95 protein-coding genes, 7 tRNA genes, 2 pseudogenes and 1 riboswitch (2 of these 105 cut by a window edge) are annotated in these 115,343 nt (G+C 45.7%); of the genes and pseudogenes, 46 read left to right on the top strand and 58 right to left on the bottom strand.

Annotated elements, in window-relative coordinates:
* The 11 genes from hisIE to thiH form a co-directional block, all read left to right on the top strand.
* Window positions 1-544 carry the 3' portion of a bifunctional phosphoribosyl-AMP cyclohydrolase/phosphoribosyl-ATP diphosphatase HisIE gene (hisIE, locus tag KUA49_RS08150; protein ID WP_203040657.1) on the top strand. It extends 104 nt beyond the left edge of the window, so 544 of the gene's 648 nt are visible here — the last part of the coding sequence; the start codon falls outside the window, past its left edge; it ends in the stop codon at window positions 542-544.
* 154 nt (window positions 545-698) lie between these two features.
* Window positions 699-1,415, top strand: coding sequence for a cell division ATP-binding protein FtsE (locus KUA49_RS08145; protein WP_217762981.1), 717 nt, complete (start codon window positions 699-701; stop codon window positions 1,413-1,415).
* Between the two features lie 43 nt (window positions 1,416-1,458).
* Window positions 1,459-2,778, top strand: coding sequence for an aspartate kinase (locus KUA49_RS08140; protein ID WP_203049436.1), 1,320 nt, complete (start codon window positions 1,459-1,461; stop codon window positions 2,776-2,778).
* A gap of 141 nt (window positions 2,779-2,919) precedes the next feature.
* The gene (gene lysA, locus KUA49_RS08135) at window positions 2,920-4,077 is read left to right on the top strand and encodes a diaminopimelate decarboxylase (RefSeq protein ID WP_218412283.1); all 1,158 of its coding nucleotides are present in this window, start codon (window positions 2,920-2,922) and stop codon (window positions 4,075-4,077) included.
* A gap of 61 nt (window positions 4,078-4,138) precedes the next feature.
* Window positions 4,139-5,350, top strand: coding sequence for a glycosyl transferase family 2 (locus KUA49_RS08130; protein WP_218412284.1), 1,212 nt, complete (start codon window positions 4,139-4,141; stop codon window positions 5,348-5,350).
* A gap of 24 nt (window positions 5,351-5,374) precedes the next feature.
* The gene (locus tag KUA49_RS08125; protein ID WP_218412285.1) at window positions 5,375-6,148 is read left to right on the top strand and encodes a hypothetical protein; all 774 of its coding nucleotides are present in this window, start codon (window positions 5,375-5,377) and stop codon (window positions 6,146-6,148) included.
* A gap of 876 nt (window positions 6,149-7,024) precedes the next feature.
* Window positions 7,025-7,121, top strand: a riboswitch (TPP riboswitch).
* Window positions 7,122-7,215: 94 nt separating this feature from the next.
* Window positions 7,216-7,413: a sulfur carrier protein ThiS gene (gene thiS / locus KUA49_RS08120; protein WP_203040651.1), complete on the top strand. Its 198-nt coding sequence runs from the start codon at window positions 7,216-7,218 to the stop codon at window positions 7,411-7,413.
* 46 nt (window positions 7,414-7,459) lie between these two features.
* A complete protein-coding gene (locus tag KUA49_RS08115; RefSeq protein WP_256624799.1) occupies window positions 7,460-8,110 on the top strand; it encodes a thiamine phosphate synthase in 651 nt (216 codons plus the stop codon).
* Window positions 8,111-8,365: 255 nt separating this feature from the next.
* Window positions 8,366-9,139 (top strand): thiazole synthase, encoded by a 774-nt coding sequence (locus tag KUA49_RS08110; RefSeq protein ID WP_089542780.1) that lies wholly within the window; start codon window positions 8,366-8,368, stop codon window positions 9,137-9,139.
* Window positions 9,140-9,223: 84 nt separating this feature from the next.
* Window positions 9,224-10,918, top strand: a complete 1,695-nt coding sequence (gene thiC, locus KUA49_RS08105; protein WP_218412286.1) for a phosphomethylpyrimidine synthase ThiC — start codon at window positions 9,224-9,226, stop codon at window positions 10,916-10,918.
* Between the two features lie 4 nt (window positions 10,919-10,922).
* Complete coding sequence (gene thiH, locus KUA49_RS08100; RefSeq protein ID WP_119248892.1) at window positions 10,923-12,062, top strand: 2-iminoacetate synthase ThiH; 1,140 nt, start codon at window positions 10,923-10,925, stop codon at window positions 12,060-12,062.
* Window positions 12,063-12,183: 121 nt separating this feature from the next.
* Here the strand turns inward: thiH and KUA49_RS08095 are convergent, their stop codons facing one another.
* The 8 genes from KUA49_RS08095 to KUA49_RS08060 all read right to left on the bottom strand — a co-directional run bounded on the left by KUA49_RS08095 (window position 12,184) and on the right by KUA49_RS08060 (window position 26,128).
* Window positions 12,184-17,037, bottom strand: a complete 4,854-nt coding sequence (locus KUA49_RS08095) for a hypothetical protein (protein ID WP_218412287.1) — start codon at window positions 17,035-17,037, stop codon at window positions 12,184-12,186.
* A 51-nt stretch (window positions 17,038-17,088) separates the two neighbouring features.
* Window positions 17,089-18,552 carry a hypothetical protein gene (locus KUA49_RS08090; protein ID WP_218412288.1) on the bottom strand — a complete coding sequence of 488 codons (1,464 nt, stop codon included), beginning with the start codon at window positions 18,550-18,552 and terminating at the stop codon, window positions 17,089-17,091.
* A 34-nt stretch (window positions 18,553-18,586) separates the two neighbouring features.
* A complete protein-coding gene (locus KUA49_RS08085) occupies window positions 18,587-19,831 on the bottom strand; it encodes a hypothetical protein (RefSeq protein ID WP_318331684.1) in 1,245 nt (414 codons plus the stop codon).
* Window positions 19,832-20,091: 260 nt separating this feature from the next.
* The gene (locus KUA49_RS08080; protein ID WP_218412290.1) at window positions 20,092-21,423 is read right to left on the bottom strand and encodes a hypothetical protein; all 1,332 of its coding nucleotides are present in this window, start codon (window positions 21,421-21,423) and stop codon (window positions 20,092-20,094) included.
* A gap of 48 nt (window positions 21,424-21,471) precedes the next feature.
* On the bottom strand, window positions 21,472-22,377 hold the full coding sequence (locus tag KUA49_RS08075; RefSeq protein ID WP_218412291.1) for a hypothetical protein: 906 nt from the start codon (window positions 22,375-22,377) through the stop codon (window positions 21,472-21,474).
* A gap of 10 nt (window positions 22,378-22,387) precedes the next feature.
* A complete protein-coding gene (locus KUA49_RS08070) occupies window positions 22,388-23,755 on the bottom strand; it encodes a DUF4139 domain-containing protein (protein WP_147468776.1) in 1,368 nt (455 codons plus the stop codon).
* 44 nt (window positions 23,756-23,799) lie between these two features.
* Entirely contained in the window at window positions 23,800-24,333 is a 534-nt protein-coding gene (locus KUA49_RS08065; protein ID WP_218412292.1) for a DUF3575 domain-containing protein, read from the bottom strand.
* 475 nt (window positions 24,334-24,808) lie between these two features.
* Complete coding sequence (locus tag KUA49_RS08060; protein WP_218412293.1) at window positions 24,809-26,128, bottom strand: S28 family serine protease; 1,320 nt, start codon at window positions 26,126-26,128, stop codon at window positions 24,809-24,811.
* A gap of 237 nt (window positions 26,129-26,365) precedes the next feature.
* Here KUA49_RS08060 and KUA49_RS08055 point away from each other — a divergent pair, with 237 nt between their 5' ends.
* Window positions 26,366-27,958: an ATP-binding protein gene (locus KUA49_RS08055; protein WP_218412294.1), complete on the top strand. Its 1,593-nt coding sequence runs from the start codon at window positions 26,366-26,368 to the stop codon at window positions 27,956-27,958.
* 91 nt (window positions 27,959-28,049) lie between these two features.
* On the opposite strand, the gene KUA49_RS08050 is transcribed toward KUA49_RS08055, so the two are convergent.
* The 11 genes from KUA49_RS08050 to KUA49_RS08000 all read right to left on the bottom strand — a co-directional run bounded on the left by KUA49_RS08050 (window position 28,050) and on the right by KUA49_RS08000 (window position 37,812).
* Window positions 28,050-28,388, bottom strand: a complete 339-nt coding sequence (locus KUA49_RS08050; RefSeq protein ID WP_218412295.1) for a hypothetical protein — start codon at window positions 28,386-28,388, stop codon at window positions 28,050-28,052.
* Window positions 28,379-28,660, bottom strand: a complete 282-nt coding sequence (locus KUA49_RS08045; RefSeq protein WP_218412296.1) for a hypothetical protein — start codon at window positions 28,658-28,660, stop codon at window positions 28,379-28,381. Before KUA49_RS08045 ends, KUA49_RS08050 begins: the two co-directional genes overlap by 10 nt.
* A gap of 29 nt (window positions 28,661-28,689) precedes the next feature.
* A complete protein-coding gene (locus tag KUA49_RS08040; RefSeq protein WP_218412297.1) occupies window positions 28,690-29,013 on the bottom strand; it encodes a type II toxin-antitoxin system RelE/ParE family toxin in 324 nt (107 codons plus the stop codon).
* Entirely contained in the window at window positions 29,001-29,288 is a 288-nt protein-coding gene (locus tag KUA49_RS08035) for a hypothetical protein (RefSeq protein ID WP_218412298.1), read from the bottom strand. The genes KUA49_RS08040 and KUA49_RS08035 overlap by 13 nt, the downstream gene beginning before the upstream one ends.
* A 243-nt stretch (window positions 29,289-29,531) precedes the next feature.
* Window positions 29,532-30,695 carry an IS4 family transposase gene (locus KUA49_RS08030; protein ID WP_153128003.1) on the bottom strand — a complete coding sequence of 388 codons (1,164 nt, stop codon included), beginning with the start codon at window positions 30,693-30,695 and terminating at the stop codon, window positions 29,532-29,534.
* 147 nt (window positions 30,696-30,842) lie between these two features.
* Entirely contained in the window at window positions 30,843-32,063 is a 1,221-nt protein-coding gene (locus tag KUA49_RS08025) for a hypothetical protein (protein ID WP_218413305.1), read from the bottom strand.
* 444 nt (window positions 32,064-32,507) lie between these two features.
* Window positions 32,508-32,984, bottom strand: coding sequence for a hypothetical protein (locus KUA49_RS08020; RefSeq protein ID WP_218413304.1), 477 nt, complete (start codon window positions 32,982-32,984; stop codon window positions 32,508-32,510).
* A gap of 68 nt (window positions 32,985-33,052) precedes the next feature.
* Window positions 33,053-34,225 carry a CHC2 zinc finger domain-containing protein gene (locus KUA49_RS08015; RefSeq protein WP_218413303.1) on the bottom strand — a complete coding sequence of 391 codons (1,173 nt, stop codon included), beginning with the start codon at window positions 34,223-34,225 and terminating at the stop codon, window positions 33,053-33,055.
* 18 nt (window positions 34,226-34,243) lie between these two features.
* The gene (locus KUA49_RS08010) at window positions 34,244-35,749 is read right to left on the bottom strand and encodes a DUF3987 domain-containing protein (protein ID WP_218413302.1); all 1,506 of its coding nucleotides are present in this window, start codon (window positions 35,747-35,749) and stop codon (window positions 34,244-34,246) included.
* Window positions 35,750-35,933: 184 nt separating this feature from the next.
* Window positions 35,934-36,872 (bottom strand): hypothetical protein, encoded by a 939-nt coding sequence (locus KUA49_RS08005; protein ID WP_218413301.1) that lies wholly within the window; start codon window positions 36,870-36,872, stop codon window positions 35,934-35,936.
* On the bottom strand, window positions 36,841-37,812 hold the full coding sequence (locus KUA49_RS08000; protein WP_218413300.1) for a hypothetical protein: 972 nt from the start codon (window positions 37,810-37,812) through the stop codon (window positions 36,841-36,843). The genes KUA49_RS08005 and KUA49_RS08000 overlap by 32 nt, the downstream gene beginning before the upstream one ends.
* A gap of 701 nt (window positions 37,813-38,513) precedes the next feature.
* Between KUA49_RS08000 and KUA49_RS07995 the strand changes: the two genes are divergently transcribed.
* Together KUA49_RS07995 and KUA49_RS07990 are read left to right on the top strand one after the other, a co-directional pair.
* Window positions 38,514-38,615 (top strand): smalltalk protein, encoded by a 102-nt coding sequence (locus KUA49_RS07995; protein WP_218413299.1) that lies wholly within the window; start codon window positions 38,514-38,516, stop codon window positions 38,613-38,615.
* 43 nt (window positions 38,616-38,658) lie between these two features.
* On the top strand, window positions 38,659-39,252 hold the full coding sequence (locus KUA49_RS07990) for a DNA-binding protein (protein ID WP_218413298.1): 594 nt from the start codon (window positions 38,659-38,661) through the stop codon (window positions 39,250-39,252).
* 78 nt (window positions 39,253-39,330) lie between these two features.
* Here the strand turns inward: KUA49_RS07990 and KUA49_RS07985 are convergent, their stop codons facing one another.
* A complete protein-coding gene (locus KUA49_RS07985; RefSeq protein WP_218413297.1) occupies window positions 39,331-40,563 on the bottom strand; it encodes a hypothetical protein in 1,233 nt (410 codons plus the stop codon).
* A gap of 878 nt (window positions 40,564-41,441) precedes the next feature.
* On the opposite strand from KUA49_RS07985, the gene KUA49_RS07980 reads away from it, so the two are divergent.
* From KUA49_RS07980 to KUA49_RS07970, 3 genes are read left to right on the top strand one after another with little or no spacing between them, the layout of a single operon-like run.
* Window positions 41,442-42,281: a metallophosphoesterase family protein gene (locus KUA49_RS07980; protein ID WP_256624908.1), complete on the top strand. Its 840-nt coding sequence runs from the start codon at window positions 41,442-41,444 to the stop codon at window positions 42,279-42,281.
* Window positions 42,282-42,285: 4 nt separating this feature from the next.
* Window positions 42,286-42,978, top strand: a complete 693-nt coding sequence (locus tag KUA49_RS07975; RefSeq protein ID WP_256624907.1) for a hypothetical protein — start codon at window positions 42,286-42,288, stop codon at window positions 42,976-42,978.
* Window positions 42,979-43,031: 53 nt separating this feature from the next.
* Window positions 43,032-43,484 carry a Fur family transcriptional regulator gene (locus KUA49_RS07970; RefSeq protein WP_256624906.1) on the top strand — a complete coding sequence of 151 codons (453 nt, stop codon included), beginning with the start codon at window positions 43,032-43,034 and terminating at the stop codon, window positions 43,482-43,484.
* Window positions 43,485-43,551: 67 nt separating this feature from the next.
* On the opposite strand, the gene KUA49_RS07965 is transcribed toward KUA49_RS07970, so the two are convergent.
* A tRNA-Lys gene (locus KUA49_RS07965) sits at window positions 43,552-43,624 on the bottom strand.
* A 172-nt stretch (window positions 43,625-43,796) separates the two neighbouring features.
* Here KUA49_RS07965 and KUA49_RS07960 point away from each other — a divergent pair.
* Together KUA49_RS07960 and KUA49_RS07955 are read left to right on the top strand one after the other, a co-directional pair.
* Window positions 43,797-44,165, top strand: coding sequence for a DMT family protein (locus KUA49_RS07960; protein WP_218413295.1), 369 nt, complete (start codon window positions 43,797-43,799; stop codon window positions 44,163-44,165).
* A 145-nt stretch (window positions 44,166-44,310) separates the two neighbouring features.
* Window positions 44,311-45,594 (top strand): O-acetylhomoserine aminocarboxypropyltransferase/cysteine synthase family protein, encoded by a 1,284-nt coding sequence (locus KUA49_RS07955; RefSeq protein WP_218413294.1) that lies wholly within the window; start codon window positions 44,311-44,313, stop codon window positions 45,592-45,594.
* Window positions 45,595-45,726: 132 nt separating this feature from the next.
* On the opposite strand, the gene KUA49_RS07950 is transcribed toward KUA49_RS07955, so the two are convergent.
* Complete coding sequence (locus KUA49_RS07950) at window positions 45,727-46,530, bottom strand: MBL fold metallo-hydrolase (protein ID WP_218413293.1); 804 nt, start codon at window positions 46,528-46,530, stop codon at window positions 45,727-45,729.
* A gap of 113 nt (window positions 46,531-46,643) precedes the next feature.
* On the opposite strand from KUA49_RS07950, the gene KUA49_RS07945 reads away from it, so the two are divergent.
* Window positions 46,644-47,099: a hypothetical protein gene (locus KUA49_RS07945; protein WP_218413292.1), complete on the top strand. Its 456-nt coding sequence runs from the start codon at window positions 46,644-46,646 to the stop codon at window positions 47,097-47,099.
* Between the two features lie 12 nt (window positions 47,100-47,111).
* Here the strand turns inward: KUA49_RS07945 and KUA49_RS07940 are convergent, their stop codons facing one another.
* Complete coding sequence (locus KUA49_RS07940; RefSeq protein ID WP_218413306.1) at window positions 47,112-49,367, bottom strand: BamA/TamA family outer membrane protein; 2,256 nt, start codon at window positions 49,365-49,367, stop codon at window positions 47,112-47,114.
* Between the two features lie 483 nt (window positions 49,368-49,850).
* A complete protein-coding gene (locus KUA49_RS07935; protein ID WP_218413291.1) occupies window positions 49,851-50,009 on the bottom strand; it encodes a hypothetical protein in 159 nt (52 codons plus the stop codon).
* Window positions 50,010-50,195: 186 nt separating this feature from the next.
* On the opposite strand from KUA49_RS07935, the gene KUA49_RS07930 reads away from it, so the two are divergent.
* The 3 genes from KUA49_RS07930 to hisB are packed head-to-tail and all read left to right on the top strand — an operon-like array spanning window position 50,196 to window position 52,798.
* Window positions 50,196-50,945 (top strand): RNA methyltransferase, encoded by a 750-nt coding sequence (locus KUA49_RS07930; protein WP_218413290.1) that lies wholly within the window; start codon window positions 50,196-50,198, stop codon window positions 50,943-50,945.
* Between the two features lie 49 nt (window positions 50,946-50,994).
* Window positions 50,995-51,690: a hypothetical protein gene (locus tag KUA49_RS07925; protein WP_218413289.1), complete on the top strand. Its 696-nt coding sequence runs from the start codon at window positions 50,995-50,997 to the stop codon at window positions 51,688-51,690.
* 31 nt (window positions 51,691-51,721) lie between these two features.
* The gene (gene hisB / locus KUA49_RS07920; RefSeq protein ID WP_218413288.1) at window positions 51,722-52,798 is read left to right on the top strand and encodes a bifunctional histidinol-phosphatase/imidazoleglycerol-phosphate dehydratase HisB; all 1,077 of its coding nucleotides are present in this window, start codon (window positions 51,722-51,724) and stop codon (window positions 52,796-52,798) included.
* Between the two features lie 90 nt (window positions 52,799-52,888).
* Here hisB and KUA49_RS07915 read toward each other — a convergent pair whose 3' ends face one another.
* Complete coding sequence (locus KUA49_RS07915; protein ID WP_218413287.1) at window positions 52,889-53,950, bottom strand: porin; 1,062 nt, start codon at window positions 53,948-53,950, stop codon at window positions 52,889-52,891.
* Between the two features lie 164 nt (window positions 53,951-54,114).
* On the opposite strand from KUA49_RS07915, the gene KUA49_RS07910 reads away from it, so the two are divergent.
* The 4 genes from KUA49_RS07910 to KUA49_RS07895 all read left to right on the top strand — a co-directional run bounded on the left by KUA49_RS07910 (window position 54,115) and on the right by KUA49_RS07895 (window position 57,849).
* Window positions 54,115-55,401, top strand: a complete 1,287-nt coding sequence (locus KUA49_RS07910) for an IS1380-like element IS942 family transposase (protein ID WP_055235773.1) — start codon at window positions 54,115-54,117, stop codon at window positions 55,399-55,401.
* A 502-nt stretch (window positions 55,402-55,903) separates the two neighbouring features.
* Window positions 55,904-56,410 carry an RNA polymerase sigma factor gene (locus KUA49_RS07905; RefSeq protein WP_218413060.1) on the top strand — a complete coding sequence of 169 codons (507 nt, stop codon included), beginning with the start codon at window positions 55,904-55,906 and terminating at the stop codon, window positions 56,408-56,410.
* 18 nt (window positions 56,411-56,428) lie between these two features.
* Complete coding sequence (locus KUA49_RS07900; protein WP_218413061.1) at window positions 56,429-57,388, top strand: hypothetical protein; 960 nt, start codon at window positions 56,429-56,431, stop codon at window positions 57,386-57,388.
* Window positions 57,389-57,426: 38 nt separating this feature from the next.
* Window positions 57,427-57,849, top strand: a complete 423-nt coding sequence (locus KUA49_RS07895; RefSeq protein WP_218413062.1) for a hypothetical protein — start codon at window positions 57,427-57,429, stop codon at window positions 57,847-57,849.
* On the opposite strand, the gene KUA49_RS07890 is transcribed toward KUA49_RS07895, so the two are convergent.
* Both KUA49_RS07890 and KUA49_RS07885 read right to left on the bottom strand, forming a co-directional pair.
* Window positions 57,833-58,519, bottom strand: a complete 687-nt coding sequence (locus KUA49_RS07890) for a response regulator transcription factor (RefSeq protein ID WP_118201233.1) — start codon at window positions 58,517-58,519, stop codon at window positions 57,833-57,835. The genes KUA49_RS07895 and KUA49_RS07890 overlap by 17 nt on opposite strands.
* Before the next feature lie 34 nt (window positions 58,520-58,553).
* Entirely contained in the window at window positions 58,554-59,972 is a 1,419-nt protein-coding gene (locus KUA49_RS07885; protein ID WP_218413063.1) for a sensor histidine kinase, read from the bottom strand.
* A 162-nt stretch (window positions 59,973-60,134) separates the two neighbouring features.
* Here KUA49_RS07885 and KUA49_RS07880 point away from each other — a divergent pair, with 162 nt between their 5' ends.
* Window positions 60,135-62,351, top strand: coding sequence for an outer membrane beta-barrel protein (locus KUA49_RS07880; RefSeq protein ID WP_218413064.1), 2,217 nt, complete (start codon window positions 60,135-60,137; stop codon window positions 62,349-62,351).
* Between the two features lie 51 nt (window positions 62,352-62,402).
* On the opposite strand, the gene KUA49_RS07875 is transcribed toward KUA49_RS07880, so the two are convergent.
* Window positions 62,403-62,801, bottom strand: coding sequence for an FKBP-type peptidyl-prolyl cis-trans isomerase (locus KUA49_RS07875; RefSeq protein WP_022121977.1), 399 nt, complete (start codon window positions 62,799-62,801; stop codon window positions 62,403-62,405).
* 69 nt (window positions 62,802-62,870) lie between these two features.
* Window positions 62,871-64,613 carry an ATP-binding protein gene (locus KUA49_RS07870; RefSeq protein ID WP_218413065.1) on the bottom strand — a complete coding sequence of 581 codons (1,743 nt, stop codon included), beginning with the start codon at window positions 64,611-64,613 and terminating at the stop codon, window positions 62,871-62,873.
* 122 nt (window positions 64,614-64,735) lie between these two features.
* Between KUA49_RS07870 and KUA49_RS07865 the strand changes: the two genes are divergently transcribed.
* Entirely contained in the window at window positions 64,736-66,022 is a 1,287-nt protein-coding gene (locus KUA49_RS07865; protein WP_218413066.1) for an NAD(P)/FAD-dependent oxidoreductase, read from the top strand.
* A gap of 127 nt (window positions 66,023-66,149) precedes the next feature.
* Here the strand turns inward: KUA49_RS07865 and KUA49_RS07860 are convergent, their stop codons facing one another.
* Window positions 66,150-68,345 carry an alpha-galactosidase gene (locus tag KUA49_RS07860; protein ID WP_218413082.1) on the bottom strand — a complete coding sequence of 732 codons (2,196 nt, stop codon included), beginning with the start codon at window positions 68,343-68,345 and terminating at the stop codon, window positions 66,150-66,152.
* A 260-nt stretch (window positions 68,346-68,605) separates the two neighbouring features.
* Window positions 68,606-69,595, bottom strand: coding sequence for an alpha/beta hydrolase (locus KUA49_RS07855; protein WP_218413067.1), 990 nt, complete (start codon window positions 69,593-69,595; stop codon window positions 68,606-68,608).
* A 556-nt stretch (window positions 69,596-70,151) separates the two neighbouring features.
* Here KUA49_RS07855 and KUA49_RS07850 point away from each other — a divergent pair.
* Window positions 70,152-70,778 carry a Type 1 glutamine amidotransferase-like domain-containing protein gene (locus KUA49_RS07850; protein ID WP_117678566.1) on the top strand — a complete coding sequence of 209 codons (627 nt, stop codon included), beginning with the start codon at window positions 70,152-70,154 and terminating at the stop codon, window positions 70,776-70,778.
* A 66-nt stretch (window positions 70,779-70,844) separates the two neighbouring features.
* Window positions 70,845-71,009: pseudogene (locus tag KUA49_RS07845) on the top strand (DNA-binding protein); the annotation flags it as partial.
* Here KUA49_RS07845 and KUA49_RS07840 read toward each other — a convergent pair.
* From KUA49_RS07840 to KUA49_RS07830, 3 genes are all read right to left on the bottom strand, one after another.
* Complete coding sequence (locus KUA49_RS07840) at window positions 70,965-71,591, bottom strand: carboxypeptidase-like regulatory domain-containing protein (protein ID WP_218413068.1); 627 nt, start codon at window positions 71,589-71,591, stop codon at window positions 70,965-70,967. The pseudogene KUA49_RS07845 and the gene KUA49_RS07840 sit on opposite strands and share 45 nt — an antisense overlap.
* A 207-nt stretch (window positions 71,592-71,798) precedes the next feature.
* Complete coding sequence (locus KUA49_RS07835; RefSeq protein WP_218413069.1) at window positions 71,799-72,224, bottom strand: pilus assembly protein HicB; 426 nt, start codon at window positions 72,222-72,224, stop codon at window positions 71,799-71,801.
* Window positions 72,225-72,302: 78 nt separating this feature from the next.
* Window positions 72,303-72,485 (bottom strand): type II toxin-antitoxin system HicA family toxin, encoded by a 183-nt coding sequence (locus KUA49_RS07830; RefSeq protein ID WP_256624873.1) that lies wholly within the window; start codon window positions 72,483-72,485, stop codon window positions 72,303-72,305.
* A 132-nt stretch (window positions 72,486-72,617) separates the two neighbouring features.
* Between KUA49_RS07830 and KUA49_RS07825 the strand changes: the two are divergent.
* Window positions 72,618-72,743, top strand: a pseudogene (locus KUA49_RS07825) (nucleotidyltransferase family protein); the annotation flags it as partial.
* A 114-nt stretch (window positions 72,744-72,857) separates the two neighbouring features.
* Here the strand turns inward: KUA49_RS07825 and KUA49_RS07820 are convergent.
* Genes KUA49_RS07820 through KUA49_RS07805 form a run of 4 tightly spaced genes read right to left on the bottom strand, consistent with a single transcriptional unit; the run spans window position 72,858 to window position 78,257 of the window.
* Window positions 72,858-74,420 carry a hypothetical protein gene (locus tag KUA49_RS07820; protein WP_218413071.1) on the bottom strand — a complete coding sequence of 521 codons (1,563 nt, stop codon included), beginning with the start codon at window positions 74,418-74,420 and terminating at the stop codon, window positions 72,858-72,860.
* A 20-nt stretch (window positions 74,421-74,440) separates the two neighbouring features.
* Window positions 74,441-77,056 (bottom strand): outer membrane beta-barrel protein, encoded by a 2,616-nt coding sequence (locus KUA49_RS07815; RefSeq protein ID WP_218413072.1) that lies wholly within the window; start codon window positions 77,054-77,056, stop codon window positions 74,441-74,443.
* Window positions 77,057-77,073: 17 nt separating this feature from the next.
* Window positions 77,074-77,760, bottom strand: coding sequence for a DUF4974 domain-containing protein (locus tag KUA49_RS07810; protein ID WP_256624874.1), 687 nt, complete (start codon window positions 77,758-77,760; stop codon window positions 77,074-77,076).
* Window positions 77,761-77,777: 17 nt separating this feature from the next.
* Window positions 77,778-78,257, bottom strand: a complete 480-nt coding sequence (locus KUA49_RS07805) for a sigma-70 family RNA polymerase sigma factor (RefSeq protein ID WP_203050911.1) — start codon at window positions 78,255-78,257, stop codon at window positions 77,778-77,780.
* Window positions 78,258-78,559: 302 nt separating this feature from the next.
* Between KUA49_RS07805 and KUA49_RS07800 the strand changes: the two genes are divergently transcribed.
* Genes KUA49_RS07800 through KUA49_RS07790 form a run of 3 tightly spaced genes read left to right on the top strand, consistent with a single transcriptional unit; the run spans window position 78,560 to window position 81,181 of the window.
* A complete protein-coding gene (locus tag KUA49_RS07800) occupies window positions 78,560-79,327 on the top strand; it encodes a radical SAM protein (protein ID WP_117692488.1) in 768 nt (255 codons plus the stop codon).
* Window positions 79,328-79,372: 45 nt separating this feature from the next.
* Window positions 79,373-80,194 (top strand): bifunctional hydroxymethylpyrimidine kinase/phosphomethylpyrimidine kinase, encoded by an 822-nt coding sequence (locus tag KUA49_RS07795; protein WP_218413074.1) that lies wholly within the window; start codon window positions 79,373-79,375, stop codon window positions 80,192-80,194.
* 48 nt (window positions 80,195-80,242) lie between these two features.
* The gene (locus tag KUA49_RS07790; protein WP_218413075.1) at window positions 80,243-81,181 is read left to right on the top strand and encodes a DMT family transporter; all 939 of its coding nucleotides are present in this window, start codon (window positions 80,243-80,245) and stop codon (window positions 81,179-81,181) included.
* Between the two features lie 44 nt (window positions 81,182-81,225).
* On the opposite strand, the gene KUA49_RS07785 is transcribed toward KUA49_RS07790, so the two are convergent.
* Entirely contained in the window at window positions 81,226-83,322 is a 2,097-nt protein-coding gene (locus KUA49_RS07785; protein ID WP_218413076.1) for a hypothetical protein, read from the bottom strand.
* Window positions 83,323-83,525: 203 nt separating this feature from the next.
* Here KUA49_RS07785 and KUA49_RS07780 point away from each other — a divergent pair, with 203 nt between their 5' ends.
* The 5 genes from KUA49_RS07780 to KUA49_RS07760 all read left to right on the top strand — a co-directional run bounded on the left by KUA49_RS07780 (window position 83,526) and on the right by KUA49_RS07760 (window position 93,338).
* Entirely contained in the window at window positions 83,526-84,299 is a 774-nt protein-coding gene (locus tag KUA49_RS07780; RefSeq protein ID WP_256624875.1) for a helix-turn-helix domain-containing protein, read from the top strand.
* Between the two features lie 101 nt (window positions 84,300-84,400).
* Entirely contained in the window at window positions 84,401-84,958 is a 558-nt protein-coding gene (locus tag KUA49_RS07775; protein WP_218413077.1) for a hypothetical protein, read from the top strand.
* Window positions 84,959-85,094: 136 nt separating this feature from the next.
* Window positions 85,095-90,188: a RecQ family ATP-dependent DNA helicase gene (locus KUA49_RS07770; RefSeq protein WP_218413078.1), complete on the top strand. Its 5,094-nt coding sequence runs from the start codon at window positions 85,095-85,097 to the stop codon at window positions 90,186-90,188.
* A 174-nt stretch (window positions 90,189-90,362) separates the two neighbouring features.
* Window positions 90,363-92,690 carry a TonB-dependent receptor domain-containing protein gene (locus tag KUA49_RS07765; RefSeq protein WP_218413079.1) on the top strand — a complete coding sequence of 776 codons (2,328 nt, stop codon included), beginning with the start codon at window positions 90,363-90,365 and terminating at the stop codon, window positions 92,688-92,690.
* 54 nt (window positions 92,691-92,744) lie between these two features.
* On the top strand, window positions 92,745-93,338 hold the full coding sequence (locus KUA49_RS07760; RefSeq protein ID WP_218413080.1) for a hypothetical protein: 594 nt from the start codon (window positions 92,745-92,747) through the stop codon (window positions 93,336-93,338).
* A 6-nt stretch (window positions 93,339-93,344) separates the two neighbouring features.
* Here KUA49_RS07760 and KUA49_RS07755 read toward each other — a convergent pair whose 3' ends face one another.
* The 5 genes from KUA49_RS07755 to KUA49_RS07735 all read right to left on the bottom strand — a co-directional run bounded on the left by KUA49_RS07755 (window position 93,345) and on the right by KUA49_RS07735 (window position 99,455).
* Window positions 93,345-94,103 (bottom strand): helix-turn-helix transcriptional regulator, encoded by a 759-nt coding sequence (locus tag KUA49_RS07755; RefSeq protein ID WP_218413081.1) that lies wholly within the window; start codon window positions 94,101-94,103, stop codon window positions 93,345-93,347.
* A 137-nt stretch (window positions 94,104-94,240) separates the two neighbouring features.
* Window positions 94,241-95,404, bottom strand: a complete 1,164-nt coding sequence (locus KUA49_RS07750) for an IS4 family transposase (protein ID WP_153128003.1) — start codon at window positions 95,402-95,404, stop codon at window positions 94,241-94,243.
* Window positions 95,405-95,838: 434 nt separating this feature from the next.
* Window positions 95,839-98,391 carry an outer membrane beta-barrel protein gene (locus KUA49_RS07745; protein WP_218413350.1) on the bottom strand — a complete coding sequence of 851 codons (2,553 nt, stop codon included), beginning with the start codon at window positions 98,389-98,391 and terminating at the stop codon, window positions 95,839-95,841.
* A 163-nt stretch (window positions 98,392-98,554) separates the two neighbouring features.
* Window positions 98,555-98,704: a hypothetical protein gene (locus tag KUA49_RS07740; RefSeq protein ID WP_186292252.1), complete on the bottom strand. Its 150-nt coding sequence runs from the start codon at window positions 98,702-98,704 to the stop codon at window positions 98,555-98,557.
* On the bottom strand, window positions 98,691-99,455 hold the full coding sequence (locus KUA49_RS07735) for a type IV toxin-antitoxin system AbiEi family antitoxin domain-containing protein (protein WP_218413351.1): 765 nt from the start codon (window positions 99,453-99,455) through the stop codon (window positions 98,691-98,693). The genes KUA49_RS07740 and KUA49_RS07735 overlap by 14 nt, the downstream gene beginning before the upstream one ends.
* A gap of 316 nt (window positions 99,456-99,771) precedes the next feature.
* On the opposite strand from KUA49_RS07735, the gene KUA49_RS07730 reads away from it, so the two are divergent.
* The 4 genes from KUA49_RS07730 (at window position 99,772) to KUA49_RS07715 (ending at window position 103,230) form a co-directional block, all read left to right on the top strand.
* Window positions 99,772-100,329, top strand: a complete 558-nt coding sequence (locus tag KUA49_RS07730; RefSeq protein WP_218413352.1) for a hypothetical protein — start codon at window positions 99,772-99,774, stop codon at window positions 100,327-100,329.
* Window positions 100,330-100,794: 465 nt separating this feature from the next.
* Window positions 100,795-101,400: an HU family DNA-binding protein gene (locus tag KUA49_RS07725; protein WP_218413353.1), complete on the top strand. Its 606-nt coding sequence runs from the start codon at window positions 100,795-100,797 to the stop codon at window positions 101,398-101,400.
* 83 nt (window positions 101,401-101,483) lie between these two features.
* The gene (locus KUA49_RS07720; protein WP_218413354.1) at window positions 101,484-102,329 is read left to right on the top strand and encodes an N-acetylmuramic acid 6-phosphate etherase; all 846 of its coding nucleotides are present in this window, start codon (window positions 101,484-101,486) and stop codon (window positions 102,327-102,329) included.
* Between the two features lie 106 nt (window positions 102,330-102,435).
* Entirely contained in the window at window positions 102,436-103,230 is a 795-nt protein-coding gene (locus KUA49_RS07715) for an SDR family NAD(P)-dependent oxidoreductase (RefSeq protein ID WP_218413355.1), read from the top strand.
* A gap of 5 nt (window positions 103,231-103,235) precedes the next feature.
* Here the strand turns inward: KUA49_RS07715 and KUA49_RS07710 are convergent, their stop codons facing one another.
* The 12 genes from KUA49_RS07710 to nspC form a co-directional block, all read right to left on the bottom strand.
* On the bottom strand, window positions 103,236-104,414 hold the full coding sequence (locus KUA49_RS07710; protein WP_218413356.1) for an esterase-like activity of phytase family protein: 1,179 nt from the start codon (window positions 104,412-104,414) through the stop codon (window positions 103,236-103,238).
* Window positions 104,401-105,036, bottom strand: a complete 636-nt coding sequence (locus tag KUA49_RS07705) for a 4'-phosphopantetheinyl transferase family protein (protein WP_218413357.1) — start codon at window positions 105,034-105,036, stop codon at window positions 104,401-104,403. Before KUA49_RS07705 ends, KUA49_RS07710 begins: the two co-directional genes overlap by 14 nt.
* Window positions 105,037-105,076: 40 nt before the next feature.
* The gene (gldE, locus tag KUA49_RS07700; protein WP_218413358.1) at window positions 105,077-106,423 is read right to left on the bottom strand and encodes a gliding motility-associated protein GldE; all 1,347 of its coding nucleotides are present in this window, start codon (window positions 106,421-106,423) and stop codon (window positions 105,077-105,079) included.
* Window positions 106,424-106,440: 17 nt separating this feature from the next.
* Window positions 106,441-106,902, bottom strand: a complete 462-nt coding sequence (locus KUA49_RS07695) for a single-stranded DNA-binding protein (protein WP_218413359.1) — start codon at window positions 106,900-106,902, stop codon at window positions 106,441-106,443.
* 22 nt (window positions 106,903-106,924) lie between these two features.
* Window positions 106,925-107,461 carry a hypothetical protein gene (locus KUA49_RS07690; protein ID WP_203040387.1) on the bottom strand — a complete coding sequence of 179 codons (537 nt, stop codon included), beginning with the start codon at window positions 107,459-107,461 and terminating at the stop codon, window positions 106,925-106,927.
* A 35-nt stretch (window positions 107,462-107,496) separates the two neighbouring features.
* Window positions 107,497-107,569, bottom strand: a tRNA-Gly gene (locus KUA49_RS07685).
* A 23-nt stretch (window positions 107,570-107,592) separates the two neighbouring features.
* Window positions 107,593-107,676 (bottom strand) — tRNA-Leu (locus tag KUA49_RS07680).
* A 28-nt stretch (window positions 107,677-107,704) separates the two neighbouring features.
* A tRNA-Leu gene (locus tag KUA49_RS07675) sits at window positions 107,705-107,786 on the bottom strand.
* 39 nt (window positions 107,787-107,825) lie between these two features.
* Window positions 107,826-107,898: transfer RNA gene (locus tag KUA49_RS07670), tRNA-Gly, on the bottom strand.
* An 18-nt stretch (window positions 107,899-107,916) separates the two neighbouring features.
* Window positions 107,917-108,000 (bottom strand) — tRNA-Leu (locus tag KUA49_RS07665).
* A gap of 52 nt (window positions 108,001-108,052) precedes the next feature.
* Window positions 108,053-108,125 (bottom strand) — tRNA-Gly (locus KUA49_RS07660).
* Window positions 108,126-108,328: 203 nt separating this feature from the next.
* A complete protein-coding gene (gene nspC, locus KUA49_RS07655; protein WP_218413360.1) occupies window positions 108,329-109,504 on the bottom strand; it encodes a carboxynorspermidine decarboxylase in 1,176 nt (391 codons plus the stop codon).
* A 107-nt stretch (window positions 109,505-109,611) separates the two neighbouring features.
* Between nspC and KUA49_RS07650 the strand changes: the two genes are divergently transcribed.
* Both KUA49_RS07650 and KUA49_RS07645 read left to right on the top strand, forming a co-directional pair.
* A complete protein-coding gene (locus tag KUA49_RS07650; protein ID WP_203040385.1) occupies window positions 109,612-110,220 on the top strand; it encodes a thiamine phosphate synthase in 609 nt (202 codons plus the stop codon).
* 61 nt (window positions 110,221-110,281) lie between these two features.
* Window positions 110,282-111,220, top strand: a complete 939-nt coding sequence (locus tag KUA49_RS07645; protein WP_203040384.1) for a ribose-phosphate pyrophosphokinase — start codon at window positions 110,282-110,284, stop codon at window positions 111,218-111,220.
* Between the two features lie 193 nt (window positions 111,221-111,413).
* Here the strand turns inward: KUA49_RS07645 and glgP are convergent, their stop codons facing one another.
* Window positions 111,414-113,972: an alpha-glucan family phosphorylase gene (gene glgP / locus KUA49_RS07640; RefSeq protein WP_203040383.1), complete on the bottom strand. Its 2,559-nt coding sequence runs from the start codon at window positions 113,970-113,972 to the stop codon at window positions 111,414-111,416.
* A 75-nt stretch (window positions 113,973-114,047) separates the two neighbouring features.
* Window positions 114,048-115,343 carry the 3' portion of a glycogen/starch synthase gene (locus KUA49_RS07635; RefSeq protein ID WP_203040382.1) on the bottom strand. Its footprint extends 366 nt past the window's final position, so the window shows 1,296 of its 1,662 coding nt (coding positions 367-1,662); its start codon lies beyond the right edge, outside the window — the gene reads right to left on this strand; it ends in the stop codon at window positions 114,048-114,050.

Here is a 115,343-nt window from a genome sequence, read left to right as displayed (position 1 = left end):
CGATAAGACCATCGAAACCAAGAAGGTTACCTTCTGGAGCCGTTCCCGCAACTGTCTTTGGACCAAGGGCGAGACATCGGGCAACTTCCTCAACCTAGTCAGCATCCAGATTGACTGCGACAACGACACCTTCCTGGTAAAGGTTCATCCAGACGGTCCTACCTGCCACAAGGGCACCGACACCTGCTGGGCAGAGGAGAACACCCTGAACCCAATCCTCTTCCTCTCGGAACTGCAGGACTTCATCAACAAGCGCCACGAGGAGATGCCTGAGGGCAGCTACACCACCAGCCTGTTTAAGAAAGGCGTGAACAAAATGGCGCAAAAGGTTGGAGAAGAAGCCATTGAGACCGTCATTGAAGCCACCAACGGCACCGACGACAAACTCATCTACGAGAGTTCCGACCTGCTCTACCACCTCATCGTGCTGCTCACCAGCAAGGGTCTGCGAATCGAGGATGTAGTAAAGGAGCTGCAAATGCGACACGACCCGGAATGGGATAAGAAGCGCCGCGTAGCAAAGAGCAAGGGTGAAATGAAATAATATACCTAGCTCAAGGCTATCTTGCAGCTGCACGCCCTGAAAGGGCAGAAGCCCCTAGCCCAGGGCAACGCCCTGGGTATAATAAAGATATTGGCAATACGCCCTGAAAGGGCAAAAGCTTTTAAGTACATTAAATAAAGGAGAAAAAATTAGGATGTTAATAGATTATCAAAACGTCAGCATATACCAGGCTGAGAAATGCGTACTCAAGAGCGTCAACTTCCATGTAGACGAAGGCGAGTTCGCCTATCTCATCGGTAAGGTGGGCTCAGGAAAGAGCTCACTCCTGAAAACCCTCTACTGCGAGCTCGACCTCGTGGAGGGCGAGACCGACAAGGCAGAAATCCTGGGCAGAGACCTGAAGACCATCCGCCGCAAGGACATTCCAGCCCTGCGAAAGGAAATGGGCATCATCTTCCAGGACTTCCAGTTGCTCCACGACCGCACCGTGCGCAAGAACTTCGAGTTCGTGCTCAAGGCCACCGGATGGAAAAACAAGAAGGATAGAGACAAACGCATCGAAGAGGTGCTCAACGAGGTGGGCATGATTGAGAAAATCGACAAGATGCCTCACGAGCTCTCCGGCGGAGAACAGCAGCGTGTGGCCATCGCCCGTGCCCTGCTCAACAACCCGAAAATCATCATCGCCGATGAGCCAACGGGAAATCTCGACCCCGAAACTGCCAGCAATATCGTGAGCCTCCTGAAGGATATCACCAAGCAAGGCACAGCTGTTGTGATGACAACCCATAACATCCCAATGCTCGACAAGTTCCCGGGCATCGTATATCGCTGCAAGGACGGCGTGCTCCACGACGTGACCAACGAGTACAACCGCATCGACCTTACGGAAGATGGCGAGGAGAATTAATTAAAGAACAATAAAAATCAAACATTTAAATAATATTACGACTATGAAGGTAATGAAATTCGGAGGTACTTCTGTAGGCTCACCAGAGCGCATGAAGGGAGTAGCCTCTTTGGTTACAGAATCAGGTGAACCAACTTTCATCGTATTGTCTGCGATGAGCGGTACAACAAACTCTCTCGTTGAAATCTCTGACTATCTTTACAAGAAGAACCCAGAGGGCGCCAACGAGGTAATCAACAACTTGGAGAAGAAATACATGCAGCACGTGGAAGAGCTCTACTCTACCGAGGAGATGAAGCAGACCACACGCGAGTTCTTGCAGGGCGAGTTCAACTATCTCCGCTCTTTCACCAAAGACCTCTTCACTTCTTTCGAGGAGAAGAGCATCGTGGCTCAGGGCGAGATGATGAGCACCAACATGGTTGTAAACTACTTGAAGGAACAGGGCGTAAAGGCTGTATTGCTCAACGCTTTAGACTTCATGCGCACAGATAAGAACGCAGAGCCAGACCCACAGTATATCAAGGAGAAGTTGGCTGCCATCATGGAGCAGAACGAGGGCTACCAGATTTATATCACCCAGGGCTTCATCTGCCGCAACGCTTACGGCGAGATCGACAACCTGCAGCGTGGTGGTAGCGACTACACCGCATCTCTTATCGGTGCAGCCCTGCCAGCTGACGAGATTCAGATCTGGACCGACATCGACGGTATGCACAACAACGACCCTCGTGTCGTAGAGCACACTGAGGCAGTTCGCCAACTGAACTTCGAGGAGGCTGCCGAGTTGGCTTACTTCGGTGCCAAGATTCTCCACCCTACCTGTGTTCAGCCAGCCAAGTATGCCGGCATCCCAGTTCGCCTGAAGAACACCATGGATCCTAAGGCAGACGGTACCATCATCGACAATGTTATCGTACGTGGCAAGATCAAGGCAGTGGCTGCCAAGGACAACATCACAGCCATCAAGATCAAGAGTAGCCGCATGTTGCTCGCCACAGGTTTCCTGCGCAAGGTATTCGAGATTTTCGAGAGCTACCAGACTCCAATCGACATGATTGCAACATCTGAGGTAGGTGTGAGCATGAGTATCGATAACGACGCTCACCTCAACGACATCGTGAACGAGCTGAAGAAGTATGGTACAGTGACCGTAGATTCAGACATGTGTATCATCTGCGTGGTAGGTGACCTGGATTGGAGCAACGTAGGCTTCGAGACTATCGCTACCGATGCTATGAAGAACATCCCAGTGCGCATGATTTCTTACGGTGGTTCCAACTACAACATCTCATTCCTCATCAAGGAGAAGGATAAGAAGCAGGCATTGCAGAACTTGAGCAACGTATTGTTCGAGAAGTAATGTAAGTGAAGAACGAAGAGTGAAGAGTGAAGAATTCTAATGTAATGCTTCCTGTCCACTCTTCGTTGGATTTTCTGACTTAACCATAAGTTGGATTTTCTGATTTAACTATAATAAGATATTAATTTAAGAATAAGCGAAATGAAAGGAACATTTCCGATAGATAAGTTTCAGGAGATACAGACTCCGTTCTACTACTACGACACCAACGTGTTGCGCCAGACCTTGAAGGCCATCAACCAGGAGGCAGACAAGCACGAGGGCTTTGAGGTTCACTATGCCGTGAAGGCAAACGCCAACCCTAAGGTGCTCAACATCATCTGCCAGGCTGGTCTGGGTGCCGACTGTGTGAGCGGAGGAGAGATTCAGGCAGCCATCAACGCAGGTTTCCCTGCCAACAAGATTGTATATGCAGGCGTAGGCAAGAGTGATTGGGAAATCAATCTTGGATTGGACAAGGATATTTTCTGCTTCAACGTAGAAAGCATCCCTGAGCTGGAAATCATCAACGAACTTGCCGAGAAGAAGAACAAGATAGCCCAGGTGTGCTTCCGCATCAACCCGGATGTAGGTGCGCATACACATGCCAACATCACTACGGGCTTGGCAGAAAACAAGTTTGGTATCGCCATGCGCGACATGGAGAGCGTCATCGAGGAGGCTGCAAAAATGAAGAACATCAAGTTCCTGGGTCTCCATTTCCACATTGGCAGTCAGATACTTGACATGGGTGACTTCGAGGCTCTCTGCAACCGCATCAACGAGCTGCAGAACCAGCTGGAGGCTCATCACATCGTAGTAAAGAACATTAATGTAGGCGGTGGATTGGGTATCGATTACAACCATCCAAACCGTGTGCCTATCCCAGACTTCAAGGATTACTTCGATACATACGCCAAGAAACTGAAGCTGCGCGATGGCCAGAAGCTCCACTTCGAGCTGGGTCGTGCCGTGGTAGGTCAGATGGGTTCGCTCATCACCAAGACCCTCTATATCAAGCAGGGCACAGCCAAGCAGTTTGCCATCGTTGATGCGGGTATGACCGATCTGATTCGCCCTGCCCTCTATCAGGCATATCATAAGATAGAGAACATCTCTAGCGACGAACCTGTTGAGACATACGATGTGGTAGGTCCTATCTGCGAGTCGAGCGATGTATTCGCCAAGGCGATTGATTTGAACAAGACCCATCGTGGCGACCTCATCGCCCTCCGTTCAGCCGGAGCGTATGGTGAAATCATGGCGAGCCAGTACAACTGCCGCCAGTTGCCAAAGGGCTATATCACAGAAGACTTTTAATTCAGCTAAGAGTTAAGAGTTTACAGTTAAAAGATATTTCTTGATTACGAGAAAAAAAGAAATGATGACAATTAGTTTAACTACTATCATAGCAGGCGCAGTGGTGGTTTTATTGGCAATCCTCGGATCGCTGATAAATCCATTTCTGCGCTCGTTGCGCTTTCCGGAGATAGAGGAAGCAGATGTTGATTCTAAGGGAGTTACAGAAGATGGTTCAAGCAATGAATCAAAATCATCCGAAGTAGAAAGCGGTGCGAATGTTCCCGTTTCCGTATTGATTACTGCCCACGACAACCTTCCGGAACTGGAGCGTAACCTTCCGATGTTCCTGAACCAGAAGCATGCCGCCGATTACCAGGTAATCGTGGTTTGCCAGAGCACGGATGGCGAGACGCAGGACTATCTGAAGCGCATGGCTGCCGAGAACCCTCACCTATACTATACGTATATCCCTGAGAGTTCCCGCTACATGAGCCGCAAGAAGCTGCAGATTACGCTGGGCGTAAAGGCGGCTAAGTATGAGTGGATTATCCTCACCGAGCCTACCTGCAAGCCGGAGAACGACAAGTGGCTGACCACCATGGCACGCAACTGCCAGGACCCTAACCATCTGGTTCTGGGATACGTAAGTCTGGACAACGAGACCAAGAGCGTTCGCCGCTTCGACAGCATCCGCAAGGCATTCTATCTGCTTCGCCGTGCCCAGCACAGTTATGGCTATCGCAGTCACATGCCCAACGTGGCGTTCCGCAAGAGCGACTTCATGCGCGAACAGGGCTACCAGGGCAACCTGGAGTATGTGCGTGGCGAATACGACTTCCTGGTAAACAAGTATGCCGCATTCGGCGATACAGCCGTAGAATTGGATTGCGATGCCTGGCTCACCCGTGATGAGCCAACCAACAAGGCTTGGCACAATGCCCACCTCTATCACCAGGCATCCCTGAAGAGTCTGGAGCGTGCTGCCAGCATGCGCACCCTGATGTTCTTCGACCATCTGATGCCTCATCTCAGTCTGCTGGCATCGATTGCCGTATTGGCATACGCCATCTTCATGCAGAATTGGATTCTGACTGGCATCGCAGGTTTCGCCCTGCTGCTGCTCTTCATCCTCCGCATGATCATCGCCAACAAGGCCATCAAGCACTTTGACGACGACATTGCCATCTTCAAGTTGCCATTCCTGGAGTATGGCATCATCTGGCGCAATCTCGCCAACAAGATGAGATACTGGCGAGCAGACAAGAATGACTTTACAAGTCATAAGTTATAAAACATTATTAAAGAGAAAAAAACGATGAGAATCTATTTGTTCATTTCCAAGGAGAAGAAAATGCTTCAGATGTATCTACCTTACATCGAAGCATTGAACCAGAAGTTTGACATCTGCCAGAACCTGGCAGATGCCGACATAGTGTTGATATTCGGAGCATGGACAAGAAAGGGTGCCCAACTTGCCAGCAAATCGCGCAAGATGGGTATCCCATACATCGTTTGCCCACTGGGCGACATCTCCGAGCGCAATCGCCAGAATCCGCATCTGAAGCGCCTGATGCAGACCCTGATGTACCAGAAGAGCATGTACAAGCATGCCAACCTGCTGGTGGCGAGCACGCCGATGGAGAGAAACTATCTGATGAAACTGGGCTGGAACAACCGCGTCATCCTGACCCGATACTTCGGCTACAGTCATCTCACCACCCTCGACGGCATGATGCACGACTGGAACGACACCAGCCTCACTACCCTCTCCGACTACGAGCAGCGCAAGGCAGAAGCCATCGCCAAGCAGACGGAGCAGCCCATCATTGCCCAAATTATGCAAATACAGAGCCGCATGCCGCATCAGAACATTCCGCAAAGCTATCTCGACGACCTGCATACCTTATTATATGCAGACAATTATGATGAGGATGCCATCAACGAGGAACTCAGGAAACTGAAACTGGCAGATTATGCCGCCGCCGTGTTCCAGGCAATGACCGACAAGACGGGACTTACCGAGGGATTCATGCCGCTGCCTGCCAGGAAAAGCAGGAAGAGCAAGGAGATTCTGAAGTACGTAAAGTAGGAAAAGAGGCAGAAAAACTAGAAAAACAGAGAAAACAACGACAAAATGAGCTGATGGGGTGACAGTAGTTGACCTGCATCAAGCCCCCGACTGCCACTTCTTGACGTGAGTCAAAAAAAGGTCGTTTTTCATCATTTTGTCATGCCATTGTTGCTGATATTCAAAAAAAAGGCATTACCTTTGCACTCGAAAAGAAGAAACAACAAGTTCTGAGCAATCAGGACGGAAGGTTTCAGGTAAGAGAGATTGTTACAGGATAATATGTGAAACAGGAGTCCGAAACACGACGGCTCCACCAAAAAACAGAGAAAGGAAAAAATTATGATGACAACAGTAATGGCACTTGCAGTAGTAGCAGTGATGATTGCAAAGGCAATCAATGTAAACAACCACATCGAGATGGGTAAGTAATTACTCCATCACCTTGTTGAAGTTGTTGAAAAATGAAAAAGGGCTAACAGAAGCCCAAGTATTAACATGATTAAAGAGAAAGGATAACAGTTATGAAAAATTTGATGAACACTATCAAGAAGGCTTTGAAGGCTTTCATTGATAACTACATGAACGCCATGACAATATATGGCGAGGCTATCAGTAGAGGTCGTGGTTGCGCTTGCGCATAACCCCCTCCTCGAAGAGAGTTAGAAAAGTGGTTAAGATGCACCAAGTTAAAGCATCTTCTTAAATGAATGTAATTACGTTACGATATACCGGAAGCGTGCAGGAATCAGTTTCTTGCACGCTTTTTTTGTGTCTTTTCCAAACCTCATGCCTTCATCTGCCATAACGTCTTCAAAAACTCATCACTTTCAGTTAATATAGATTAAATTTCTGTCAATTTATCGTCTATCTCAGATTTTCTCTTTACTTTTGCATTCAGTTATCACGGGGTGCTGATAGATTCGGCTGAGATTATACCCATTGAACCTGATGCAGGTAATGCTGACGCAGGAAACTGATTTTAAGTACAATCCCATCTGCTTCTTTCTGGCAAGAAGCGAAGAATCTTTCAGAAATGTACCCGTGTTTACAAAGTTGAAGTATATAAATGTAAATATAGGAAAATTATGAAAGTAATGATCAACAACAAAGAGACAGAGACTCAGGCAAAGACCGTAAAGGAACTTGCACAGGAGCTCGACCTTCCAGCCACAGGCTGCGCTGTAGCCATCAGCAACGAGATGGTGCCACGTGATGAATGGGAAAACCGTCTTATCCAGGAGGGTGCCGACATCGTGATCGTCAAGGCATTCTGCGGAGGATAAGGTATAGTTTTTAGTTTATAGTTTTTAGTTTATAGTTTATAGGGCTATGGCAAAAATACCTTTAGACAGTTTTCAACTGCAGTTCATCTCTCACCAGAATGAGAAGATGACTTACCTGGATGGCATCCACGAGGCGATAACGGGACTCTGCAGATGGGTCCAGCTCCGCATGAAGGATGCCTCTGATAATGAAGTGCGCCCCATCGCCTACAAGGTCAAGGAATGGTGCAAGATCATGAATGTTACCTTCATCATCGACGACCGTGTGGAACTGGTGAAAGAGGTGGGTGCCGACGGCGTGCATCTGGGCAAGAACGATATGCCGATTGCCGAAGCCCGCAAGATTCTGGGCGACGACTTCATCATCGGTGGTACGGCAAATACCTTCGAGGATATAAAGGCTCACTATGAGGCTGGTGCCGATTACATCGGTTGCGGTCCGTTCCGCTTCACCACCACCAAGGAGAAGCTCTCTCCTATCCTCGGTCTTGAAGGATACCGAGAAATCATCCAGAAGATGAAGGCAGAAAATATCGATATCCCAATCGTTGCCATCGGTGGCATCACCAAGGAGGATATCCCCGAAATCATGAAGACGGGAGTTAACGGCATCGCCCTCAGCGGCTGCATCCTCAACGCCAAGGATCCGGCATCAGAAACCCATGACATCATGGAAATGATGAGGGAATTCAGATAAGCAACGCTAGGCGTCCAGAAAAGACAAAGCCCGCTAGGCGTCCCGCCGGATTTGAAATCCGGCGTAAAAAAAAGGTCCCAACCTATTTAAGATCTGCGGATTTGAAATCCGCAGCAAACTAGGTTGATAAGGGGATTACAAATCCCCAGGTTTAAGTGGTCGAACATTTTTTAACGACGGATTGCAAATCCGTCGGAACGCCTGGCGGATGAAGGGATTCAAATAGAAAACATTTAAAAATAACAATACAAAAAAATGGAAAAATTAGTAATTGCAGGACGAGAGTTCAACTCCCGCCTCTTCCTCGGAACAGGAAAGTTCAACAACAACCAGCTCATGGCAGAAGCCATCAAGGCTTCTGAAACAGAAATGGTAACCGTTGCCATGAAGCGTATCGAACTCGAAGACAAGCAGGACGACCTGCTCTCTCATATCGTGCAGAACCCAAATATCCAGCTTCTTCCTAACACCAGTGGCGTGCGCAACGCCGAGGAGGCTGTATTCGCAGCACAGATGGCTCGCGAGGCTTTCGGAACCAACTGGCTCAAGCTCGAAATCCACCCAGATCCTCGCTATCTTCTTCCAGACTCTATCGAGACTCTGAAGGCTACCGAGAAACTGGTAAAGCTCGGTTTCGTGGTATTGCCATATTGCCAGGCAGACCCTACCCTCTGCAAGCACCTCGAAGAGGCTGGTGCCGCTACCGTGATGCCACTCGCTGCACCTATCGGTACCAACAAGGGTTTGAGAATGAAGGACTTCCTGCAGATCATCATCGAGCAGGCTACAGTTCCTGTGGTAGTAGATGCAGGTATCGGTGCGCCTAGCCACGCAGCCGAGGCCATGGAGATGGGTGCCAGCGCTTGCTTGGTCAACACAGCCATCGCCGTAGCCGGAGACCCAGTAGAAATGGCTAAGGCATTCAAGGAGGCAGTGGTATGCGGTCGCCGTGCTTACGAGGCAGGTCTCGGAGCCATCAGCGATTGTGCCGAGGCAAGTTCTCCACTCACCGCATTCCTCAACGACTAATTACACATTATTATATTATATACATTATTATATATATAATACATAGTCTAGTATAACAACATTAAATTTAACAACGACATTAAAATGCCAAACGATAAGAAAGCTTACGCCCAGAGAGAAAAGGCGTATATGCAGGGAAAACTTTTCCCACAGATCAAGGTTGGAATGACCAAGGTTAACCTCACTCCTACTGTTGTGAAGGATGAGCGCGGCATTCCACATACAGAGCCAAACGCTCCGGTTTACATCTACGATACCAGCGGTCCTTACAGCGACCCTAACTATCAGGTAGATTTGAAGAAGGGCTTGCCAAGAATGCGCGAGCAGTGGATTATCGACCGCAACGATACCGAACAGCTCAAGGAGGTTACCAGCGAGTATGGCAAGCAGCGTCTTGCTGACCATAGCCTCGACCATCTCCGTTTCGAGCACATCCAGTTGCCTCGCCGTGCTCAGGCTGGCAAGCACATCACCCAGATGGCTTATGCCAAGGCTGGCATCGTGACTCCAGAGATGGAGTACGTGGCTATCCGCGAGAACATGAACTGCCAGGAGTTGGGCATCGATACCCATATCACTCCTGAGTATGTGCGTGATGAGATTGCACGCGGACGTGCCGTTCTTCCTGCCAACATCAATCACCCGGAGAGCGAACCGATGATTATCGGCCGCAACTTCCTCGTGAAGATCAATACCAACATCGGTAACTCTGCCACTACTTCCAGCATCGAGGAAGAGGTGGATAAGGCTGTATGGTCTTGCAAGTGGGGAGGCGATACTTTGATGGACCTCTCTACCGGCGACAATATCCACGAAACCCGTGAATGGATTGTGCGCAACTGCCCTGTACCAGTAGGAACCGTGCCTATCTACCAGGCTTTGGAGAAGGTGAACGGCAAGGTAGAGGATCTGAACTGGGAGGTATTCCGTGATACCCTCATCGAGCAGTGCGAGCAGGGTGTTGACTACTTCACCATCCATGCCGGCATCCGTCGCCACAACGTGCATCTCGCCGATAGCCGTCTCTGCGGTATCGTGAGCCGTGGCGGTAGCATCATGAGCAAGTGGTGTCTCTACCACGACCAGGAGAGCTTCCTCTATGAGCACTTCGACGACATCTGCGACATCGTGGCACAGTACGACGTAGCCCTTTCTTTGGGCGATGGTCTGCGCCCTGGCTGTATCGCCGATGCCAATGATGCAGCCCAGTTTGCCGAGCTGGATACCATGGGCGAGCTTGTTACCCGTGCCTGGTACAAGAACGTACAGGCATTCATCGAGGGTCCAGGTCACGTGCCATTGCAGAAGATCAAGGAGAACATGGAGCGTCAGCTCGACCACTGTCACGAGGCACCATTCTACACCCTCGGCCCATTGGTTACCGATATCGCTCCAGGTTACGACCACATCACTTCAGCCATCGGTGGCGCCCAGATAGCATGGCTCGGCACTGCCATGCTCTGCTATGTAACACCAAAGGAGCACCTCGCCTTGCCTAACAAGGAAGATGTGCGCACAGGTGTGGTAACCTATAAGATTGCCGCTCATGCAGCCGATTTGGCAAAGGGTCATCCAGGTGCAACCATCCGCGACAACGCCCTCTCCAAGGCCCGCTTCGAGTTCCGCTGGAGAGACCAGTTCCACCTCTCACTCGACCCAGAGCTCGCCTTGAAGTATTTCGAGGAGGCAGGTCATACAGACGGTGAGTACTGCACCATGTGTGGTCCAAACTTCTGCGCAGCCAAGTTGACACACGATTTGAGAAAGTTTAAAAAGTAAGAAAATGTTTTCAGACGAATTAAAGAATATCAGTTGGGAGGAGACCACGGAGCGCATTGCTCGAATGACCGATAACGATGTGCGTCGTGCCCTTGCCAAGGACCATTGCGATGTGAACGACTTCATGGCGCTGATTTCACCGGCAGCCGAACCATACCTGGAGGTAATGGCGCGTCTTTCCCGCAAATATACCGAGGAGCGCTTCGGCAAGACCATGTCGATGTTCATTCCTCTCTACATCACCAATTCATGCTCAAACTCCTGCGTGTATTGCGGTTTCCATCGTGAGAATCCGATGGCCCGCACCATCCTCACCCCAGAGCAGATTGAGAACGAGTACAAGGCAATCAAGCAGTTGGCTCCATTCGAGAACATCCTTCTCGTTACGGGCGAGAACCCGGCAAAGGCTGGCACCCCTTATCTTGCCAAGGCCATCGACATCGCCAAGAAGTATTTCTCTAACGTGAAGATTGAGGTGATGCCGCTCTCTACTGAGGATTACAAGACCCTCGCCGACCATGGTATGAACGGTGTCATCTGTTTCCAGGAGACCTACAACCACGAGCACTACAAGCTCTACCACCCACGTGGCATGAAGAGCAAGTTTGAGTGGCGTTGCGATGGTTTCGACCGCATGGGTATGGCAGGAGTTCACAGCATCGGTATGGGTGTGCTCATCGGTCTGGAGAAGGAGTGGCGCACGGATGTAGTGATGATGGCTCATCATCTGCGCTACCTTCAGAAGCACTACTGGAAGACCAAGTACAGCGTGAACTTCCCTCGTATGCGCCCTGCACAGAACGAAGGTTTCCAGCCAAACTGCTTCATGACAGACAAGCAGTTGGCACAGGCTACTTTCGCCATGCGTATCTTCGACCACGATGTAGATATCTCCTACTCTACTCGTGAGCCTGCCTACATCCGTGACAACATGGCAACACTGGGTGTCACCACCATGTCGGCAGAATCAAAGGTAAATCCTGGTGGTTACCATACTTATCCTCAGGCATTGGAGCAGTTCACCGTGAGCGATGAGCGTACCGCCAAGGTAATCAATGCGAGATTGAAGGAATTGGGCAGAGAGCCAGTCTGGAAAGATTGGGATGCCTCATTCGATTTGTTTGGAAATATCGCAAACGGATAAAGAAGATTTAACATATAATATCTTTGAATCTTTTGATTTTCAAATAAAAATCCCTGCCAGCTTTCACAAGCTGGCAGGGATAATTATAAGTAAAAGATGTAATTCGCTATTCTGATTTCACTTAGAAAATCATCTTATAGTCCTTACTTCTACCATCTGTCAATTCTATGTGTATGATTTGAATGCCTGTGGCTATGCTCGCCTTTAAACACCTTGAACCATTTCCCTGTACCCTGCTGATGATACTGCCATTCAGGTCTATGACCTTAACACTCTTGAGCAGACCGCTGGCAGATTGCACGAGGACAGAAGAACCTTCCTGAACAATACTGATGCGCTGATCAGTATCGACAGATGTCACATCTGTACTTCCATAACGGCTTCTGATAACAAATCTGCCTAACGAGGTCTCGGCATCCGCAATAATGATAGGAGAATCGAGTGAATAATCGGCACCCGAAAGCATATCATGGAGAACATATCCGCTTATATCAACACCCTGAATAGGTTTTACCTCGATACGGATGCTATCCTTTTGCAACAGATAGATTCCTAAAGATGTAGCGCCAGTCATCGGAAGGATATCGTAAGCCTGACTCTGCTGAATACCAAATACCTTCAAAGGTGACTTCACTTCACTATCCAGAAGAGTTGGAACCAATAAAGAGCTCTTGAAAGAAGAACCGGCAGAAGCATCATAAGCAGTTTCAGAATTCTCCATCACCAGCATAGCTGCTGATTTGCTTCGCGTCTTCAGGCTTTCCACACACACTTTCAGTCCCTTGGCTTCAGCAGGTTTACTTTCCTCAGTAGCCTTCTTGCTTCCACCAATCATTTCTGGGGTGAGCAGCAGGGTGATTTGCGTACTCGCCTTATCATTTGTGGTAACATAGAATGCCTGCATTGGGGCGATGGTGGTGGCGTTGCCCGTAGAAGCGACCTTGCTTACAGTTTGCTCTTCCATGCCTCCCGATTCATTCTCTACTTCCACCTTCACGCTGCTCACGTTCCCATTCGCCTCCAGGAACTTCTTGATATTCAGGCGGCTCATGAATGGGTTGCCCAGCAAGAAGGTCTGCGTAGGAATATCCGATTTCAGCGTAATCTGATACTCGCTCTGCCCCACGAACACCGTGCGGTTCTCCGTCACTTCCTTGCCTTCCGACAGATACTTATATTCCATCGTCAAGTCGCCCTCATGCGGAGAATCCGGTTCGTAGATGAAGCGGTTTATCTTATTTGCATCTTTCGTCACTGTTTCACTAGCCACTTTCTCCTGATCGTAATCCACGAAGTAACTATATTCTTTATGCGCCTTAGGCAGGCGGATACTGAACTTATTGGTAGCCGGCAGATTGCCGTTATCTATCCACATAGAGAAGCCTTCACCCATGCCGTAAGGCTTAGCCACGGCATTGAAGTTGTGCGACCAGGTGGCCTTGTTCACGGCAAGCTTTTCATCCGTCAAAACCGGATTTCCCTTGCTGTCTAGCGAATAAATCTTACCCGGATGCGCAGCCGCCCAGAGGCGCTGGTAGATGCTCGGGTTGAAGCGCTGTTCCTTCCAGTTTTCTTCGTTCAGCTCCTCGAAGTATTTCGCCTTCGTAGTGTCGGCAGGCATGAACATATCGCCCGTGTACATCTGCTTGAGCGGTGCACTCAGCAGATAGTAATGGTTCGGCTTCTGCTCCAGTTCTACCCATGCCTTGCGATAGTTGAGCGATGGCACGTTATCCACCGCCGAACGGGGTTCGAAGAAGATGTCCTTGCAGCAGTAGTCGGCTGGCTTCACTGGCGTTCCCAGCATTGGGAAGTTATCGGCATCCGACGAGATGATGGCGTTGGTGCAGCAGTAAGGCGAACCGTCGCTCCAGTTGTCCCATTTGTTCCATTCATTGGTAGATGCACTCGGAAGCCATCGGGTCTGTAATGGATGAACCTGATATACTACAGAAGAGAGTGGCGTCCAGCTGCCGTCGAAGAAGGTGAGCTGATATTCGCCCGGCTCCTTGGTGGTATAGGTATATTGGATATTGTTCTTGGTGTCTGCTGTAGAATGCAGAGACACGATGCCATTATCTCCCGCATTCTTATCACCGAAGTAAAGATGATAATCTACTCCGGTCAATCCGGTAGCAGTTACGACAATCGTATCTCCAACGCATACATTGTTGACAACGATATCTTTTACACCAATTACGCACGACTGGTCGTCCTTACAGTCAGGAATACCATCATTATCAATATCACCACGTGTCACGAGTCCGTAGAATTTCTGCACATCCAATGCGCCTACAATTTTGCCTAAAGTTAATCGCACCTCGTCATACGCTTTCTTTGGCTGAAAGAAGAGGATATTCTTATCGCCATAACCCGCTACATCAGCGGAAATCACCTTCCAGTCGGTAAATTTATCTCCCGTAGAATTACCATCCTTGAAGGTTTCTACCGTTAGCCAGTCTCCTACATTTACGGCTGCCAGGAAAGTCTTGTTGTCAATGACAATTCCCAACTGATGATGATAGTCGAGTGTTCTACCCATCTTTACGGCGAATGTTTGACCAACTCCCAGACTTACCGTATTGGCAACCGCCATATAGGTATTCAAGTCATCATCCACCAGATAACCTAAGTTATCATCTACAGTAGCCACACTCACCGCTCCGCCAAATTTGGTTTCATTAGCATTGATGGTAGTATGTGAATGATTATGCGACATCACCAGACTGCTACATGCAAGTGGCGAAGAACAGTCATCGGCAGCCTCCTCGATGAAAGCATAGTAAATACGGAGTTTAGAACCGCCCAGATTGAGTACACCCGAATTCCAGAGTTGGAACTCATCCATCTGAATCTGTTTGCCTTTGCTGTCGTAGGCTGGAACTTCGATAGAATATCTTATCTTTTGCAGCTTGCCTGAACCTGCGATATCTGCACCAATCGCATTGTTCTCATCTATCAGATGGCGATATACTTCCTTGCCTTGGTTATAGCAGCGTATCTGCAGGAATTGCAGGGCATGCAAATTGATTACTGTAGCATCAGCCTCTACCACAAAACCAATGCGCTTAGGTTGAGCTCTCTTGACGGCATCCGGCTCTGATTCACCTTCGTGCCGGTCGGTAGCATCGTATATCAGTTGACCATCCTTACGGTGAATTCCGATGATGCAGAGGTTATCGGCAAGACTCAAGCCACCTATATATTCGGCATATTGATCATAATCACCCTTGATAATATTGTCTCTATCCTTGAGTTCAGAGATAGAAAGCAACGAGCCGGATGTTTCGTGAATCTTAGGCGATACCTCGTAGAAATCTTCACCCAGTTTGTTGACAAGTGGTTTGCCGCAAGTTGTATTTCCATCATTAAAACCACCTACAGTAATGGTGGTTTCATCATAACATCCGTCCTGAGCCGTGGCCCTGAAGGTATATTTACCAGGTTCCAGATTGGTAACTTGACCAGCAGAGGTAACCTTTACAGGTGTGGTGGCAAGAATATCGTTATTTTTCGAATCCCAGGCATTCACCAGACTCCATGTTACGCTTACTTTCGGATTAGAACGGAGAGTAAACGAAGTCTGCGATTGGCAGACATTGCTGCTGATGGTAGGATTGATGGGGCACCGGTGGGATACATCTGGAGCCATTCTTACGAATCCATAGTGGATGCCGATGGCGCCTGCGTCAACTCCGAGAACCGTAAGGAATCTGATTTCGCATCCTGAAAACGGCACCTTTGCCTTGATGCTCACCGTTCCGTCGCCAATCTGCACCAACGAGAGGTGGAGCACCTGGGCAGAAATCGTTTCTTCCTGCACCTTGTTTCCCTTGTGGTCGAAGAGCAGCACGTTGACCCATGTTCCTGCATTGAGGCTCAGCAGGGCATCCATCTTGTATTTGAAGCCAGCCTCCATGCCAGCCTCGAATGCTTCGCCTTGCGGGTTCTTGTCGTTCTGCATCATAAACTTGGCTCCGCCCTGGTAACCTATGTCAAGAAGAGGGACGATGGTGGCGAAATTGTCCAGATCATCATCTGTCATCTTCTTTATATCTTTGTCCAGGAAAGGCAGGGGGATGCCGAGGATAATAGGGCGCCAGCCTTTCATCTCTTTGAGCGCTACCTGCTTGTCGTCTTTGAAATATTCGTTGTATTTTTTGATGCCTCCATCGGTGACGGTAAACTCCGTAGATTCGCCCACGAAGGCATATTTGATTTTCAGAATATTCGCCACTTCTGCCTGAATGCCGCCCGAGCAGTCGAGAGTGATTTCATCGAAGAGCCAGTCGCTTTCTGCAGTCAGCATGGCGCAGATGTTGTCGGAACCCGGTATCTGGAGCAGCTTCAGCGTTACTCCCGAACCATTCTGTCCTTCCCTTACCGCCTTCACACCCTTCAGTTTGCCGTCGCGATAGAATCCGATGGAGAATGCCTTGATTACATCGAGGCTCAGCACGCTGCTACCCGAACCAGCCACGATGGTAAAGCCTGCCACCGTTCCCTTGGAATAGTAATTATCCATATCTTTTACACTTACTATCGGGTCTACGGTTACCCCTGCTCGTACCACGGAGTTCACCTGTGCATAGTTGTCGAGTGAATCGTCGGTAAGGGCGCCCATATCCTTTGCCCAGCTGCCTACGCCTACCACACCAATCAATTTGTTAATGGTGCACGATTCGCCCGTAAGGGCACGGCGGTTGCGCAGTTCACGGAATGTCATGTTGCCATATTTGGGGTCATTGTTGAACTCCACAAAATGTTTCTGCAGCGTGTCGGCTGGCAGATCATCCCAGTTGTTGGTCCAGATGGGTTTCTTGCAGTTCTTGAACGAGTCTCTAACGGCAGCACTCTCGAAATAGGGACTGGTGTTGTCATCCTTGGGTTGTGCCGCCTGGATAGAGGCGGGCACAACCATCAGGAATGCCAACAAAAATGATATGAAAGTTTTATATATAAAATGCAGTTTCATTGTCTGTTTGATTTTAAAACATAGCATAACGTCTTGATAATTCTCTTGATCTTATTCGAGCAAATGTCTGGAGTCTGTAAGTTTGCTTTGATCAGCGTATGTGAAGACATATTTATGGTTTCGTCTCAGATAGAAGAGGTTGCTTACTCCATCTACCACGATAACGCCCGTAGCTGCTTCAGAAGACATCATATCCTTTGCCTTTATCTGATAGTTGTGGGCGTGAGGATAGGCATCGAAGCCTATTCTCACGGCAAGATGGGTCTTGCCTGGCAGCACAAATGCCTTGAGCACCACTTCCTTGCCTTTACCTGGGAAGGGGGCATAGGCGATGGCTGTATAGGAACCTCCCTTTTTGGGATATTTTTCGATAGGTTCCCTACCCTGCTTAAAACCGTCGTAGCTGGTAAGAGGCATCTGGGTAAGCACGTTGTCGGCAAGTAGGCAATACCATTGCGTCTGCGATATACTGCTGTAATGGGCGGCATGAGTGATATGAACCTCCACTTCTGCCATGCCTCTATAGAGTGTTCCTACAAGCGGCGTAGGGGTGTTGTTCCCCAGATTTTCCTTCTGGTAATCAGCCGAAGAGATGATTGGATTTTGGGTGACATCTCCCTTCTGGTAGAAGGTGCCATAGAAGAGCTGCGGCACCGTGATGAGCTGGCGGCTCAAGCAATCTACATGATACAGTAAGAGACCTATTTTTTTTAGATAGTCAAGCCAGTTGTTGGGGGTGTCGGTTTTGTCATCATTGACCAGGTAACTCGCAAACGTGGCCTTGAACTCCTGAAATGTAGTACCTTTTTTTAAATTGAGCATTTCCGTGGTAACCACATTGTTTTCCTCATACTGCGGATAGGGCGATTTCTCCTGGCTATTGTAAGCGAGGGCAATGATGCGATATTCGTAGCCCCTGCTGATGCCGAAGGTGCCCTTTACCACATAGTGTTTGTGGGGCTTTCCCGAAAGATAATCGTCTTCATTGACGTCTTCTACCGTGGGTTTCCCAGTAATCACTTTGTCGTTGGTAGGGTCGTACTCGAAGCCCTGAATATCGTTGACTGCGGCATTATAGGTTGCAGTATTTTCTCCATTGTTCTGAACTCTTCGGCGAAAAGCTATCAGCCTTACGGCATTGACGTTGTCGGTCTCGGCATATCCGTAGTCCTCACCTATTGTGCCCGACGAGGAAGAGGATCCTGCACCAGGAGGGGCTACACGGGTGTTTCTGCCATCTTGCTTGGCATTGCCATCGCTGCCGCTTAATCCGCCCAGAGTGATGGTGATGGGAACAGTCGTAATCTCATCTTCGTTTTCCGAAGGCTGATTCATGCCTGCATCTCCATTGCTGCCATCTGGATAGGGTGGCAGATCGGCATCGCTACTGCATCCTGCGGCTAGTGCGAGGAGGAAGCAAACCCCTACCGCCATGCCTATCCTGATGGTGTTCATCCTGATGGTGTTCATCCTGATGGAGCTTATCTTACAGATGCTAAATCTTGATTTCTGCATATTCTATTTCCGTTTTTATGCTGTTTTGTAACGTTTATTCTGTTTCAAATTCATGCCTTTTTTCGAAGGCTGGTTCTATCTCAATGTTCACTTCGGTCATCACCGGCTCGTAATACTCCTTCAGGTCGTATGGCTGGTTCACGGTCTTGCTCTTGGCTCCCAGGCAATACAGGTGGTTTGCCTTGATAGGGAACTTGAACTTGTCGCCAGTGGTTGTAGATTTCCTGATGTTGTCGTACCTGTGGTGCGTGCCATCCGTGTAATGCAGATAGAAGGTGGTCTCGTTCTCTGCCGAGTTCTTGCTTTTCTGCATTTTTTCCTCTGGTGTAGGCATCATGAAGTTGCTTATCATGTAGCTGTTTGCCTTCCATCCTTTCTGGGAGTCTTCAGCTCGCTTGAATATGTTCTCTGTAGCATCTACGGTCCATCCGTTTGAGGGGGTGAGGTCGATGGTGCCCAACGTCTGATAAGTCAACGGTTCAGCATCTGCTGGTGCCTGCTTCTGCCTTATCAGCGTTTCGGTGGTGATGCCGGTGGTTACAACGGATAGAGAGGTGGGCGTGAAGGTAACGGTGCTCACGTCTCCTGCTGCATTCGACTCCACCTGTGCCGGGATGTTTTCTACGTAAATCATCAGGCCTGCCACGTTACGGCTGGCGGTCAGCGTGCGGTGGAAGTATTTCGTCTCTTCCGTTACGAGTACGGGGGCTTCTTCGGGGGTATTCTCGTCTTGCAGAATGCCGCTAAACAGCTCTGTGGTATTGAGGATACCGAGTTTGGCGCTGTTTTTTGCCTGCTCGGTGAGGGCGATTCTTGCGTCCTCCAGTTTCGTTACGTTTTTAGTGAATTTGGGTTCGGTAAGTACTTTGTTCGTTGCGTATTTGTCATCTCTGCCTATGGCTAGAAACTGGTAGTAGTAGTCGTTCTGCAGATAGGGTTCGAAGGTGTATGAATGCTGCTCGGGCATGTTCTGGTGCTCGGCAGAATAGTAGGGTGTTGTATTGTTGAATGCGTCAACGGAATAGTAACCTTTCTTGGCTGCTTCCGTTTCAATAGGGATGCAATAGGTATATGCTTCTTCGGGGGTACCCTTCTTGTCAACGGGGCACCTGAAGACGTAGATTCTCATATCATTCACTTGCTGTGCTCCATCCCATGTATCAAGTTCCCGTGAGTCGGTAACAACGCCTGCGCTTACACCCACTCTCATGTTCAACTTCACGGCATGCGAGCCGTCGGCGAGGGTATCAGGCGCATCATTGCTTGCGCTGCAGCTCATTAGGAGACTGGCTGCGAGGATTATATTTAAACTGTTTTTTATAGATTTTCTCATCATATTCGCCTATTCGATTTCAATATTCGTCTATTCGATTTCAATGTTCGCCTATTCGATTTGAATGGGAATTACGTATAAAATGAATGATAAATAAAATATTGTGATGTTGGGATAGTAAGGGATGCGAGTGCCTATAGCGGGCACTGTGCATCCCTTGGATATATTTTTCTTAATACTGCCTATATTATGAGCACGTAGTAAGATTAATCACCCAGCACCAACTTGTGGATAGCCTCCCAGTTGTCGTTCACCTTCAAGATGAGGTTCTGAGATTTGGTCAAGTCTTCTGGCTGGTCAGTACCTGGTTTTGGTTTATCTGGATCTGGATCTGGTTTTGGATCTGGATTACTTGGATCTGGAGGTGTTGTTGTACCATTTGAAGTCTTCACACCCAAGTTGTACATGTGGTTACGAACCACGTTGAAGATAGAAGGACTTGCGTCTATAGCTCCATTTGCTTTATTCGAATTTAAATCTGATGTTGGGATAGAAACGGTCCAAGTCTTGATGATATCACCAGCAGCATCCAAGAGCTGAAGCTCCATGGTGTTCTTACCCTCTGCGTAATTAAATGGAATGACGAAGTTGCTTCCGAATACAGAACCCTTCACAACCTGAGTATTTACATAAGTAGTAGAGTGTGTCCAGTTGGTATCTTCAGCATTCAGCACACCGTCATTGTTATGATCACCACCAGGGAACCATGTATCCAAATCGATAGAATAGAGCACATAACCATTGCTGCCATCTTTGAACTGTGCATCTGAAGCAAGTGCTTTACCTGTTGATGTAGTACCATTAACACAATACATGATAGTGCTGCCAGTTGTTGTGAATGAGCTGTTGAAGTCTTTGAAAGTCAACATATCATTCTTATCTCTTACTACGAGACGAAGGGTTGCGGCTGCTTTACTATTCACACTTGCTGGGATGTTACAGAAATAACCGAAGCTACCAGCTACCTGACGATGCAAGGTTACATCCAATCCGTCCTCTTCACCAGAAGTAAGGTTGGTGATTTTCTTGTCAGCGTTGATTGTAAGCGCTGCATCACCTGCGAATACCTCCTCTGCTACTTTGCCTGCCTTCAAGGTTGCAGTGATGTCACTGTAATTACCGGTAAGTGCTGCTGCACCTGTTACATCCAAAGAATAGGTGTAGTCACTGTTATCGCTGTAACCTACAGCCATAACCTTGTAGCTACCTGCGGGCAGTCTATCATCACCCTTGTAAGTAAGAGTAAGCTGGCGGCCATGATTGGTATACGTTGTACTTGTTTTCCAATCCTTCTTCTCGTCTTTGACAATAGCCTTCGTATCAGCGTTGTAAATCAACACGCGAACATTCTGGATAGTCTGCAAAGCCTGTGAAGAATACAATGGGCGGCCTGCACGTGTTGTCAAGCCATCACCGCTACTTGCTACCTGCAATACAATCTGCTGTACTGCCTCGTTCTGACCCTCTGTGCTAACCACAGCGTCGTCACTGCTACATGCGCTGAACAGCAAGCTGCTTGCTGCAAGCGCAAAAAACATACCTTTTTTCATAAATTATAAATTTAAAAATTGAGTATAAATTAATTATCAATCCAATATCATACCGTGAATTTCCTCCCAGTTGTCGTTCACCTTCATATAGATGGTGAAGCGATTGCGGTCGGAATCGTACACATACCTCAGCACCGTAATCTTGTTGCGCTCCATGCTTACCTTCACGTCATCAGGTGACAACACAGATGAATTGCCGCCTTCGCCACTATTCTTATAGAAATTGACATCCACCACTGACTCTTCCTTCTGGAAAGAAGGAGCCAGGAAAATAGAGGTCTTGGTCTTGGCGCCAGCTTCAATTTCCGATTCATGAAAGACGCTGGTCTCTTCAGAATATAGGAAACTTGGATTTACGATTCCATAGAGCTGGCTTACTTCAGCATCCATCAGGTGATACCCGGCAGGAAGATTCTCTGTCCATATAACCAGTTTGCCCTTGGTGCGCTCCATCTCGCTGGTATAGCAATAATGGTTTTCATCATAGACGAGGGTATCGCAAACCTGATAAACATCATCGCCCTGACTGTGCTCCGGATGCAGCAACAGCTCGTTTTTATCCAGATTGAGTTCGCCTCGCTTCTTCATACCTCCCCATACCGTAAAGACGTATTTTCCGAAAGGCATGTCGGGGTCGAAGCTTACAGGATAAGTTAATCCATCACCCTCTACTCCGAAACTTTTTTCTTCTACGATAACCTGCTGTGTGCCGTCGTCGTTGAGTCGGCTCAGACGATAGGAAAGAGACGGAACGAATGACCTAAATGGCTGATTCTCATCTCGTTTCTCTTCGGGTGCAGTCTGGTCGACGTTGAAATAATTCTTGTCTTTCACCTCGATGTTGATACGCAGAGGAGGACATTGGTCCAAATCTTCACGGACGCACGAGGTAAATGATATAGCCAGTGCCATGCCATATATGATAACTTTTAATCTTGTCATACGCTGTGCTTTATTCTGATAGTGCCTTTGGGCTATTCTTAGTCTCTTCTGCCTTCTGGCGGTTCAATATCTCTTCAGCCTCATCCACCTTGCCTTCGTTCTCGAGTAGGATGGCAAGATTGTTGGCTGCAATCTTCGACATAGGGTAATATTTCAAAGTCGTCTCATATACCTGCTTCTGCTTTTCTGCGCTCTCTGCAATCTGTGCCACATGCAGGAACTCATCTTCGCTGAAGGCATCTGGGCGGAGCTCGTACATCTGCAGCATTTCTTCATCGGTGGTGAAGTTCTTGATGATGTATGTGTAGGTGTATTCCACGCTACGGCTCTTCTGCAGATACTTCTTCTTGATGCTGTTCCAGATAGGCAGGCGGCGGATATAGCGCTCCTGCACATCATCGTTGAAGTTGGCATATCGGGTCAGGATGTTCTTCACCATCGTGCTGTCGGCATCGCCGGCGGCCACCATCGCATCCAATACTGGCTGCCATCCTTCAGGGCGTGAACCGATACGGGCTATCTTCTTCACCTTGTCGCCATTCTCTATGTGCGCAAGCAGCCACTTCAGGGCTGAGTTGGCACGGTTGCGGGAAAGTGGGGTGTTAAACTTCAGCGGGCCGTCGGCTGACGCCAGACCATAGATGCCCAAAGAAGTGAGGGTAGCGAGGCTGTCGCTGAGCACTGGAGCTATATCGCTCAACATGTGGTCGAGCTCAGCCTGGTTGTTGCTCATCTTGAGATTGATATCATATTTATTGATAACAAACTCAAGTCGTGCCACGCCCTTCCCTTCTCTTATCTTCGGCTTGATCTCGAAGGTATGCATCATCCAGTTGAGGTGCAGTTGCTTCTTGATTTCCGGACGGAACACATCGGCTATCTTGGTATGGCTGATGGCACGGCATTCGCCGCATCCGTCGGCAGAAGCCACTGCCACGAGGCTTCCCTTATGGAAGTTTGCAGGCAGGGTGATGGTGTCGTTATATAACACGGACAAATCTACTTTGGTATTCGTAACTCTCTGTGCAATAGAATCGTATGGGTCAGCAATGCTGTCGAGTACCCATTTACGTTCCATCTTCCTTCTGTAGATAGGCGCATCCAGCACTATAGGCTTGTATTTAGCCACTATGCTGTCGCTGTCTGTCAATACAGGTATTACGAAGAGACGGCTTCTCTTCGAGAAATAATGCTTCGGGATATGAACCTGAAGGTTGAGTGCAGCCTGATTGCTGCTATCTGGCATGAGCATAAAGGAATCGGGAGTACATGTAATCTTTTTGTCGCTTGCCATGCTCTGGTTGCTGCATGAAGACATAGCCACTATCAGGGCTAATCCTGCGCCAACAATAGCCAGATATACTATTTTGAGTTTCATTCTATCATCCATAATGATCTTTGTGATTAAATGATGCACTTATTTTAAAAGATATAGATTAATGATAGTGCAGCCTTGGTAGGACCGATATAGTTCTCGTTCTTCTTTTCCTGGCACTTGATGCAGGGCAAGTTAGGGCTTTGCTTGTACCAGAGGTGGGCGTATCCCACACCGATGGCTGCCTCCAGGTTCCAGTGAGGGGATAGAATCCAGTCGTAACCGTATGTTACGCCTCCGCCAGCCAAGTAGCCATCGTAGAGCTTGCTGCCAAAACCTCCGAAGAATTGAGCACCATGCAGGTGGATACCTACGAAATGTCCTTCGTACTTTTCGCACAGCCAGTATTTCATTTCTGGCTGCACCAAGAGAAGGTGCATCTTCTTGTCTTCCCTGAATGTCCAGGGGTTGTATGCTACATCTGCTTCCAGGGTTATCTGGTTGCTGATTGCCTTCTCCACGCCCATATTGAGTGTGGTTGTCGCCCAGTAGAGTCCGTTCGTCTTCAGGGCGAAATCTTGTGAGTAACCTACTGTTTTAATTCCCAAAATAAAAAACAGCAAAACTGCTTTCCTTTTCATTTATCACTTACTATATTAACTATTTATCCGGTTACCCGGAATCTTACTGTTGTATTGTTGTTTAGCAATATAAAACATCGTTTTTAAGCAATATAAAACATTGTTATTAAGCAATATAAACATTGTTGTAAACCAATATAAACCTATTATGACTTATCAAATGGTCCTCAACATATTTCAACCAATCCCCTTGTATATTACTTGGAGACTGATTTCTGGTTGCAAAAGTATATAATATTCATCTAGATTCTGTAAATTACCCCCCCCGTTTAACTATATTTTAATATAAATAAACGTATTTTTAGTTAAATACCTGTTAAATTGAGGTAACGAGTGGATATGTGCCGGATGTTATCACAGAAGCAGTAATCGCAAACGGATAAGATAAACATATAGATAAAATAAACATTATAGATATAAAAAAAAGCGCCTTGAGTGATTTCAAGACGCTTTTTTATATCTGTTTTTAAAAGACTTATTCCTTCAGCCATCCACCAATCAGGTCGATGATTTCCTGTCTGGTTGGCTCAGGGAACGACAGGATGCGGGTAAGATGTGAACCGCCATGACACATATAGACATGCAGGTTCTTCTTGTTCTTGGTGAAAGGCAAACCATAGATGCCCGATGCACCCCATGGGTCAATGTCACCATAAATATACACCATCTTCGGATCGTTCTTGGTCAGGAAATCCACGGTATAATTGTAGAGCTTTGGCGAGAACTCCACGTTCTCGGCACCCTTCGGCACCATCAGCTTCTTCAGATAACCCTTTGGCGACTTGATGCTCAGGTATCTCTTGAATGGCTTGGTGTAATAGCCGTAATATCCCAACTCCCTGGCAGCCTGCACATCAAACGGAGAGGTGGCATTGTAGTTGGTGAAATACTCCGGCTCACACATGTTGATCCAGTATTTGAATACCTGGTCGTCGGTGGAATCATTCGTAGGAATCTTCTTGATATCCTCACCCCACTGCCAGAAGGCGAAGGCATATTCAAACACCGAGTAATCGAAAATCTCGGCGATAGGAGCATTGAAGCGATACTGCTTCTCGCTGCAGTACTTCTCGAACATCGGCAGCAGCGCAGCCTTGCGCTTGAAGAGCAGCAGCTGGAAGTTGAGCACCTTCTGTCGGTTCTCCTTGGTAGAAACCTCATGCTGCAGGAACTTCTCGTGTCTGCCATCCTCCACGCCCTTGTTCAGCGGCGCCACGTATGGCACGGAGATGTCCACATCATTTGGGAAGTAGGCGCGGTAAAACATCGTAGTCTGTCCGCCCTTACTGATGCCCGTGGCAATCCACTTGCCCTTATACATCGCATGCAGAGTCTGGTTTACGTGGTGCAGATCGTAGAGCGAGTTCTCCACGGTGAGGTAATCCCAGTTGCAAGGACTAGGCATCGACTTGTCGAAATAGCGGTACTCCACGGTGATGATGTTGGTATCGAAAAGCTTAGAAAGTTCCTCGATGTAATTCTCACGCAGCGCATACTTAGCGTTATAGCCTTCTGTTACGAGCACGGTAGGACGGTCGAATCCTCTGTGGCAGAGTATCACTCGCTGCTCAAAGCTGCCCTTGGAAGCATCCTTGGCATCCAGTTGCTGCTTGATGAAGAACACATATTTTTCAGGGAAATGCGTACTTTTCAGCGTTTCCACATCACTCACTCCTGGCAGCGCCGCCAACAGCTTGCCCGCCTCTCCCAGTTCTGCCGCCAGCATCTGCAAAGGCAGGATGAAGAGCAGCAGCATCAATTTCAAGGATCTCAATTTCAAGAATTTCAATTTCATTTTCGTCTCTCTTTTATATTTTCTCTTTTTAAACTTTCGTCGGTAATCTCCACATGCATAAAATGCTATGCAAAGGTAAGGAAATATTCTTGTCCGGCAAAAAGATTCGCCACCTTTTTTATATTATCCCCATTTTTTCTTGCGAAATCAAAATATTCGTCGTATCTTTGCAGAAAGAATTTGTAGAAAGGTGGATGGCTCGCAAAAAGCTATCCTGAAAACATAGGAGATCAGATTATGACAGATACAGAAATGAACAATAGAAGATTGCCGGTAGGCATCCAGTCTTTTGAAAAAATCAGAAAGGGTGGATATCTTTATGTTGACAAGACAGATATGATATGGAGACTTGCCAACAAAGGGAAAAAGCACAATCTCCTTATTCGCCCACGCCGCTTCGGTAAGTCGATTCTCGTGAATACACTCCAGGCTTACTTCGAGGGGAAAAAGGAACTCTTCGAAGGATTGAAGGTGATGGAGCTGGAGAAAGACTGGACCTGCTATCCCGTCATTCGACTCGACATGAGTTGCGGAGGAGCTACACCCGAAGAACTCAACTCCTATCTCGATGATGCTTTCTATAAATACGAACAGAAGTATGAAGTAGCGGTCCGCCCGGAGGCATCCCTTGCCGTCCGCTTCCAGAACATCATCGAAACGATGTTTCAGAAGACAGGAAAACAGGCGGTTATCCTCATCGATGAGTATGATTCTCCATTGCAGCATTCCTGGAAGACTCCTCAGCATGAAGCCTGCACAGCCATCTACAAATCCGTATTTGCCATCTTGAAAAAAGAGGACGAGCACGAACGTTTCGTCTTCATCACGGGCATCACCAAGTTCACACAAATCTCCCTCTTCTCCGTGCTCAACAATCTGAGCAACATCAGTTTTGATGCACCTTACGCCACCATCTGCGGCATTTCGAAGCAGGAAGCTGCCGACAACTTCATGCCTGAGATTGAGGCGATGGGAGAAGAAAACGGATGGACTCCGGAGGAGACCCTGAAGCAGCTCACGGCCTATTACGACGGATATCATTTCTGCAGCGATAACATGGTAGATATATTCAATCCGTTCAGCCTCATCAATGCCCTGGAGGATAGGAAATTGAGAAATTACTGGGCTTCATCTGGAGCCACTTCCCTATTGCCAAAGTTCGTGGATGACATGGAAATGAAGATGGAATATTTTGACCACTGCTTCATCGAGGGCGATACCCTGGAGACATCGGACGTGGTGAATGGCGGAGCCGAGCTCTTCCTCTACCAGTCGGGTTATCTCACCATCAAGGGTTACGACGATGGCGTTTACATCCTGGGCTTCCCTAACTTTGAAGTTCGCAAGGCATTATACCGCGTAGTGGTTCCTGCCTTGACCATGAAGTCGAATTCGGAAGTGGTTTCTGCGCAGAGCTTCCTCAGAAAAATGATGCAGGACGGCAACACCGCTGAAGCCAAGAAGGCATTGAAGGCTCTAATCGCCGATGTTCCATACAGCAACAAGAAAATGGCTAGCATGGATATGGAGGAGCGTTACCGGCTGATAATGAGCACGATATTCAGAGCCTTGGGCTTTAGGGTGGAAGTAGAAAGGATGCTGGCCACTGGCAGGATTGATATGATTGTGGAGGTTCCAACCTTCATCTACGTCCTGGAGCTGAAGCTATCGAACAATGGCGGCATTTCTGCTGCCGAGAGCCAGATAAAGGAAAAGAGCTACATCGAGCCCTTCAAGGCCGACAAGCGCAAGATCATCGCCCTGGCAGTGGAACTCGATGAAACAGGCAAGGGATTGATAGATTGGAAAGAAGTGGATGAGTCTTTGTAAAATACAACTCCAAACAAACATCCCGCCAGATGTCCTACCGGATTCAAAATCCGTTGGGACACCTGGCGGGTTCTTTTGTTTATCATAAAGACTAATGATACTCCTTTCTTTCTATTCTTCTGGCTCGCAGGTTCAGCTTATGAGGGTCTTGGCGTAAATCCCAGAGATCCACCAGCCAGAGGATATCTTTCTCTTCATTGTAGAAATAGATAATCTTGAAGTTCTTCATGATGATGGCACCACGATACTTTCTCCATTTCTGCAGTTCAGGTACAAACGGATAACTCTCAGGCATCAACCTCAACTGATGTTTCATACCAATCAAACTATCAATCCACTTTTTGGCTGTTTTTCTACCGAATTCCAACAAAGCGTAATCTACACATTTGTCAAATTCGCTATCAAACAAATCATCTGCCTTTATCTCCATTGCGCAATCTTCTGTTCTAATCTTGCAATCAAATCATCTACTGGATGACCATAGTTCGGGTCATCCAAGTGCTTGTCTATTTCTGCGCAATGCTCCATCACCTGCTCCAGCGAACGCCCCATCGGATAGGAATCGGTATCGTAAGTCTCATCCCATGATACGAATGATACTGATGATGTTGATGATGCCATAGAACGATAGGCTGGCGATGGCTCACAGACCTTATCTCCTGCTATCTTCGATTCCTCGATATGATATTTCTTTTCCTCCATATTTCTTTTGCTATTAAAGTTCCACATAATCATTTATATTTTGAGACTGAGAGCCTTTTTGGATTCTGTCTCATATCCCAAATATCAACAATATGTACCACATCCAAGGATTCATCATAATAATAAACCAACTTGAAATTACGCATAAAATTAGCCCCCCGAAGCAAATAGCTAAACTTCGGTGCAACAAGAAAAGGAGGCTTTGCCTCAGGATATTTTTTCAGGAAGTTCTGAATTTTCTTCAGTTCTTCTTTCCACTTTCGAGCAGTTTTCTTACCAAAATTCTCATAAGCATCGATAATATACTGGCGTTCCTTTTCTTCATACAGTTTGTGAACAACTATCTCAGCCATGGGAATTCCTCATATAAACGTTCGTTAAAGGCATCAACAGTCTCCCATTTAGAAGGATCATCCTTAATGGTCTCACAATAATCGATACTATCCAAAAGACCCTCATAGCTAAAATGATTTTTAAGAACAGGAATTTCATCTTCCTGCTCTATCCCAGAATCAATCACGTGATGAGATACAGACTCTGATGCAACAGATGCATAAGCTGGCGATGGCTCGCAGACCTTATCCCCTGCTATCTTCGATTCCTCGATATGATATTTCTTTTCCTCCATATTTTCTTTCGCTTTTAAAGTTCCACGTTACTTATGTAAAGATGATGCAAAGTTACGAAGAAAGATTGAAACTCGCAAGGAAATCTGCAAGAAAATGGCAGAGAATACCGAAGTTTAATGGATTATAAGGATAATTTCCTCACGCAAAAAGAACAAGAAAGCCAGCCTTCTCCTGCGAAAAGGCTGGCTTTCTTTATCATTATTACACATTAGTGTCCAATAAAAATTGGACACGTTAATTAATTAATCAAATAGTCCCTTAAAAAGGGGATAATCGAGTTCTTTGACATCGTTGAAAATAGTCTTATCAAATAGATCTCTTAGACGGGTTTTGTCCGTCAATGAAATGCTTAGAATCTGCAAAACTTCATATGTCGAGCGTTTCAATTGCATATCATGGTGCACAATAGCCACGAGACAATAAGTGATAATGGCAACACTAATCTGTATGCGTACAGCATTCTTCGTTGTGCCCCAGAATCTCTTTATCTTAAGATGCTGCTTTAGCCATTTGAAAAATAGTTCAACCAACCATCTTTTTTTATATAGATTCGCGACATCCAACGCAGAAAGATGCTTTGCATTCGTCAGAAAAGTAAACTCACGATCATCTTCTTCATCGTAGTATCGAATGAATCTGAATGATTCAGGATACTTCTTTTCGGAAAGATATCCTGTTAGTTTTACTTCTGCATCAGTTAGTACATTCTTTGGCATTCTTCGCTTCCATTTTACCATTTTGTACTTCAAGTTCGTTTTGGCTCTGACTACATAGTAGGAACCTGTAAGATGAATCTTATAAAGTTCCTTGAAAGTATCATAAGCCCTATCGAAAATGTAGTAACTATTTGGTTCATACGTAATTGAAGACATTGCTGTAGAATCATGCTTTGATGCTGTGGTCACAGTATAGAAAGCTGGAACTTGTGCTTCTACGTCATATAAGACATGTGCTTTGACTCCTCCTTTCTTACTTCTGAACTTTGCCCATGGAAAAGTTGCAAGACACAACGGAATAGTTGTCGAATCAAAAGCATACTTCTTTCCTGGTATATTCAAAATGTTGGTTTCTCGCTTTTTGCAAGCTTCCTTCATCATATAGAATGCAAAGTCTTCGAAAATCCTGTAATCACGAGTCTGATTGGCATAAGCAAGAGTTGCTTTTACGATAGTATTACGTCCAAGCCCCAGATGATATTGCTTAGCTCGATGAGCTTCCAACGCAACTATCAAGTCACGTAAACTCTCACGATTGCTCAGTTGCCCAAACATCATTGCAAGAAGCTGGTTCCAGCAAGTGAAGTGTTTCACGTATCGGTTGCCATCATACTTGCGTACGTAGTTGTTGAACTGAGTTCTATTCAGAAATGCAGTAAGTTGAGCGAAAACATATTTGTCTTGAAACATAGTAGCCAATTCTTTTTGGCTGCAAAGTTACAAAATCAAGTCCGTTTCATTGCAAAATACTGCATAAAAGACTATAATTCAACTGTTTCAAAGATCGAATTGCCCTTTTTTATTGGACAGTAGTGATTATTACAGTAATTTCTATTGCTACTTGTTAAAGTATTTCTTGCCACCCTGCTGGATAACCAAGCCCTTGGCATTCTTGCCTACCAGCATGCCAGCCATATTGAAGGTCTTGGCAGACTTCACCGCCTGCGTGCGGGCAAGCTCTGTGATACTTGTATCGGTCTTGTCAATCAAGTAGATGACATACTGATATAGACTATTACCCAGGTATTCCTCAGTACCAAAATAAGTCTTGCCATTAGCACGATAGATGGTAAATGTATCCCCGATGTAATCAACAGTTGACACAGAGAACAATTCCTTTCCGTCCTCATCCTTTATTACAAGACAAGGCTCATAGTACTTATCCTCTACATCTTTGACAAAAACGATTTTTCCATCCTCAATACCTGCAATAGGACATGCACTTATAGATCTCGTAGAATTTGTTGTGGCAGACACCTCTTTATAGGTTTTCACCAAATACTCATACTTATCATCATTATTAAACACATTCTGAGAAAGGTATTCATGAGAACCCTCATTGCAGTTTGCATCATAATCATGCACCTCTATCGCATGGACACTTTCTGCCCACTTATACTCATGGCTCTCCTGGGTTTCATCCACCTTCCAATCTAAACTAGAAGTATCAACCTCTACTATTTTTGTAAGATTTTTAACACTATACAATTTGTTGTCGGAAGAATTATAATAAAAGTAACTTTCACTAACTGTTATAGGATCGAAACTAGAAACGATACGTAGCCAATCATCATCAAGATGGAAGGCGAAATTACCACTATCATCAGTAAAGAAATCCACTGTATATTTATCCATCATCTTAGCAACAGCGGCCTTGAATTCATCCATCGTCGTAACAGGAATCAGAAAACCTTTTTCATAATCGTAGACTCCATCAACAAATTTCCAATATCTTTCCTCATAACCTTTATCAAGAACCTCCTTGGTCTTAAAGTCGGCCAAAGCTTTCATTCGTACTACTTTATTCTTGAACACCTTAGGCTCGTAGCTGAAAGTTTTCGCTACATTAAAGGAAGCATCATAAACCGTGAACTCTACCGGCTGGTTTTCATTGCGTTCAACTCCGATGGTTGAATAAGGAGTGATGACGCCAGTGGTAGTGAGGCTCTTTGGGATAAAACCAAAACCATCGCCCTTCATCTTGGTTACTTCTGAAACCTGTGCACTGGCAGCCAAAGCCATGACTGCTAAAGCTGAAGCAAGTAATGTTCTCTTCATAATTCTTAAATAGTTACAAGTCTGGATGTCCGGCAAACTTAGATTAAAACTGATTGTTCATTGTTTCCAGTTTGCTGCAGAAGCCAAGCGCAGGCATCTTTCGCCCTGCTGCTTTTCATCAGATGATTATCAGATGATCTATCCGATATATTATCCGATAATGCCGGGCGGCACTTTTACCGATGCAGCAGTCACATGAGTTCATTCTGCCCTCTGAGTTCATTCATCCTCCAGCAGGCTTCACTCCCCTCATAATGACGCTGCAAAAATATACTTTTTTTTGATAATAGCCAAATTATTCTTCAGAAAAATGATAATATCTTATCCTAAAAAAAGCAGTTGTTGCCTTCTTTTCGCAACAACTGCTTTTTCTTTTACAAACTTATACTGCCAGGCGGTTCGATAAAGTATCGCCGCCTGGCTGAAAAAAACTTCTCCTTCTTTCTACATCTCCTTAATCTCCAGCGTCACTTCGTTTCCTCGCCACACCGCCTTCTTGATGCGCTCGTAGAGGGTGGTGAAAAGCGGCTGGCTCTTCAATACATAGCCGGGGGCATGAACCTCGCCCACCAGGATGCTGCCCCTGCCCATCGTAAACGGACCGTTGCCCGGCTGAATCATCGCACATGGCAGGGAGGCGAAGGCTGAAATATCGCCAAACTCATGAGAATGACGAGCCTTGCAGCAAAGCTCACACTGGGATGAATCCATCGGAACCAGGAACGGCATCTTGCGACGGTGATAGATGCACTTGCCAATGCGCACACGATACTTACCTGCCGGAAGACAATCAGCCTCACGCTCCACGGTGCCGCATACCTTCACCAGTTCATTCTCTTCGCCAGCAACCTCTTTCACAACTTTGAGTGTGCCCATGATGGTGCCACGCTCACGCAATAAACGATAAACATAAATTTCCATATCTACCTAAATTAAATTAAAAAGCAAATTAAAAAACATAATAAACATAATAACAAAAAGCATAATTATCAGACACTTACGCTGCCCTGCACCTTGGCTTTCGCCTCCTCTAGCGTCATCCCTTCACTACGACGGAGCTTGAGATAATACTCACTCAAATCCTTGCAACCTTCGGGCAACTGATGGTAAACCAAACTGGGCAATGCTTTCTTCAGCTCAAAGTAAAGACTCAATCCAGCTTCGTCCTGATCAGGGAAAATGTGAAGATTTCTTCCGGCAAGAAGCCCTTGAAAGCGGCGGTCGAAAAGCGTGGCACTGGGGATGGCTATGGCATGAATGCCCAGGGTCAATGCTGTCCAGCAATCAGAGGGACCCTCGGTGATGAGCAGCGGTTCACCAGGAGGATAATCCTTCAACCGGTCGAGCCCATATATCATGCGATGACTGCCTGGTGCAAACTTGAATCGGGGAATCTCCTTCGGCTTTGCTTCATCAAGAGATACCTTATTCATATCGAATGATGATTCTGGGCTCTTCTTTCCCAGATAGCGGCTCTGCACGGAAACCAGTCTTCCCTCCTGGTCGAAATAGGGAAAGATGAGCGATGGTCCATCAAACACTCCGCACCCCACTCTCGCCATGCATACGCTTTGCTCCGTGCTCACTATCTGGCAGACCTTCAATGCCTCCGGGCTGAGCAACCGCTCCTCGAAGAGGAACCTCCGTCCCGATTCCGAAAGATGCATCTGCCGGAACATCTGCTGGTAAAACTCCACATCTACGGATGCCTTGGCAACATAAACCGAAGATTGGCATCTGCCATTCTTTTCTCCACTACTGAAAGATTCTGCCAGATGTCCATGTGAGACATGGGTTTCCGCAAAATGCGCTCTCAGGGAAGCCATTCTTCTCTCTGATGCCGTAACCGCCTTTTTCACATCTTTGCGATGAGTATCTCTGTGCTCATCGGCGATATACACATCAAAATGATCTGCCAGCCAGCGGCATGCCTCGCTGAAGCCCAGGTTCAGCCGCTCTCTCACCAGTGCGATGGTATCGGCAGAGAATCCGCAGCTATAGCAGTGGCAGGTGTTCTTCTTTACATTGAAGGCGAGACTCGGATGATGATCATCGTGGTGGATGCAGAGGGCTCGCTTGTTGCGGAGCCCCATGCCCAGAAGATCAGCCACCTGCAAGATGTCGAGCTCGCGAAGTTTCTGAATGTCAAACTTATTAATCATATCTTAAACTAACTAATATTACTTTTTTTTCTTAGAACTACTGATGGCGCGTGAAGCTTTCTTGCGCAAGTTACCGGTAGCAAGTTTCTCAATCCATCCTTTACGCTTCCAATTGCAAATTACATTCTTCAATGGTGTGCGCACTCCTTTACGAGTTAAAAATTCTTCCAGGAATTTACGGGAAAACTCTTGCGGCAACTCGTCAAAGTAATTACAGGTCTTATAGGGGTGAGATTCAAAATCTGCATTAATCTCATCATAGATGGCTCCCCATTTACCTAACATATTGTGCAAGATACGATCGGCACAAGCCAAATATATCTGCTTCACCAGGCGGCGGATTTCCTTCTGTGTCTTTACACCCTCTACCTGATAAAGGTATTGCATAAGCGAAGCTATGCGAAAGGCACTTACACTGCTGCGTTTATAAAAAACATCAAGAGCTTTTGACATCGACTTCATTACGTCACTTCTGCGAGCTTCACACCATTTCTTCACCGTAGGATCCAACCAGCTGGTATCAAGCAAGCTTTCCTTACGCAAAGATTTTCCGTCTTCGCTATAACAGAGCGACATGAGTTTTTGCAAAGTAGTATCTATACTTTGCTTCTGTTCCTCTGTCAAAGGCTTGAATATCAATGGATTTTCTCCCAGCTGAGAATTCACGTTGCAAAGAATAGTACGGGTAACGCTACCACCTTCTATGGCTGCTTTATCCATATATCGGTTTACGGCTGCAGGTGTGCCTGTATAGACATAACACAACATCAAATCTACCACAGCCGAATAGCTGGCTTCACTCAAATAATCCTGACCGAATTCTGAACCCAGATCATATCCGGTCTTGTTGATTTGTTTGATATCAGAAAACTGTCGCTTGCTGGCCTGCACGATAGCACCGATTTCATCGGCAAACTGGAAAAGCGTTTTCGGCGTACCAAACAGCTTCATTGGAGCATCGGCTCTCTTGATGAGCATAGAGAGCGAAAGATTCTCGTGGAGCAAGGTGATGTCTGTCTTAGGCTCCGGAGGCAATTTGCCATCTTTTTTACCTTGGCGTCGCTTCAATTCGGCATACTTCTGTTCCTCTGCCCTTTGCTCGGCATCACGCTTGATGAATGGATCCATCAGATAACGCATCAGATAACGGGCAAACGATTTTCCTGAGCTCTGATCACCACATACCAGCACATGAAGAAGAATAGCAGAAAGCGAATTATCGTAAACATAATTGAGGCGGATACGAGTGGCATATACGGCAAGCATAGAACTCGCCACCGCCAAGGTGGAAAACTTGAGCTCACTGGGTGCCGTCATCATCCACTCTTTTACTCCAGCAGGATAATCCTTGTCAGGAATGAGAGGTTGAAGTTCTATGGAGTCAGAATGAGACTTAGCAATATCCTCTTTATTACACTCGACCACTGATTGGTTTCCAGCCTGGGTCGAATCGTTTGGCTGGTGAGCAGGGCAAGTCTCCGACTTGTTCTGCTGCAAGGTGTTATTTGAATCTTGCATCATCATCAACAATTTGATTTTGATGCTGCAAAATTAGTAAAAAAGGGCATAAGCGAGGTGTTACGCAACACGACGCAACACCTCAAATTTCACAAGTAACCAACTGCTATACAACCTTTTAAATGGCTTAAAAAGAAAAGAAACAAAACTATTGGCACAACAACAACACAACACACCAATAGAAGTTTAGTTATAGAGATCTTAGCAAAATGCGCAGTTCATCAGCTTCACCAGGCCACGAAGTAGGACGGCTTTCTAACTTAAATTTTCCAGCCCCACTCTTAGCCTGACTAAGAACAGAGGAATTATTTAAATCCTTAAATAAATGCTTAAACGAATCCCATACAATATTTTTGGTAGAAGGATCTAAAACCTTCAACTCATGTGCCACCAGTTTTACCATATAGCCTAGTGACCGTTTAGATTTTTTCCAAACGAGCATCGAACCATCCTTCTCACACCATCCTTTTTCAATGAGTTTTTTCCAAATGACTTGAGCTTGTTCTGTATATAATTTATCATCATGCTCCGTAAGAGGAGGCGCAATTACGATTTCATTGTCTTGCAAGACAAGACATCCTTCAGAATCAGTAAGCAAGGAGTCATCATTATTCATATAATCAAGAAGCCATTCTTTCACTTTCAGACTATACTGCCTATAAGATTCATTTTGATAGAATTCCTTCACAAACAACATCATCATCTTGGACTGCTCACAGGCAGAAGCAAACAGATGATTTCCAAAACGCAGATAGTGGAGATTCCCTGGACAAGCTTCATCACTCAGCTTGCCCAGACAATTATGCAACAATCCCAGAATAAGACATACATACTCTTCCACTTCACTATCAGGACACTCGCAGTTAGCCAATTCTGCCATATCGCAAAAGGCTTCCCACTGCCTATCCCAAGCTTCTTTCATCTTTCTGCATACCGCCTCATTATCAGATTCGCACTTGATGCCGTCTATCCATCCCATCAGAATTTGAAAAATTTCCTCTGGGCGCAACTTCAATCTATAATCAGACCGAATATACTTTCCGCCAATGCTTTGTATCATCAGATACAAGGGATTGGCAGCATAGCGCTTTCTGACTTTATCTCTTGACTGTATGTCTAGTCTGTTCATTCTGCTTATCATTATTGATTTGATTAAGTTCAGTGATTATATTGTCAAACCACATCTTCAAGGCATGTAACTGCCTCTTATTTTCATCTCTAACTTGCTCAACAGTACCTTCAGGCTTGATAAATGCACTGCTGGACAAGCGCATGGTAAAAGGAGCAGATGCCTCTGAGGTAATCCAATCAGGATTATTATCCACCTGGGCCTTGACAACAAACCCACGCTGACAAGCTAAAGCTACCACCATACCAAGATTGTATTCAGCCCGCTCTAAATTAAGACCAGTTCCAGGAAGTGCATTAAAGAAGAAGCCACCATTACCTGCACCAATGTCATTCAACATTTTCAGGAACGAAGTGAACAAGACGGCTTTCTCTCTAGTTTGCTCATCAATACCAGTATCCGCCAACACTTTATCCAAATCAAGATGAAGTCCTGTCAGCTTACTGCCTTGCTTGATTTTTTTCTCTAAAGTGTGCCAAAACTTGTTGGAAGACGTAATCTGTCGCAAGTCAACTCTGTAACCACCATTTTTCCCAACTAGCTCATCCCAATAGTTTTCGAGTCCTTTTCTTACAGTCTCTAAATTGGCAAAACACTTTCTTTGGTGCTGGATACCTATAAGAATACCCTCTTTTTGAGGGTCTCTTGCATCTAAAACGAGTGAAAAGTCAGGATAGGTTGGGACTATTTCTTTGTCTCTGCAATCCTTCTTGTCTCTTGTCATGTTTTTCTTTTTTTCAATGGTTACATAAGCGAAGTCATCAAGAACAGCTGCTCCATAAGTAGTTGTTTTTTCTCCATTACCATCCAAAAAAGTAATATCCATCAGATGTTTCAGGATAAACCCTGCAATCATCTTAGAATCTGATTCAGAAGCAGGAACCCCTGCCATGAACGATTCTATTCTCAATCTATAAATAGTAAATTTCGGTTCATTCATTGTTAATTGCTTTTGATTGTTTATATGAAACAGCTTTGTGCTCTTTCACCCTACAAAGGTACACAAAAAATCACAAACGACAAAATATATTTGAAAAAAAGTGAAAAAGTGAAAGTGAAAAAGTGAATTTTCAATGAGAACAAAAAACACACCTTTAAAGGGTTATGTATTATTAAGGGATAAAAGAAGAAATATAGTGAAGAAAAAAGGAGTAGTACTTACGCGCGTACATTATTATATACGTGTACATTAATATATCGTATTTCTTTTCTCTTTTACATCGTACACGGAATCTCAGAAACTGGCATTTTTCTCATCTGTTCCTTGATACCTCTGTGAATTTCACCTTTTCACTTTCACTTTTTCACCTTTTCCTTTGATCCCTCTCCCCTCCTCGCCCCTTTTCCTGCGTCGCCACGTAGCAATTCCTGCATCGCCACGTAATATTTCCTGCGTCGCGACGCAGGAAACGGCAGCTCTATCGAAGGAGATTTCATGCCTCACATCACAACTGCCGGGACAAGCCGATTCAACTGCCGGGACAACTATTGCATTTCGGCCAAAAATGTTGTATCTTTGCATCGTCAATGAAAATCATTGATGGGGCTCGCTGACGAACAGGTGTATCATACCCCTGCCCAAGGAAGGCTGCCCCGATACAGAAACTAAATTATTCACTAAAAAAGGAAAGGAAAAAAGAAATGAAAAAGGAAACTTGGAAGACGATTCTGCAAGTCATCGTCACGGTGCTCACTGCACTCTGTACTTCACTCGGAGTTACGAGTTGCATGCAGTACATGTAGAAACAGGGAAACTAAATTATTCACTAAAAAAACTATTTGAATTATGGGTATCAAAGTAAAAGCTATCGAGCGCAACGTCGCTTTTGAGAAGGGTAAGCAGAAGTGGGCATACGTTATGCAGGCAGACCTCTACGGTCAGCTTACCCAGAGTAAGGTTATCGAGGAGGCTGCCGTGCGCAGCGGACTCGCCAAGCAGGTGATCAACGCTGCCTGGGGCGCCATCGGAGCGGTAATCACCGCATGGGCCACCGAGGGTCACTCTGTGGCAGTGCCGGGTCTCGGTTCACTCCGATTCGGTCTGAACTCTACCGCCGTGGAGGATGTGAACAAGGTGAGCTCTTCGCTCATCAACCGCCGCTACATCATCTTCGTGCCAAACTCCGAAATCAAGGAGGAGCTCGCCAAGACTAGCGTCAACATCACTTGCTACGACCGAAACGGTAAGGTGGTGAAGCAGGTGACTTCTTCTGACAAGAACGACACCGATGACGGCAATGGTGGTAACACTGGTGGCGGTGGTAACAGCGGTGGCGGTAGTGACAGCGGCAATACCAGCCAGGGCGGTGAAAACGCTGGCGGCAGCGGTTCGCAGGGTACGGGTTCTGAGGGAAGCGACTCTACAGACGTTACCATTTAAACTGTGAAAACTCAGATCGGGCATCAAGCCCGACCTGAGTTTGCCATGAAAGATGAGGGTGTGTCAAAAGTCCAAGAGCTACTTGTTAAAGTATTTCTTGCCACCCTGCTGGATAACCAAGCCCTTGGCATTCTTACCTACCAGCATGCCAGCCATATTGAAGGTCTTGGCAGACTTCACCGCCTGGGTGCGGGCAAGCTCTGTGATGCCGGTATCAGTCTTGTCGAGCAGATAGATAACATACTGTCCTAAACCATTGCCCTGGCTTTCATAATTACTGATAAAAGTCTTGCCGTTGGCACGATAGATGGTAAAATCATTCTTGTAACCACTAGTTGGCACGGTGAACAGATCCTTTCCGTCCTCATCCTTTACTACAAGATAAGACTCATAGTACTTATCCTGTACTTCAGTGGTAAGAACGGCCTTTCCATTCTCAATACCATTTATACTTATTGAGCCAGGCTGGTATGAACCCGTTGGATCTGTTGGCGTAGATACCTCTCTATAGCTTTCCACCACATACTCATACTTATCGTCATTGTTAAACACATTCTGAGAAAGATATACATCTGAACTCTCATTGCAGTTTACATCATAATCATACACCTCTGTCGGATAGATACTCTCTGTCAGCGTAATCCCATCACTTTGACGGCTATCATCCTCCTTCCAAGCCAAATTAGAAGTATCAACCTCTACTAGCTTCAGGAGATTCTCTACCCTATAAAGTCTATTGTCTGAAGAATTATAATAATAGAAACTCTCTCTAACTCTGACACCATCATCTCCCCATCCGTCAATGTACAACTTATCACTTAACAAACGGAAGGCGAAATTGCCACTGTCATCAGTAAAGAAATCCACAGTTTCTCCACTCAGCATCTTGGCAATAGCAGCCTTGAATTCATCCATCGTCGTAACAGGAACCAGAAAACCTTTTTCATAATCGTAGACTCCAAAAACAGGTCTAAAAGATTCTTTCTCAGAACCTTTATCAAGAACCTCCTTGGTCTTGAAATCGGCCAATGCCTTCATTGGCACACGTTTAACCTTGAACACCTTAGGCTCGTAGCTGAAAGTTTTCGCTACATTAAAGGAAGCATCATAAACCGTGAACTCTGCAGTCTGGTTGTCATTGCTATGATATTCAACTCCGATGGTTGAATAAGGGGTGATGACGCCAGTGGTAGTGTGGCTCTTTGGGATGAAAAAAAAGCCATCGCCCTTCACCTTGGTTACTTCTGAAACCTGTGCACTGGCAGCCAAAGCCATGACTGCTAAAGCTGAAGCAAGTAATGTTCTCTTCATAATTCTTAAATAGTTACAAGTCTGGATGTCCAGCAAACTTAGATTAAAATTGATTGTTCATTGTTTCCAGTTTGCTGCAGAAGCCAAGCGCAGGCATCTTTCGCCCAGCTGCTTTTCATCAGATGATTATCAGATAATTATCAGATGATCTATCCGATTTATTATCCGGTTTATTATCCGATCATGCCGGGCGGCGCTTTTGCCGATGCAGCAGTCACATGAGGTCATTAAGTCCTATGGGGCATTCTGCCCTCTGAGTTCATCCATCCTCCAGCGGACTTCACTCCCCTCATAATGACGCTGCAAAAATAATCTTTTTTTTGATAACTGCCAAATTATTCTTCAGAAAATTGATGGCATCCTTCAAAAAATACGTAGAAGATTTGAAAAACGTAGAAGAAGACTTTCGTGTTCCCCATCCCCTTTTATAGGTATATTCTTATCAATTTCTCCTTAAAAGTAGTCATTATCAGAAAAACCTTTGGTTTAATTCAGTTTTTTTTCTTACCTTTGCACCTGAATTAACTTGAATTATAAAAGATTCAAGTTTCGCAAGTAACCTCCGGTCCCCGAAGGGGGCCAACTTTCAATAACCGCTGGTGGAATGACCGAAGGTCATGGAACCTGCGGACAACCAATAGTAGGGAGAAAGCGTCCCCAAAGGGGGCGAACCTCATCCAGTCTTGCTCCTGTTCGCCCCCTTCGGGGACGATAAGAGAGTATCTGTCACTATCCGCAGGTTCCATTCCCTTCGGTCATTCCACCCGCGGTTATTCACATTCGCCCCCTTCGGGGACGGTAGAATGCTACTTGCGAAACTTCAGTAAAAGAGGGATAAGTCCTGCAGAGGCTCCCTGCATGAATAAAAGAAATACAATATGAGGAATTTTATACACAAGAAGAAAATCGCCCTGGGCACAGGCTTCTGCAGCATCGCATGCATGATGATGCTGGGAGCTTGCGACACCATATTCGACGTGCACCCCTACGACGTGAGGGTGAAGGGAGATACGGACTTGAATGCCAAGAATATAAGGAAGATTGAAGAGACCGTGAAGAGCAAGGATACCATCCGGTTTGCCGTAATCAGCGACAGCCATCAATGGCTCGACGACCTGCAATCGGCGGTGAACGACATCAACCGGAGAAAAGACAGCATCGACTTCGTGATTCATTGCGGCGACATTTCAGACTTCGGTGCTACCAAGGAGATGATCTGGACTCGTGACAAGATGAAGAAACTCAAGATGCCATCGGTGGTGCTGCTGGGCAACCACGACTGTCTGGGCACGGGCAACCAGTCGTACGAGACTATCTTCGGCGACCCCGACTTCAGTTTCATCGCCGGAGGAGTGAAGTTCGTGTGCCTCAACACCAATGCCATCGAATACGACTACTCCCGTCCGGTGCCTAACTTCGACTTTATGGAGGCAGAGCGTTCTCGCGATTCGCTGAGTTTCAACCGCACCGTGGTGTGCATGCATGCGGCTCCCTATTCAGAGCAGTTTAACAACAACGTGGCTAAGGTGTTCAACTATTACATCCACCAGTTCCCTCAGCTGCAGTTCTGCCTGGATGGTCATGGTCATCACACGCAGACGGAGGATTTGTATGGCGACGGCACCCTGTTCTACATGGCTAGCAGCTGCCATTTCCATGAGTATTATCTGTTTACCATCACTCCTAAAGGTTACAAGTATGAGGTTGTTAAATTTTAAGGCTATGAGAGATAAGATACTGAAAATAGGATTGTTATCCTGCCTGCTGACGGCAAGCGGGATGATGGAGGCGAAGGCGGAAGACAGAATATCGGAGGAGATGTTGGCTGATTCGGAAGATACGGATTCCCTGACTCGCTACGACAGGCGAATCCTCCGCTATCGCAGGCATTGGGATGTGCTGATGCCTACGCAGTCGGTGATTCAAACCTGCGGCAACATGGGTATCATCTCGGTGGGTATCGGCTGGGATTACGGAAAGAGACGTCAGTGGGAAACGCATCTGCTCTTCGGCATCATCCCGAAATACGACTCGGATGCCGTGAAGTGTACGATTACGCTGAAGGAGAACTTCATTCCCTGGCGCAAGGATTGGGGCAAGGGATGGGAGTTTGAGCCACTGGAGTGCACACTGTATCTGAACACGGTGCTGGGGCATGATTTCTGGACGAAGCAGCCTACGAAATACGAGAGCGGCTACTATCCGTTTTCAACGAGAGTGCGCCCGAACGTTGGATTTGGCGAGCGCTTCACCTATCATATCCCCAACAGCAGGCGCAAGCGTGTGAAGAGCATCACGATGTTCTATGAGTTGAGCACGAATGATATCTATTTCATGAGATTCTATCGTAACGGCAACGCCAACTTCTGGGATGTGTTCGGGCTGTCGCTTGGAGCAAAGCTTCAGATTCTCTAGAGAGGGGGATATTCTATTCCCGCCACATAAGAAAAGGTAATAACATCTTATTAATGAAGAAAAAAGAGAAGGAAAAAGATATGGAAACAGAGGAGATTATCAGCAAGTTGGAGGCGAAGGGCATCAAGCCCACCTCCAACCGGATTTTGGTGATGAAGGCCTTGGCGAGCGGAGAGAATCCGCAGAGTCTGAAGGACCTGGAGCTGAAGATGGTATCGATGGATAAGTCGAGCATCTTCCGAACCCTCACATTATTTCTGGAGCATGATGCGGTTCATGCGTTCGAGGATGGCAGAGGGGTTTTGAACTATGAGTTGTGCGAGAAGGATGGTGCGTGTGATCATCATGATGGTCATATTCATTTTTATTGCGAATCGTGCCATCGTTCGTTTTGCATGGAGGATATTCATATCCCGAGTTTCGAGCTGCCTGAGGGATTCTATCCCCACTCCATCTCGTTCGTCATCAAGGGGGAATGTCCTGAGTGTAGGAAGAAGCATCGCTGAAAGCAATGCTTATTACAACAAGAAAAAGCTCCGAAGAAACTTGGTTTCTTCGGAGCTTTTCATTTTGTACACCCTTAGGGATTCGAACCCTAGACCCACTGATTAAGAGTCAGTTGCTCTACCAACTGAGCTAAGGGTGCATCTGTGAAGCAGTTGAGGTATTTCTCAAAAGCGGTTGCAAAGGTACTGCTTTTTTCTGAAACCACCAAATTTTTCAGCCATTTTTTTTTATTTTCTATCATTTTTCTTCTTTTTCATACATTTTTAAGAGAAAAAACGTACCTTTGCACCCACTTATACATTATTAATAATATGAACGGAATATATACAATCCTGCTCCTCGTGCTGAGCAACATCTTCATGACGCTGGCATGGTACGGACATCTGAAACTGCAGCAGACGGGCGTAAGCAGCCACTGGCCCCTCATCGGAGTCATCGCATTCAGCTGGGCCATCGCCTTCTTCGAATACTGCTGTCAGGTACCCGCCAACCGCATCGGATTCATCGATAATGGCGGTCCCTTCAACCTGGTTCAGCTCAAGGTGATTCAAGAGTGCGTGTCGCTCATCGTCTTCGCCGTCATCGCCAACCTCCTCTTCCAGGGACAGGGCTTGCATTGGAACCATGCTGCGGCATTCCTCTGCCTCATCGCTGCCGTGTATTTCGTATTCATGAAATAATAAAGCTTTTGCCCTTACAGGGCGACTGGCTTGCGTCATGAATACCCAGGGCGATGCCCTGGGCTAGGAGCTTCTGCCCTTTCAGGGCGTTAACAACAAAGAAAGAAAAAAGAACAATTATAACAACATAAAAGAATAACCGACAATGGAAAAGAAATTACGTGTCGCTTCCCTCTGCGTGCAGGGAGGCTATGAACCAAAGAATGGAGAGCCGATAGAAGTGCCTATCATTCAGAGTACTACATTCAAATATGACAACTCTGAGGAGATGGCGATGCTCTTCGACCTGAAGAAGGAGGGATATTTCTATACCCGACTCCAGAACCCTACCAACGATGCCGTGGCTAAGAAAATAGCTCAGCTCGAAGGTGGCGTGGGTGCCGTTTTGACTTCTAGCGGACAGGCTGCCAACTTCTACGCCGTGTTCAACATCTGCGAGGCTGGCGACCACATAGTTACCTCTAACGAGATTTACGGTGGCACCTTCAACCTCTTCGGCGTTACCCTGAAGAAGCTGGGCATCGAGTGCACCTTCGTAAACCCTAATGCCAGCGAGGAGGAGATTCAGAAGGCTTTCCGCCCTAACACCAAGGTGGTGTTTGGTGAAACCATCAGCAACCCGGGCTGTGCCGTGCTCGACATCGAGAAGTTTGCCCGCATCGCCCATAAGAACGGGGTGCCTCTCATCGTGGACAATACCTTTGCCACCCCTATCAACTGCCGTCCTTTTGAATGGGGAGCCGACATCGTGACCCACTCTACCACCAAGTATATGGATGGCACCGCATCGCAGGTAGGCGGCGTAGTTGTGGATAGCGGTAATTTCGACTGGATGGCGAATGCCGAGAAATTCCCTGGCCTCTGCACTCCGGACGAGAGTTACCACGGATTGACTTACGTGAAGGCCTTCGGCAAGATGGGTTACACCACCAAGCTCGTGGCTCAGCTGATGCGCGACCTGGGTTCCATCCCAGCGCCAATGAACTCGTTTATCCTCAACCTGGGTCTTCAGAGTCTGCACTTGCGCATGCGCCAGCACTGTGAGAATGCGCAGAAGGTGGCTGAGTTTCTGCAGAACGACGAGCGCGTGGCTTGGGTTCACTATAGCGGACTGAAGGGAGATGAATATTATGACCTAGCCCAGAAGTATATGCCTCATGGCACCTGCGGCGTCATCGCCTTCGGATTGAAGGGCGACCGCGAGACTGCCATCAAGTTTATGGATTCACTGGATATGATCAACATCGTGACTCATGTGGCTGATGCCCGCACCTGCGTGCTCCACCCAGCGAGCCACACCCATCGCCAGCTTTCTGACGAGCAGTTGAAGGAAGCAGGCATTGCACCAGACTTGATTCGCCTGTCAGTGGGTATCGAGGATGTAGAGGATATCCTGGATGATATCAAGCAGGCGTTGGATAAAATATAAAAAGAAGGAGTTAAAGGAGTTAAAGGAGTTAAAGGAGTTAAGACGTATGCCTTGTTAGTTTAAAAACTACGCCAAAAAGACTATTGTCTTAACTCCTTTAACTCCTTAACTCCTTTAACTCCCTATTATGATTTACACCAATTTATAAATCTCGCTAGGCGTCTTCCGTCTCAGCACTTCCAGCTCGAAGTCCTTGCCGGCTACGATGCCCTTGCTTCTGAGAATCTGCTCCACGGTTTTTCTTGCCAACTCGGGATGATTGTTTTCCTCGCTGAGATGGCAGAGCCATACATGGCGGAGACCCGGAGAAGCATAATCGGCAAGCGCCTGTCCGCACGCCACATTGCTCAAGTGGCCGTTGGGACCCAGGATGCGTTCCTTGAGATACTGCGGATACGGTCCCTTCAGGAGCATCTCCTCACTGTGGTTCGCCTCTATCACCAGATAGTTGGAGCGACCGATGAAATCATGCATCTCCTCGGTGATGTGGCCCACATCGGTGATGAGGCAGAACGCCACCCCCTCGCACTCCACGAAATAGCCCACGTTGTCGGTGCTGTCGTGGGGAACCCCGAACGGAGTAATCTTGAACTCGCCCACATTCAGCGGCACACTCTTCTCGATGATGTGCACAAGATTGGGCGCAATTTTCTTTCGGACGCAGTAGTTGCGCTCGATACCTACATGAACTTTACGGGTTGTATATACTGGCAGATGATAGTCGGAGCTGAGGCTTCCCACCGACTTCACATGGTCGGCATGGTCGTGCGTGACGAAGATGTGGTGCACATCCTCAAATCGCAATCCATAGTTATGGAAATGCTTTTTCAGCGTTCTGATACCCACTCCAACATCTATCAGTATCGAATCCGTCTCAGTGTAAAGATAGTAACTGTTGCCGCTACTTCCACTGCCAAAGGATATAAATCTAAGCATTTTATTCGTAATTTGTAGTGCAAAGTTAACAAAAAAGATTCTTATTACAAAGTTTTTTATTATCTTTGTGCGCAAAATAAGCAAATAAATAGATATTTTAAGAAATAGAAAACATGATGAAGAAATCGATATTAGGCATGGGAATCGCCGTAGCAGCCCTAGCAACAAGTCTTTACGGGCTTACGGGCTGCCAAAGTCACGAAGGCGACGATAATCAGTTGGAGGCAGATGTTGACTCGTTTGCCACCTACTACTTCAACTGGCATTTCCCGAAAACCCTGAAGTATTGCACCCGCAGTTCGGAACCCTGGCTGCGCTATGCTGCCAGCAACGTACACAAGGCGGATGTGGAAAGGCTGAGGGCGAAGGAGGAGGATGCCACGGTGGAGATCAACGACATCACTTTCGGCGATGACGGGGTGACTGCCACTGCCAGCATCACCGTGCGCAACTTCCTTCAGATGGATAGCATCGGGCAGGAAGCCCACCTCGTGGATGAGGCGGAGTTCCAGTTGCCGATGAGTATGGAGAATAATGCTTGGAAAATCAAACTGGAGAAATTGCCGTAAGTTAACTATACCCTAGAATGGTAAACCTACCGCGAAGTGGAAAGCGAAGTCGCGACTGAGCTTTGGATGAATGATCGCCCAATGCTCATCCCCACTCTCGTAGGCAGGATTGATTGCCTTCATACCCATGTCGAAACGCAGGATGAAGTAATCGAAATTCAATCGGATACCCATACCATACGCCGCAGCTATCTGCTTATAGAATTTGTCTATCTTAAACTGACCGTTCGGCTGGTCGGCATAGTTGCGAAGCGTCCAGATGTTACCCGCATCCACAAACAGGGCACCCTCGAACTTCCAGAAAAGCGAGGTTCGATACTCGGCATTCAGGTCGAACTTCAGGTCACCCGTCTGGTTGATGAAGTCGATGCGCCCGTCATTGCCCTTGTATCCGCCAGGTCCCAGTTCTCTTACTCCCCAACCTCTCACCGAGTTGGCTCCGCCCGAGAAATATCGCTTCTCGAAAGGCAGCACGGTGCTGTTGCCGTAAGGATAAGCCACTCCCAGGTCGGCATGCAGTGCCAGGGCATTGCGGTCGTCGAAACGGATGAGGCGGGTATAGTCGAAATCAAACTTGGCATACTGTGCATAGGCGATGTTGAGAAAGGTGCGCTGCCCCTGCGCATTAATCTTGAATCCCAGTGTCTTGGAGAATCCGCTGAGCAGATTTCCGGCAGATTCCACATTGAGTCGGATGGCATCCACCCCATCGCTATACGTCAGTCCGAATCCCATCTTCATGATGAAAAGGTCTTCGTAGTTATATCGCAGAATGGCGTTTCTATTGTCCACATCATCCAGATAATCGCGCTTGAAAGTCTCTGATATCCAAGGCATATACACATAGTTAAGGTCGAGCAGGTCGAATCGCCAGGCAAGATGATGACGGGGTTCTGTCCAGCGGTAGCGCCATGCCGTGGAGAACACGCGGCGATGGAATTCCGGACGGTTCTGAAGGTCCCAGCTCACGGAGAGCTCGCTGTTGGCTGTCTGCCTCTTTCTGAAACTGCTCGAAAGGAACGGTGCCATGAATCTCGGGAACACCACCTTTCCTTCTACGGAATACTCCTGATAGTTCTGGTCCTGATAGCCCTCCAGTCCGGTGATAGCCTCGTAGGCTCCACGCAACTGGATGCTCAACTGCTCGCTACCCCTGAAGAGGTTTCTGTTGGTATAGGTGAGCGAAGCCGCCGCACCCAAGTCGCCTGCCGTATTGGTTCCTTCCGGCTGGAAGGAGATGGTAGATGGCTTGTTGGTGCTGATTTGGATATGGCAGTCGAGAAGCCGGTTCATCGTACTGTCCGATGGAATCTCCGATGTACTAACCGATGCGCTATCAATTTCATTACCAGCCACTTCACTGAATCTGATATTGGTATACTTCACTGCCTGCAATCGGGCGAAGTTATTGTAAGTTCGCTGCAGGGCAGAGGTGCTGTAGGGCATTCCCTCCTCCAGGGCAGTGGCATTGAGCAGCACACGATGGCGCAGATGGATGCGGTCGCTATCGTTGCTCTGATAGCTGATGTTGCGAATCTCGTAACGGGGATGATCGGTTTCGGGTGCATTGCTGTTTGCCTTATACTTCAGCAGGTTCAGGGTCACGGCAATGTCTTTCTGTCCGGCGATGGTGTCGGCAGAAAACTGTATGAAGTCTTTATTGAAACGGAAGTATCCATCGTCGAGCAGTCGGTTGGCGATGCGTTTGCGCTCGGCATCCAGGGCATCCACGGTAAATCTCATGCCCGGCTTGATTTTCTGGTTTTCAGGATTATCGAGCTTCAGAATCTGCTCGATGTTCTTATCCTCTATGTCATACTCCACCTTGCCGATATGGAATGGCTCTCCGGGATGCAACATATAGGTTACATCTACCTTTGGTGCCTTTTTCCGGCTCTTGTTCGCAGGCTGGTTCTCCTTACCATTCGTACCCGTTTCATTTTCCGAACCATTTTCGGCGATGCTATCCGTCTTTTCCTGTCCGTGGATAGTAGTCTGCAGCGTTACTCCTGCATGCAGGAATCCCTGGTTCTGCATGGCAGTGAGCAGGTCGCGGCAGGAGAGCTGTGCCTGCAGGGTATCATACACCACAGGCTTCTTGCTGAACGGGTTATGGAATAGCGAGAAGAGTTTAGGCTTCTCTTTCTGGCGCACATACTGTTTGAGCGCCCCTGCATCATACGCTGCAGAGTCGCTCTTCACTTCCACCTTATTTAATATATACTCCCCTTCCTGCACGTATTTGCTGGCCGAGCAGCCTGCAAGCATCACTGGCAGGGCGAGTATTGAAATCTTCTGTACTTTCAAAATTTTTATCTATTCTTTACTTTCGTATTGAAGTTTCGCAAGTAACCTCCGGTCCCCGAAGGGGGCCAACTTTCAATAACCGCTGGTGGAATGACCGAAGGTCATGAAACCTGCGGACAAGCATCAGGAGGTAGAAATCGTCCCCAAAGGGGGCGAACCACATCCAGTTTTGCTCCTGTTCGCCCCCTTCGGGGACGATTAGAGAGAGTGTCAGCTATCCGCAGGTTCCATGACCTTCGGTCATTCCACCCGCGGTTATTCACATTCGCCCCCTTCGGGGACGGCAGGATGCTACTTGCGAAACTTGAGTTTCTTATAATCATCAGACAAATCATTTGGGCATTGAAAACCTACCTCCAAGGCCTTCACCTCAGGGGATATATAAAACTTGCCCTCATAATATGTTTTATTATCTAAAGCAATTGTATTCATGTCGAAATTTCCTTACATCACAAAATCTGCCATCTGTTTAATTTCTTCATAAGAAGCACGAATTCTTTCTTTCTCTTCTTTTGAAGCTGGCTTCACGTTTTCTATATTTGCCAAGAATCTCTTGGCGTCATCCCCGTAAAGAATTGGGGTTTCTCTAATTGGTCGTGCCATAATCTTTCCTCCATACTTTATTTGTTATTTATTTGAATATTCAAACATATCAAGTCAGAATATCACCTTATCAAATGCAAAAGTATGCTTTTTTTATTAAACTACCAAAGGTTTTAAGAAAAATATTTTGTATTGTCTGCTTTTTATGTTATCTTTGCATCCATTAATGACAATAAACGACAATAAATGATTAGCAAGAATAAGATCAAGTACATTCGTTCGCTCGAACTGAAGAAGAATAGAAACAAGGAGGGAAAGTTCGTGGCTGAAGGGTTCAAGGTGGTGGATGACCTGCTCGCCCTGCAACCTGCCGACCTCATTGTGGCCACCAGCGAATGGCTGAAGGGAAAGCATCTGGCAGCCCAGACAGAGGTGATTGAAGTAACCGAAGAGGAACTGAAGAAGGTGAGCTTCCTGCAGCATCCGCAGCAGGTGCTGGCTGTGTTCAAGCAGGCGCAAGATGGTGATTTCTCCATCAACACCCAGGAACTGAGCCTCGCCCTGGATGGCGTGCAGGACCCGGGAAACCTGGGCACCATCATCCGCATAGCCGACTGGTTTGGCATCACCCACATCTATTGCAGTCAGGACACAGCCGACGTTTATAACCCCAAGGTGGTGCAGGCCACCATGGGCAGCATAGCCAGAGTGAAGGTGGAATACGGCAACCTGCTGGGACTGGTGGAGTCTTTGCCAGCAGATGTACCCGTATACGGAACCCTGCTCGATGGCGACAACATCTATCAGCAGCAGCTGGAAAACCGGGGACTCATCGTGATGGGAAACGAGGGAAAAGGCATCTCGCCAGCCCTTGCCAAGAAGGTGAACCGCAGACTGCTCATCCCTAACTTCCCGGAAGGAAGAGCCACTGCCGACAGTCTGAACGTGGCCATCGCCACCGCCATCACCTGCTCTGAATTCAGAAGAAACTTTTAAATAGCAAGAAATAACAAGAAATAGTAAGTAGTATAAAATCATTATAGCTATGAAAGTAAATGAATTATTTAAGCAGCGCAGCATAACTGCTTGTATGCGAGCATCCTACTACGCCATGACGGCCGACCCGAAATCGTTCGTCAAGCAAACATGGATTACTCAAGTGCCCTTCGCCATATTGCTGGCTATCGTGCTCTACTTTCTCCTCCCCAACAAGTCGCTTCACGACTGGGGAGAAATGAATCCGATGGCTTCGTTCACCCTGCAAACCATCATTTACGCAGCCACCCTGATAATGGCAGTGGTATCGTTCTGGCATCTGCTGCCACGCAAGCAACTCTCTGCCAACAAAGGCGAGAAGCGAAAGAAGGGGCAGTGGATTCTCCGCATCCTTCGCCATCTGGGAGGTTTCCTCATGACCTGTTTCCTGGGCATCATGATTGTGTGCATCGCTACCTTCATCGCAGCCCTGCCATCCATCATCCTCATCATCGCCCAGCTCTACTCGCAGCTGGGAGCACTGGAAGGCGATCCACTCGGTGTGCCGGGCTATTTCACCCCACTCCTCTTCGTGGTCTTCATCATCACCTTCCTGCTCATACTCTATGCCCTGAGCTGGCTCGGCATCTCGCTGGCTTACCAATACGGTTCGTACCAGGTGATTGATGCAGAGAGAAAGAAGCAGAAGGAAAGCGAAAAGATGGGATTGCAGCAGATGGCAACCGCAGAAATAGAAAAATATTAATCATATTAACATATTTATTTTAAAAAGAGACATGAAACAGACTAGATTACTCTTCATCGACCGCGATGGAACTCTGATTCAGGAACCAGAGGATGAGCAGATTGACAGCTTCGAGAAGCTGGTATTTACCAAGGGCGTATTCCGCAACCTCGCCTTCATTGCCCAGCACACCGACTACGAGTTGGTGATGGTGAGCAACCAGGACGGTTTGGGCACCGATTCCTTCCCGGAAGACACCTTCTGGCCTGTACACAACTTCATCATCCAAACCCTGGAGAGCGAGGGCATCCACTTCAGCAAGCAGCATATCGACCGCCACTTCCCGGAGGATAATTCGCCAATGAGAAAGCCGGGCACGGGCATGCTGACCGAATACATCGGCAACCCAGCATACGACCTGGCAAACAGTTATGTAATCGGCGACCGTGAGACGGATGCCCAGTTTGCCGAGAACCTGGGTTGCAAGAGTCTGATTCTCGGAAAGGACGGCATGGACTGGGACAAGATAGCCGAGATTCTCTTTGCCGGCGACCGCATCGCTGAGGTGAAGCGCACCACCAAGGAGACGGATATCTACATCAAGGTAAATCTCGATGGCAGCGGCAAATGCGACATTTCTACCGGTCTTGGTTTCTTCGACCACATGCTGGAGCAGATAGGCAAGCACGGCATGATGGACCTCACCATCCACACCAAGGGCGACCTCTATGTGGATGAACATCACACCATAGAGGATACGGGTATTGCCCTGGGCGAATGCCTGCTGCAGGCGCTGGGCGACAAGCGTGGCATCGAAAGATACGGCTACAGTCTGCCGATGGATGATTGTCTCTGTCAGGTGGCATTGGATTTCGGTGGCCGCCCATGGTTGATTTGGGATGCCGAGTTCCACAGAGAGAAGGTGGGCGAAATGCCAACCGAGATGTTCAAGCATTTCTTCAAGAGTCTGAGTGATGCGGCAAAGATGAACCTCAACATCAAGGCTGAGGGCGAAAATGAGCATCACAAGATAGAAGGCATTTTCAAGGCGCTTGCCCGTTCGCTGAAAATGGCGGTGAAGAGAGACATCTATCACTTCGAGCTTCCTAGCTCTAAGGGAATGCTGTAAGGAGTTTATAGTTAAGAGTTTATAGTTAAGAGTTTATAGTTTATAGATGACTGTTGCTATAAACTATAAACTCTTAACTGTAAACTATTATTAGAACTTTGTCATGAACTCCACAACAATCTTATCTTTTTCTGAAACTTTAGCTATACCCCCTTTGCGATAGAAATACTTCTCGTAGTTGATACGGATATCCGAGATGAATGGCTTGGCAAGGCTCAGGGTTACACCGCCCGTAACACGATGGCGCTTGTAATCGTTGATCTTCAAGGCACCAGGCTCTGTATCAGAACCGCCATATCGGGTACCATCGCTGTGGTCGCTCATGAAATCATATCGTGCCAATGGCGAAACCTTCCGGATGATGCTCTTGGGATTAGCCACCGGAATATCATAGCATACGAATCCATCGAACGCATGCACATCGTGGAAGGCATCCTTGCTGTAATGCTTGTAAAGATACTCAGCCTCAGCAATGAAACCACCCTTGTGGAAGGTGATACCGCCATCATACATCGTTACCGTAATATCAGATGGCTTGATCTTCTGGGTACTCAACACCAGGTTCACATTCGGAAAGAGGAACTGAGCCTTAGCTGAATAGTTAACGCCCTTGGTCCAGTAATCCTTCTGATTGGTCAAGCCCGAACCGTTGAAGATACCGGCATTCACCACGATAGGGAAGCCAACATTCCAGGTGTATCCGATTTCAGCACCCACGTCGCGCACGTTACCCACCTGCTTGGCGATGAACGAACGGTTGGCGAAGTACTGCTGATGAGGAGAACGGTGAGCATCGATGGTGAATGGCACACGCTCCTGACCGATGGTGAACTGCAGGGTCTTCCAAGGCTTGATGCGTGTATAGGCATCGAGCATCTTGATCTTACCCTCGTCGCAGAGGTCGATTTCCGCCTTATAGCTTACCTGAGGTGTTACATTGCCAGTCACGTTGATGCGGGCTGTACGCACCTCGAATCGTCCCTCCCCCTCTTCGGTCTGGTACTCATACTTGGAGCGGATGGTTCCACCAATGGTCATCGTCTTGGTGAATTCCCCGATGCCCTTCTCCAAAGAACTGTTTCCTGAATTCTGGGCATTCATTCCCATCGACACCATCGTGAGTGCCATCAACAAATACGTTTTCTTCTTCATTTCTTACCTTATTATATATATATACACCCTTAATTCCGCAACACTATAGTTTAACATTATTTATAAGTGCCTGAGCAACAAAAAGTTGCCCAGGATTTTGCCATGTCAGAATTTTCACTTACCTTAGTGTTGCGAAAAGAAGACAAGCAAAACTCTAATATGACATGGCAAAGATACAAATAAAATCTGAGAAACTCACTCCTTTTGGAGGAATTTTTTCTATTATGGAGCAATTTGATGCTCTTTTAGCTCAAACCATAGATTCCACCTTGGGATTGAGATGCACTATGTTTGGTTATCAATATAGCGAAATTCTACGCTCTCTGATGTGCGTATATCTTTGTGGCGGCTCATGTATTGAGGATGTTACAACTCACTTGATGAAACATTTGTCTCTTCATCCAACTCTTCGCACTTGCAGCGCAGACACCATATTGCGTGCTATCGAAGAACTGACTTGTAAGAACATCACCTATAAATCTGCTTCTGGCAACTCCTATGATTTCAATACTGCAGACAAGATGAACTGCTTATTGATCAAAGCCCTGCTTGCTACTGGTCAATTGAAATCCGGTCAAGAGTATGATTTTGACTTTGACCATCAGTTCATTGAAACAGAGAAGCATGATGCAAAACCAACCTACAAGAAGTTCCTGGGCTATAGTCCAGGTGTGGCAGTCATTAACGACATGATTGTCGGTATTGAAAATAGAGACGGCAACACAAACGTGCGCTTCAACCAAAGAGAGACTTTGGAAAGAATCTTCAAGCGACTGGAGGCATCAGAAGTATATATATCCCGTGCCCGCATGGATTGCGGCTCATGCTCGGAGGAAATCGTAGATATGGTAGAGGCTCATTGCAGGCATTTTTATATTCGTGCCAACAGATGCTCTTCCTTCTACGATTCCATGTTTGCCTTGACTGGATGGAAAACTGTTGAAATCAACGGTATTGAATTTGAGCTGAATTCCATCCTTGTTGAGAAATGGAAAGGAAAACCGTATCGTCTTGTCATACAGAGACAAAGGCGAATAGATGGAGACCTTGACATTTGGGAAGGCGAATATACCTACAGATGTATACTGACTAACGATTACAAGTCGAGTGCAAGAGACATCGTGGAATTCTACAATCTTCGTGGTGGCAAGGAACGCATCTTCGATGACATGAACAATGGCTTTGGCTGGAATCGATTGCCAAAATCGTTCATGGCACAGAATACTGTATTCCTGCTTATGACAGCTCTCATCAGAAACTTCTACAAAGCTATTATGCAGAGATTGAAAACCCATGAATTTGGATTGCGTGCCACCAGCAGAATCAAGACCTTTGTTTTCAAGTTCATCTCTGTTCCTGCGAAATGGATTAAGACATCACGTAGGCATGTATTGAATATTTACTCAGACAACAATGCTTATGCCAACCTGTTCAAGACAGACTTTGGTTAAAGACCATGCTTTTCTGGTTAAACCAGCGTATTACCTCAAGTCGCTTTATGGGGTAAGGGGATTTTGTGTCTGCGACATTTCTGTTGTGCAAGAAATATGTACAATAAAATGAATTTTGTCGCTTTGCAAGCAAAATCCCACTAAACCCTATAGGTTGCGGATTTGAGGTACACGTAAATCTGATTTTGTTTATTCCGAATGAAACCCTCCTCATTGACATAGGAAAGACATCTTCTTCATTTCGACTGCAAAGGTAAGGAGAAGATATTTCTACCGTAAAACATAAATATTACAAAGCTGTTACATCACTGATTTTCTGCACCTGTAATATCATTGTAATGATGGCAAAAACAGAGGAATAAACCACTTCATCCACAAATAAAATAAAAGATATGTCAATATCTCAAATTTTTATGCTATCTTTGCACAGAAATGTGCGAAGGTAGCATTTTTTTTGTTTACCTTTCGCCTCTTCTTGCGTCATACACATAAAAAGGAACAAATGGAAGAAACAGAATTTGAACATATCGCCCAGGAAATGCGCCCCAGGTTGACGGCACATTGTCAACGTTATCTCTCGGCAGGAACCCTTGCCGAAGAAGCCGACGACATCGTACAGGAAACCCTGGTGAAGCTCTGGAAGATGCACGAAAGGCTCTCTGAATACCAGAGCATCGAGGCCTTAGGTATGACGATAGCCAAGAATCTCTGCATCGACCATCTGAGACGCAACAAAGCCCAGACGGCATCGCTGGAACAGATGAAGCATCCTGCAGGAATCTGTACGGCAACCGAGCGTACCGACCAGGCCATCATCGGCGAAGATACGCAAAGGCGACTCAACAGGGCGATGGACAGGCTTCCGGATACGCAGAGAAGAATGCTGCTATTGAGAAGCGAGGGAAAGAGCCTCGATGAGATTGCCGAAATCTGCGGAGCCAACAAGACGAGCACCAAGACGATGATTTCAGCAGCAAGAAGATCATTGCTGAAAATGATGAAGTCATAAACTCTAAAAATGAAAGAAATGAAGAAATTAGAAGATATAACCTATCGCCATGAGCTGATAGAGCGCTACCTCGATGCTGATACCAGCGTGGAGGAAGAACAGGCATTGGCTGATTTCTATCGCCATTGCGAGAATAAGGATTTAACGGATGAGGATCTCGACATCAGAAACCTGATGCTGGGAATGGAGAACTATACTCCGAATTTCCATCAAACAGAAATGGAAATGATGGAAGAATTGGACGGAAAAGAAGAGATGAAAGAACTGGACAGAAAAGAAGAAGCTGATGGACAGCCGCAAATGAAAGAGATGTCCCTTGCAGCTTCAAAGAAGCACGAAACAAGATGGGTACGCCTCTCTGCCATTCTTCTCGCTACGGCGATGCTGGCAGGCCTCATCTTCCTGCTCTTCCCTATCAAGGATTATTTCTCATCCTCTTCCGAACAACAACCTGGTTTCACCAACCTGGTTTCTACAGAGCAGGTGGTTCGCTCGCAGCCATCTTCAGAAGATGGAAACGGGAATCTGAATGCGTACGAAAAGATGGAACGTGCCGACTCCCTCTTCCTGGCTGCCACAAAGGATATCGTGACTCCACAGGAGATGAAGTCAAGAAAGATGGCCCTTGCCAAAAGAAAGAATTTCGCAGAAAGAAGCGAGAAAGATGCTGGGAAGACAGCAGAGACCTCTTTAGGTAATACGGAGAAGACTTCAGAAAACAAAGAGAAGACTTCCGGCAATGCCGAAAAGACCTCATCTGAAGCAGAAAGAAGCATTCATGAAGATTTCACTCAGATTTATGAAGTAGCCTCTGCCGCCCTGCCTTCTGCCGAGCAGCTGACCATCAACCGCCAAGGCGATAACATCGTTATCTCAACCCTGGACAACGACGGCAACATGCAGCATTACACCATCAATATCAAGGAAACACAAGATGGTAGCTATCAGCTACTTCCTTTGGCACAGTTAAACGAATGATAAAACATTTCACGCTTAATTATAAACATTTCACGCTTATGAAAAAGTATATTTTCACCATTGCATTTGCCCTGCTGGGCATAACCAGCAGTATGGCATCGAAGGCAGATACCCTGCGTATCTACACCATCGACGGCGAACGCATTCCGAACTTCACCGGCAAGGAACTCATCGGTAAAACCATCAAGAATTACCAGGTAAACACCAACGTCTTGCCGGCACCCAAAAGAGATGTGATAGAGATTCATATCATCACTACTACCACACCTCCTGTCGCCAAGACAGCCCCTCACTATCTGATCAAGGGCAGAGAGCAGGAACTGACTGAAGAAGATTTCAACAAGATTTCTCCCAGCAAGATCAGAGCCATCGATGTCTTAAAAGAGGGCACCAAAGCCATTCAGGAAAGAGGTCTGAAAGAGGATGGCAGAAGCTACATCATCGTTACTCTGGAGAAATAACAGATAAGACATATCCCTTTTTCTTCAGCGACTCAATCTTAACGGTCGCATCATGCTGAAGAGCATGGCGGAGATACGTCATCTGCACATTCACAGCCAGGGAGTTGGCATAGCTCACGGTACCCCACACCGCCTCCTGTATCATCTCCTTGCTTACTACATTGCCGATATTCTTCGCCAGCAGACGGAGGATGTCGGCTTGTCGGCTGGTGATGAGCACACGAGAGGAACGGGTGCGAAGCTCATTGTTGTTATAGCAGAAGGTGGTTTCTCCGAAATGATACACCTCCTCTTCTATCGTCTCACTCTCATTCATGGAGAACCGCTCCTCTATTCTTGCCAGCAACTCTTCCGGATAGAAGGGTTTGGCAAGATAATCGTTTGCCTTCAGGGAGAAACCTTTCAGTCGATCGTTCTTCTCCGTACGGTCGGTGAGGAAGAAGATAAGTACCTTCGGGTCGATAGCTCTGATGCGCTCAGCCACCTCATAGCCATCCATCTCCGGCATATTGATGTCGAGCAATACCAGGTCGGGCTTCACTTCCGGGAACTGCTCCCATGCCTTCTTGCCATTTCCGGCATAAGTCACATCGTAGCCATGCTGCTGCAGGAAACTCTTCAGCAACATAGAATACTTCAAGTCATCGTCTGCAAATAATATCTTGATCATTTTTTCTGTTGTTTATAGCGTTAAACCGGATGCATCAGGAGTGCTGCGGGATGATGATCGAAATCCTGGTTCCCTTGCCCACTTCGCTCTGCATCATTTTTCTGCCCCCATGGGCCTTCACAATCATATCCACAAAACTCAAACCCAAGCCGATGCCCGGCTGCATCATATCCGGGTAAGCATTGCTGCGATAGAACTTCGTCCAGACTCTCTGCTGCTCGTCGGGCGAAATTCCGATTCCATTATCTGATACAGAAATCATGACTTCCTCCTTCTCGGTATCTCGGCAGGCAACATGAATATTGACAATATCGCCGGAATACTTCACCGAGTTCTCCATCAGATTGCTGACCACATTCAGAAGCTGGTCTCTATCTCCCATCATCCTATCGGAAGTGCGCTGGTAATCGAGCGAAACATTCACCTCCTTCTGCTTATTCTTTCGATACACAGCCACCAGATTCTGCAAGGCGGCATGGATATCGAAAGAAGTTATCTGGAGCGGGATATGTTCCTCTGCCCTGATTACTTCACGAAGTTTGGCGAGATAGGCAGTCAGGTTATCGCTCTCCTCTCTTACGGTCTCCATGATAAGGGCATTCTCATCCTTCTCATCAGTCTTTTGAGCAGAGAATACGGATACACACATCTTCAGCGTCTGCACGGGGCGCTTCAACTCGTGAATCATCGTATGCACGAAGTCGCTTCGCATCTTATCCACCTTCTTCTGCAGGAGCAGCACCTTGATGAGATAAGCTATGCTCAGGAGAAGCATGATGGTAACCAGGAGACTTCCTATCATCTGCCACATCATTCCCTTCAGAATGGGCAGCATCGGCACCTGCATCCTCATCTGCATCGACTGATACTGGATAGGATTGAAAGGCACTTCCACCAACATTTCGTGATGAAACAAGGTAGGAGGCTCTACGATTCTTGTCTGCCATAGACGATGCTTGCCCGTATTCATCTCTGCCCCGATGAAATCATTGCCCAGTTTCCTACTGATGAAACGGTCAAAATGCGCCTTGTCAAAGCGGGTAAGCTGGTAAGTGATGTAAGTATTCAGACAATCAAAAGAATTGTTGGAATCCGTCTCACGCAAATCGAAAGTATCTCTCTTCTCCATCACGTTGCCGAATCCCGGCTTGCTATACACCACTCCACCAATGATTGTATCCGTATCCAGCGGAGAGCAAATCGTAGTACAGGGACGCTTGAAGTCAGAAAAAGATGCCGTAACGACATAACCGATATGTGATTTTTCTTTTACCGCTGCTCCGATATTTGTCTGATAAGTGACTATTGCCTGTTCCGCCTTTTCGGCATTTTTCTTCCCCATCTCTCCCATCGAATAGGTTACACTATTGTAGAGCCAATAGGTCTGCAAGCCTATCAGCAGGAAAGAGGAAAGGATGGCGAGCAGCCAGACTTGTTTGATTCTTCTATTCATATCATTTTTTCTTTTTTCTGTGCAAAGGTACGAAGATTTCATTATATATAATAAGGTGAAGCAAGATTATTTTGCCAGCGTAATGTTTCAGTAATGATTATTTGCGATTTTGAGCCCGAAAAGCTATTCCTTTGCAAACGAAAACAAAAAACAAGGAAGAATATGAAGAAAGAAACAGTTTTATGCGCGATGCTAGCCACCGCCACCTGTGCAACTGCACAAAATGGGAAACTCCCGACATCCGGAGTTTGCGCAGACTCAATACAGACGGAAAAAGATTCGATCAAAGCTGATAAGGAGGCTGAGACAAAAGCTGATAAGGAGGCCGAGATTCAAGCCGTAACCGTAACAGGTCATCGCCCGATGTACAAGATGAGAAACGATGCCTTGGTTACCCGTGTCCGTAATACTCCTTTGGCAAAGGAGCCAACGCTGGATGATGTATTGAAGCACATACCCGGTATGAAACAAACCGCCGACGGAAGCCTGGAGGTAAACGGACTGGGAGCACCCACCATCTATCTCAACGACAAGAAGGCGACTTCTGCCGAACTCTCTCATCTCGATGTGAAGCAGATAGATGAAATAGAACTCATTACCACTCCTGGTGCAAAATATGATGCAACGACGGGAGCCGTACTGAGAATCCTGACGAGAAGAACAGACGAGGGTATATTCGGCAAGATGCAGGTGTATGATAAATTGAGCGAGGTGAACACCAACCACGAGGAATTGACCCTGGGTTGGGTAACGAAGAAGATTTCGCTCACAGGATTTTACGGCTACACAGACAACCGATACAATGTGCATCAGCCACAGGAAGCGCTCGTAAGAGCCAATGATGGCGAATATCTCTTCGGAACCGACCGCCATGGCAAGAACAAGGCAAATTATAACGCTACAGAACTCAACTTCGACTGGTTGCTCAGCAAGCAACACGAAGTGGGAATACAATGGGAAGGGCTTTGGCTGAATGGCGGCAGAAGCGAGAAACAGCAGCAGTACTATCGCTATCCTAACCCAGCAGGAGAAGATACAAATAGCGAGATGAAGCTTTCTGATGCGGATGGCGAGATGAAGTATTTTGATGCGGAGAGCCAGCAATGGGGACACCAGCGCAGTCACCACTTCAACCTCTTCCATCTGGCTAAATGGTCGAAGCATTTCTCATCACAGATTTATCTGGACTATGCAAGGAACAAGAATTCTGACAGCCAGCCTATCACGGAGAAAGAAGGTAGCGAGATGCAGGAAACCCTCAACCGCTCTAATTCCAACTACGATATCTATAGTGGAAGAATCGAAGTCAAGCAACTCATCTCTGATAAACATTCCATCAACTATGGTGGCGAATGGAGCCTGATGGAAGGCAAGGGAAAAACCGAAAGTTCTGCCGATATGCTTGGAACTACGGAATACAAAAACCACGATACCAAGACGGCTGCTTACCTGCAATATCAGGGTGAAGCTGGCAGATGGAGCTGGTGGGCAGGCATCCGATACGAGCATCTCACATCCCGATACACCAATCTGTCGGAGGAATCTCCCGATAATATGGAGCGTCATTACGACCAATGGTTTCCATCGTTCGGTATCACTCTCAAAGAACCGTCGTGGCATCACTCGCTCAGCTTCCGAACTACCACCGCCCGACCTTCTTTCAGTCAGCTAAGCGGGAACATCTACTATACCTCGCGCTTTCAGTATCAGATCAGCAATCCGAAGCTGCAGCCTGTCAACACCTATCGTCTGACCTACTCGGTACAGTGGAAAGACTTCATGGGAATGCTGAGATATACCCGTATCGACCACTCCATCATGTACATTCATGAAGTGCCGGAGGACAAGCCCGTAAGATACGTGAGTACATTCATGAACTTCAACAAGATGCAGAAATACATGGCCTATCTCAACTGGGGTCACGTCTTCGGCTGCTGGCGTCCGAATGTCAATGCAAGCATCACTTACCAGCGCTTCTCCGTAAATGATCATGGAGAGCTAATCAGCTATAACGGAGCAACTTGGAATGCATCGTTTGACAATTACTTCACGCTACAAAACGACTATCAGCTGTCGCTCTCCTACAGTTTTGACAACGGAGGACAAGTGGGCAAAACGAAGTTCAGCCCCACTCAGAACTGGAGTCTTGGTGCCAACAAATCGTGGATGGACGGCAGATTACAGGTTGCCTTCAGTGCCAACGACCTCTTCCATCAGCAGCTCTTCAAGGAGCGAACCCACGAGCATGCCGTTGACTTCTCCCAGACTGAGGATTACAAGCTATGGAGCTACAAGTTGACCGTAACCTGGAAATTCAACAAGCGCAAGGGAAGATACAACGGCATGAACAGTGCGGAAGATGAATTGAACCGACTATAGCCGGACAAGACTCTCTTATCTTAATGATCTTTATAATTTCAAGTATCCGGGTTATCCCACTCCCAACAGTTCTACTTCGAATATCAGGGTAGAACCGCCTGGGATGCCCGGCTGCGAGAACTTGCCGTAGCCCATCTCGGCAGGGATGTAAAGTTCCCACTGGTCGCCCACGTGCATCTGCTGCATGGCAACAATCCAGCCATCTATCAGGTCGCTCAATCGCATGGCGAACGGCGTACCGCCACGGCTGGAATCAAACTTCTTGCCGTTGATGGTCCAACCGGTGTAATGGGCCGTCACGATGCTGCGTCGGCTAGGCTGTGCTCCCTTCGGGTCGCCCTGCTTCAACACCTTATAATATATACCACGAGGCAGCGCCATAACGCCCTCCTCCTTTGCCTTTTCCTCCAGCCAACGCTTGTTGGCCTCAACATATTCTCTTTTTGCCATAAATCTTTATTTATATCCTAAATCAAAAAATATTCTATAGGGTATCTTATTACCCACTTTCACACCTTTTCACACCTCTTCCATACGGATCAGATTCCAGCCATCAAACTGCATGATAATCTTATGCAGTTGGGTTCCCTGTCGCAAGGCCTCAACCCTTGGAGCCACGGCATAACGGCAGATTTGCTCTTCAGCAGCATCCCACTGCTCCCCTATCATCTTCTCGAATGTTTCTTTCGAAATTCCCTTTTCTTTCTTTGGCACAAGTTTCAATTCTATGATATAACTGTGCTTGGTAGGATAACGAGACAAGTTTGGCAAGAGGAAGAAATCGCAATAGCCATGATTCAGTTCCAATTCGGGGGCAGTATAATAATAGTTGTTCAAACTAAGGTAGGCCATAAAGAAACCTTGCAGATTTCGCTCGCCTCCGATGGTATCACGCACCGAAGAGACTTCGGCGTATGCTTTTGCCATATGCCCCAAAGCCTCACACCATTTCCCCTGGAATGCCATGTAAGTGAACATCGTCTTGAGCTCATCAATATTTACATGCTTTACATCCTGATATTCTTCCAGCAAATACTCATAATATTGCTTGCGAACATTGTTGTTGGGAATACCCAGTATCACCTGGTCGCCAAAAGTATCCTTGATGGTCAACATTCCATAATAGAAAAGCAGACTTGGGAACACGCCGGGGTCGGTAATGGAACGGGCTGGAAAAGTTTCACGAAGATTCGTGATAATCTGCCCCGTCTCAGCAATGGTGCGAATCACTCCCTTGCGGTCTCCATCCAACTTATCCAACTGCAAAAGGCGCTTCATCTTATTATAGTCGGTCTTGGTATTCGGGTCAATCATCTGCTCTGGGGCAGCCCCCGTGCTTACATACGTGCGAAGATAATAAAGCACCATATCGCAATTGAATACCTTGCTCTGCTTATTCAACGCCATCTTTGAAAAGCAATAGTTATCATACCATGGTTTCATTTCCGCTACCACTTTCTGAATATCGCAGTCAGCAGGCAGTTTTCCTGCCGTTTTGTAATATCCAAACAGTTCCATCACATCCTCCTCGGAGAAGCCGAGCATCTGATTAAACTTCAGTTTGGTAGAAATATGCCATCCTATGTTGAACCCACTGGTAACATCATCGAGCGTAACAGGACTTACACCCGAGATGAAGATACGACGGCAAGTGCCCTTGAACTTCTTGAAGATGTCGCGATAAAAACCTTCTGCATGAGTTATCGCCCAATACATGTCCTCACCCTGCTCATTGAGTACGGTGTTGGTGAAATTATCGTATTCGTCTATGATGAGATAAACATCCAGTCCTAGCTTTCTGTTCTCATCGTTTATCATATTGAGTTTCTCTGTTGCTTCAGTAGAAGCCAGCACCTTTTCGACAAAAGTCTCTGAATAGAAGTCGCGATAAACATCAACAAAGCTGTCGAGCTTGATACGACAATAACTGTTGAAGTTATCCTCCAACTTCTCTATTGTTCCTCCCACCTGCGAAAAGTCTAGATGCAAGACGAGAAACTTGCCCTGCAAAGGTGTGGGATGCTTGCCTATCCAGAGATTGCCAAACCATTGCTGGAACTTATCCTTGGTATGACAATCGTAATAGGCATGCAACATACTTAAGAATATGCTCTTTCCAAAGCGGCGAGGGCGGATAAAGAATAAATTATCCGCTTCTTCTTCCAACTGTGGAATATACATAGTCTTATCTACATAATACTGATTCCGTTCCATCACGTCAACGAAGTCAGATACGCCGTATGGTATTCTCTTTGCTTCCATGTGCTGATATTTTTGCGCAAAGTTACAAAAATCTATCGTATCTGCAAAAGAAAAAGGAGAACTTTTCTTCTTTTATCAAAGAAAAGCAGTACCTTTGCACCCTAATCATCAAAAAATACGATATGCCACAGACACTACATATTGCAATTATTGGTGGGGGTGCCGCAGGATTCTTTGCGGCGATAGAGGCCAAGCGCAACTTCCCTCACGCCGACATCACGATTTTCGAAAAGAATTCTAAGGTTCTCGCCAAGGTGGAAATCACGGGAGGAGGAAGATGTAATCTTACCAATTCCTTTGACGAGATTTCCGACCTGAAACAGGCGTACCCTCGCGGACATAAACTGATGAAGCGACTCTTCAAGAGATTCGACTACCAGCATGCCTTCGACTGGTTTGAGGAGAACGGCGTGCCACTGGTTACGCAGGAAGACCAATGCGTGTTTCCGCAATCGCAGGATTCGCACAGCATCATCGACTGTCTGGTGAATACCGCCAAGCGACTGGGCGTGAAGATTCAATGCAACCACCAGCTCACCGCCATCACCGAACTGGAGGATGAGCGCCTGCTCCTGGATTTCAAGATTTCAAAAGAAAAGGGAAATCTATCGGGTGCATCTTCTGCCTCTCATCCCGTTTCCGAAATCAAGCAGATTGCCTTCCACCGGGTAGCCATCACCACGGGCGGTCATCCGAAGATGGAGAGCTTCAAGCATCTCTCAGACCTGGGACATGCGATAGAGCTGCCTATCCCATCGCTCTTCACCTTCAACATCGCCGACAAGGCTTTCAAGAATCTGATGGGCACGGTGGTAGAGCCGGTATATACCAGCATTCCGGGCACCAAGCTGAAGGCAGAGGGTCCGCTCCTCATCACCCATTGGGGCATGAGCGGTCCTGCCGTGCTGAAGCTCTCATCCCATGCAGCCCGCTATCTGCACGAGAACAATTATCAGATTAAGATTTCCGTAAACTGGGTACACGAGAGCAACCGCTCGCTGGTGGAAGAGAACATCCAGGGCATCATCATCGCCAACCCGCAGAAGCAGCTGGCAAGCATCCGCCCCTACAATCTGCCATCCCGCCTCTGGCTCTTCCTGATTCAGAAGATGGGGTATGCGCCCGAGAAGAAATGGAGCGAAATGGGAAAGAAGGGCTGCAACCTGCTGATAGAAACCCTCACCAACGACCTCTATCAGGTAAACGGCAAGGGAGCCTTCAAGGAGGAGTTTGTTACCTGCGGCGGCATCAGCCTCAGCAACATCGACCTGCATACCCTGGAGAGCAAGGTGTGCCCTCACCTCTTCTTTGCCGGCGAAGTGCTCGACATCGATGCCATCACCGGCGGCTTCAATCTGCAGGCAGCCTGGACCACGGGATATGTGGTGGGACAACATATCGGAGAATAAAAGAATCTTAAAGAATAAAAGATTATCGGAGAATAAAAGTTTTTGAAAAATACCAAAAAAGCAGAATACCAATTGATATTCTGCTTTTTTCTATATTACGATATTAAGATATTTCGATACTTCAGGTTTACTGTGCTACGAGATAAAGCACGCGGGAAGACCAGTCGGTCTTCTTACCCCAATCTACATTGTTCTCCAATGGCATCTCCAAACCATGCTCCATCAGATACTTGCCAGAGTATGACTTGCCCTCGCAATCGAGCGGAGTATTGTCGATGACATTCAACTCACGCACCTTATACATCTTGTTGGCATCCAGACCCGCCATCTTTACTCTTGGCAGATGAACATTATAGAAGTTGGCTATCTTCCACCAGTAGAACACAGCCTTATCCTTCGCCTCGCTTACATACATGATAGACGACAAGCCCTGGTTATCGTATGGAGAAACCAGACGATAGAGGTCGCCAAACTGTACCACAGGACGAATCTCCTTATACTCGCTGATGGCCTTGCGGCAGAGTGCCTTTTCCTCCTCCTTCATGTGCTTAGGCTGTATTTCCATACCCAGACGACCGCTCATAGCCACATCGATGCGATACTTCAATGATGTGGTACGGAACACGGTGTGGTTAGGCACGGCAGAGATATGGCTCGCCATGGCGATAGCCGGGAAGAAGTAACTGGTGCCATACTGCATATAGATGCGCTGCAGGGCATCGGTATTGTCACTCACCCAGAACTCGTCGAAGCCACGCAGGCTGCCCCAGTTGGCACGGGCACCACCGCTGGCACAGCACTGGATTACCACATCCTTATACTTGGCACGGATGCGGTCGATGACATTGGCAAATCCCTGATGGTAAGCGATGTAGAGATGACTCTGGTCGGCAGCAGAAAGATACTGGCTGCCATGGTTCATGATAGACATGTTGGCATCCCACTTGATGTAGGCAATCTCAGGATACTTGGTAAGCAGATTATCTACCACGCCAAATACGAAATCCTGTACCTTAGGATTACCCAGGTCGAGCACCAGCTGTGTGCCGCCACGGCCTACCACTGCATCACGCTTAGGCGCCTTGACTATCCAGTCAGGATGCTTCTCGTAGAGTTCACTCTTGGTGTTGGTCATTTCTGGCTCAATCCAGATACCAAACTTCACGCCGTTCTTCTTGACATCACGGAGCAGACCCTCGATGCCATCAGGCAACTTTTCGGTATCCACCACCCAGTCGCCCAGGGCAGTGTCGTCTTTCTTTCTAGGATATTTCTTTCCGAACCATCCGTCGTCCATCACGAAGAGTTCGCCACCCATGCTGTGGATGTCGGCCATCATCTGGTCCATCCCCTTCTGGTTGATGTCGAAATAAACACCCTCCCAGGAGTTGAGCAGGATGTCACGCTCCTGGTCGCCATGGGCAAGCACATACTTGCGTCCCCACTTGTGAAAGTTGCGGCTGGCACCGCTCAATCCCTCATTGGAATAGGTGAAGGCGAGTGCCGGAGTCTTGAAGGTTTCGCCCTTCTTCAGGTGATATTCAGAGTTCTGCTCGTTGATGCCGGCAAAGAAGTAGTGATACTCCGTATCGTCGGTCACGGTCTTGAGCTTATAGTTGCCGCTGTATTCCAGTGCCGCACCGATTACGGCACCCGCATTCTCCTGTCCCTTACCGTTGAGCGAGAACATCACCTCGGCATGGTCGGTATGCGAATTGCGCACGCCATCATTGTTGCGGATAACGAACTCGCCTGGCTGCAGCTTCTCGTGGCTCAACTGCGCCTCGGCAGCCCATGTACCCGAGAGGTGGCTCATCCATACATCGCCACGGCGGATAGGAAGCATGGCAGAAGCGAAGGAGGTCAGGGTAACGATGCCCTTTTCGCCGTTGCGGATTTCGGTCCACGCCTCAATCATATCCACATCCTTGTAGGCACGATACTTCAAGTCCACCTTTATATTATATACAGGATCCTTGAGATGGATGGTAGTAACGGTGGCATTTGCCTCCTGCTTCACGTTGCTGCCCGTAGCCACAAGAGCCGTAGAGAGGTTACCGTCGCTATGGCGCATGGCGAGTGCAGCCTCTGTAGGAGTGTTCAAGCCATAGGCAGGATAGGCATCCATTCTTCCGTTGGTAGCCACCTTGAGGTTCTGCAGATCGGCAGCATTCAACTTGGTACCGAAGTAGAGATACTGAGCAGGCTTGCCGTTCTCCACATCGAGAATAAGTGAGATGCCCTTACTGTTAACTGATACTTGCTCGGCCATCGCAGGCATGGCGACGGAGATGAGCAAAAACGCTAGTGATTTTAATTTCATCATAGTTGAATTATGTTATTAGTTTCTGTCATTGACTAATTTTTCGACTGCAAAAATAAGAAAAAATAAGATACTAGCCAATACTTTTCTGCTTTATTTTAAGGCAAAAGCAGAAAAAGGCAAACATCCGTCAAAAAAAGCAAAGTTTGGCTCCCTGATATGAGTCTCCATCAGGAAGTCATAGAATATTTAGAGTTAAGGCAAAAAATATTTTCCCTTAAGGCTAAATATTTTTAGCCTTAAGGGTAATTATATTCATACTATTCTTCCTTCGAAACAAAGTCTCTTACGATGCGGGTGTATACCTCGTGATGGTCGCGATATGCCATGGCATGAACGGAGCCTTTGGCGATGAAGATGGCTTTTCTGCCCTTCGTCTTTGCCTCGTAAAGCGGATGAAGCATGGCGTAAGGCACGAAGGCATCCTTATCGCCATGGATAAAGAGCATCGGTTTGGTGCTCTTGCGAACCTGCTCTATCTGCTGCGCCTCGGCAAACGACCAGCCGTAGCGATACTGGCAAAGAGCAGAAGTGGTATTCATCAGCGGGAAGGCAGGCAAGCCAAACTGGTCTTTGAGCTGAGCGGAAAACTCATCCCATACGCTGGTATAGCCGCAGTCCTCCACAAAGCACTTCACGTAATCGGGAGTCTTCTCTCCCGATACCGCCATCGTGGTTGCCGCACCCATCGAAATACCATGAATCACCTGACGGGTATTCTTCACTTTTTGTTCTTCACTCTTCACTTTAAAAATCTCATTGGCGATTTCCGACCATCTGATGACATCCCATCTATCCTTCCATCCCATCTGGATATGGTCTCCCTCGCTCTCTCCGTGTCCATACAGATCTGGCAGGAGCACATTATACCCCATATCGTGATTATAGAGATAGGCGATGTGCAGCATACCCTCGGAGCGCACCTGATAGCCATGCACCACCACGGCAGTCTTTTCCGTAGTATTCGGTGCATAGAGATAGATGGCATGGGCCTTGTAGCCCGACGGCATCACGACAAAGGTATCCATCACGCAATGGTGCTGATACACTGAGTCCATCCAGCCAATCATCCAGGGGCACTCGTTCTTCATTCTGTTCTTCCAATGCTCAGCCGTCATTCTCTCCTCCTTCGGATAATTGAGCGAATAATTGAGCATATAGTTGCTGGCGCCATACAGTCCCAGCACCACGAGCACCACCAAGCCCAGAGCCGAAGCGATGCCTATCTTTCTTATCTTTTTCTGTTTCATCTTCATTCTTTTTGCTATTAAAAATATCTATTATAGAGTTTCTGCTGCAAAATTAAGGAAAAAGATGGAAATGGCAAAGAAACGGAGGAAAAAAATCTATTAAATTGAAGCATAGAGCGAATTGCTAAAAATAGTGTTAACAAAACTAACTCGCTCTAAATTGGACTTTGATTGAAAATCAAGAAGTTGGGCGTTTGCCTATATTATACAGGTAACAATATGGAAACGAGCGGACTTCTGCTCAATAGTTGCCATCTTCCCTATGTATGAGTTTGGCATTATGGCTTATGATGTTGCAGTTATAAGATGCATTGTCGTTGCCATCGAAAGAAACATGAGCTGTCCTTGGCTCATCGAAAAGGCGCAAATACTTAAAAAAATCTTAAAACATTCTTTATCCCCGATTAAATATCGTATCTTTGCAACCGAAAGATTACTTATAAAAAATAAGTACTTTCGAAGAAAAAACTCTTCAATATTTAGACTTACTGACATAGAGCTGTCATAGAAGACGCTATTTTTGTATCAAAAAGTATTCAACTTAATATTATAAAATATGAAAAGATTATTTTTATGCTCATCATTTGCTGATGTTGCTAATCTATTTGTCGATTGTGCCAAAGAAGATTTGCAAGGGAAAATTATAGCTTTTATACCAACTGCAAGCCTTACAGAACCAATACGATTCTATGTAAAAAAGGGGAAAAAGGCTTTAGAAGAAGCAGGAATGATTGTTGAAGAAGTCGAGATTACCCAACTGTCCAAAGAGGAAATATCTTCTATATTACATAAATGCGATTATATCTACATAACAGGTGGAAATACATTTTTCCTTTTGCAAGAGTTAAAAAGAAAAGGTGTTGATAAAATTATATCTAAACAAGTGAAATTGGGTAAACTGTATATTGGGGAATCTGCCGGAGCAATAATAGCCTCTCCCGATGCAGAATATATGAGAAGTGTGAATTTTGATCCAATAGAAAAGGCTCCTGAATTGAAAGACTGTACTTCTTTAGATTTGGTCGATTTTTATACGATTCCCCATTATGGAAATTTTCCATTCAAGAAAAAAGGTGAAAAGATAGTTCAACTATATAATGAGAAGTTGCAGCTTATTCCTATAAGTAATAAACAAGCTATTATTATTGAAGATTCAAATATTCAAATTAAAGATGCAAAATGAATAGAATAGACCGTATTTCTGCTATATTGATTCAGTTATAACCGCACTCGTTAGTGAAAGCACAGCAAAACTCTGCAACGCTACCGGGCTATCGGTGCGCTGCCTTACTTCACTATCAGCGGAAAAGTGTATTACAAGGCTTCCGATGTCCGGGAGTTTATTAAAGAACGGTTCAGCGTCACCACGCTACGCCAGTTCGAGAAAGAACACTGTACGAAGAAAAAGAAGTGAATCTGAAAAGCCGGAACGGTGAATGTACTTCATCTGTTTCAATAAGTCGGAAACCATACCTACATCGCTCAACAATGTACCCTGAACCTGGGTCTGGAATCCACCATGGGTCAACTTGGTACGAGGGCGAACCGCCTTTCTCGCCTCGCAGGGAATCTCGAACTGGCCGTTCTCATTCGTCACACCACCATTAATCAATGAAGAATCACGAACATTCAGCAGGGCTACATTGGCGAAATCTATGGGGCGATTCTTATTGTCGATGATACGGCCTATCATCTTGGTGGGAGTCTTCTGCGTACACTCCACCATGATATTATCCTCCACCTGCGTCATCCTGATGGGATAAAATCCTATCAGCTGCATGATGGCATCGGGAACACTCTGGTTGCGGATGCTCTTGGTTACCCTGAAATCCTCCAGTTCATCATACACGAAGTTGATGGTGTACTTATGCTGGCGGGCGTTCAAATCCTTCAACGCCGCAGAGAACGACACATTATTATATTGTCGGGTGATGCGCTGGGCTAATATGGTTTGAAAAACAGCCACACAAGCACAAATCATAATCCATTTTTTCATATACATCAGTCTTTCTTTTTTTTGTTACTTATTATCTATACAGTTGAGCCAAGCAAAAAACTAAGCAAAACATAGATTATTTTCGAAAAACCTATGCAAAGGTAATAAAAAGGCTACGAAAAAGCCCCGATGCGTCACGCACCAGGGCTTCGAGCTCTTTTTACAATAAAAATGAAACAATCATCTTTGCTAGAAAGAGACTGCTCTTTAAACGTACTGTAGAACTGGCTTATCTATCAAGAGTCCAGTGTCTATATCTTCCTTGATCTTTGCAATGCCTTGGCGAATTTTCTCCAGACTCTTGCCTTGCGGCGACTTGATGCCAGCCGCATACTGTCGCAAAAGGGAAGCGTTCATGCCGATATATTTGGCAAACGCCGAGATGCTGAGCGGATAGTAGTTGAAGAATGCCCCTACATCGAAGACGAAGTGAAACTCCAAGTCTGGATATTCCTTGCCCTCCTTCTCGTAGAACGCCCTCATCTCCTTATCTGCTATAAGAAAATCCTCCATGGCAGCCTTTGCGGTCTTGCCATCACCAATGAGACCAAACGTCAAGTCATCGGTCCCAGTCATAAAGCAAGAATATAAATCCTTGCCAGACTCCACAACAACGGTAACTTTCCTTGCCATATCTTCTATATTGTTATAAGTTCATAATCAAAAGTGTTCTTCTCGCATACTAAGATTCTCATGGAAGAAGAACCTGGGCTAAAGCCCAAGTTCTTGATAGATAGATTTGAGAGTGCCTTGCGGCACCTCTCCAGTTCCATGCCGAGGAACGACTGCGCTCTTCCCAGTGGCAGGGTTGAACCAGATGTCGTGTCGGCCTCCATGATGAAGTAGAAAGCATCCCGCTTTCTTTAACTTCCGATACAGCTCGCTGTATTTCATAATCTTAGTACGTTTAAAGAACACTTTGTCCTCATTGGACGATGCAAAGGTAACAATAAAGTTATTTACCACCAAACATTTCGGTAACTATTTTGTTACGTTAACTGAGATTTAACATTTGTGGGCGCAAACATTACCATACTTCGCAAATACCTGAGCACCAAAGCTGGTGCTTATGGTATTACAAAGATTGGAATCTTTGGATCTGTAGCTAGAAACGAACAGACCGAAGACAGCGAAGTTGATGTTTGTGTGGAAATGAAAAAGATAGAAGAATTATAAAAAACATCGGTCAAGCAAAGAGCAAACCAATATGGTTTTGCCTTCGCATGACCGATTGTCATATATTCATTGTTGTATTGAGAGGGAAATCTATTTAATCGGCTCTGCATGGATACAATAGTAACTCTTCAAGGGATTTTCCTTATTCTTTTTCAAGATTAAAGCAACTAAACATCCCTCATAATCAGAGTTCCATTGCACAGGCGTATAGCCCTTCCAATACATTACAAGGTCTGCATCGGAAGGCAAAGCCTTGAAACGATTGCGGTACTTCTCTCTGTTCGAATCATCTACCACAACACCCTTGCCATACTGACCATAATACATATCCATCAGATCAACCAGCATCCTCTTTTGCTCAGACAGTACAGCCTCATGCTTCTTCATGCTTTCCGGATCCTCAGAATCCAACAGCACCCCTGATACAATGTATTCCAATTCAGAATATGGCTTTTCTGGAAAATCAGGAGAATAACGAGGAGAGACTATCCGGAACCGCTTGCTCCGGTCGAAGATGCAATACAAATCATAGTCTTCATTAGATGGATTCAGCAAATCAGAAGAGCCGAAATCGTAACCCATGAAACCAGTATTATAGATATTGAGATAGATGCCGGAAGAATAAACCACACGTCCACCCTTATAGCCATCAGCAACAATCAATGTTCTATCTTCCTCCATCATAGAAGTATTACGGCTGATCTGAAAAAGATAAGTGCTAAGGTTGATTGACACAGCATACCAATTATTCTCATTTCTGAGACTCACTACCCTATCTGGCATTCCCTTACATGACCATACAATGGAATCATAATAATGATAATAAGGGTTAGCTGATGAGTTATTGTTCAGATAATCTGTCAAATCAAAACTCAATAGTCTGAATGACTGAAATTTACTATGTCCATCACCCATTCCATGGGCATCCTTAGAATTGGCATATACACACCGAATATAATAACGGCAATCATCCGGTACTTTTTCAGTTTCATTTGGCTTGTCTTCTTCATCACTCTTATCAATAGTATAAGTATTCTGCACATTAATCAGTTCTAATAAAGATAAACGCTGATATACCACCAAGCCATAAACAGCTTTTTCCTGATTGTCAGCTACTGTCACCGAACCAATCTTCTCCATCACATACAGGTAAGCTTCATCTTCATGAAACTTCACATCCAGGATTTGCATATAATCATCCACCTTACCTGCCTTATTCGTTTTGATGACAATGCCCGTCGCATCATCATACGACCAATCCTGCTTCTTGAAACAGAATGTACGTGTATCTTCATCACGATAATAAGTCATCAACTGATTCTCTGATAAGAATTCATAGACCTTCGGACTATAATCCTTGATGCCTTCACGATAATCAGTTTTCGCAAGTTTACCGTTTTCCTTCACCTGATAGATGCCGACAGGTTGCCAGCCATAACTTACAAGCCAAGAATTCAGAACATTCCTATCTATATCACAGACAGGAGCCTTTCCATCTAAGATGCAATACCCGTCCTGATTTAAAACAAATGACTGGTTGAACAGTTCCTTGTCATTCCAAGGAAGGCTGTCCAACTTATCATCATCACTACTACAGCCAGTCAGCATCCAGATGCCAACCACCATGAATATCATCCATAAACAACGCTTCATATACTTTCTGTTTTTTTATTTTATAATCTGTTCTTTTCTGCATTACCGGCACCCGTACCCTTATACTTGCTTCTACTAACATTAAACTTATAGCTGAATGAACACATAATCATTCGGGTATCGGTATATTTTCTGGTATAGATATCGCTGGTACCATATACCAATCTTGTGGAATTGCGCATCGTCGCAAAGAGGTCATTGCCCGACAAAATGACATTCAGGCGGTCGTGAAGAAAACTTCTACGCAAAGAGACGTCCACTCCTCCTTGTGCCATATAAAGCGGAAGTGCAGAATGGCCCTGCGTGTTCCAACTCATATCAAGATTAAGCGTCCAACCGCATGGTAGCGAAAACGCATTATTGAAAGAGCCGATGAATATCGGTTTGCTGTACGCCTTACCACCAATCGTCAGGAACTGCTTTCTAATACCAGCGTCCAACGTAGGATGCCACCATCCTATCGTCGGCGATGCCGTCAGTCCCACGTAACAAACCTGAGTATGATTCAAATTACGAAAGGTGTACATACTGATTAACTCTTTGTCATGATACGGTTCTATCACCTGATAGCAAGGATCTACAAGATAACGCCAGTTGGCAAAAAACTGGAACCATTTATATCCCAGATTAATCCCTATGCCATGTTCGAAGGTTGACTTGAGCAATGGATTTCCACCCTGATAATAATAGCGACTATTATATTGCACGTTACTACTTAACTGACTATAGGAAGGACGACTCACCGTCACCTTATAAACCATATTCATTTTCACATTCCCGATAGGAAAGGTCAAGGACACATTCGGAAAGAAATGGTCGTACTTACGACTCTGGTCGGGTACGAAATAATCCTTATTCTCCTCGCTCCAATAATCACCACCTGTATTATAGTAATTGGAAGAAACATGTTCGTATCTGAGGCCAGCATTCAGTTCTACCTTGTTTAGTCTCAATCCATAAGAAACAAAGGCTGCAAGATTACTTTCCTTCACCTGGTCATCCGTCTTGCCTGGCAAGTCAGTTCCCTGTTCATCTATAGTATAAAGATTGGCACGGCAACTTTCGGTAAACTCATTACCAATCTTCAGGGTACCTTTCCATACCGGAAAGCTCAGTACCAGCTTAGATGCATACATCCAACTATCAGCCGTGAAATCAGATTTTATCGTACGAGAATCTCCGCCCTCAATTCCTGTTTCTTCAGAATATTGAGTCTGTCCTGTTTTACGAAGATATATTTCCCCATTCCATTCTATGCTCACCTTTCCTATCTGTCCGGCATAATAAGCCGTAATATCTTGCGTAGGTCGGCTTTTGAAACGGCAATACATATCATTTGTATAGCTTTCTGTCTTGGAACCATTCTTCCAGACATCCATCAGCGAATTCCATCCACCCTGACTATAAGGATTGATGTTCACCTCGTAAGTAGCACCCACGGAATGCCTATCATTGAAAACATAATTAAAGCCAAGACTTCCACTGGTATAGTAACTCTTGTTTTTGATTATCAAGTCTTCGTTGATATTCATGAGCGTCTTGCCGTAGAGTCTGTTATCATTATACTGATTCTGATAGCCCTGAGACAAACCGCCATACAAATTGGAGAAGATATCCAATCCCCGATAGCGATAATTCAAATCTAGGACTTCACGATGATTGTCCTGATGATTGCGCTGATAGACCTGCCGATAAGTCAATCCCAAACCTTCTCCCTTTTTTCTTGTCGTCTTGATTCTGATGACAGACTGATAGGTTGCATCGTATTCTGCACCCGGCTCGGTTATCACCTCTACATGTTTGATGTCAGAAGAACTCAATCTGTCGAGATCAACGGTTCCCTTGATTTTCTTGTTATCGATATAAATCAAAGGTTTACCTTTTCCCAAGACTTCTATATCACCGTTCTTCTGCATCACTCTCGGAAGATGTTTCAAAACATCTTCTGCCGAGCCCATTTTCTCCAAGGAGGTTCCTTCTACCTGAGCCACCAATCCTTCAGAAGTCATTCTGAAAGGCTGTCGATGTCCTTTCACTACAATTTTCTGCAGGTTCATTGTTGCCTCTTTCAGAGTTATTGTCCCTATCTTACCTATATTATATGTATTGCTTGTCGTAATATAGCCCACGCAACTTACTCTTACTATCGCCTTTGTGGCTTCGCAGGGAATCACGAACTGGCCGTTCTCATTTGTCACGCCACCATTTATCAATGAAGAATCACGAACATTCAGCAGGGCTACATTGGCGAAATCTATAGGGCGATTCTTATTGTCGATGATACGGCCTATCATCTTGGTGGGAGTCTTCTGCGTACACTCCACCATGATATTATCCTCCACCTGCGTCATCCTGATGGGATAGAATCCTATCAGCTGCATGATGGCATCGGGAACACTCTGGTTTCTGATGCTCTTGGTCACCCTGAAATCCTCCAGCTCATCATACACAAAGTTGATGGTGTACTTATGCTGGCGGGCGTTCAAATCCTTCAACGCCGCAGAGAACGACACATTATTATATTGTCGGGTGATGCGCTGGGCATAAGACTGCTGAACCAAAAGCAACAGGAAGAGAAGAAGAAGCTCTCTGATAAGCTTGCCGCTAACGGGCATTGGTTTCCAAAAATCTCTCATAAACATTTCCTTCTATCTTATTTCACCAACAATGTACCGTCAATATACTCTATCTGTATGCGGTCGAAAGCATTCAAAATCTCCAGGTTCTGCTCCAAAGTCTTCGTCTTGTTCCAGTTGAAGAAGAGACGGATGTGCTGGGCACCGGCATCCACATACTCCACCTTGACATGATAGAAACCGGATAACTGAGCCAGAATGGTTCCCAATTCGGCATCATCAAACACCACGGGTTTCATATCAAGCGAATCCTTCTTCTCTGCTGTTGCAGCACGAAGACTGTCATTCGGCAACGCCTGGGGTGTTGCCTTCTGTTCTGTCGCAGCCTTGTTATCCGCTGTCTGACCAGAAGCCGGGAACCACAACCAGCCATTGTGAATCGCAGCCAAGGCTACCCCCGAAAGGAAGATGATGCCGACGATGGATGCGGCAATCTTCATCCGGTTGCGATAAGCGCCCTTAGATTTGCCGGCATCCATCGCCAACTTATCCTCGTGATGTGCCTGAACAAATTCCTTCCAAGCCCCATCCACATCCACCTCCTTCGGATTGGCTTTCTTGCCAGCCATTCTCGCCATCGCCAGTTCATGGAAAAACTCCTTCACTTCCTCATCGGCAAGCAGGCGTTCCACCTGCTCGTCGGTATATTTCTCGGGATGCTCCTGCATGTCAAAGAGCATCATCCGCTTTTCGTCTTTACTCATGTTTGTCATTGTCTTGCTCATTTAAATTGTTCCTTAATCCAGTCCATCGCCTTCGAGAGATGGTTGAATACCGTCACCTTGCTCACTCCCACTTCATCAGCCACCTCCTGATAAGATTTCTCTTGAAGATAGCGCAGGCGGAAAATGAGTTGCCGGATAGGCGGTTCCAGGTCTTCGATGAGAAGCATCAGCCGGTCGAGCCGTTCATCGGTCTCTTCTGAGAGAATCACGTCGGCATCATCCAGCAGCAGCTTCGCCACCCTTTCCTTCACGCTCTTATGAGCTATCAGGTTGAGACAGCGGTTGCGGACGCTCCGCATCAGATAACCTTCCTCACCCCCAGGCACCAGAACCACATCATCGGCAAGAATCTGGGCGAATACTTCGCTCACCACATCCTTGCTCTCGTCATCATCCGAAAGAATGCATCTGGCCAGATTGTACATCTTCGCGTAATGCTGACGGAATAACTGTTCTATGTCCTTTTTTCTGTTCATATACTATCTATACAGTTGAGCCAAGCGAAAAACTAAGCAAAACATCAACTTTTTTGTTTTTTCCTTTAAATCCGAATCGAAATCACCAAGAATCTCCCCGGATTTGAATGCAAAAGTACACAATCTATCGGAGATAGAAGACAAATGGTAAGGATAAATCGATTTTCTGTTGATTTATTTGTTCATTCCAACATTTTTTAGTACTTTTGCCCACCAAATTACGAACAAGTAAATAAGATTGGTATAAAATAGGTATTACCAAGATAAAATAAAGAATAGATTAGATAAAGGAGAATAAGATTATGTCAACGATTATTTATCCATCACCGATATTCGGTCCGGTAAACTCCCGCCGTCTGGGAGTTTCACTGGGCATCAACCTCATGCCATCTGATGGCAAGGTCTGTTCATTCGACTGCGTTTATTGCGAATGCGGATTCAACGCCGACTTCCGTCCTAAGAAGAAGCGCCCTACCCGCGAGGAGGTAAGAGAAGGATTGGAGAAGGTTCTGAAAGAGCGCCACGATAACAACCAGCCTCTGGATGACATTACCTTCGCAGGAAATGGTGAACCTACGGGACACCCAGACTTTAAGGGAATCGTGGAAGATACGATGGAACTCTGCAAGAAATATTTCCCTGAAGCACAAGTATCCGTACTCAGCAACGCTACCTATATATATAAGGAGGAAGTGAGAGAGGCGCTGATGCTCGTGGATAACAACATCCTGAAACTGGATACCGTGGATATGGATTACATCAAGAAGCTGGACCGCCCTCAGCAGCCTAACTACGACGTGAAGGATGTGATCAAATATCTGAAGATGTTCAAGGGGCACGTCATCATCCAGACCATGTTCCTGAGAGGTGACGGTTTGGACAATACCAGCGAGCATTTCGTAGCTCCTTGGCTGGAGGCAGTGAAAGACATCCAGCCTCAGCAGGTAATGGTTTATACCATCGCCCGCGAAACACCAGACAAGTTGCTGGAAAAGGCGCCAAAGGAAGTTCTCGATGCCATCAAGGACCGTGTAGAGGCACTGGGCATCAAGTGTACAGCCAGCTATTAAGAGATAATCAGGATAAGAAAGAAAAGCAAGTAGAAAAAAGAAAGAATGAAAGCGAAAAGTAATATCCTTATTATCAGCGACATGTGTGGCTACGGAAAGGTATCTGCCGCAGTTCAGATGCCTATCCTCTCTTATATGGGACTCGACGTGTTCAATCTACCCACCATGCTCATCAGCAACACCTTCCCATACGGCAAGTACGCCATTCTGGAATGCACTTCGTATATCGAGGAAGCCTTGCAGAAGTGGAACGAACTGGGCATTCACTTCGATGCCATCACCACGGGTTTCATGGCTTCGGAGCGTCAGGCTAAGCTGGTGGCACGCTATTGCAGGGAACAGGCTGCACTGGGCACCGACATCTATGTGGATCCCGTGATGGGCGATTACGGCAAGCTCTATGGTGGAGCCAGTGAGAGTACCGTGAGATGCATGAAGGAGATGCTGAGCGTATCGCATCTCTGTTTTCCCAACTATACCGAGGCTTGCCTGCTGACGGATTCGGAATACAAGGAAGAGGGAATCTCGGAGAAGGAAGCCTATGAACTGATAGATAAACTGAGAGCCATCGGTTCCCACTCCGTGCTCATCACCTCGTGCATCGTAGAGGGTCAGCATGCCGTGATAGGTTTCAATCATCTTACAGAAGAGTATTTTCTCCTGCCCTACGAAGAAATCCCCGTTCAGTTCCCAGGCACCGGCGACATCTTCTCCAGCATCATCGTGGGCAGACTGAAGGATGGCGATCATCTCCGCCATGCCACCCGCATCGCCATGGATACCCTGCGCAACTGGATAGACATCAACAAGGATGACAAGGACAAGAACCGCGGAATTCCGATAGAAAGGCATCTGGGAGACTTGTAGATTGCCATTTAGCAAACTCAGAAGCAAGGGAATATCAATTAAGTTATAATGGAAAAGAAAGAAACAAATACACTGAGTATATTTCAGCACCCGGTATGGGTAAGCCTGTTCGCCCTTACGGCTGCTATCTCGTGGGGATGGGCTTACCCATTGATCAAAATGGGAATGGAAGAATATCAGATTACGGCAGACATGACCGGAAGCAAGATGCTTTTTGCTGGCATCCGCTTCTTCATCTCCGGCATCATCATCCTTGCCATCGCCAGAAGTTCACACCGTGAATTCGGATTCAAGAAGAAAGCTGTTCAAGAGAATGTCTGGTTCCTTCTCCTCTATTCACTCCTCAACACCACCCTTCATTATGCCTTTTTCTATTTCGGACTCTCGCATAATGCTGGAGCACGTTCGGCGATACTCAATTCGATGAGCGTCTTCACGGTGGTTATCCTTGCCTGCATCTTCTTCAAGAGCGACAGGATGACGTGGCGAAAGGCATTGGGCTGCATCATCGGATTCCTGGGCATCCTTGCCCTGAACCTTGGCGGAAAGGAAAGCGGAAGTTTCACATTCCTGGGCGATGGTATGATTATCCTCAATGCCCTGTGTGGAGCCAGTGCTTCCCTGCTGACCCGAGGATTGAGCAAGAGGGTGGATGTTTTCGTAGGAACCGGTTATTCGCTGAGCATCGGTGGAGCCTTGCTGTTGATTCCTGCATTGTTAATGGGTGGTTATCTGCCAGTCATCAGCCTCTGGGGCATCACGATTCTGCTGCTGCTCATTGCCATCTCAACCATCAGTTTCGCGCTCTACAACAAATTATTGAGCTGCAATCCCGTAGGAAAGGTAGCGATATACAATTCGCTCATCCCCGTAGTAGGAGCCATCACCTCCTGCCTCTGTCTTGGCGAAACCTTCTACTGGAAGTATCTGATAGCAGGCGCATTGGCTACTGCCGGAATTTATATCATCAATAAAGGGAAGAAATAAATTCCGGCTGTTGCCCATGCAACCCATATAGAAAGCAAAGCCACCTATTTTAAGATACCCGTTTCGCGCTCCTTATTCTCGATATTCCGCTGTATCTTACGATATTCCTTTCCCCGATTGATATTCCAGGCAACACCGATACGGAACAAATTACCTTCCGAATTGTCATAACCACAAACCTGCTTACGGAGTAATGCGTTGACGATTTCTGCTGAATAGGATTTCGGATGAGCCATAAACGGATTATGCATATAGAGCGTAAAATCGAAATCACCTATATGATAACTGGCTGAGGCAGCCAATGAAGGAGGATTATGCCCGATGTGCTCTCCCTCCATAAAGTTCCAACCGTTATCAGCATACAGTATCACAGTCCATTTTCCCCAATATCCCTGTAATGTTCCACCATAATTATAAGCGGTATAACAATGACTGTACTCATCGCCCTTATTGAAAAAACGGTAAATACCTGCATTCACAGATAATATAAGGTGATCGGGAATAATGTCAAACCGGGTATCATTCGTAAGATACAACATATTACAATGGGGCTGATTCGTCTGGGAATAAAGAAACTGATCATTTTCCGTGCGGGTGTATTTCGCCAAATCACAATGACGATTGATGCGATAATTCAAGGTAAAATCAGTATTTATCCTTGGTTTACTGAAAGAGAACGCAACCCAGTTCTCATATCTACTGTTAGGCTTAAGCGAAGGATTACCCACAGTCCATTCCATACTGTTCTTTCGAATACGGGTATCCGAAATCATAGCTATCTGCGAAATATGCTGTGATAATTCACTTCCCAAGCGAATCTGAAACGAAGATGTCAAGCAATAAGCCAATGTGAGTTTCGGACGACAAAGCCAAAAACTAAATTCCTCATCTCCCTGTCGATAAGTCTGATTACTCAACCCGAAGCCAGCTACATAAGTTAAACGGGATGTTCCTTCCTTGAATTGCCCCAAACTTCCCTTGATTTGTGCAAAACCATAAATACCCAATGAACGGATACCATTCTCGCTAACCACATCACCCAAATACTGATTATCCATATATTTCCAGTTCAAGTTGGTTCCTGCAGAAAAAGTAAAGGGTTTCAACCGGTTTTCATAGATAGCCTCGGCTATGAGCGAATAGGTCTTTCCATCTACCTGATATTGATAGGGTTCGCCCTCACCTTCATAATAGGCTCCTTTGGTGTGGATATAAGTACCCAAAACATCTGCCGACAAAGACTGATGCTTGCCCAACTGATGATAGAAATACAAATCGAGAGCAGGAGTAAAATCCCTACCCTTGCTGGTTCTGTAAACAGGATACGCAGGCTTTCCAGATTCAGAAAACCACATCTCATTCGATGTATAAGGCTGATTGCTGAAATCCGTGGTAAGCGTTGTCTGGAATACATATAAGGCAGAATCAGCCAGATTATACTTCAACTGCAATGTATTATCATAATTTTGAGTTGCCCCATTCATGATTTTTCGAGATATCTGATACTCAGAACCATCATGTAGAAGATATTGAGCATCCTCATTATATTCGGATGCCTTATTATCCACATAAGTCTGCTCATATAAAATATTCAATTGGCTCTTGCCCCTATTGACAGATGCATAGACATCGTTCGAACCGAGCTTGGTAGTTAGCGCATTAGTCAGGTTGAAGCCCAAACTGCCACCCGATGAAGCCCTGCGGGTATGAATATCTATCACGTATGCAATATTCTTACCATATCTTACGCCAGGGCTATCGATATAATCTACACTCATAATAGAAGCTACATCCAGCATCTGCACGTCATGCATATTGGCGAGAATGCCATTGATACGAATCTGCACTTCTCCCTTATGATCGGTAGCAGAAATGGAACGGCCAGCCTCATCAACCCTGATATGAGGCAAAGCTAACTTTCCCAAAAGCGAAAAGCCAGAAAAAGAACGCTGCTTCTGAATATCGCTTGGGAATATCAACTTGCCATCTTCCTTGTTGACTACTCGTGCCGCCTTCACAACAACCTCTTGCAAGGCTATAGAATCATTCGATACCTTCTGGATCTCCTGGGCACGTATTTCTACACAAGAGATCAATGCCCACAGCATCACCATAGCTGTTAACAATTTACTTTTCTTCATTGTCATCATATACTTTTCTAAAACTTGTTTTCTGCTGCAAAGGTATCAAAAAGAGAAGACCGAAGCGAAAAATATGGCTGACATGAGTCTGACATTTATCAATTAACGAATATTATATCTAGTTTTATACCATCTTTCATAGAATTTCTGTACTTTTGCATTTGAATCTTTAAACAGTATATCATTTAAACAGAATAGATAATATGAAACTGAAAGCATATCATTCCATCCTCATCTTCGCCATCCTTGTGATGTCTGCGGCATTCTCCAGCGTGAGCAACTACCGCAAGGCACAGTATGCCATTGTACAAGATATGAACAAAGCTTTGGCTCTGACTCTTCAGGAAAATAAATATCAATGGATTACGCCTGATACCATCCAGAGCTACCGCTCACATCTCAGCATCGACCTGCTGAAGTCGACCAGTAATCTCTGCTATGTGATGGAAGACAGAAGAAGAGGGAAGAACAATTCCCAGTTGGTAAATAGCACCAACCTGCTCAGCAGCAAAGAGATGCTTCTCAACGAGCATTCTATCCAAAGTTATGCTAACTGTTCGATGGCAGATGTTTTGAGTATGAGCAACCAGCGGACATCTTTGACGCTTACTCTCATGGCTATGATTTGGGCTATTGCATCGCTATACTATCATCGCAGAAAACAACCCTGGAATCATGAGGCTGATATGTTCGGCACCATGTGCTATTCTCAAGACGAGGATTCCTTCTACAATCAGGAAAGCGGACAAGCCATCAAGTTTACTCCGATGCAGCACCAGCTGATGCAACTCTTCTTCAACAATATGCATCATCAACTCTCCAAACAGGAGATTTGTGATGCTCTTTGGCCCAAGAAACCGGATGCCAGCGAAACGCTCTATACCTTGATTCGCCGTATCAAACCGGTGATTGAGCAGAATAGCAACCTCATGATTGAATCGGAAAGAGGCAAGTCTTACCGACTGATAATCAGATAAGTTCAGAAATGTCAGTCAAATGTCATACTTATTATTTGGCAGTTTCCCATCTTCTTCATACCTTTGCAGCAAAAATACAAAAGGAGCAAAAGAGCAAAGATATGAAGAAGATTTTTTTGATAGCAGTTGTCTTGCTGATGATGGTAAACTTCATCATCAACTATCATCATGAGGTTACGAAAGAGCAGCATACACCGATGGCGGATTTCAAGACCAAGGTAGAGATGGCGCCTATGAAGGAATACAATGATCCGGACTTCGGCTACGTTGTCAAGTATCCTTGCTTCTTCCAGCAGGAGGATACTTCGGTATCGGGATACCAGGGCTATGCCCGCTTCTCATTCACCAATCATGCCAATATCATCCTGGAGAGTTACGTTACCCCCAACTATAGCAACACCCTCCAGGCTTGTGCCGATTCTCTAGCCCAGAAGCTTCATTCGGAGCGGACGATGCAGGCATCGAATAAAGCATTCATCCTCTCCGGTCCTGTCTATGAAAACGGAGTAAGAGTAGATGGCTACAGTCATTACGATAAATTCATCAAGAGTGGCAGAATACTCTTCGTCTATTCCCTCACCTATCCCGACAGTTACAAGCCAGCCATGCCCCGCCTGTTCAAACTCATAGACGACTGGAGGGTTTTAGGAGCATATTAATCTGCCTTGAAGATATCCTCGTAAGCCTCTTGGGATTGTATAAAAACAGCTTTCAAAGAACATAAAAGCACTTGATTATTTGCATATATCAAATATTAATTGTAAATTTGCGGTGGAAATATAAACATCAAAGATTATGTCAATATTCAGTCGCCTCTTTGGAAGGAAGAACAATCTTAGCGTAAGCTCTGACATCAAGAAGAAAGATGCCAGAAGCAGAAATATTGCCTTCGTAGATACCGAAGTGGGACTGAAAGACCATAAAATACATGATATCGGGGCATTAAGTTATGATGGAGCTACCTTTCACCAAGCATCACAGACGGCACTGAACAAGTTCCTGCAGGAAAGAAAGGTTGACTATATCTGCGGCCATAACCTCATTCATCACGATGCCCGCTATCTCCAACTCAACGGCATACTGATAGATACCCTCTATCTCTCCCCACTCCTCTTCCCCAAGCGCCCATACCATCATCTTGTAAAGGACGACAAACTGATGAGCGAGCAGATGAACAATCCTGTAAATGACTGCGAGAAAGCCAAGGAGCTGTTGATGGATGAAATCGCTGCATGGAATCAATTATCAGAAAGGAAGAGGAAAATCTTCACCTTGCTGCTCCAGCATGAAGAGGAATTCAGAGGATTCTTGATGTATGTGGGAGCCATCGACACGGAAGATACTATATCAACCGATACCATATCAGCTGATACCATATCGGATCATGCAATCATAGAAGTTTCAGAATACATTCTTTCTGAATACAAGAATCATATTTGCGCCCATGCCGACATTCCGGCTCTTGCAGCCCAGTCGCCTTGCGGCTTGGCATACGCCTTGGCTCTCATAGGCACAGACGATTACCAATCTGTAACCCCAGGTTGGGTACTCTGCCATTATCCCGAAGTAGAACATATCATCTATATGCTCTGCCATACTCAATGCACCGATGGCTGCGAGTATTGCAACCGCATGCTCGACATTCATCACAACCTGAAACAGCTCTTTGGCTATGATGCCTTCCGTACCTATGACGGCGAACCGCTGCAGGAACAGGCATCGCAGGCAGCAGTGGATGGTAAGTCATTATTGGCGATATTTCCTACGGGTGGCGGCAAGTCACTCACCTTCCAGTTGCCAGCCCTGATGGATGGCAGAACCATACATGGACTCACCGTGGTTATCTCGCCTTTGCAATCATTGATGAAAGACCAGGTAGATAACCTCGCTGACCGCGGCTTCACCGATGCCGTAACCATCAATGGTCTCCTCGACCCTATCTCCCGCTCCCTAGCCATCGAACGAGTACAGAGCGGAGATGCCACCTTATTATATATAGCACCAGAGATGTTGCGCTCCAAAACCATCGAGCGCATCCTGATGGCACGGCATGTGGTGAGATTCGTCATTGACGAAGCCCACTGCTTCTCTGCATGGGGACAAGACTTCCGTGTGGATTACCTATACATCGGCAAATTTATCAAGGAATATCAGGAACGCAAGTTTGGCAAGGATGCAATGGCCCGCAACCATGGTCAAACCCTGATACCCGTATCTTGCTTCACCGCCACTGCAAAACAGAAGGTGGTGCAGGACATCTGCGACTATTTCAAGCATTGGCTGGGCACCGACCTCCTGCTCTTCGCCTCATCAGCCTCACGTACCAACCTGCACTATTCCGTTATCCACGTAGATAGTGACGGCAACAAATACAATCTCCTGCGCTCGCTGGTAGAGCAGGCTGATTGCCCTACCATCATCTACGTATCCCGCACCAAGCGAACCCGGGAACTCGCCCAAAAACTGACACGTGACGGCATATCCGCCCTGCCCTATAATGGCAAGATGGATGCCGATGAGAAGATACACAATCAGGATGCCTTCATGAGCGATAAGGTTAGAATCATCGTTGCCACCTCCGCCTTCGGCATGGGAGTAGATAAGAGCGATGTGGGGCTGGTTATCCACTACGACATCTCCGACTCTCTGGAGAACTATGTACAGGAGGCAGGACGTGCAGGAAGAGATCCACACCTCAATGCCAAATGCTATGTACTCTATAGTGACGAGGACTTAGACAAGCACTTCATCCTGCTCAACCAAACCAAACTGAGCATCAGCGAGATACAACAGGTATGGAAAGCCATTAAGGATTTTACCAAGCAGCGTCCACACGTAAGTTGTTCGGCACTGGAGATAGCCCGCCAAGCCGGTTGGGATGACTCGGTATCCGACATAGAAACCCGTGTCCGCACCGCCCTATCCGCTCTAGAACAGAGCGGATACATAGAGCGTGGCAACAACATTCCGCACGTCTATGCCACAGGTATCACCGTCAAGAACATGGACGAGGCAAGACTGCGCCTCACCGAATCACCCCTGTTCTCGGAAGATGAGATGCAGAATGCCATCCGCATCATCAAGTCGCTCATCACCCAGAAGCATATAGCCAAGGCACAGGATAGCGAGGCAGAATCTCGCATCGATTACCTCGCCGACATCCTAGGACTCAGCAAGCGAGACGTCATCTCCTCCGTTGATCGAATGCGACAGGAAGGCATCCTTGCCGATACCCGTGACATCTCTGCCTATCTGCAAGACATCAGCGACAAGCAACGCAAGCCTCAGCAGATGCTGGAAAACTTCGCCAAGCTGGAAAGATACATTCTGGAACATATCCCGGATGAATCGCTGCATATCACATACAAACAACTTAATGACAATGCCGTACATGACGGTATCGCTACTTCAACAGAAAAGAAAATCCGCACACTGCTATACTTCCTGGCAGTGAAGGGATATACGCACAAGAAGGAAGATGGTGTTCGCAATCTCATCGTAACAAGAGACAAGGACATAGAGACCATCATCAAACGATTCGAAAGACGAATTGAGGTTTGCCGATTCATCATCGAAAGACTATACAGCCTGGCTGAGGAAATAAGTAAAACTGTAACAGAAGAGAGCAACAATAGCTCTTCTGAAGAAAAGAATCCTTCTGAAGAAAAAGGTTTAGGAAAAGCCTCAGTCTCAACAGATAATTCAAAAGAGAAGCCTCTCCAATTCTCGGTAGTCGAACTTCTGAACGATCTGAAATCCAGCAACCAGTCACTCTTTTCCGACTTCTCTTCCCTGCAGTTGGAAGACGTGGAGGAAGCCTTGCTCTATCTCTCCAAGATAGGAGCCATGAAGCTGGAAGGAGGATTCCTGGTACTCTACAATGCGATGGCAATTAAACGCACCAAGGAACTTCGACTCCGCTATAAGCAGGAGGATTATCGCATGCTCAATGAATTCTACAAGCAGAAGATTCAGCAGATTCACATCGTGGGCGAATATGCCAACCTGATGGTAAGGGATTATGACGCCGCCCTGCAATATGTGCAGGATTACTTCCAGATGGACTATCATCGCTTCATCTCAAAGTACTTCAAGGGCAACCGGGAGACTGAGATAGAGCGCAACGTAACACCTTCGAAGTATAAGCAACTCTTCGGAATGCTCTCCAAAAGACAGAAGGAAATCATCGACGACCACGAGTCCCGCTGCATCGTAGTCGCTGCCGGTCCTGGCAGCGGCAAGACACGTGTGCTCGTACATAAGCTTGCCTCTCTCCTGCTGTTGGAAGATGTAAAGCACGAACAACTCCTGATGCTCACTTTCTCTCGTGCAGCCGCTACCGAGTTCAAGCAGCGACTGATGCAACTCATCGGCAATGCCGCCCATTTCGTAGAAATCAAGACCTTCCATTCTTACTGCTTCGACCTGCTGGGCAGAGTTGGCAATCTGGATGAGGCTGGAGATGTAGTTAAGCAAGCCGCCGAAATGATCAACAATGGAGAAGTGGAGCCCAATCGCATCAGCAAGACCGTACTCGTTATCGACGAAGCGCAAGACATGAGCAAGGATGACTATGCCCTTGTCTCTGCTCTGATGAAAGCCAACGAAGAGATGAGGGTGATAGCCGTAGGCGATGATGACCAGAACATCTATGAGTTTAGGGGTTCCAACTCACAGTATCTCTATGAACTGACCCAGACAGAGCACAGCCGTTTCATTGAGATGACCGAGAATTACCGCAGCCTTCGCCATATTGTGGATGCTGCCAACGACTTCGCCCGTAACATCCGCCAACGAATCAAATCTACCCCTATCATCTCCATGAGTCAAGAAGATGGAGAGGTAAGAATCGTGAAGCATCCATACGAGATTCAGAAGAAAAAGGTTTATATGTATCAGCCTATTCTTGAAGATGTTACGCGATTACTAAGAAGTAACGCTTCAAAAAAAGCCGATGCTTCTTCCCGCAAGAAGAACGAAACTATCAGTATCCTCACGCAGACCAATGAGGAGGCTGTCATCATGCTGGCTCTTCTTCACAGTCATGGCATCAAGGCCAAGCTGGTGCAATCAATGGACGGCTTGCGCTTCTGGAATCTGGCAGAGGTAAGATATTTCTTGAAGAAGATAGACCAAGGCATCAAGGAGACGAAATCCCCTATCATCCCTGATGATATTTGGGAAGCAGCTAAGCAGCAGACATTCCAAAAGTATGCCACCAGCCAGGCATTGCCATACCTGCGCCGCAGCCTACAGATATTTGAGCAGACCAATCGTGCCAAGTACTACAGCGACCTGAGGGAGTTCGTGTTCGAATCATCAGTAGAAGACTTCTGTGACATCTCGAAATCAGACATCGTGGTCAGCACCATCCACAAGGCAAAAGGCCATGAGTTCGACCATGTACTGATGCTCATTACCCATCCCGAGCATCCTACAGATGACATACTGCGCCGATACTATGTGGGCATGACCCGTGCCAAGCGTACGCTTGCCATCCACACCAACGGCAATCTCTTCGACAGTCTGAAAAGTGCCCAGCATCTCTATGATGCCCAAGCCTACGATGAGCCCAAAGAAATAGTACTTCAGCTCTCACACAAGGATGTAAACCTGGGCTTCTCCAAGCCTCACAAGGATGCTATCCTTTGCCTGAGAAGCGGTATGCCGCTAACCTATCACGACCATTGCCTCTGTCTCCCATCAACAGGCAGAGACATAGCCCAGCTCTCCATCAAGATGAAAGAGAAACTAGGCAAATGGGAGTTGAAAGGTTACAAGGTAACCGCTGCCCGAATCCGCTTCATCGTGGCATGGAAGTCAAAGGATGCACCGAGGGATGAGAAGGAATCCGCCATCGTGCTCGCTGATTTGGTGATGAAAAAATAAGGTAAATTCATCAAAAATCTATCACCAAACGCTATTTATCCTTTCTTTTTATACACAAAAGTGTAATTCTTAAGCCGCACTCTTGAGAAATACACTTTTGTGTCAAAGGCTTTTTCCTATAAAGCTATACTTTTGCAGCAGAAAAATAAATGAATCAAGCAAAACTGTAGCAATATGAAGGAAAAAGTAATTTTTACCACAGTGTTGTACCTCTCGGCTATGACTCCGATGATGGCGCAGAATATCACCGGCAAGGTGATGAATACCAAGGGAGAACCTTTGGCGTTTGCCAATGTAGTATTATTGAATAGAACAGACTCGGCTTTCGTCAAGGGCGCAGTGAGTGGAGCGGATGGCAGCTTTGTCATCGACTCTTCCTGCAACGGCGGAATCATCAAGGTGACATCCGTAGGCTATAAGACAATCTGCAAGGATTGCACTGGTGAGAATGTGGGCATCATCAAGATGGAAGAAGACAGCAAGATGCTCGGCGAAGTAGTCGTGAAGTCATCACTGCCTAAGACTATTCTGAAGAATGGCGGAATGACGACAACCGTTGTCGGATCCGTACTTGAGAAGGCAGGAACCATGGAACACCTGCTCGACCGCATCCCTAACGTTTCTGCCCAAAATGGCAGCATCAAGGTATTCGGACGTGGTGAGCCTGTTATCTATATCAATGGACGACAGATGAGAGACAAGAGCGAGCTGGACCGTTTGCATTCCGATAACATCAAGTCGGTGGAAGTCATCACTAACCCTGGTGCTCGTTACGCAGCCAGCACCAAGGCGGTCATCCGTATCACAACGAAGAAGATACAAGGCGAGGGCTTCGGATTTGACGCTACAACAGAAGGATCGTACGACGAGAAAAAGAACATTGGAGGATATGGCAGGCTGAATATGAACTATCGCAAAAATGGATTAGAGCTGGGCGCATACGCCTTTGGAGCAAAGCAATACCAACCCGATAACAAAGACTTACAGCAGAAGACTTATCTTGACAAGACGTGGAACCAGAAAAGTGAGATAAGACAAGTAGGTATTATCGAAGCCATGAACTTTCGATTGGATGCCAGCTACCAGTTGGATGCCAATAACTCTATAGGTGCCAACTTTGGTTTTCTAAGAAATCCAAAACAAACATGGAACGGCGATATGAGTTCTTCTATATTGCAAGACGAAGAATTGTCTGAAAGTTCTGATAGTCATGCTGATTTCTTTTGGCAGAAGAATAATCTTTCAAGCAACATTTACTATGTGGGAAAGATTGGCAAACTCGGCATCGACTTCAATACCGACTGGCTATGGTCGAAGGAATACCAGAACGATGTTACCAAAGAGCAATACCAGGAAGTGGGGATGAATGCACAAAGCCAGACGGTTCATAGCTTGACTAACAAGAACTATCATTTGCTCGCTTCCAAGCTGGTTCTTTCTTATCCATTATTAGGTGGTGAATTGTCTTTGGGTGGCGAATATTCTAACACCCATCGTACCTCAAAGTATCAGGTTGTGCCAACCAACTTTGTGTCGGATGATGACAGCCGTATTACAGAAAGCATGACTTCTTCATTCTTGACCTATTCAAGAGATTTCGGAAACGTGAGCATGGAGGCAGGATTGAGATACGAGTACATCGACTTCAATTACTATGAGTATGGCAAGTATGTGCCAGAGCAAAGCAAGTCGTACGGCAATTGGTTCCCATCGCTCAGCGTGTCGCTGCCTGTGGGCAATGTACAGATGCAGCTGAGCTATGCAGCCGACATCAATCGCCCTTCCTATCAAAATTTACGCAGCGGCATACAGTATGACAACCGCTACACGTATGAAACGGGAAATCCATTCTTAGTGTCTGAGATAAGCAAAAATCTCAACTACGAATTGGCTTACAAGTGGTTGACTTTCGACATGACCTACAGTCATACTTCACATCCAATTATGTCAACAGTGGAGACTTATAAGGATAATCCAGCAATAGGCTTGATGAAGCCTGTGAATGGGAATTCGTATAATGACGTAGAGGCATCCATCAACTTGCGCCCTTCGTTTGGCATTTGGTATCCTTCGTTTACCGCATCCGTTGACAAGCAATGGTTTGATATGGAGACGCACGATGGGAAATCGCTCAATAAGCCAATGGCTTCATTCCGTTTTGACAACACCCTCAACACCAAATTAGGAATGTTTACGTGGATGATGTCGTATATCACGAAAGGCCATGAGAAGAACCAGTATCTGTACAAGCCAATGTTTTGCACGAATGTTTCCGCATATAAGGCTTTCTTGAAGGATCGTTTGTCGTTTCAGCTCTTCATCTATGATTTGTTCGGGACAAACGATAGCCATATGATTGCTCATTTTGGCAAAATAAAGGAAATGGTGTATGATGGACTGTCAACAAGCAGAGTGTCGCTTACTGTACGGTATAAGTTCAACACTACAAGAAGCAAGTATAAGGGTACGGGTGCTGGAGAAAGCCAGAAGAACAGAATGTAATCTGTCTATCTGCTGAATCCAGCAATGGTGTAATGACAATAAATCTCTCTATAAATGAACAACCCAATAAAATTGTTGATTAGTGGCGCAGACTTGGGAGGCTTGATAGCTTCCTGTGCCTTGCGCCATGACTTCCATAAAAGCCCTCGGCAGGAAGATAGATTTCATATCTATCGCATAGAAAAGGATACGCTGACGATGGAAGATGTGGATGCATGCGACTTGTCGGGCATCCGGTATGCGGTGAATGCAACCTTGCGTGACAACGAAGCCTCCTTCGCTTTCGATGAGAAATGTAAGGAGCAGGGCATCACCGTTATCCATGCCGTCAATCTTGGCAAGGCTGCCTTTCTCGCTGTAGAGAAACCGAAAGGCTATCCATTCAGCGAAGTAGTGAAAAAAGGAACGGATGATTTCCGTTGCTCACTGGGCAAGTATATCTCGCAGTACGGTATGTTCTGGCAGATGCCTGTGCCTTGGATAGATGAAGCCATCAGGCATTATTCCAATGAGTCTTTCCCGCAACGGGGCATCGGGGCATATATTACCGCCGGCTATTGTGCCAACATTCTCGCAAACCTTGCGGAAGGCAAGGAGGTGAAATACTTCCCCAAGTTCTATCTCTCGCCATTGTTGGAAGAGATATGATTCTGATTATATCATCTGATAATTCGTGGCATGAAACAGTGCCTCGGCAATGTTCTTCACGCCTATCTTGGCGAAAAGGTTGCGCTTGCAAGCCTTTATAGTGTCAACCGATTTGCATAGTCGGTCGGCAATATCATTCATCGTGTAACCTTGGGCAGACAATCTCAAAACATCTCTCTCTGTCTCGCTCAAGGTTATGCCTTCTTTCTTTTCCCAATTGTGGAGCAATGTGGAATATTCAAAATAGCTACGCTCACCATTTTTCTGCATGATGATATGTCCCGGTTCATCGGTTGCAGCCAATGATACGGTGCAGAGGGCAAGCCAGATTCTTCCATCATCAGAAAGAAGTATCGGAGTGAGGTGATGATGAATCAATCGGCTATGCCTGCCATTGGTAAGATGAAAGTCGTACGAGATGGTATAGTCCAGACGGTCGCCCACAGGCAATTCATTGAAAAGATCAAAACCTTTCTTGTTCACTTCGAGCAGCATCTGCAGGTCGGCATCCGGAACATGATCGATATACATCTGATAGCCTGCGTCCATCAACTGCTCAGGTTCCAATCCGCAGAGATAAGCGAGGTTATCTGATGCATAGATGAAGTCCTGATGAAAATAGTCGATGATATAGACGCACTGGTAGGTGCTGCGGGCAAAGGCTTTTGCCGCATTCACCAATAATTCAATCTTCTCGTAATCTTCTCTGTTGATATGATTCACCTCGTTGGAATGGAGGAAGAAATCGTCTTTTTCTTTATTCATAAGCTATTCTGAATATTACTCTTTCTATCTGTTCTCCGATTCAGCAAGCCATCGGATCTCTTTTTAAATACGCTATTCGGCTACAAAAATACATATTTTTACATTAGTGTCCAATAAAAATTGGACACGTTAATTAATTAATCAAATAGTCCCTTAAAAAGGGGATAATCGAGTTCTTTGACATCGTTGAAAATAGTCTTATCAAATAGATCTCTTAGACGGGTTTTGTCCGTCAATGAAATGCTTAGAATCTGCAAAACTTCATATGTCGAGCGTTTCAATTGCATATCATGGTGCACAATAGCCACGAGACAATAAGTGATAATGGCAACACTAATCTGTATGCGTACAGCATTCTTCGTTGTGCCCCAGAATCTCTTTATCTTAAGATGCTGCTTTAGCCATTTGAAAAATAGTTCAACCAACCATCTTTTTTTATATAGATTCGCGACATCCAACGCAGAAAGATGCTTTGCATTCGTCAGAAAAGTAAACTCACGATCATCTTCTTCATCGTAGTATCGAATGAATCTGAATGATTCAGGATACTTCTTTTCGGAAAGATATCCTGTTAGTTTTACTTCTGCATCAGTTAGTACATTCTTTGGCATTCTTCGCTTCCATTTTACCATTTTGTACTTCAAGTTCGTTTTGGCTCTGACTACATAGTAGGAACCTGTAAGATGAATCTTATAAAGTTCCTTGAAAGTATCATAAGCCCTATCGAAAATGTAGTAACTATTTGGTTCATACGTAATTGAAGACATTGCTGTAGAATCATGCTTTGATGCTGTGGTCACAGTATAGAAAGCTGGAACTTGTGCTTCTACGTCATATAAGACATGTGCTTTGACTCCTCCTTTCTTACTTCTGAACTTTGCCCATGGAAAAGTTGCAAGACACAACGGAATAGTTGTCGAATCAAAAGCATACTTCTTTCCTGGTATATTCAAAATGTTGGTTTCTCGCTTTTTGCAAGCTTCCTTCATCATATAGAATGCAAAGTCTTCGAAAATCCTGTAATCACGAGTCTGATTGGCATAAGCAAGAGTTGCTTTTACGATAGTATTACGTCCAAGCCCCAGATGATATTGCTTAGCTCGATGAGCTTCCAACGCAACTATCAAGTCACGTAAACTCTCACGATTGCTCAGTTGCCCAAACATCATTGCAAGAAGCTGGTTCCAGCAAGTGAAGTGTTTCACGTATCGGTTGCCATCATACTTGCGTACGTAGTTGTTGAACTGAGTTCTATTCAGAAATGCAGTAAGTTGAGCGAAAACATATTTGTCTTGAAACATAGTAGCCAATTCTTTTTGGCTGCAAAGTTACAAAATCAAGTCCGTTTCATTGCAAAATACTGCATAAAAGACTATAATTCAACTGTTTCAAAGATCGAATTGCCCTTTTTTATTGGACAGTAGTGATATTTTTATTTGATTTCAACTCTATCGTATTGTTTAATTACAGATAATTAACCATGAAAGCAGATAAAGCCACAGACACCACAGATATAAAAAACTCACCAAACACTTATTTTAAGATATTCAGAACATCTTAAAATGAGCGATTTATGAGTGTTTTACATCAATAGAGGTAATAATTTAGCAACGGTTCTAATTTCTGCAATGTGCATATGTTTGCTTATCAAACAACTCTTTTCAAATCCTGAGATATTCATCACACAGAATTTGGGTATTGCATTTTAGAGGTTGATTTGAAAACCAATACTTTTCTAAAAACGATTAATCTCATCCTCAGCAGAACCGCTTCCGTTGTATTTATCTTTGAAACTATTGAAGTTGTAACTAATGGAAGCTATGATGCAGCGATTGAAGTTATTCACCTTTCTGTTCTGCACCACAAAATTAACCCTCTTTACATCGTTCAACTTCGAGCTATCAAACAAGTCCTCTGCTTTCAATGTTATCGTCAATTTCTTTTTAACTAACTGTTTCTGCACCATCATATTGAATGACGAATAACCGTTTTGCTCGTAGATGCCATGATGTCCCTTAATGTTCCAAAAGAAATCACATCGAAAAAGCCAATCGTTCCTTAGTGCCACTACATTTTGGAAAGCGAAGAGACCGTATGGACGATTGTAGTCTAATTGCTCTCCATTATATGATAGCGTGAAATAAGGTTTATAAACACCCACCGTCAAAGTAGGTCGCCAACAACCCAAAACAGGTGAAACAACACATTGCGCTCCTAGTTGCTGGAAATCCTTGGCGTTGGTTGACATCCAAGTTACCGTTCCAGGTTTGCCGGATACAGCAACGACAGTCGGATGGATGTAATCCTTGATATACTGATAATCCAACTTGAAGTCGAATATGCTATAATTCACACTAAGTTCTGTATCATACACGTATTGCGGTTTCAGATAAATGTTGCCTTGCTCATAATGGTATTGATTGTTGTAGCTCACACTGTTGTTCAACTGACGAAACGAAGGACGGCTGACCCTGCTACTGAAATCAAGATTCATCCCCACTCTCCCAAACATAGTGGAAAGAGAAAGGGATGGAAGTAAGTCCGAATAATTGGTCTTGTTCTTTACTTCTCCTTGGTCTGTGTTGATGGCATGAATGTACTCATAGCGAAGCCCGATGCTTCCTTTCCATTTGGAGGCAGACAAACGAAAAGTGGCAAATCCTGCATACTTGGTTTCCTTATTCTTGAATTGGTCATCGGTTATCTTCCCTTCTTCGTTTACAGACATACCCCATGAACTGATTTTACTGAAATCCGTTCCGAAATCAAGCCTATTATTCTTATTCATGTTCCAAGCAAACACCCCTTTGAGTGCAGTCGCACGATTTCGCTGGTCGTTTTGCATATGCGTGATTTTTGAGACAGCATCTATTCTACTTGTCTCGCTCACTTGTTGCTTATGTTTCAGTTGAGCATAAACATAGTCGGCATCCAAATTGAGCTGTAGGTTGTCTGTTAGTTTGCCGATATAATACAGATTGACATTGTGAAACCTTTCCTTTTCAGATTCTTCAGTCTTGTTGTCTGTAGATGTCAGCAGTTCATCATTCTTGTACGTCTGCATATAGTCGAAAGGAGAGTCGAGCATCTTGTAGTTGGAGATGCTTCCCAAATATCTTCCGCCGATAGTGTGATTCTTGTTTATGGCATAATTCATACCAACATTATAATCATGAGAGCGAGAGCGGTCGGAATATTCAGAAGCAGAAATCTCATGAAATGTATCTTGCTCGTAATTGAACTGGTTAACATCATATCTGATGTCACTTCTCGTATTGTCATATTGATATGCGAGGAATACATCCAAAGCTCCCTTGTGGATGTTGAGGTTGACCTCCTCGTTGTTAGACAAATTCTTATGTTTGGAGATTTCCGCACCCACAATACCAGAAAGTCCATCCAAGGAATGGTGTACGGTAGTGATGTTTATGACACTCCTTGTTTCTGCATCGTATTCTGCCCCAGGGTTTGTTATGAGCTGTACAGACTTCACGTTGGTAGAAGAAAGGAGTGACAACCCTGAAGTATTAGTCTGCTTTCTTCCATCTATATAGATGACAGGCTCACCCTTACCAAACACCTCATACTTTCCATTTGTATAGAGCATCCCAGGAATATATTTGATAACATCTGTTGCCTTGCCAATATTTTTCAAATTGGAATTTTGAACGTCAAGCGTAAGTTTACCGTTTTCTCTTGATATGTATTTGCGATGCCCTTTAATCACAACTTTTTGCAGATTAAGTGTTGCATCCTCCAAGGTTATGGCACCAACCTCACCGGTACGATATGCATTACAATAAGTTTTGTAGCCCACACAACTTACTTTCACAATCGCCTTTTTCACCTCGCAAGGAATTACGAACTGACCATTCTCATTTGTTACACCACCCGTGATTAAACTGGAATCACTAACATTGAGTAAAGCGACATTGGCGAAATCGACTGGTTGATGGTGAGTGTCTACAATGCGTCCCATCATTCTGTTAGAAGTCTTTTGAATACATTCTACAATGATAATATTATCCACTTGTTTCATCTTGATAGGGTAAAAACCTATCAAGTTCATGATGGCATCTGGAACACTTTCATTTTTGATGCTCTTCGTCACCTTGAAATCCTCCAACTCGTCATACACAAAGTTGATGACATACTTATCCTGTCGAGCATTCAAATCCTTCAATGCCGCAGAGAATGACACATTATTATATTGTCGGGTAATGCGTTGGGCAGAAACGCCCATACTTATCACCGAAAGCAAAATCAAACTTATCAGATATTTACTCATAGCCTATTCTCTGTTTTATAGTCCATATACTGTATATACAGTTGAGGGAATCAAAAAACTAAGCAAAACAACAACTTTTTTCAAAATTTACAGAAAAAACATTCAACGACTCCTTGTCTTCCACAAAGCCATAGGATGAAATTTGATTCTATTGACCATCTCTTTATCCTCGAACAGCAGATTTAGACAGCAAAGGACTGTCATGGAAATAGTTGAGTATCTCCACCAGTCGCATCACCTTTTCGAGGTTGTCGCGAATAAAGCCTTGCTCCTTGGCGATGATGTCAAGAGCTTGTTTGTTATATGAGTTCATATTCTTCCTTTGATGTTAGTTCTTGCGGCACATACATGCGCCATTTATTTACAAATGTATCCGACTCTTCGTTGTTAGTCAACCACTTGACGCTTTTGGTTCCCTTGGCTCGGCACAGCTCCAAGAGGGATTCTGAGATGTTGGCTTGTTCCTTGATTCGCTCCAACAGATAGCCTGTCTTCTGGTACAGGAATGCCTTGTCGTACCTTGCGAGATAATCGATGAGCCTTTCCTCATTGAGCAAGACGATACCCTCCATGCAATGCAGCAATTCCTCAATACCACCAGCTCGGTCGATGCGGTCAAAGCAATCCAACAACGTACTCTCCACATCCGTTACTCGCACATAAGGGTTTCCCTTGGGTGTCATCATACCAACGATTTCCTTTGTTTGTCGGCAATAGGTATAATCCACATCGTCGAAAGAAAAGGAATTGAAGCGAGTCATGCTTTTCACAAAAACCTCATTGAAGGGTTGATGAGCCAATCCATGAAATTCCAATGCTGTGTGATAACTGATGCAAGCTGTAGGTGACAAGTGGCTTCCTATCTCATACTTGTCGCAAACAGGTAAACCCGACGCAATATCCTTCATGCAATAGGTATTGCGCCGTATAGCCACAATCCACCCTTGTTGCTTGTACCGAGCAAGCAACGCTTCCACCGATTTCACCTTGCCTTTCAGAGCCTCAGAAAGTTCATCCAAAGTGAATATCCGCAGCTTATATAATATACTCAATAGTTCTGTCATTGTTTCTAATTTTGCGCAAAGATATGAAATCTAATTTGTTTGTGAGAAAAATCAGAAACTTTTTATGCTTTTTTATATGTTCTTTCCATCTTTATTGTCCGACTACGGAGGAACAAATGCTCTATTTCACTATTTTTTGCCTTTTTAGGCATTCTTTTATTATAAAAATTTGGTGATTAGAAAGAAAACTCGTATTTTTGCAACACATATATTAATATGGATAGATATGGTTTAATCATAATGTAACAAGGAAAGGAATTGCCATATAACAAGGTGACTACTTTACCTCATTAACACAACTTAAAAATACAAAATCATGGGATGTTATTTAGCAATCGGGCTGAAGATAAAAACAGCCATTGGAAAGAAAGAAATATCGAAGCATCTTGACGAGATGCCACTCGAAGACATTTTCAAGGAGATAGAAAAAGAGTATCACCTTGAAGACATTTACGTTCGCCAAGAAACAGAGGATTATTATGTTTACACACTTGACGAAAAGTTGTTAGACAAAGAGTTCATCCCTTTCTTGGAGAAGTTCTATCAATTGCGTTACCAAGATGGCAACAACTATGATGTTCCTGATGTATTGGAAGAACTTAATAGTATTCCTGACACTTCATCTCGCTTAGCTTTACTAAGCAAGAAAAGCTTCCAAACTTATCAAATAGGAAGCGATAATGACTACCATCGGGTAAATGGTAGTTGGAACCACGAAGTACCAATCTATAATACTTATGCCATTTTGAGTTTGGATGGCAAGATAATAATGGAATGTTATAACGGAGTATTCAAATTCTTGCGTCGTTGCATCATAGCACAACTGCCAGAGTTCAAGCTATCAAAAGCTTTAAGCATTTGGATTGATGGATAAAATGATATAACAAATACAAACATCCCTCACCATTTCTTTGATTCTACTAAATATCAAAGACTTATGGTGAAGGATGGGAGTTACAAAGTTTACTGCACAACAGCTGGATTACAAGCGCACAACACGTGTTGTGCAAGCGCATAACAGCTGATATGCAAGCGCACAACAGCTGTTGTGCGACTGGCGAATGCTATAATCCCGACGACAGACATTAATGATTCCGACAACTTCTATAGTATATTCCGACAACTTTCAAAGCTTCTTTCGATGCTTGTTCATACATAATAAGCAGTCCTTACATATATCAATGACACAACTTACATACATCATTTACACCACTCACATATATCAATAACACTGCTCACATATATCAATGACACCGCTCGTCCATATTAGTGCCATTTTTATTTGGTAGTTTAAGAATAAAAGATTACCTTTGTATCGCTAAACAGAAAGAAGAAAACAATGGCTATAAAATATGAGATCCATTATCTTCCCAATGCGGGAGGAAATGAAGAAACTCGTCGATTCGCCCATATCTTTGAGCAACCAGCTATGACAGACAAACAGATGATTGAACGTATAGCACAACATAGCTGTTTGGGAAAGGGAGAAGTGGCTACAGTCTTCATGCAACTGCGTGACATTATCGAAGAAGACCTTCAGAATGGAAAGCGTATCAACATCCCGGAAATCGGATACCTCTCACTCTCGGTAAATCTGGATATGGATGAACTGAAGCCAGACAGCAAGGTGAGAGCCGACTACGTTAGCGTAAGGGGCATCAAGTTCCGCCCCAATGAAGACCTGCTGAAACAGGTAAAGTATCATACTCATTTCGAGAAATCGCAATATACTTCCCGCTCCTACCCCTTCTCTGAAGATGCTTTGAAGGAGAAAATAAGAGAGTATATGAAAAACCATCGCTCCATCAACCGCAGAACTCTGGAAATGGAATTTCATATCCGCAAACAGACTGCACTCAACTGGTTGAAGAAACTGGAAGAATCCGGCTTCCTGATAAAAGAAGGTTCCAGAAATGCTCCGGTTTATTTTCTGGCAGAAAAATAGATACCTGCATCAGGATTATCAGCAATATACATATAATACATAGGATACTCCAAGACATTCTACAATCTAAAGATTTTGGTAATATGTCAAACAAAGTAGATAAAAGAATAACAGAACAGAGCTCGCTCTACGAACATCTGGAGAAGATGAGCGTGGAAGAACTCACCGCTCATATCAATGCAGAAAACAAGAAGGTGGCGCTGGCGATAGAACAAGCATTACCCGCTATCAACCAACAGATTTCCGCCATCGAAGGGCAGCTGAAGAAGGGCGGAAGGCTCTTCTATGCCGGTTGCGGAACGGGCGGAAGACTGGCTACACTCGATACTATCGAAGTGCAGAACACCTATGGTATCGACGGTTCACAGATACAGGCCATCTTCCCTGGAGGCATCGGCTGCCTTACACAAACCAGGGAATCAAGAGAAGACGACCTGGAGAATGGCTGGCACCAGCTCTGCGACAAGCATATCTCAAAGCATGATTTCGTGCTGGGCTTCTCGGCAAGCGGCACTACTCCCTTCGTGCTCGCCATCCTGAAACATTGCAAGGAGGCAGGCATTCCTACGGGTTGCATCGTCAACAATCCCCACGCTCCCATCGCCCAGGCTGCCGATTATCCTGTAGAGGTCATCACGGGACCGGAGTTCGTAACGGGAAGTACCCGCATGAAAGCCGGTTCATCGCAGAAGATGATTCTGGATATGATCAGTACTTCTCTCCAGATACGCCAAGGACGAGTGGAAGGCAACAAGATGGTGAACGCCAAGCTTATCAACCATAAACTCATTGACCGCGCCTGCCGTATCTTCATGGAACGCAATCCGGAATACACGAATTACGAGGAAGTGAAGCAACTGATACTGAAAGCAGGAAGCGTGAAGAAGGCGGAAGCTCTGCTGAAGAGTAAAAGCGATTTAGATGTTTAGATAGAGTTAGACAAAACTTCACCTTATATAAAAATAAGAACTATCAAGACTTCACCTTTATAAAATAGGAATATCAAGACTTCACCTTATATAATAATAGGACTATATGGCAAAGAAAGCAATTGTAATGGGTGCCACATCGGGCATCGGAATGGAAGTGGCGAAACTGCTTGCTGCAAAAGGATGGCAGGTAGGAATCGCCGGAAGAAGAATCGAAAGATTGCAGGCGCTGATTTCGCAGGGCGGAATTACCTGCTACCAGCAAATAGACGTGACTTCTCCCGATGCTCCTGCCCAACTTCTCGAACTCATCGATAAATTGGGAGGCATGGACCTCTACTTCCATAGTTCCGGCATTGGCTGGCAGAACAACTCGCTGGATATAGAAAAGGAAATGAAGACCCTAGAAACCAACGGCTTAGGATTCACGAGAATGGTGGATACGGCATTCAACTGGTTTGCCGCCCAGTCTTCTACTCCAACCAATAAGAGTGAACTTTCTGTTTCTGAAAGTAAGAAGAAGGCAAACCATACCTGTCAGAATTTCCGCATTGCCAGCATCACTTCCATCGCCGGAACCAAAGGTCTCGGTGCAGCTCCTGCCTACTCTGCCACCAAGCGATTCCAGAACCATTATCTGGAATGCCTGTCGCAGCAGGCACGGATGCGCCATCTTCCCATCGCCATTACAGATATCCGACCAGGTTTCGTAAAGACCGACCTTATCGCAGGCAGCAGCTATCCGCTGCAGCTTAAACCGGAAGATGTGGCGAAACATATCGTGAATGCCATCGAAAGCGGAAAGGAAGTAAAGGTGATAGACTGGAGATACGATATCCTCGTCTTTTTCTGGCGACTCATTCCTAGATGGTTATGGACGAGATTGAGGATTACAACATAACAACTTTATTCCTTTCTGATGACTATCGTCTTGAACCAGTCTTTCAATACTCCAGCGTATTGATCCTGCGAATCAGACAGCAGGATGACAACCTGGGAACCATCTTCCAGCTTGGGGCCCAGACACATGCCTTCGTAATTGGCAAAAGAACGCTTGGAAAGCGATAAACCAGTTTTCCATTCCGTGAGTAATCTCTTCTTTAAGAAAGGAGTATCTGATGAAAACTTCTCTTTCATAGAAGACTTCTCATCCGTAGAAAACTCTCCTGAATTCAAAGGATTGATTAGATAGAGCTTGCACTTGCAGAAAGCACCGATTTTGATTTTCGGAATAAAAGCCTCACGCTCCAGAACCAGAAGCTGACCATCGGGCAAGGCACAAAGCTCACTTACCCCCATCACATAGATATCTGCTTTCTTATGGGTAGAAGGTTGATCCATCTGATAGGCATAGGTCATCATATAACGAGAGTCTTTCTTGCTGCTCACTTGCTCGCTACTGTCTTCCTTGCCATTATCTTCCTTGTTACGATTTTCCTTCATCTTTCCCCAATCAAACCTCATCAAACGAAGCTGGTTGGCCAATCCGTTTTGAGGAGTAGCAGGCTGTCCGTCCTTGCGAAGCGTGCTCTCAGGTATCGTCCAAAGATACTGCCGGACGGAATCAAAAGCCAGAGACTCAAAATTATAATTAGGATAAAAATCAGTAGAAGGCCATCTGCTTTCCCAAAGGTTCTGCTGATAGCCAACCTTGGCAGCATCTGCCGAAGTAGGCAGAATAGGAAACTCCTTTAAACGGCAATATCCTTCGCTTGCTATCACCAAGGTAGAATCAGAAACCTTCACGATGGCTTCATGGTCAAATCCCTTCTCCAGCCCCTGCCAAGGCTTGCCGTCGTTCAGCGTTCCATCTGTTCTCTCGGTAAAACCCAGGTTCTCTACCTGTTCCGGTTCGCCAGTCTTGGGATTCACCTGAATTCGGAAGTTGAAATACAGGGCACTATCCGACTTGTCGCTTACCACCGCATAGATATCATCATGCAGATGAGCAATGCCACTGTAGTTGCCCGCAGCCACGGTTTTCGGAAAAGCCTTCTGAGGATTCTCTCTCACTACTTTCCAATCCTGTGCTCCAGCCAACAGGCTGAATGCCAGGAAGATGGTCAGGATATTACAGCGCAGCATAGGTAAGAACAAACTCCATGGTTAATTCGAAATCCACATGAGCCGTCTTCCTGCTCTTGAGATTCTCCACATCACACGACCAGTCTGCCATCGTATCAAATGGCTTTACCCGCATATCCTCAAACATCAGTTTTTCCTCTGAGAATAACTTGAAGACCGTTTCCTTGGCACACCAATGCACCAGCTTGGCATCCAGATCTTCCGCCTTCTCATCCTTTCGCAGGAATTTGGAAGCGATGCGCTCTACCCTATCGCTGAAGTATTCGATATCTACCGCCACTTCCTTATTCTTGGAAAGGATAAGCGCAGCATAACCCTTGGTATGCGAAACGCTGATATGATAACCACGGAACAATGGCTTTCCAGCCTCGTTGTGGGTAATGTCACCCGCATGAGAAAGCAAGCCCTTGGAAGCTCCGTTCGTCTTGAGCATCTCATACATTAATGCACGAATGGCAAGAAACTCCAGTTTCCTGCCATCGTTCTTATATTTCTCTTCCACCTGGGAGCGGTAAGCCTGCAGAAGAGGATATGCTTCAAACAACTGTTCTACAGTCTCATCCATCTGCCACAAGCCCAGACTCACACCTGGATAAACTTCTCGTATATTGACTACTGCCATATTTTCTATTATAATCTGTTTTAAAATGAAACCCAGATGATTACTTAGAAGAATCCTCCACGTTTTCTTTCACGGGATGCACCGTCACCTTGATCTTACTAATACGGCGCTCCTCGATGTTCATCACCTCAAAAGTATAGTTCTTATAATCTATCTTCTCGTGCATGCTTGGGAAATCGCCCTTAATTTCCAAGAGCAGACCAGCCAGAGAATCAGCATCGCCCTCAACCTCCTCGAACTCTTCGTCATCTACATTCAGAATCTTGCAGAAATCAGAAAGTAAGGTCTTTCCTTCAAAGATGAAGGTGTTGTAATTTAATTTCGAGTAGAACTTCTCCTCCTCATCATATTCATCGTTGATTTCTCCTACGATTTCCTCAAGGATATCCTCAAGAGTTACGATACCGGAAGTACCGCCGAACTCATCTACTACAATGGCGATATGAACCTTGTTGTCCTGAAACTCGCGAAGCAGATCATCTATCTTCTTGGTTTCAGGAACAAAGTAAGGAGGACGAATCAAGCTCTGCCAACGGAAGTTGGAAGCCTTCGTGAGATGAGGCAATAAGTCCTTGATATACAACACGCCACGGATATTATCCGTATTATCCTGATAAACGGGAATACGGCTGTAGTTGTTTTCCTCAATGCATTTCAATACTTCAGGATAAGTGCTGCGGATATCCAGGTCTATGATATTCTGTCGACTGGTCATCACCTCCTTGGCAGTTTCATCACCAAAACGGATGATACCCTTCAGCATGCTCTGTTCATCCTTGATATCATTTTTATCAGTCAATTCCAAAGCCTGCTCCAAATCATCGACACTCAAGACATGATTTTCTTTCTGTATGATTTTTTCCGCCACGATTCCACTCTTGAGCAAAACATTCTCCAAGGGCCAGAACAGTTTACGTGACAACATGATGCCACTCACGCAACGGCGGCAGAACTTAAGGGAATCCTGACGGGCATATACCTTTGGCATGATTTCACCAAAGAGCAAGAGCAAGAAAGTTAAGACTACGGTGATGATGAGGAACTGAAGCCAATAAGCCTTCGGTCCAAACTCCACGATACCCGCAAAAACATAGTTAAGAAGCATGATAATGGTTACATTCACGAAGTTATTGGTTATCAATATGGTAGCCAATGTACGTTCGGAATCCTCACGCAACATCATGATTTTTCTGTCGGCATCAGTCTTTTCATTCTCCAGTTCCGCAACATCTGCAGGTGATAAACTAAAAAAGGCGATTTCGGAACCGCTGGCAAAAGCTGACGCACCTAGTAAGATAGCCGCTAAACCTGCGGCTACCAGAACTCCGGTAGATGGATACAAGAGCACCACATCTCCAAAAGCATCTGTTATGGTAGATATATCCAATTTCTGAGCTGAAAATTTTAAAATGGTAAATCATTCTGATCTGTAGCCCCGGCAGTGGATGAATCCGTTGTCGAAGAAGCCTGCTGACTTGCAGCAGGCTGAGCAGGCACAGGCTGAACAGGCTGAGCCGATGATGCAGAAGATGATGCAGAACGCGAAGTGAGCATCTCCATATTATCCACGTAAATCTCTGTGATATTATGTCGCTTTCCCTGCTTGTCATCATACAATCGGTAACGAATTCGTCCTTCTACATAGAGACGGTCTCCCTTGTGCACATACTTCTCCACGACCTTAGCCAGACCACGGAAAAACACAAGGTTATGCCAATCGGTATGGTCGGGCACTTTCATACCATTGGCCAAGGTGTATCCTTTCTCCGTAGTAGCGAAAGACACTTGAGCCACCGCCTGATCCGCATCGTAATAATGCACATCCGGCTCCTTTCCCACATTACCAATCAACATTACCTTATTCATCGTTTCTCCTTTTATAAATTAGTTACTTCCACATTCCGAGATAACGGAAATGGAAATTCTTACCCTTTGCAGAAGGGAACTGACTGCGTGAATCTACATGATCCTTCAAGTATTCCACGATACGGGTGTAGCAGTCTAAGCCAGACATAGCCTTCACGTTAGCCACGAAATGAGTATCACGGTATTCAAACTTACCTGTAGCTGGTACCAGCACTACACGCTTAAAGTCGATAGAACCCTCGTACCAACCCGGCTGCTCCTCAGCAAGTTGCAACATGACTGGATTCTCCTGGCGTTCAGCAGACGCTGTATTACGCAAAGCCTTCTTGTCCTTGAAATCCTGCATAGTAGCAGCAAGAGTCTTGATAACAATGAAATAAATACGTGGGCGAACTTTATAGCGTTTTGGATAGCAAACATCGCTAGCGGCATAATCTCTAATATCAGCCTCTAGTTCAGCATCCATTCCAATCTCCGGAATACCTTTCAAAAAATCTATTGCTTCATCAACATTGTTAACCAATGTTTCCTGATCAAAATATCTTAAATATAAATTCATAATAGGTATGTTTCTCTATTTTCAATATAAAATAGAGCGGAAAACGGGACTCGGACCCGCGACCCCAACCTTGGCAAGGTTGTGCTCTACCAACTGAGCTATTTCCGCTTAAGAATAATAATAAAAATGTGTGAAGAGGAGGAGACTCGAACTCCCACGACACAATTGTCACTACCCCCTCAAAGTAGCGCGTCTACCAATTCCGCCACCTCTCCAACATTTAAATACCATTTTGAATATTTGTGCCCAAGACAGGACTCGAACCTGCACGTTGAAAAACACACGCACCTGAAACGTGCGCGTCTACCAATTCCGCCACTTGGGCTTAAATTCAGAAACACTGAAGCTGAATACTTTTTATTCGAGCGGAAAACGGGACTCGGACCCGCGACCCCAACCTTGGCAAGGTTGTGCTCTACCAACTGAGCTATTTCCGCTTGTTCATTTTCGAGAAGTGAAGAGGAGGAGACTCGAACTCCCACGACACAATTGTCACTACCCCCTCAAAGTAGCGCGTCTACCAATTCCGCCACCTCTCCGTTCTCAAAAACTCCGTATTCAAAACAGAATTTCTATTGTTTCAAAATGTCGAGCGGAAAACGGGACTCGGACCCGCGACCCCAACCTTGGCAAGGTTGTGCTCTACCAACTGAGCTATTTCCGCTTATTTCCTAACTTTCATAGGAGCGTTCCTCTGAATGCGGTTGCAAAAGTACTACATTTTTCCGAACCCACCAAATTTTTCAGCGATTTTTTTTCAAAAAAAGCACTTTTTTCTTCATTTTGGGGTAAAAACAGGCATTTTTAGGCAAAAATCGCCCCTTTTCGGGGGCGATTTTGCAGTTTACTTACTAAAAACGTCTTTCCTTAATCCATCCTGTCGCGATAGTCTTCATAGCCAAATTGGCGCAAAATTTCTAAATTTCCATCCAAATGAACGATTCCGATGACCGGATGAGTGATGCCATTGAAGGTATTTGTCTTCACGGTGGTGTAGTGAAGCATGTCTTCGAAGATGATATTTTCACCAATTTCCAGTTCATGATCAAATTTCCAGAAGCCCATGAAGTCACCACTGAGACAACTATTGCCTCCTATTCTATATATATGGTCCCCCTCTGGAGCCTTCATCGGGTCGTCTACTTCCAGCGTTTCGGCATTTCTCACGGCTGGCATGTATGGCATTTCGAGGCAATCCGGCATGTGACAGGTGAAACTTGCATTGATAATTGCTGTTCTGATACCCTTATCCTCTACCACATCTACTACCTGGGTAACCAGCGGACCGGTTTGCCATCCGAAAGCACTACCCGGTTCCATGATGACCTTGAGATGAGGATAACGGGCATGAAATCCCTTTAATATATTAATAAGGTGTAAAACGTCGTAATCCTTTCGGGTCATCAGATGGCCACCTCCAAAGTTGATCCATTTGAGCTGCGGGAACCATTTGGCAAACTTTTCTTCGATGTGCGCCAAGGTACGCTCAAAGACATCTGCCCCACTCTCGCAATGACAATGGCAGTGGAAGCCCTCGATATCCGAAGGTAAGGTTTCGGGCAGTTTATCTGCCGACACGCCGAATCGGGTTCCCGGAGCGCATGGATTATATAATAAGGTCTCCACCTCGGAATATTCCGGGTTCACTCTCAATCCATACTTGATGGCAGGATTCGCCAGTCGGGCACGCTCATGATATCGCTCATACTGCGAAAGCGAATTGAACGAAAGATGGCTTGAGCATCGGGCTATCTCATCAATCTCGTAATCGGTATAAGCTGGCGAGAATGTATGCGCCGGACTTCCGAACTTCTCGAAAGCCAGCTTTGCCTCGCTCAATGAACTCGCCGTGGTAGACTGAATGTACTCTCTGAAGATAGGAAAAGTCTTCCACAAAGCGTATGCCTTGAAGGCAAGAATAATCTCCACATCGGCACGATCGGCCACACTTTTGATGAGGCTCAGGTTGCTTCTCAGGCGTTCCTCCTCCAAAACGTAAATTGGGGTGTTTAACCCGCTAAAAGTTGATAAATTCACTCTCATTTCTTGATAAATATTAATTTTATGGTGCAAAGATAGCTTTTTATCCCGATATAATTGCAGGTTTGCGAAATTTTTAATACTTTTGCAGTATAAAATGCATTTTGACGATGAAATTAGCAATAATGACCAAGTCCACATTCTTTGTGGAGGAAGACAAAATACTAACCTCGTTGTTCGACGAGGGCATGGACAACCTGCATCTTTTCAAGCCAGGTTCTTCGCCCATGTACTCTGAGCGCTTGCTCACTTTATTGCCAGAAGACTACCGGCGCAAGGTGACGGTTCACGACCATTATTACCTCAAGCAAGAATATGACTTGGCGGGAATACACATCGATGATCCGCTTGCTCCTGTTCCAGATGGCTATAAGGGCAAGTACAGTCGTACCTGTACCGATCTTTCCATGCTGAAGGAGATGAAGAAGAAGTCGAACTATGTTTTCTTGAAGAACATCTTCGACTGCATTGAGTTCAAGGACGAGAAATCTTCCTTCTCCCTGCAACAGCTGGAGATGGCAGCCAAAGCTGGACTCATCGACAAGAAGGTGTATGCCCTGGGAGGCATGAGTCTGGAAAATCTCAAAGCGGCAAAGGATTTAGGATTCGGTGGAGTCGTAATCTGTGGCGACATCTGGAACCGATTCGACATCCACAACGAGACCGACTTCAAGGAGCTCATCCAGCACTTCGAAAGATTGAGAAAAGCAATCAGTTAAAATAAGATAAGAAGAAAGAAATATATCATAACTATTAATACACGTAAACACTAAAGGAAAAATGAGTGACAAGAACTCTTATTTGGTATTCTCAGGTACTAACTCGAGATACCTTGCAGAGAAAATCTGCGCTAGTTTAGGTTGCCCACTGGGTAATTTGGTAGTAACCAAGTTCTCTGATGGTGAGTTTGGAGTTTCTTTCGAGGAATCTATCCGCGGCCGCGACGTATTCCTCGTACAGAGCACCTTCCCTAATTCAGACAACTTGATGGAGCTGCTCCTGATGATTGATGCTGCCAAGCGTGCATCTGCCCGTAACATTATCGCTGTTGTGCCTTACTTCGGTTGGGCTCGCCAGGACCGTAAGGACAAACCACGTGTCAGCATCGGTGCAAAATTGGTTGCCGACTTGCTCAGCGTAGCAGGTATCGACCGCCTCATCACCATGGACCTCCATGCCGATCAGATTCAGGGCTTCTTCGATGTTCCAGTAGATCACCTCTATGCATCTGGTGTCATCCTGCCTTACTTGCAGAGCTTGCGTCTCAAGGATATGGTAATTGCTTCTCCAGACGTAGGTGGTTCTAAGCGTGCCAATACTTATGCTAAGTACTTCGGTTGCCCTCTCGTACTTTGCAACAAGACTCGTGCCCGTGCCAATGTGGTTGCCAGCATGCAGATTATTGGCGATGTCAAGGACAAGAACGTTGTCATCATCGACGACATGGTTGATACAGCAGGTACTATCACCAAGGCTGCTGATATCATGAAGCAGGCTGGTGCCAAGACCGTTCGCGCCTGTGCTTCTCACTGCGTGATGAGTGGTCCTGCCTCAGAACGCGTACAGAATTCCGCTCTCGAGGAGATTGTTTTCACAGATTCAATCCCTTACACCAAGCGTTGCGACAAGGTTAAGCAGCTCACTATCGCTGATATGTTTGCCGAGACCATCCGCCGCGTAGAGGATAACGAGAGTATCTCTTCTCAGTATTTGGTATAATAATTCCCACATTATTATATATAGCAAAAAAAGGAGTCTTCCCTACTCTTCCAGAGAGCGGGAAGGCTCCTTTTTCTATTTTTAATAGATAGAATTTAGATTCCCCCTTACAAAAAAAAATCCTGCATCTCTATGCAAGATGCAGGATTCATTTTATAATGTGATGCGAATAGAGATATTCGCCATCCTATAATTAGTTCAACCACTTAACGTAGCAGAAGTCCTGACGATGTGGCAATTTGTCGTTCTTAGGATACATACGAACGCCTGTCTTGAATGAACCAGCATTGATTGGCTCAATCTCAGCCTCGAATGTGAAGTTGTTGCCCTCGTGACCAACCATTTTGAATGGATAAACAGCATAAATCTGCTTGCCATCCTCTGGCTGTTCCTTCAATACAACAAGTTCCAAACCTACTGCATCGTTCAAGCCCTGCTCGTCAATAACATACTGAACCTTGATCTTCTGACCAGTTTCAGCAGCCATCAACTTGCTATCATCCTTAGATACAACGTGGATACCATCCCAACGCTCAGCAACGCTTTCCTTCCAAAGTGCAATCTCCTTAGCCAAAGCATTGTCGTTAGCGCTCAACTTCTTGAAGCGGGCTGCCTCCTTGTTGTAGAACTTATCATAGTAGTCATCCAACTGACGCTTCATTGTATAGTGAGGAGCGATAGTAGCGATAGAGTTCTTTACTACCTGAATCCACTCCTTGCTGAAGCCTTCCTTGTTCTTGTTGTAGTACATTGGGATGATGTCGTTCTCCAAGAGGTTGTAGATAGTAGCAGCATCGAGCTGATCCTGGTAACCCTGGTTCTGGTATGTACGCTTCTCAGGAAGAGCCCAACCAGCACCCTCGCGGTAACCTTCTACCCACCAACCATCAAGTACAGAGAGGTTGACAACACCGTTCATCTCAGCCTTCTCGCCAGATGTACCAGAAGCCTCCAATGGACGTGTAGGAGTATTCATCCAGATATCAACACCTGAAACCAGGCGACGAGCCAAAGTCATATCGTAGTCCTCAAGGAAGATAATCTTGCCAAGGAACTCAGGACGCTGGCTGATTTCGAAGATTCTCTTAATCAAGCCCTGACCAGCACCATCAGCTGGGTGAGCCTTACCAGAGAAGAAGAACAATACTGGGTGCTCTGGGTCGTTAACGATCTTAGCCAAGCGATCCAAGTCGGTGAAGAGCAAGTGAGCACGCTTGTAAGTAGCGAAACGACGGCAGAAACCAATCATCAAAGCGTTAGGGTTGATGCGCTCGAGCAAAGATACGACACGAGCAGGATCACCTTGGTTCTTCAACCATGTCTGTGTAAACTTCTCACGGATGTAAGCTACGAGTTTCTTCTTCAATGTCATACGGGTATTCCAGATTTCTGCATCTGAAACATTGTAGATGGCATGCCAGATTTCCTCGTTGCTCTGGTCGTTCATGAAGTTCTTGTCGAAATATGTATCATAGAGCTTACGCCACTCTGTTGCTGTCCAGGTTGGGAAGTGAACACCATTAGTTACATAACCTACGTGGTTCTCCTCTGGGAAGTAACCCTTCCAGATGTTAGAGAACATCTGCTGGCTTACCCAACCATGGAGCTTACTTACACCATTAACCTCCTGACAAGTATTGCAAGCAAATGTAGAGAGACAGAAACGCTCGTTGTGATCGTCTGCATTCTCACGACCCATACCGATGAACTCATCCCAAGAGATGCCGAGGCGCTGTGGATAGCCACCCATGTACTTACCGAAGAGAGCCTCGTCGAAGTAGTCGTGACCAGCTGGCACTGGAGTGTGAACAGTATAGAGAGAAGAAGCGCGAACCAACTCGAGAGCCTGGTTGAAGTTCAAGCCATCCTCCTCAATGTAATCGCAGAGACGCTGCAGGTTGCAGAGAGCAGCATGTCCCTCGTTGCAGTGATAAATATCTTTCTTGATACCAAGTTTCTTCAATGTCAGGATACCGCCGATACCCAACAAGATTTCCTGCTTCAGGCGATTCTCCCAGTCACCACCATAGAGAGAGTGAGTGATAGGACGGTCGAACTCTGAGTTCATATCATTATCTGTATCCAGGAGATACAACTTGATACGACCTACGTTCATCTGCCATACATAAGCGTGAACCTGATAGTTCATATAAGGTACATCGATGACAACAGGGTTGCCATTCTCATCCAGAACACGCTCCAAAGGGAGAGAATTGAAGTTCTGAGCATCATAATTGGCAATCTGCTGACCATCCATGCTCAAAGACTGCTTGAAATAACCATATCTGTAGAGGAAACCAACGCCACACATATCTACGTTGCTATCAGAAGCCTCCTTCATATAGTCACCAGCAAGCATACCGAGACCACCAGAGTAGATTTTAACCACCTGGTTGATACCATACTCCATGCAGAAGTAAGCTACAGATGGGCGCTTTGAGTTTGGCTTCACATCCATATACTCACGGAACATCTTATAGACGTTCTTTACCTTAGCCATTGTCTCCTTATCCTTAACAATAGCCTCCTTGCGATCGTAGCTCAAACGCTCCAAGAGCAATACTGGGTTAGCATTGCACTTCTCGTACAAGTCAGGATCAAGACTCTTGAACAGGTCACGACCCTCATAGTTCCATGCCCACCACATGTTGTGAGCAATCTCATCCAAGCACTTCAACTCTTTAGGAAGGCTTGACTTAATGGTTGTCTCCTTCCATTGAGGAGCATTAGCATAGTCTGCTTTAATTTTCATTGTGTTTCGATTTATAAAGTATTAATTTTCTCTAATTGTTATATCGTGATTTCTCACAATAAAGAGAGATATTTCTTATTTCTTCATACGTGCCTCTGCCTTGCGCAAAGCGAAATCGTAGGCATCATAATAGTACTCAATGAAGTGCTTCCACAAAGCCTTCTCCGAAAGCTTCTCGGCATTCTTGCGGCACTTGTTCACCTGAGTCTTGGTGAAGCCTGAGTACTTAGCCACTGTATCCTTGATGGCATCAGCCACCTCTGAATAGTTGTAGTCTGTGCGCTTGATAACCTTCACACCATCCTCAATCTCGCTGTAGCTTCCCTTCTCTGAGTTTGCCCAAAGACCGAAGCCAGCCAAATCGGTTGTGATACAAGGAACCTTGAACGCCACTGCCTCCAATGGGGTGTAGCCCCATGGCTCATAATAAGAAGGATAGATGCAGAGGTCATTACCCAATACTACATCATAGTAACTCTTGTTGATGATACCATCATCGCCAGTCAGATAGCAAGGCAAGAAAATCAGCTTCACCTTGTCTTCCTTATTATTATGCATATTGAAGTACTTCAACATACCCAGCACATTATCATGGCTCATGTTGTGCAACCAGTGGGTAATCTCAGGGACCTCCAGAGGAGTATCAAACTTCTTGCCACTATTCAAACGATCCAGAAGATCCTGACGTGGATCACCTACCCAACCCGGTACATCGATGAATGCCAGAACATTCTTCTTCAGATTGCTGTCACGAAGCAAACGATTCATTGCCTCGATATAGACATCGATACCCTTATTGCGGAACTCGTAACGGCCACTAGTAGAAACAATGAGAGTTTCATCGTCCAGATCAGTACCCATCAAAGCATTAGCCACATCGAGCAGACGCTTTCTCGCTTCCTTGCGTTTCTTGGAGAATGTTGCAGCTTTAGGTACGAAACTATTATCAAATCCGTTAGGTAATACGAAGTCAACAGGCTTGTCGAGCAATTCCTTGCACTCATTGGCAGTAATATCGCTCACAGTAGTGAAACAATCCACATACTTAGCCGTTTGCTTTTCGATAGAATGCTTGCTTTCCATGTTAAGTTCCTGCGCCATCTGGTCGCCATTATAGGCAAAGAGATAGTCGTAAAGAGGTTTGTTGTTACCTGCGATACTACGACCGATGCTAGTAGCATGAGTAGTAAACACAGTTGCCACCTCCGGGAGATGCTTGTTTACATAAAGAACGCCAAGACCGGTCATCCATTCATTGCCATGATAGATAACCTTCTTACCCTTGCCCACTACATGCTTGTAGAAACTTTCCACAACCAATGCTGCAGCATAAGAGAACATCGATGCCTCATCATAATCGCCATAGGCATG

The organism is Segatella copri (assembly GCF_019249655.2).
Lineage (GTDB): Bacteria > Bacteroidota > Bacteroidia > Bacteroidales > Bacteroidaceae > Prevotella.
The sequence above is the reverse complement of the archived record's forward strand: the minus strand, read 5'-3'. Positions and strand labels throughout refer to the sequence as shown.

What these genes read in the sequence shown, in the direction of transcription:
- KUA49_RS08145 (WP_217762981.1), top strand. Translation starts at nt 699, where the DNA reads ATGTTAATAGATTATCAAAACGTCAGCATATACCAGGCTGAGAAATGC.
- KUA49_RS08140 (WP_203049436.1), top strand. Translation starts at nt 1,459, where the DNA reads ATGAAGGTAATGAAATTCGGAGGTACTTCTGTAGGCTCACCAGAGCGC.
- lysA (WP_218412283.1), top strand. Translation starts at nt 2,920, where the DNA reads ATGAAAGGAACATTTCCGATAGATAAGTTTCAGGAGATACAGACTCCG.
- KUA49_RS08130 (WP_218412284.1), top strand. Translation starts at nt 4,139, where the DNA reads ATGATGACAATTAGTTTAACTACTATCATAGCAGGCGCAGTGGTGGTT.
- KUA49_RS08125 (WP_218412285.1), top strand. Translation starts at nt 5,375, where the DNA reads ATGAGAATCTATTTGTTCATTTCCAAGGAGAAGAAAATGCTTCAGATG.
- thiS (WP_203040651.1), top strand. Translation starts at nt 7,216, where the DNA reads ATGAAAGTAATGATCAACAACAAAGAGACAGAGACTCAGGCAAAGACC.
- KUA49_RS08115 (WP_256624799.1), top strand. Translation starts at nt 7,460, where the DNA reads ATGGCAAAAATACCTTTAGACAGTTTTCAACTGCAGTTCATCTCTCAC.
- KUA49_RS08110 (WP_089542780.1), top strand. Translation starts at nt 8,366, where the DNA reads ATGGAAAAATTAGTAATTGCAGGACGAGAGTTCAACTCCCGCCTCTTC.
- thiC (WP_218412286.1), top strand. Translation starts at nt 9,224, where the DNA reads ATGCCAAACGATAAGAAAGCTTACGCCCAGAGAGAAAAGGCGTATATG.
- thiH (WP_119248892.1), top strand. Translation starts at nt 10,923, where the DNA reads ATGTTTTCAGACGAATTAAAGAATATCAGTTGGGAGGAGACCACGGAG.
- KUA49_RS08095 (WP_218412287.1), bottom strand. Translation starts at nt 17,037, where the DNA reads ATGAAACTGCATTTTATATATAAAACTTTCATATCATTTTTGTTGGCA.
- KUA49_RS08090 (WP_218412288.1), bottom strand. Translation starts at nt 18,552, where the DNA reads ATGCAGAAATCAAGATTTAGCATCTGTAAGATAAGCTCCATCAGGATG.
- KUA49_RS08085 (WP_318331684.1), bottom strand. Translation starts at nt 19,831, where the DNA reads ATGAGCTGCAGCGCAAGCAATGATGCGCCTGATACCCTCGCCGACGGC.
- KUA49_RS08080 (WP_218412290.1), bottom strand. Translation starts at nt 21,423, where the DNA reads ATGTTTTTTGCGCTTGCAGCAAGCAGCTTGCTGTTCAGCGCATGTAGC.
- KUA49_RS08075 (WP_218412291.1), bottom strand. Translation starts at nt 22,377, where the DNA reads ATGACAAGATTAAAAGTTATCATATATGGCATGGCACTGGCTATATCA.
- KUA49_RS08070 (WP_147468776.1), bottom strand. Translation starts at nt 23,755, where the DNA reads ATGAAACTCAAAATAGTATATCTGGCTATTGTTGGCGCAGGATTAGCC.
- KUA49_RS08065 (WP_218412292.1), bottom strand. Translation starts at nt 24,333, where the DNA reads ATGAAAAGGAAAGCAGTTTTGCTGTTTTTTATTTTGGGAATTAAAACA.
- KUA49_RS08060 (WP_218412293.1), bottom strand. Translation starts at nt 26,128, where the DNA reads ATGAAATTGAAATTCTTGAAATTGAGATCCTTGAAATTGATGCTGCTG.
- KUA49_RS08055 (WP_218412294.1), top strand. Translation starts at nt 26,366, where the DNA reads ATGACAGATACAGAAATGAACAATAGAAGATTGCCGGTAGGCATCCAG.
- KUA49_RS08050 (WP_218412295.1), bottom strand. Translation starts at nt 28,388, where the DNA reads ATGGAGATAAAGGCAGATGATTTGTTTGATAGCGAATTTGACAAATGT.
- KUA49_RS08045 (WP_218412296.1), bottom strand. Translation starts at nt 28,660, where the DNA reads ATGGAGGAAAAGAAATATCATATCGAGGAATCGAAGATAGCAGGAGAT.
- KUA49_RS08040 (WP_218412297.1), bottom strand. Translation starts at nt 29,013, where the DNA reads ATGGCTGAGATAGTTGTTCACAAACTGTATGAAGAAAAGGAACGCCAG.
- KUA49_RS08035 (WP_218412298.1), bottom strand. Translation starts at nt 29,288, where the DNA reads ATGGAGGAAAAGAAATATCATATCGAGGAATCGAAGATAGCAGGGGAT.
- KUA49_RS08030 (WP_153128003.1), bottom strand. Translation starts at nt 30,695, where the DNA reads ATGTTTCAAGACAAATATGTTTTCGCTCAACTTACTGCATTTCTGAAT.
- KUA49_RS08025 (WP_218413305.1), bottom strand. Translation starts at nt 32,063, where the DNA reads ATGAAGAGAACATTACTTGCTTCAGCTTTAGCAGTCATGGCTTTGGCT.
- KUA49_RS08020 (WP_218413304.1), bottom strand. Translation starts at nt 32,984, where the DNA reads ATGGAAATTTATGTTTATCGTTTATTGCGTGAGCGTGGCACCATCATG.
- KUA49_RS08015 (WP_218413303.1), bottom strand. Translation starts at nt 34,225, where the DNA reads ATGATTAATAAGTTTGACATTCAGAAACTTCGCGAGCTCGACATCTTG.
- KUA49_RS08010 (WP_218413302.1), bottom strand. Translation starts at nt 35,749, where the DNA reads ATGATGATGCAAGATTCAAATAACACCTTGCAGCAGAACAAGTCGGAG.
- KUA49_RS08005 (WP_218413301.1), bottom strand. Translation starts at nt 36,872, where the DNA reads ATGAACAGACTAGACATACAGTCAAGAGATAAAGTCAGAAAGCGCTAT.
- KUA49_RS08000 (WP_218413300.1), bottom strand. Translation starts at nt 37,812, where the DNA reads ATGAATGAACCGAAATTTACTATTTATAGATTGAGAATAGAATCGTTC.
- KUA49_RS07995 (WP_218413299.1), top strand. Translation starts at nt 38,514, where the DNA reads ATGAAAAAGGAAACTTGGAAGACGATTCTGCAAGTCATCGTCACGGTG.
- KUA49_RS07990 (WP_218413298.1), top strand. Translation starts at nt 38,659, where the DNA reads ATGGGTATCAAAGTAAAAGCTATCGAGCGCAACGTCGCTTTTGAGAAG.
- KUA49_RS07985 (WP_218413297.1), bottom strand. Translation starts at nt 40,563, where the DNA reads ATGAAGAGAACATTACTTGCTTCAGCTTTAGCAGTCATGGCTTTGGCT.
- KUA49_RS07980 (WP_256624908.1), top strand. Translation starts at nt 41,442, where the DNA reads ATGAGGAATTTTATACACAAGAAGAAAATCGCCCTGGGCACAGGCTTC.
- KUA49_RS07975 (WP_256624907.1), top strand. Translation starts at nt 42,286, where the DNA reads ATGAGAGATAAGATACTGAAAATAGGATTGTTATCCTGCCTGCTGACG.
- KUA49_RS07970 (WP_256624906.1), top strand. Translation starts at nt 43,032, where the DNA reads ATGAAGAAAAAAGAGAAGGAAAAAGATATGGAAACAGAGGAGATTATC.
- KUA49_RS07960 (WP_218413295.1), top strand. Translation starts at nt 43,797, where the DNA reads ATGAACGGAATATATACAATCCTGCTCCTCGTGCTGAGCAACATCTTC.
- KUA49_RS07955 (WP_218413294.1), top strand. Translation starts at nt 44,311, where the DNA reads ATGGAAAAGAAATTACGTGTCGCTTCCCTCTGCGTGCAGGGAGGCTAT.
- KUA49_RS07950 (WP_218413293.1), bottom strand. Translation starts at nt 46,530, where the DNA reads ATGCTTAGATTTATATCCTTTGGCAGTGGAAGTAGCGGCAACAGTTAC.
- KUA49_RS07945 (WP_218413292.1), top strand. Translation starts at nt 46,644, where the DNA reads ATGATGAAGAAATCGATATTAGGCATGGGAATCGCCGTAGCAGCCCTA.
- KUA49_RS07940 (WP_218413306.1), bottom strand. Translation starts at nt 49,367, where the DNA reads ATGCTTGCAGGCTGCTCGGCCAGCAAATACGTGCAGGAAGGGGAGTAT.
- KUA49_RS07935 (WP_218413291.1), bottom strand. Translation starts at nt 50,009, where the DNA reads ATGGCACGACCAATTAGAGAAACCCCAATTCTTTACGGGGATGACGCC.
- KUA49_RS07930 (WP_218413290.1), top strand. Translation starts at nt 50,196, where the DNA reads ATGATTAGCAAGAATAAGATCAAGTACATTCGTTCGCTCGAACTGAAG.
- KUA49_RS07925 (WP_218413289.1), top strand. Translation starts at nt 50,995, where the DNA reads ATGAAAGTAAATGAATTATTTAAGCAGCGCAGCATAACTGCTTGTATG.
- hisB (WP_218413288.1), top strand. Translation starts at nt 51,722, where the DNA reads ATGAAACAGACTAGATTACTCTTCATCGACCGCGATGGAACTCTGATT.
- KUA49_RS07915 (WP_218413287.1), bottom strand. Translation starts at nt 53,950, where the DNA reads ATGAAGAAGAAAACGTATTTGTTGATGGCACTCACGATGGTGTCGATG.
- KUA49_RS07910 (WP_055235773.1), top strand. Translation starts at nt 54,115, where the DNA reads ATGGCAAAGATACAAATAAAATCTGAGAAACTCACTCCTTTTGGAGGA.
- KUA49_RS07905 (WP_218413060.1), top strand. Translation starts at nt 55,904, where the DNA reads ATGGAAGAAACAGAATTTGAACATATCGCCCAGGAAATGCGCCCCAGG.
- KUA49_RS07900 (WP_218413061.1), top strand. Translation starts at nt 56,429, where the DNA reads ATGAAGAAATTAGAAGATATAACCTATCGCCATGAGCTGATAGAGCGC.
- KUA49_RS07895 (WP_218413062.1), top strand. Translation starts at nt 57,427, where the DNA reads ATGAAAAAGTATATTTTCACCATTGCATTTGCCCTGCTGGGCATAACC.
- KUA49_RS07890 (WP_118201233.1), bottom strand. Translation starts at nt 58,519, where the DNA reads ATGATCAAGATATTATTTGCAGACGATGACTTGAAGTATTCTATGTTG.
- KUA49_RS07885 (WP_218413063.1), bottom strand. Translation starts at nt 59,972, where the DNA reads ATGAATAGAAGAATCAAACAAGTCTGGCTGCTCGCCATCCTTTCCTCT.
- KUA49_RS07880 (WP_218413064.1), top strand. Translation starts at nt 60,135, where the DNA reads ATGAAGAAAGAAACAGTTTTATGCGCGATGCTAGCCACCGCCACCTGT.
- KUA49_RS07875 (WP_022121977.1), bottom strand. Translation starts at nt 62,801, where the DNA reads ATGGCAAAAAGAGAATATGTTGAGGCCAACAAGCGTTGGCTGGAGGAA.
- KUA49_RS07870 (WP_218413065.1), bottom strand. Translation starts at nt 64,613, where the DNA reads ATGGAAGCAAAGAGAATACCATACGGCGTATCTGACTTCGTTGACGTG.
- KUA49_RS07865 (WP_218413066.1), top strand. Translation starts at nt 64,736, where the DNA reads ATGCCACAGACACTACATATTGCAATTATTGGTGGGGGTGCCGCAGGA.
- KUA49_RS07860 (WP_218413082.1), bottom strand. Translation starts at nt 68,345, where the DNA reads ATGAAATTAAAATCACTAGCGTTTTTGCTCATCTCCGTCGCCATGCCT.
- KUA49_RS07855 (WP_218413067.1), bottom strand. Translation starts at nt 69,595, where the DNA reads ATGAAACAGAAAAAGATAAGAAAGATAGGCATCGCTTCGGCTCTGGGC.
- KUA49_RS07850 (WP_117678566.1), top strand. Translation starts at nt 70,152, where the DNA reads ATGAAAAGATTATTTTTATGCTCATCATTTGCTGATGTTGCTAATCTA.
- KUA49_RS07840 (WP_218413068.1), bottom strand. Translation starts at nt 71,591, where the DNA reads ATGAAAAAATGGATTATGATTTGTGCTTGTGTGGCTGTTTTTCAAACC.
- KUA49_RS07835 (WP_218413069.1), bottom strand. Translation starts at nt 72,224, where the DNA reads ATGGCAAGGAAAGTTACCGTTGTTGTGGAGTCTGGCAAGGATTTATAT.
- KUA49_RS07830 (WP_256624873.1), bottom strand. Translation starts at nt 72,485, where the DNA reads ATGAAATACAGCGAGCTGTATCGGAAGTTAAAGAAAGCGGGATGCTTT.
- KUA49_RS07820 (WP_218413071.1), bottom strand. Translation starts at nt 74,420, where the DNA reads ATGAAGCGTTGTTTATGGATGATATTCATGGTGGTTGGCATCTGGATG.
- KUA49_RS07815 (WP_218413072.1), bottom strand. Translation starts at nt 77,056, where the DNA reads ATGAGAGATTTTTGGAAACCAATGCCCGTTAGCGGCAAGCTTATCAGA.
- KUA49_RS07810 (WP_256624874.1), bottom strand. Translation starts at nt 77,760, where the DNA reads ATGAGTAAAGACGAAAAGCGGATGATGCTCTTTGACATGCAGGAGCAT.
- KUA49_RS07805 (WP_203050911.1), bottom strand. Translation starts at nt 78,257, where the DNA reads ATGAACAGAAAAAAGGACATAGAACAGTTATTCCGTCAGCATTACGCG.
- KUA49_RS07800 (WP_117692488.1), top strand. Translation starts at nt 78,560, where the DNA reads ATGTCAACGATTATTTATCCATCACCGATATTCGGTCCGGTAAACTCC.
- KUA49_RS07795 (WP_218413074.1), top strand. Translation starts at nt 79,373, where the DNA reads ATGAAAGCGAAAAGTAATATCCTTATTATCAGCGACATGTGTGGCTAC.
- KUA49_RS07790 (WP_218413075.1), top strand. Translation starts at nt 80,243, where the DNA reads ATGGAAAAGAAAGAAACAAATACACTGAGTATATTTCAGCACCCGGTA.
- KUA49_RS07785 (WP_218413076.1), bottom strand. Translation starts at nt 83,322, where the DNA reads ATGAAGAAAAGTAAATTGTTAACAGCTATGGTGATGCTGTGGGCATTG.
- KUA49_RS07780 (WP_256624875.1), top strand. Translation starts at nt 83,526, where the DNA reads ATGAAACTGAAAGCATATCATTCCATCCTCATCTTCGCCATCCTTGTG.
- KUA49_RS07775 (WP_218413077.1), top strand. Translation starts at nt 84,401, where the DNA reads ATGAAGAAGATTTTTTTGATAGCAGTTGTCTTGCTGATGATGGTAAAC.
- KUA49_RS07770 (WP_218413078.1), top strand. Translation starts at nt 85,095, where the DNA reads ATGTCAATATTCAGTCGCCTCTTTGGAAGGAAGAACAATCTTAGCGTA.
- KUA49_RS07765 (WP_218413079.1), top strand. Translation starts at nt 90,363, where the DNA reads ATGAAGGAAAAAGTAATTTTTACCACAGTGTTGTACCTCTCGGCTATG.
- KUA49_RS07760 (WP_218413080.1), top strand. Translation starts at nt 92,745, where the DNA reads ATGAACAACCCAATAAAATTGTTGATTAGTGGCGCAGACTTGGGAGGC.
- KUA49_RS07755 (WP_218413081.1), bottom strand. Translation starts at nt 94,103, where the DNA reads ATGAATAAAGAAAAAGACGATTTCTTCCTCCATTCCAACGAGGTGAAT.
- KUA49_RS07750 (WP_153128003.1), bottom strand. Translation starts at nt 95,404, where the DNA reads ATGTTTCAAGACAAATATGTTTTCGCTCAACTTACTGCATTTCTGAAT.
- KUA49_RS07745 (WP_218413350.1), bottom strand. Translation starts at nt 98,391, where the DNA reads ATGAGTAAATATCTGATAAGTTTGATTTTGCTTTCGGTGATAAGTATG.
- KUA49_RS07740 (WP_186292252.1), bottom strand. Translation starts at nt 98,704, where the DNA reads ATGAACTCATATAACAAACAAGCTCTTGACATCATCGCCAAGGAGCAA.
- KUA49_RS07735 (WP_218413351.1), bottom strand. Translation starts at nt 99,455, where the DNA reads ATGACAGAACTATTGAGTATATTATATAAGCTGCGGATATTCACTTTG.
- KUA49_RS07730 (WP_218413352.1), top strand. Translation starts at nt 99,772, where the DNA reads ATGGGATGTTATTTAGCAATCGGGCTGAAGATAAAAACAGCCATTGGA.
- KUA49_RS07725 (WP_218413353.1), top strand. Translation starts at nt 100,795, where the DNA reads ATGGCTATAAAATATGAGATCCATTATCTTCCCAATGCGGGAGGAAAT.
- KUA49_RS07720 (WP_218413354.1), top strand. Translation starts at nt 101,484, where the DNA reads ATGTCAAACAAAGTAGATAAAAGAATAACAGAACAGAGCTCGCTCTAC.
- KUA49_RS07715 (WP_218413355.1), top strand. Translation starts at nt 102,436, where the DNA reads ATGGCAAAGAAAGCAATTGTAATGGGTGCCACATCGGGCATCGGAATG.
- KUA49_RS07710 (WP_218413356.1), bottom strand. Translation starts at nt 104,414, where the DNA reads ATGCTGCGCTGTAATATCCTGACCATCTTCCTGGCATTCAGCCTGTTG.
- KUA49_RS07705 (WP_218413357.1), bottom strand. Translation starts at nt 105,036, where the DNA reads ATGGCAGTAGTCAATATACGAGAAGTTTATCCAGGTGTGAGTCTGGGC.
- KUA49_RS07695 (WP_218413359.1), bottom strand. Translation starts at nt 106,902, where the DNA reads ATGAATAAGGTAATGTTGATTGGTAATGTGGGAAAGGAGCCGGATGTG.
- KUA49_RS07690 (WP_203040387.1), bottom strand. Translation starts at nt 107,461, where the DNA reads ATGAATTTATATTTAAGATATTTTGATCAGGAAACATTGGTTAACAAT.
- nspC (WP_218413360.1), bottom strand. Translation starts at nt 109,504, where the DNA reads ATGAGAGTGAATTTATCAACTTTTAGCGGGTTAAACACCCCAATTTAC.
- KUA49_RS07650 (WP_203040385.1), top strand. Translation starts at nt 109,612, where the DNA reads ATGAAATTAGCAATAATGACCAAGTCCACATTCTTTGTGGAGGAAGAC.
- KUA49_RS07645 (WP_203040384.1), top strand. Translation starts at nt 110,282, where the DNA reads ATGAGTGACAAGAACTCTTATTTGGTATTCTCAGGTACTAACTCGAGA.
- glgP (WP_203040383.1), bottom strand. Translation starts at nt 113,972, where the DNA reads ATGAAAATTAAAGCAGACTATGCTAATGCTCCTCAATGGAAGGAGACA.